Raw genomic sequence first — 106,357 nt, forward strand, 5'->3', positions numbered from 1 at the left:
ACCTGCGCGGCGATATAGCGAGCAACGCGCGCACGCGGCCGGAACCGGATCGCGGGAATCGTCAGTATCGCCGTTGAGTAGCCGTTGAGTAGCCGGAGTGCGCAAGGCCGCCAGAATGTTGCCGCGTTTAAACTGTATTTAGCCGATGGGGAACCCTTCCCCGTCGCGCAAGTCGGACGTTATGCCATGAGCACAGCGTGGCAGAAGTAAATCCGGTATGCCCGTATCCTTGCGATACGGGCTTTTTTTCGCCGGAATTTTAGCCGCCGTCATCAGCGTGCGACGCTCGCCACTTCGTTTCGATGGCACACCCGCGGCGCAACCGTTTGCCCGACATTCGAGCACTGCGAAGCACAAACCGCGAAGCGCGGTGGATGAGAAAGTTTTAAGCGCGCGCTTCGGCCATCGGTTCCTGAGTCACTGCCGGAGAATAGGGTGCGGCGCGGTGCAGATCCCAATCCATCGAACGCTCGTCGCGCGCAAGCCGGGAGAATTCGTGTTTGCCCCGCTCGGTGACCACTGCAATATCCACAGGAGCGTGAAAACCGGGCGCGGGCGCTACGGTGCGTTGCCGGACCAGTTCCAGCAAGCCCAGGTCACGTAGATGGCTGAAAACGTTAGGGCGTTTTGCCCACGGAACTTGACGATACTGCGCGCGCCGGAGCGCTTCTAGTACGGCTTCGTTTGAATACGTGGTCATCTCGTTATGTCTTCCAGTGCAGCCGTGACGGCACCACATGGCAGTAAAAGACTGCCAGCGGCACCGACTAAACGCGGCACGCCCCGAAACCAGTCAAAATGCCGACTCTGCGGCCCCTGACCGGAACTCGCAGCCGCCGCTTGCGCTAGGTGCTGCTTGTTTCTGCTTACCGCTACTTATAATTCCGAGCGCCCGTTAAACGCATCACGCAACTTTCGCAACGCGTTCCGCAGTTCCGGCGATGCATTCTCAAGAATGCGATGACCACGAAGCGGATTATCTCGAAAACCTATACGTTACCTCAAACCAAATTGGTTCTTATAACTTTATTGCTGCTTTTCTTTGCACTGTTCGCCGTTTGGCGACAGCGCAGGCGCGCCGTCGCGACCGTTTGCATCGTGCTGTTCTGGGCGCTGGGGGCGGGTTGGCTTTCAGCACCGCTGCTCCACTTTGCGCAGCGCGGTTTCGAAGAGAAGTCAACGCCCCAAAACGTGCATTTCGCATCGCGAACGACTTTTGTGCTGCTCGGCGGAGGCACGCGCTACGACGACGACAAACGCCTGGTTCCCAAACGTGATGCATTCGTACGCATTGTTGTCACAGCCGAACTGTATCGTCAGTGCAGGCGTGCAGGCGGTGCCTGCCGCGTGATCGTAAGCGGCGGCAACCCTCAGCATCACGAACAAGCGGAAGCCGACAATTACGCGCCCTTCCTGCTCGCTCGCGGCGTGAGCGCCACCGATCTCGTGCGGGAGAATGAAAGCCTCGACACGTACCAGAACGCTCGCAATGTCGCGAGCATCGTGCAGCCCGAACGTGACGAGACGCTGGTATTGATTACGTCGGCTTATCACATGCACCGGGCGTTGCTGGCCTTCAATGCTTTCGGCCTCGACGCGCAAGCTTTTGTCAGCAATGTGCGGCAACCGAAGGCTACGTTCTTTCCGCGCTCGCGCGGCTTCATCGACGCGGAAACCGCGCTTCATGAGCTGGTCGGCGTCGCACGCTTTTACGTGTATCGGAGCTTGCGGGTGTATTAGTCAAGCTGCCGTTACAAGTCGTGCAATGGAACCGTCAGTCATCTCGAAAGTCAGTACTAGAAACCAATGCGCTTCGCCGGTATTATCGCCGGCTCAGTCAATCGACTGGCCGGGCTGATGCTCTGTTAGAGTCAAAACGCGGTGTCATTGCTGAAATGTGACGGCACTGTAACTACATGTAACGATTCGCGGGCAGGATCGGTATTTGCTACGCAACGTGTAATGTCTCGCTAATCGGGACAGGCCAACCCGGGTTCAACGAGTCTATGGAGGTAACAATGAAGAAAATGTCCCTGGCAGTCTTGTTTTCCTTGAGCGCAATGACCAGTGCAGCATTCGCGCAATCCGATCAGGGCGTCACAATGAGCACCGATCCGGCCAAGATCTCCGATATCGAGCAGCGCGCGCAGGACCTGCAGGCACGTCAGTCGAACATGCAGACCGAAATGCCGATGCACAAAGGCACCATGCATCACAAGAAGTCGGGCATGAAGCATTCGAAGAGCATGGCCCAATAAGCGATCGGATGTGTGCGTCGCCACGGCGCGCAAACGTTAGCCGTTCGGCGCAAAAAAGCCGGATATGACGCACGAGGCGTCATATCCGGCTTTTGTTCGTGGCGGCGACTTCAGGCAACGATGCGTTCGCCGACGCGGCGTATGCTACATTCCGCGTCGATAAATTGAATCGCACTCGTGTGCGGAGGATCGTATGAGCAACATCCAGCTGGATATCGAATGGACGGAAGCCGCATCGCGCAAGATTGAAAAGCTGATGCCGCGTAACGCCAAAGACAAGGACGCGTACCTCGCGCTGCCGCCCGTCGAGTGCCTGCCAATGGAAGGCGACGTGCTGTTCCTCGGCCCGGACGGCAAACAGCAGCCGTTCATTGTGGCCGAGCGTCAGTACCATCACGATGGCGACGCCGACTGGACCATCATCCTGATTCTTGACGTGCCGCACGAGACGCATTGATGCATTGACGTTCGTGCACGGCTCGATGCAGCCGCTCAGAGCTTCGCCACCGCGTTGATTTCGCCGTGTTCGATCAGCTCCGGCAGCGTTTTGCCGAGCGCCTGGATATGTGGCGTCTGGTTGTGCTGCGCCAGCGCCGCCTCGCTCTGCCACCGCTCGAAGAACACGAACCGGCGCGGCTCCTTGATGTCGCGATGCAGGTCGTACTGAAGCGCTCCAGGTTCCTTCAGCGTCGGCGCCACGATGCCCTGCAGCGCTTCCTTCAGTTTCTCTTCGTTGCCCGGTTTGGCGACGAATGTTGCGACCACGGCGATTTCCGTCATGACTTGACTCCAGATTAAAGGATCAAGCATAGCGTCGACGCCGGGCGGTCGCTGAAACGGCCTTTGGACCGCACAGAAAAAAGCCCGCGTTCCCTTGGGGAGCGCGGGCAAAAGCCGTCGCCCTACGAGGATAGGCGACGGGGCCATCGAGATCCGCTTGGCCAGCGGACCGCAATTCGAGAACAAAAATGGGTGACACGTGGCGATGTAAAACCGCTATCCGCTTCCGCCGCGGGCACCATGCAGATTACATGCCATAGATGCAATGTAATCCCTATGCGATTGATTCCTATAAGCTTTCCCGCACATAAAAAAGCAAAAACAGCGTCTGATCCAAACAATGTAACTACTTCCTGTAACGGGACATCGACATGATGAAAGCTCGACTGCCTTCGCTCGAAGCGTAACGTGGCGACCACGGTTGCTCGCGCGCGTTACCGCGCATTTCAGCGCAAAATACTTACTCCATTGCTCTACCTACTCTCCGACGCATAAAAAAACCCGCCTTGACGTCAGGCGGGTGGGTCATGGTGCTCGGTGTCTTCTGGTGGTATTCAACCGGCTGCTTCAGTTTCCTGAACCAGCCGCCTGAAAGCCGCCGGCATGCGCTTTAACGTAACTGGTCGTCGAGCAAGCCCATGATCTGTCGCGCTTGCGGCGAGGAGTCGACGTTGCCCTTGCCATCGATGATCGACACGCGCGTCTGCGTCTCCGTAAGCGCCCGCACGTTCACCTCGTAATTCTTCGCAAGCTTCTCTTTCTTGCCGTGGAATACCTGGTTCCAGAAGCCCTGCTCCGCCGACGTCATGTCCTTGGGGTCGACATACCGGACGAAGTAAATGCCGCGGCCACGATCACGATCGTCGACGGTGAAGTTCGTGCGGTCCAGCGCCAGGCCTACACGCAGCCACGCGCGGTCGTAGGGTTCCTGCAGGTTGATCTCAACCGAGCTGGCCTCCGGCACCACGTCTTCCTTGATCGGCGTCTGCGCCGCGAGGGTGGCGTTCTGCGCGGCCCGCTGCGCCGACGTAGCCGCCGATGGCGAGCTCGCTGCAGCAGCGGCAGCCATGGCAGCATCGGTCGTGCCAGTCTGCCCGCTTGCCTGACGCGCGTCGGCCAGCGCAAGGTTCGCCATCAAGCGCTTCAGGTATTCGCCTTCCAGCGCGGGATCGTTCGGCTTGGCCTGCCACTGGCTTTGCTCGTTGTTGGTGCCCGTCAGCGCTTCGCGCATGCCCTTCTGGCTCACGAACACATATGTGCCGCCGTTCGGCGCTGCCTCGAGCCGGGTACGGTACTTGTTTCGTTCGGCGGCAACGTACGAGTTGCCTGTTGCCATTGTCAGCGTGTTACGAATCAGCCCGTCGGAGATCTGCGGATGCGTTTCGTTCCAGTCGGTTTCCATGACGCCCTTGTCGCGCGCGTCCACGACCAGCAGAAAGCCCTGCTCCTGCCAGAAACGGCGGATCTGCGGCCAGACCTGCTCGGGCGTTTTGCTGTCGACCACCAGCCAGCGCTCAGTGCCGTCACGCTGGATATGCATGCCGGACACGGGCGGGATGACCGTGGGCGCGTTCGGGGCGGCCTTTTGCACCTGCTGGAGATCCGACAGCGATGCCTGCCCGCCCTGCGGCGGCAATGAGCGCTGATCCCCCGTTTCGTCGAGCAGATTGGGCGGGACGGCGAGGGATGCCTGTTTTGATCGGGAATCGCTCTTGTAATTGATTGCATTCGGAGACGACGTACCGCATCCGGCAACAAGGCCACCCACCATCAAGAGGGCCGCCACCTTCAAAGCCGGCTTGTTCACACGAAAATCTGTCATGTTTGGGAAATCCTTCCGCTACGCCACGGCGTTTTCCGTGGATCAACCAAGCATTTTACCGGTCCCACGCTCCGCCGTGCAAAAACAGTGCCCCTGAGGCCGTACGCCCCGAATGACAGAACATGAACGACGTGCACCCGAGCACCAATTGCGGACCTTGAAATTCGCATGCACGTCGTGCATCCGGGTTCTGCCAGCCGGGATCTTTCTGCGTACTTTCCCGCATCCGTTTCTGCGCCCTGTCCTGCTTTCCTTTCTTCCTCCCCGAAATCTCTTTCCAATCTCATGATTGAAACCGGTGGCCTCAATTGAAAAAACGGTGGCGCTGTGAACAACGCCGCCGTCCTTGTCTCCGCCTTGCCTGTTATTTGGTTTGACTGCCAAGACGATCGCTATACCGCGCGATCATCCTCGTCGAAGATTTTTTGCGCCAGATGGAACGCTGAATTCGCTGCCGGGACGCCGCAATAAATCGCGGTCTGCAGCAGTACTTCCTTGATTTCGTCACGCGTGACGCCGTTGTTTTTCGCCGCCCGCAGATGCAGCGCGAGTTCTTCGCTGCGGTTGAGCGCGACCATCATCGAAATGGTCAGGAGGCTGCGCGTATGGCGCGGCAGGCCGGGACGCGTCCAGATGTCGCCCCATGCATAGCGCGTGATCAGGTTCTGGAATTCGGTCGTGAGATCGGTACGATTTTCGAGCGAGCGCGTGACATGCGCGTCGCCGAGCACTGCACGACGTACGCTCAGGCCTGCTTCGTAACGTTCGTCTTCGGTCATGTCAGGCTCCCAGGAAATCGAGCAGCGTTTGCGTGTAGACATCGGCTTGCTCGATGTTCGACAAGTGCGCGGCATCGAGTTCGACATAACGCGAGCCGGCAATGTATCCGGCCAGCTCACGCCCTTGTGCAGCGGTCGTAGACTGATCGTGCGTACCAGAAATGACGAGCACTGGTGCCTTGATCGTCTTGGCTTCTTCGCGCGCGTCAGCGTCGCGAATAGCCTCGCAATTCGACGCGTAACCTTCGCCCGATGTGTGGCGGAACACGTCGCGAATACCCGACAGCAAGAGCGGTTGCGCCGCCGCGAATCCAGGCGTGAACCAGCGCGACAGGACGGCGTCGACCAATGCGGGCATGCCGCCTTCTTCGCGGGCTTTGGCCGCACGAGGCGTCCAGATCGCGTCCGAGCCAATCAGCGCCGCCGTGTTCGAGAGCACCACGCGCTCGAAGCGCTCAGGGTGCCGTGCCGCGAGCGCGATGCCGGTCAGGCCGCCCATCGACAGGCCGCAATAATGCGCGCGCTTGATGTCGAGCGTGTCGAGCAAGCCGATCACATCGCCTACGAGCTGATCGAGCGTGTACGGCCCCTTGGGCGCGTCCGAACGGCCGTGGCCGCGCGTGTCATAACGCAGCACGCGATATTTCGCAGCGAGCGTTTCCACTTGCGGTGTCCACATCGACACGTCGGCGCCGAGCGAATTCGACAGCACGAGCCAGGGCGCGTCGCTGCCGGCGGTGGCATCGATGCGATAGAAGAGTTGAATACCGTTGACGGCGGCAAAAGGCATTACGGACGACTCCTGGATGAAGGGCGTCGATGCAAAAGCAGCGCCGCATCGACGAAAGCATGCGCCTGACCGGCGTAGTTCGCCGGGTCGAGCAGCGCTTGCAGTTGAACAAGAGATAGATGTTGCGTGACACGCTCGTCGTTCGAGAGCACGTCGTAAAGGGTCGCGCCGGTCGCCACGGCTTGCTTCGATGCATGCTCCACGAGCGTATGCGCCTCGAGCCTGCCAATACGATCGCCGAGTGCAAGCATCACGGCTTCGCCGAGAATCAGTCCGTGCGTAAAACCAAGATTGGCGGCGAGCCGTTCGGTGTTCACTTCGATATTCGACACAATCGCCGTGATCTGCGCGAGTGCACCGCCCGTCAGGCGAGCAAGATCGGGCAGCGCTTCCCATTCGGCCTGCCAGCCGCCGAGCGCGCGTTCATGCTCCTGGACCATGCCGCTGAATACGATCGCGACCAGGTTCGGCGCGCGCATCGCGGCGGTGAGAACAGCGGCGCAGCCGACGGGATTGCGCTTGTGCGGCATTGTCGATGATCCGCCCTTGCCTGCTGCAGCCGGTTCGGCCAGTTCGCCGACTTCGGTTTGCATCTGCAGCGAGATATCGCGGGCTATCTTCCCAAGCGTGCCGATGAGCATGCCAAAGCACGCCGCCGCTTCCGCGATGCGGTCGCGTTGGGTGTGCCACGGCAGCGAAGGAAGCTGCAGCTTGAGATCGTCGGCTAAAGCCTGAGCGATCAAAGGCGCCTTGTCCCGCAGACTGGCTAAGGTGCCCGCCGCGCCGCCGAATTGCAATACAAGCACGCGTGCCCGGCATTGAGCCAGACGCTCGCGATGCCGAATCAACGCATCCAGCCATTGGGCGAATTTAAGACCGAGCGTGATCGGCAAAGCTTGCTGAAGCCAGGTCCGGCCAATCGCCGGCGTTCCCCGATATTTCTGCGCCTGAAGCGCCAGCGCGTCGCATGCCTCGTTCAACCCCGCTTCCAATAAATCGAACGTCGCACGCAGTTGCAGTACCGTGCCGGTATCGATGATGTCCTGGCTCGTCGCGCCCCAATGCACGTATTTCGCGGCATCGGCGTCTTTGAGTTTGACCACGGCAGTCAGTTGCTTCACCAGCGGAATTGCCAGATTGCCACCGGACGCGGCGCCGGCCATCAATGCATCGGCATCGATGAAGTCAGCGTTGCACGCAGCCACGATCGCCTCGACCGCGGCCACCGGAATCACGCCATGAAGAGCCGATGCCCGCGCGAGCGCCGCCTCGACATCCAGCATCGACTGAACGATCTGGCGCGCGGACCACACGGCGTTCATCTCGCGCGTGCCGCAGACCAGATCCGTCAGCCGTCCCGCCGCCGAAAATGTCGGCTCAGACATCACACACGCTCGATGGCGATCGCAATGCCTTGCCCCACGCCGATACACATCGTGCACAGCGCAAAGCGTCCGCCGGTCCGATGCAACTGATACGTCGCGGTCGTGACCAGGCGCGCGCCGCTCATGCCAAGCGGATGGCCGAGCGCGATCGCGCCGCCGTTCGGATTGACGCGGGGATCGTCGTCAGCAATGCCGAGCAAGCGCAGCACGGCCAAGCCTTGCGAGGCGAACGCTTCGTTCAGCTCGATTACATCGAATTGATCGATGGTCATGCCCAGTCGCTTCATCAGTTTCTGCGACGCCGGCGCCGGGCCGATACCCATCACACGCGGCGGCACGCCAGCCGTCGCAATGCCCAACACACGAGCGCGCGGCACCAGACCAAAACGCTTCGCGCTGTCTTCATCGGCGAGGAGCAAGGCCGCGGCACCATCGTTCACGCCCGATGCGTTGCCCGCCGTCACCGTGCCATCCGGACGCACGACACCCTTCAGTTTCGCGAGCGCTTCCATGCTCGTTTCGCGCGGATGTTCATCATGCGAGATCAGCACCGGATCGCCCTTTTTCTGCGCGATGGAAACCGGCACGATCTCTTGCGCAAGCGTTCCGTCCTTCTGCGCACGCGCCGCTTTCTGCTGGCTGCGCACGGCGAACGCGTCCTGATCTTCGCGGCTCACCTTGTAATCGGTCGCGACGTTTTCGCCCGTTTCCGGCATCGAATCCACGCCGTACATTTTCTTCATCAGCGGATTGACGAAACGCCAGCCGATGGTCGTATCGAAGATCTCTGCCTGACGCGAAAACGCTGTCGTCGCTTTACCCTGCACGAACGGCGCGCGGCTCATGCTTTCCACGCCACCCGCGATCATCAGCGCCGCTTCGCCGGACTTGATCGCCCGCGCGGCCACACCGATTGCATCCATGCCCGATCCGCACAAGCGGTTGATCGTCGAGCCCGGCACGCTGTCGGGCAAGCCGGCCAACAGCGCCGACATGCGCGCGACGTTGCGGTTGTCTTCGCCCGCCTGGTTTGCACAACCGAAGATCAGGTCGTCGACAGCGTTCCAGTCCACGTCCTTATTGCGTTCGATCAACGCACGCAGCGGCACGGCGCCGAGGTCGTCGGCACGAACTGAGGACAACGCGCCGCCGTAACGGCCGACCGGCGTGCGAATCGCGTCGCAAATGAAAGCTTCTTTCATGCCCATCTCCTTGACTACTCCCTGATTACGCTTCGAGCGTCGAAGCCGCTTCGAGCGGTTCAAACGTCAGCGGCACTTGTGCCAGTTTCTGAAGTTCGTCGAACGACAGACCTTCGATAATTTCCCGCACCACAAAGCCATTCGGCGTCACGTCGAACACACCGTGATCCGTGTACACGCGGTTCACGCAATTCACGCCCGTCACCGGATACGAACATTCGGCCACCAGCTTGCTTTCGCCCTGCTTGGTGAGCAGCTCCATCATCACGTAGACCTTCTTGGCGCCGATTGCCAGATCCATCGCGCCGCCAACGGCGGGAATGGCATCGGGCGCGCCCGTATGCCAGTTCGCGAGATCGCCCTTGGCCGACACCTGGAACGCGCCGAGCACGCAGATGTCGAGGTGGCCGCCGCGCATCATCGCGAACGAATCGGCGTGGTGGAAAAACGCGCCGCCGGTGAGTAGCGTGACGTGCTGTTTGCCGGCATTGATCAATTCGTCGTCTTCCGCGCCTTTCTCGGGTGCCGGGCCCATGCCGAGCAGGCCGTTTTCGCTATGCAGAAAGATTTCGCGATCGGCCGCGAGATGGTTGGCGACGAGCGTCGGCACGCCGATGCCCAGATTCACGTACGCGCCTTCCTGAATGTCATGGGCGACGCGTTGCGCCATTTCGTCACGAGTCAGTTTTTTCATGTCGAGGTCCTTGCTTGATGCATTCGTTGTTGCAGCTTGGGCCAAGAAGCTAGCCTAAGAATCGCCGCATGCGCTGCTTGCACAAAAGCAGCTCTGTTTAAGCCGCTTTCGCTGCTGCCAGCTCTGCCGCGTGCACCGCTTGCGGCACTTCGATCACGCGCTGCACGAAGATGCCCGGCGTCACGATGTCTTCCGGATCCAGCGCGCCGAGCGGCACGACCTGCGAGACCTGCACGACCGCTGTTTTCGCCGCTGTCGCCATGATCGGCCCGAAGTTGCGCGCCGTCTTGCGATACACGAGGTTGCCCCACCGGTCGCCCTTGAATGCCTTGATCAGCGCGAAGTCCGCATGCAGCGGCGCTTCGAGCACGTAATGCCGACCATCGATAAGACGCGTCTCCTTGCCTTCCGCCAGCTTCGTGCCATACGCCGTGGGCGTGAAAAATCCGCCGATGCCCGCGCCCGCTGCACGAATGCGCTCGGCGAGATTGCCTTGCGGCACGAGCTCAAGTTCGATTTCGCCCGCGCGATACAGCGCGTCGAACACTTGCGAATCGCTTTGCCGCGGAAACGAGCAGATGATCTTGCGCACGCGTTTCGCTTTCAGTAGCGCCGCCAGACCCGTCTCGCCGTTGCCCGCATTGTTGTTCACGATCGTGAGCTCGCGCGCACCCTGCTCGATCAGCGCATCGATCAGTTCCGACGGCATGCCCGCCGTGCCGAACCCACCGATCATCACGGTCGCGCCGTCCTGAACGTCCTTCACCGCTGAACTCAGCGAGTCGAAAATCTTGTTGATCATGCCGTCTCTTCCTTTGACGAGTGCCGAATGCATCGAAGCCGCATTGCAACTGAACCGAAGCGCGCCGGGTGACCTGATTTCGACCGGCATCGCTTGCATTTTTAAGTTCGCTGTGCGAACATCGATTCGTTTAGCGAACAAACGTCATGGTATTCCCGCATTCGTTGCGCTGTCAATGAACCTCGGGTTTGTACCGATGCGCCCGCGATGTGTCCGCGATTTATCCGATTAACAGGACGAAACCACGATGACCACCTCTTCTGCCGAAGCCGAATTGCCGGACCCGGAGCCTTCCTCCCGGCCGGGCGATGCTTACGTGCAATCGTTCGCGCGCGGTTTGTCGGTGATTCGCTCCTTCGATGCTACGCGCCCGGCGCAGACCTTGTCAGAAGTCGCTGCTGCGTCCGGGTTGACCCGCGCCGGCGCGCGCCGCATTTTGCTCACGCTGCAGGCGCTCGGTTATGTCGATGCAGACGGACGCTATTTCACGCTGACAGCAAAGATCCTCGACCTTGGTTTTGCTTATCTCACGTCGATGCCGTTCTGGAATCTCGCCGAACCGGTCATGGAAGAGCTTGTTAGCCAGGTGCACGAGAGTTGCTCGGCCGCCGTGCTGGACGGCACGGAAATCGTGTATGTCCTGCGCGTGCCTACGCACAAGATCATTACCATCAACCTGTCCATCGGCAGTCGTCTGCCGGCGTTTTGCACCTCGCTGGGACGGGTATTGCTCGCCGCCCTCGACGACGACAAACTCGACGCCGTGCTTAACGCCAGTGCGCTGGAAGCCCGCACGCCGCGCACGATCACCGATAAAACCGCGCTGAAAGCCGCGCTCGCCGTGGTGCGCAAGCAAGGCTGGGCGATCGTCGACCAGGAACTGGAGGAAGGCCTCATTTCGATGTCCGCGCCCATCCGCGACCGCCAAGGGCGCGTGATCGCGGCGCTCAATATCAGCGGCAACGCGCAGCGCAAGAACGCGAAGCAGATGGTGAAGGTGTTCCTCGAACCGCTGCTGGACGCAGCCCAGCGCGTCTCCGAAATGGTCGCGAGACGAGGCTAGGCGGAGGCCGATCAGACCATGGCGATGAAACCCGGTGAGCTCGCGCTGCACGACCTCGATCTGAACCTGATCCCGTATCTGGTCGCGATCGAGGAGACGCGCAACGTGAGCCGTGCGGCCGAACGGCTTGGCGTGAGCCAGCCGCGTGTCAGTACGGCGCTCGGCCGCTTGCGCGAGTATTTCAACGATCCGTTGTTCGTGCGGACGTCGCGCGGCATGGAACCGACCCCGCGCGCGCTCGCGCTCGTGCCGGTGGCTCGTGAGGCGCTGAACCGAATCGAGCGCGGGTTGCTCGATACCCAGCACTTCGATCCCGCCGTCACCACCGACACTTTCGCCATCGCGCTCTCCGATGTCGGTGAAATCGTGTTCTTGCCGCGCTTGTTGCAGACGCTCGCCAGCGTCGCGCCACGGGCGAATCTGCGGTCGGTATCGTTGAAACACGATCAGGTCGAGCGCGGCCTGGAAAGCGGCGACATCGATCTGGCTGTCGGTTATTTCCCCGATCTCGCCGGCAACAATTTCTTTCAGCAGCGGCTCTTTTCGCATCGCTTCATTTGCCTGATGCGGCGCGATCATCCGTGTTCTCATGGTCCGCTGACGCTCGCGCAGTACGTGGAATGCGGCCACGCGGTCGTGCGGGCGGAGGGACGAAGCCAGGAGGTCCTGGAAAATTACCTCGATAAAAAACGCATCCACCGCCGCGCGGTGCTCGAGACGCCGCATTTCATGAGCTTGCCGTTCATCCTTTCTCGTACCGACCTGATCGCGACCGTGCCGCATGCCATCGGCTACGCATACGTAGCTGAACACGCGTCCATCACGCTGGCCGAACCGCCGCTGCCCTTGCCGCATTTCGATCTGAAGCAGCACTGGCACCGAAAGTTTCACAACGATGCGCGCACGATGTGGTTGCGCGGCGTGGTCGCATCTCTTTTCAACGATGAACTCGACGAGTGGCCCAAGCGTCCCGAGCAAGCGCGTCGTGACGACAAACGCCGCTAAACTGAGCGCTTTGTTTCCTGTCGGGAAAGTGTCATGGATGCCGAGTCATGGATGCGTTAACCAGTTTGCGAGTGTTCCGCGATGTTGTAGAAGCAGGCAGCTTTGTAAAAGCCGCCGAACGGCTCGATATTTCCACGGCGATGACCAGCAAACACGTCGCGAATCTCGAACGGCAGCTCGGCGTGCGCCTGTTGAACCGGACCACACGCCATCTGAGTCTGACGGAAGCCGGCAGTGTTTATTACGAGCAGTGCCGGGAAGCGCTGGATATCCTGCAAGCCGCTGAAGCCGCGGTCGGATCGCAGACCGATCAGCCGCGAGGTGTGTTGAAGATCACCGCGCCGGGCTGGTTTGCGACCGCGAAATTCGCCGATATCCTGGTGGCGTATCGCGCGCGTTACCCGGACGTGCTGATCGATCTGCGGCTGGAAAACCGCTTTGTCGACCTGGTGGAAGAAGGCTACGACATGGCGTTGCGCGCGACCTCGGAACCCTCGCCTACGATGATCGTGCGGCCGCTCTGCAACGTGCCGTTCGTGCTCGTGGGTTCGCCGGACTATTTGAAGCAGCGGGGTTATCCGCGCCATCCCAGCGAACTCAGCGAACGTCGTGAAATCGTGCTGCCGACTTACACCAGTGTGGAGACGGTTGAGTTTTCCGGTCCCGATGGGGTTTTCGTGGTGAAGAACAGCGCAGTGCTCAAGACCAACGACAGCTCCATGTCGCTGCAGCTCGTGCGCGCCGGACTTGGCCTCGCCTACCTCCCTGAATGGATCGTCGCGCAAGAACTGGCGTCGGGTGCGCTGACGCATCTTTTCCCCAACTACACGACGTTCGCGCCGCGCGTCTACGCTGTCTACACGAGCCGCAAGTACATGACGACGAAGGTGCGCACGTTCATCGATTTTGTCTCGGAAGCACTCGCCGCCGATGATTCCGTAGACGGTTCCATGCTGCGCGGCAATGCGCCCGCCCGCTCGCGCGGCTCCTCGTCGTCGCCTCAAAAACTAGGATAAATCGCATTCAGATCACGTAACCGCTCGTGTGAAGATCGCGCCGATTCCCTGCGCCGTTGCTGCGGTGATGGCGGTGAGATACCGGCTGCGAGAGTGGTGTCCGGAATCCTCCGTGTTTATTCAGACGTCGGAGTACACGCAGTCGGAGTCGCGATATTGAGGTCAACGGTTGTGCGATCGGCCTGAGTCGCAGGCTCGTTTCCGGCATCTGCCACGATGGCGGAATGAACGCCATTTGCTCCATCGAAGAGTGAAACTGACGGGCTTTTGGTTCAAAGATGAGTCTGCAGGTTCTAAAACCCAAGAGTGTCTGATATACTTTTCCTCTTTCGGGGCGTAGCGCAGCCTGGTAGCGTACCTGCATGGGGTGCAGGTGGTCGGAGGTTCAAATCCTCTCGCCCCGACCAGATTATTTGTTATAAATCAAGTAGATAGCATCTTACGAGATGACGATTTAGGCATAGTGGGAAAGACGAATTTTCCCCATTGGGGAATACTGATTCGGAAATAACGCGGCCCGCAATAGAAAAAGCCGGCATCGCTTCGGGCGGCCGGCTTGAAAACAGGGTATTAAAAGGGCGAGCCGAAATGTCCGCGGACCACTCTCGATGCGACTGCAGCACGCCGACGTTCCGCTGTCATGCGCATAAATTCGAGCCAGTGATCGGCCACATCCTGTGCATGCCCTTTAGGTGGATGCGGCCACAAGGCCACAGCCGCGTCCTTAAAGCCGAGCGCGCTATTGCGGTCGTCTGTCGCAATGCACGCCTCAAGCCACGTTCTCGCTGCGATCACCTCATCCGACCGTCTTAAATGAACGCACCATAGCGGGGGCGGCGTCGTCACCATGCGAAGCACCGCGCTACTCGGCCCGCAGTTCATCATGCACCATCCACCCAAACAGTCGGCGCATCCGTCCGTTCCCGGCTTGGATGCCCATGACGGCCGATTGTTCCAAGGCTTGACGCGCTGATTCCACGCCGATACTAGCCCGGTGATACCGCACTCCCGGCACTTCGCTCGATCCTTCGTCCGGTTGTTCGAATCGATGCAAACCTGCACCTGGTTGGAATCGCAGCACGGGCAATTGAGAACATCAGGAAATGTGCTCATGAAGGCCGCCATGGTCGTAATGGCGTGTCATAGCCGAGCATCAAGGGATGTTTCGGGTCACCCGATTGAGTCTTGCCGAATATCAGCACTGGCTTGCCGCTCAAGACCAACATGCTAAGCACTCGATTCAGGCGATAGCGCAGATGGTTCGGCACCTTCGATGCATTACCCCAACACGGCACCAGAATGTCGGCGTCGGCGATGATCTGCCACAGGTGCGCGTCGTTCTTCGGTCCTACCGGGTCGTCTTCATGGCGCAACGCGAACACGTCTGTTGAGCGATAGCCGAATACGTTTCCGACGATGAACCGATCTCCTCCCCATCGGCTCACAAAGCCTATCCACTTGCGCACCGTCGCATCGTTGATGGCCGCATCGGCGGTCGATGGGTTGATCCCGAAGAATGCATAGGTCGGGCCGTCCAAACCGCACACACGCTCGAGGCGGTATCGATATGTTCCGCAGTCGCTAAGAATCGCGCTCACGATGTCTTCTCCCTCGGCGCGCCAGCATCAATCAGCGTCGTGATGACGAAGCCCTTTCTCGCGTAATCGTCAGCAATCGCCTTTTCCTCTGTGAAAAGAGGATCGTCGGTGTAGTCCGAATCATCGATGCGGTAGCCCAAGATTGGCGCGGCGTCGTGGGTGGCATAGAGCAATGTGTCTGCGCCGATCTCTTCCCACGGAACCAAGGGCTCCATGTGCCATCCGTGCACGGGATCATCAGCGATGATCTTTCCCACCGGTCGCGCATCTGCGCCGACAGGTTCGCGCTTTGCGAGTTCGTACAGATGGCAATTCCAATTGTTCTCAAGCCGCGCAAATAGTTCGCGCGCTTTTTCCTCGCTGCCATCGGTAAGGATGATCGGGGGTCGGTCGGCATCATCGAACACGATCATGAAGCGCGGTCCGTCGTTATCGCGAGGCGTGCAATACGTCCAGTGCGTATGCGGCTTATAGGCCGGTCGCGCATCTTCGCCCTGGGTGGGGGCTAACTTGGCATCGATCGGTGTAGGCACTACCCCGCAACGCTCGTAGGAATACGCTTGAGCGGGCGCGTGTTTCTCTAACCATGACTGAGTGGCGCGCCGGGTTGCTTCCATGGCCGCAGCTTGAGCATCGAATTCTTCCGGCGCGCTTCCAGTGGTCGGAGCGGCGGCGCGGATGGCGATACCGGATAGCGCTTGAGCTTCGCATGCCGCGCGCAACGCAGGATCGCGCTTCGTCTCGCCGTTGTAGAAAATGGGTGGTATCGACGCGGACGCATTTGCAGCGCTACCGGGCAACGTGTCCGTGTAAAAGGTGATCGCTTTGGCGGCGTAATCCACCAACTGCGCTTCGAAGTAATCGCCGGATGCTGAATTCCAAAGCTCAACGGTGTCGTCTTGGCTCATGACGAATTTATCGCTCATGATCGAACCGGCCTCCTTAGCCAACGTATTACGCGCTTAGTCCTTGGCTTCATATCGATAGCATTTTGATTATTCGTTTGAGCCGATGAGTGTATTCGTCGCCACCTACTATTTCCCGCGATGCACCGCGCCTATAGTCAGTCCAACCCTGCGCAACCGATGTCAACGGTTACGGGAACAGCTAATCCTTAGCGACTGAACAGAGCTTGAGAACGGGCCTGCTCCAGTCAACAAACTCAAGCATAAGGACTGACATGACGAAACTATCGGGAAAGATCGCCGTAATCACGGGCGGAAACAGCGGCATGGGCTTGGCAACTGCGCAGCTCTTCGCTAAAGAAGGCGCCAGGGTCATCATCACGGGACGCCGCCAGAAGGAACTGGATGAAGCGGTGGAAAGCATCGGTGCAAACGCAGAAGGCGTGCTGGGCGATGTATCCAAGCTGTCGGATCTGGACAAACTTCACGACCATGTGAAAGCGAAATACGGCCGCGTGGATGTCATTTTCGCGAACGCTGGTTTGGGCTCGCTCGCACCGATCGATCAGGTCACGGAAGCGCAATTCGATGAAACCTTCAACGTCAACGTGAAGGGTGCTTACTTCACGGTGCAGAAGCTTCTTCCGTTGGTGCCGGACGGCGGATCGATCATTTTGAACGCATCGATTGCATCGTCCAAGGGCATGGAAGCGTTCAGCGTTTATTCGGCCACTAAAGCTGCGGTACGTTCGTTGGCACGTACGTTGACGACGGATCTCAAGGCACGCAAGATTCGTGTGAATGCGATCAGCCCGGGTCCTATCGATACACCGATCTTCGGCAAGACTGGCCTCACCGACGAGCAAATCGAAGGCTTCAAGTCGGGCATTACTTCGCAGGTGCCGCTAGGCCGCATTGGTCTCTCGGAAGAAATCGCCAAGCCGGCTTTGTTCCTTGCATCCGACGATAGCAGCTATATCTCGGGCATCGAACTAACCGTCGATGGTGGTATGGCACAAGTCTAAGAGTAAGCGGCAGGTTGGCGGCATCGGCTTGAGGCAGATGCCGCCTTTTTGCGTTTGCGCTTACTCCATTGGTTTGTCACCGCACAAGAAGACGAGAACTCAGCTTGGCGGCTGACGCATTTGTGCTTGATGACGGCGGGCTCGTACAACCGCAGTTCGGGTCAGTAGGCAGCCTCGCGAGCGGCCGTTTCGATTTTTTATCGATGTCCAGTAGGGGTCGAGCACAGCTAGTCAAACCTGCTTTTTCTAGGTCACCGCTGTAAAGATCTCCCTCGGTACCAGACTGATCCGACAACGTTTGAAGAAACGGGAGACCTCCTCCGGCTTTAATTCGCCGAACAATTGTCTAAGGTGCAAGCCTCAAAGGACTTACGGCGGATATCTGTAAATCCTATTCTTTGCCACGTGAACTTTCTGAAAAGAGTGCCCTACACGCGGCGACGCTGTCCAACAGTCGCTTGCCCCAGCTACACTTTCCGCTTTCCCTTCCGCGGGCAAAACATGGCCGATTTCACTACAGCGCTAGTCGCCTTCGTCGGCGTGCTTGCGGGCGGGTACGTCAACAATTTCCTTGCCGAAGACTTCCGGCGCTTCCGCGACAGTCAGGCACTGGCTGGGTCGTTTGCCGGGGAACTTGAATCGCACGCGTCGGGTAACCATGCAAAATATCTGCCCGAGCGGCACGAGATGATGCAGGTTTGGGCGGACTGGCTAGAGACGATCGAGATGGCTGCAGTCGCTGAAAAGGCCCCACGGTCGGCTGCATAGAGCCGAACAGGCGAAGCCGTTGAGGGCACCGCGACACGAACCGGCCCGCGCGCGCTAAATCAGGTTTCTTGACGTTTAACGTTAAACGTCATATCATGAAACCCATAATAAGAAACTTCTACTGCGCCGATACCCAAGCCCTCTTCCAAGGCAAGCGCGTCGCCCGTTTCGCGAATATCCGAGTGACCGCCGAGCGCAAGCTGCAAATGCTCGACAGCGCGGCGACCCTCGAGTTTCTGAAGTCCCCTCCGGGGAATAAGCTTGAGGCGCTAAAACGGGATCGCATCGGGCAGCACAGCATCCGCATCAACGATCAATGGAGGATCTGTTTTGTTTGGACTGAGGACGGCCCGACGCGTGTAGAGATTTGCGATTACCACTGATGACAGCAATGGAGTGCACCATGATCAAAAACGGCATGCGCCCGATCCACCCGGGCGAAATCCTGCGCGAGGACTTTCTAGCGCCCCTCGGCATGAGCGTGAACGCTCTGGCGAACCACCTCCACGTCCCGACCACGCGTATGAATGAAATCGTGCGCGGCCGTCGCGGTGTCAGCCCCGACACGGCTCTGCGTCTCGCAACCTTCTTCGGTGGCGATGCGACGTCGTGGCTCAACCTGCAGCAGGCATACGACCTCAAGAACGCCGAGGCCGAAGCCGGGAAGCGCATCGCGCAAGAGATCCGCCCACTGGAGACCGCATGAGCACCCATCCGATGCGGCCGACGCGCTCGCTGAGCCGTTGCAGACCGGAGCGCGGATAAGGATCCACGACTTGTAGCATAGGAAGGTCCTTCCGCCGGAAACGACCTGGCTCGCCCGGAACACCATCAATGCAATAGCACGTCGCTGCAAGGGGTCGTGAAATGCGACCTCCCCTGCGGCGGCCGCGAACGGTGAATTCTCACAATCACCATCTGATTGAGGTGGTTTCTGACTTCCACCAACGGTGGGAGGTGTAATAACGGCACGGGCTGCGAGGCGCTCAATGGTCCGCTTGACCGAATCGTGACGAGACTCGACCAGCTTCGCGGTTTCGCCGCTCGACTCGTTGAATAGAAGGGAGCAAGTCTGATTCGCACCCGGGTGACGAGCACCGCGCGCAATCGCATTGACTGCTTCATGCGCGACGAATTTGGTTTGGCGCAAACCTCGGATTGCACCACGCCTTTTTTTGGCGGCCGATGTGTGTGTCGCGCTAGATTCGAACAACACGTCGATGGCAGTTTCCCGTCAGGATGAAGACGAAAGGGGTATGTGCAACGTACCCCCCGGCAGAGCCAGGTCCGTTCAGGTCATATGGGAAGCCGCTCGGGTGGATTGGCAAACGCCATCCCGCCATCCTACCTGCGCATAGTTCCGGCGAACGCAATGCCGCCAGTTACCCATAGGGGGCGTCGATTCGCCGCCCCCTCCTGACGATCATACGCGAGAGACGGATCCAAGTCTGCCTAGCACTCGCGCACACTGCCCCGCTGCCGGCGAGTATTCCCCCGAAAAGGGGAATACTCGTTGAGGCTTCGTCGGGGGCTGCCGATACATACGAATGGAACCGAAAAATATGCCCCTTTGGGCCCCGGCGACAATCGCCGATTGGGAACTCAAGCTTTCTCCCTTAGCCGGCACAGCCTTCGAGTAAGATCCGAGCGCAACAGCGAAAATCATAGGGATAGTTCCGCCCGAATTCGAAGCCACAACAAAACAAAACCTTGGGGGCGTCAATGATTCGTTATACCGTCCTGGTAGCCGTACTGACTCTGCCGGCGCTTCTCGCCGGATGCCCGCAAAAGCAAGATGAGAAGCTGTTAGGGGCGTGCTGGAACCCGGGTGCGAAGGAAACTGTGCAGTCACTAGCCAAGCGCATCGTATCGCGCCACATCGTTGCAGCCATCAACTCGAGCGACAACCATAAGCGTCCCCAAGGCGGAATCGACGCCTACGTCGAGCGCAGCTTAACCGTCAATGTTTCGAACTTCTATGTCACGGCTGCAGACGCCACGTCAGGCAGCGTCACGTGCGGTGCCGATGCTGCTATGGTCTTCAAGAGGCCCGACGGAAAGACCCTCTCCGCGGACGATGCATCGTTTTCCTTCGCGGTGTACCGATCCGAAAACGACAGGTCAATGTACGTCATCCCATCGAGCTTGGCGCTTTCGCAGATGGTGGACGACAGCGCCGTGTCAGATGACGCCAGTGCTCCCGCTTCGGCTCCCGCATTGAAGGCTCCGACGTCGCCACCCGTGGACGTCCCCGGCTCGGACGTCGCGCCGGCGGTCGATGCGGCGTCTGCGGCGTCTGCGGCCAACGCCGTATCACAATCACAGTAGCCGCCACTCGCCCTGCCTAACTACCGACCGAAATGAGTCTCCTCAAACAACTGTCAGCGGCAGCATGAGTAAGAATAAAGAGGCTCGAGTTCAGCGGCCAAAATCCGAGACCATGGAGGCTTTGCGGATGCAACTCAGCCTGCTATCCAAATCGTGTAGAGACTTTGATCTGGGAGATCGCGACGAGATCGTGCGAATCGCTCAGGCGCTACGCGTCATTCTCAATTCGTCTGGTCGCGACAACGTTTCGCTTGCTAGTCAAGTTGGAGCGATTCAAGGACGGTTTGTCGACATGTCGTTTCCTTACTCAGAATCCAGCATCCTGACCTACTGTGGACTGTTTTCGGTTGAGATGATCTTCGAGGGAATGCAAGGCACGATTCGAGCGTTGCCTCTGCTCGATCGGCACGGGATCAAGCGCAAGCTCGTCCGGTTTTCGGACTGGTGGAATGTATTGCCCGTGCTTCGCGACATTACCAGAGCAAGGTACACACGTCGGCAACTAGTCTGTTGGATGGCTAATGAAGATGGCGGTAGTCACGTTGATTCCGCTTTGACCGCAGCCTATCACAGGCTTTCCCGAGGTGATGTGACGGGCTGGGGTATCGGGACAGACGCCGGCAAAGTACCTCTTTTAGGTGCCGTAGACGCGTCGATTCGACAGATAGCACATGAAACGCTGCGAACTTTCGCGCGGCGACACCCTGAGCTGCTGTTTGCCTGTCCGTACGATATGTATCGGCAACTGGCGTCACAAACCGCCAGCACCTGATGCGGTGCAGAGCCTTGGCAAGCTCACCACCACGAATTCGCTTTGATGACGACCGCAATAGATTCCGCGCTGCCGAGGGTATCGACACTAGCGACACCCATTTGCTACCGTGAAAAGTCCCTGCCTCGGACCTTTCCTACATTAAGGTAGCAAAGGTCCGTGCGCACCCAGTCGAACCGGTCGCAGATCGCGCGGCCGCTTGACCTTCCTGCGCACGCGGCTTCTTGCTATCTCGGCATGCCTAGTCACATCCGGACGTAATGTGAGCGTTTCGCTCCCCCTTTGCAACGGGTACGAATAGCGTCCAGCGGGTTTGCGCATCCGAGCACGTTGATGACGCATTTGGCTATGAACCAAGGATCGGCATCGACCTCGATCGCCTGGACGACGGACTAAGTCGCTGGACAATCGGCAGTGTGCACACCATGGCACCGCTGAAAATGATTGGTCTTTCCTTCATGTTAGGATTCCCTATTATCAAAACGGAGACCACAATGGCGTTCAAGGAAACGAAGGGCGATAGGACCATCGAAGCATGCGTAATGTCTGCCCCGGGCGGAATGTTCAAAGGCTATATCCGCGTCACCACGAAGAGAGGCAATCAAATCGTCGGACAGACGATTGGGCGCGGGTGCGGACGTCCGGTTCCGACCGAGAAAGCGGCTCTTGACCTCGCAGAGGCCGAGGCGCGTCGAGTACTAGCTCTTAAGTGATTTCATAGGTCACCTGGAAAGGCGTTGTGCGTCACGCCATCGAGCACGCGGCCGACGCAACTCTCTCCACCGACAAGCACGCAGTCAAAATTTTCTCGTACCGAGCACTGAGGCATCCCGCAGAATTGGCAGAAATGATTGCGTTGCGAAGGTCGATGAGAACCGCCGCATCGAACCCTTTGAAGACGGATGGGGGCTGTTCGGCCCCGCCGGCCCCCCATTGAAAAATAAGGGGTTTTTCCAATTTTTCTACGAGTTGGACCTCGACGAAATCGACCGTTAGGCGTTCAGCAGCCGGCAACTGTGATCGCATGATGAGGCGATATACATCGCGTTCAGAGATCAGTACCGTTCCAGAATGGAGACCAACTGTGAGTGCTTGATTCTGCTGATCGTGAAACACTATTCCGAGTTTGCTAGCCGTTATTGCGCTTTTGCGGTGGCGGGCAGCAGCATCGGCCGGATTGGCTGATCACCGCCGTCTTTGACTGGTCACTGAGCGCACAACACTCGAGCGTCGTAAGGGAAGATTCCGGCCGAGTCCATCCCAGCGCGCGGTGTCGTTGCTCCACGATAGGTTTAGGTCGACGGCGCCAAGCACCGGCGTTGTCGAAGACGTCGGCGAGGCTCGAACGCTGATACTGAAACACGACGCCGAATTTACTCCGCGGAGGCTGGATGCAAAAGGCCGAGGGCGCTCAAAAATGAGCCAACAAATTCAATGCCTTGACGGATCCATACTGACGCGGACCTGATCCGTCATTTCCGCCGGGCATGCTGAGCGAGCACCACCTTCGCTGGAGGCCGAAGCAGGAATTCCTGCTTCGGTTAGTGCGAAGGGGTAGCCGCAACCATCTGAAGGGCTTTCGCATAAGAGATGCCCCCCGGCGGAACTCCACGCACTCTTGATCAGCTCCCATATCTCGTCCGGATATCGAGCGCCTTTTCCTTCCGTAGATTCGCTGCCTGATGAGATGTCCATGACGGACATGTTCGCTGGTTCTGACATGTTCACGCTGCGCTTTTTTCGTCAGTGAACATGTTCGACCTATGATGCACTCCTTATGTGGCAATGGTTCCGGCGAGTTTCCGGGAATCGCAGCCGAAGCAATTCGAACATGTTCAAGACGCCATGTGCGCTCAATGCACCGCTTACCCATGATTTACGGAAAAATCAATTGTTATTACATTGAATACTAACCAGATAACCGCCTATGTCCTTGGCGGTCCCTCCATTGGAGTTTGCCTTGAGCTGACCGTTACATGTAAGAAGCGTCGACGCTCTAACTTCTGGACCTATTGAAAAAGTGCGACCGGTGAGTACCAATAGACAAATGGCAATCACGGTCAGCGTTGCCTTGGAATAAAAATCCAGTTTCATTGGATACTCCTGTTATCTGTTCAGAAAAAGTGGTGGATGTGCCGAACGTACACAGTTTCGTTCCAGTACACTCTCTCCGCTCAGGATGACGAGCCGGTCGCGCGGGATTGCGCGACGAGCAATACAAGATCGCTTTATCACCGTAAGCAGTTTCCGGCAAGCGTCATCAGTGTCGGTGAACATGTTCAATCCTCCTTTTTCCATCCTGAACATATTCGGCCCGTGAAGCGCGCCTTATCCGGCCTAGCGTCCCGCCGAGTTATGAGTTCTTTCCCGGACACGTTCAGTACCCGCCGTGAGCGAAAAAAAGCCCGTCAGATGCTTTTGACGGGCGCGGGTCTGAGGGGGTGACGATCTACGATACAGTGAGTTCGAGTTGTTTCCCCATTGCCGCGAGAGCCTCGGCGATGGTGTCGATCTTTGTCGCGTGGTTCAGGGTAACGATGCGATTGACGTCCTGCGATCGCGTATGCAGCCGGCGTGCGAGTTCCGCCGGCGTAACCTTCTGCTTGAGCATTTCATTCAGCAACAAGATCTTCGCTGACACGCTGGCCGGCAATGCGACCAACTCCTCATCCTTCTTCGCCTTCGAGGGTAAAGGTACCGGGCGCTTGTCTTCAAAGTAAAAATCCATTGCCGTGAGCAACGCGTCGGCCGCCATGGCGCGAGCCTCCTCGATAGTATCCCCTTCGGTAATAGCCTCGGGAATGTCCCGGAACGTGATAACAAATCCGCCGTCGTCCGGTTCAAACCTTGCTGGATAACGCAACATAGTGACACTCCATTGTCATTGAGAAGCGGTGCCGAGAAGACCCCTTTCGGGGCCGTCCCTCATTTCAGACCAAGCTATTTCAAAATCGCCTTCCTTGTGCCTTCTTTTAGTTCCTTCGAAGGATGCCTCGGAAGGGTGGTTTGTTTGCCGTTCAGGTAGATCTTCGTGTGATTCGCACCTTCTTCGAACCGCGCGCCCTGTTCAGCTAACTACCTTCTGAACTCACTCTGTTTCACCACCCCTCCGTGTTGTTTAACGTGAACCAATGTTAAACAATTATGTTTGTTCTTGCAGGGTGTTTTGCAAACTATTTTGTTTGCGTTTAATTGCGTGGTTTGCCGCAGTCCGCTCTCCGTGCCGCGATCGGTGGCTGGGGCAGAAGGCGAAGGGCAGGTTCTTCACCACAATTGCATGCACACTTTTCGGTTTGACCGTGGCGCACCAGTTGAAAGCTGAGGACCGTGCCGCGATGTGGGAGGATCTCGTTTTCTATAACTTTGTGCAGGAATTTGTTCCGAGCGCAGGTGGCCGGCCAAGTCCGGACGCCTGGAGGACTGCGGCGAAGGCGTCGCCTGAGGGATAGCGAATCACCTCGTTAGCATATTCGGCGTGCCTGCTTACGCAACCGCTCTTACGCATCAGGAATCAGATATCCGCGCACGATGGCATGGTTGATGCCAGACGGAGGTCCTTCGGGACCCGGAGTTACGTCGGGAACGAGGCGTGCTTGCGACGACACGACAAACCCAACAGACAGCGCTTCGCTGATTCCAGCTTCGCCCTTACTGCCGAGAAGAATGCTCGATTCGAACACTCTTTCGATTAGAGTGGGGTTTGCAAGATTTTGCAGAAACAACCTGAATATCTGGCGGGTCCCCGCGAACGCTGCCCCTTGAGGGTGGTTGTATTGCCAATCAACACCCGTAACCACGAGAGCATGGTTCGGTGGGACGCGCCAACCGTGTCCGCCAGGCCCGCCATCGCGATTACCGTCGCTGAGATTGCGTACGAACGCCAACTGAGCTGGACCAAAACCTCCGGTGATTCCGCCGACCAGCTCGAGCACCACGAAATTTGCAGCGGGAATGAATGGCATGAGAGAGCCTCGTGGTGACGGGAACAAGACGCCTGGCCGATGGTTGAACTATATACAACGGCGTCTTTTGGGCCGGACACAATATCGACCTAACCGGCCACCAAAACCGGGCGTAAATCGGTTCGACGGCCGATTAAAGAGCGAGCAACCGGAGTCGCCGACTAAACGGCAGTTGCTTCTGCTGGGCCGTACCTGTCACGCCGGACAAGATGATTGTCGCTGCCCACTGCAGGTTTCAGAGCCTGGAACTGAGGAAGCATTCCAGGATGAGTCTTTAACTTCCGTACAACGTAGCTGCGATACCTCTCGCAGCTCAGGCTGGTCAATCAGGCTTGAACTAACAAGCCTCGCCCTTCACCGAATCGCTCCGGCAGGAGATGACCAAGAAGCACGTCCGGGTGGGCGTCGTTGAGCCCGGTGGTGTCGACACGGAATTGGGCTCGCACAACAGCGGTGCGATGTGCGACAGCATCAACACCTTCTACAAGACCACTGATGTTCTCCAAGCCGAGGACATCGCCGATGGCGTCTCCTACATGGTCACCCGCTCACGCCGCGCGTCCGTGAGCGAGTTGTGGATCATGTCGACCGACCAAGCCTAGCCAACGCAACGACAAGATGAATTTTCCAGTCAAACCATTGACTTGATCAAATTTCCTCAATTTGAGATAGAGGCCCTAAAATGAAGAAACACATTGTCGGCATGACCGCGGCTACTGCACTGGCTCTTGCGGCGGTGGTCCATGCGCAGAGTGTGCAGCCGCCTGGCTACATGATTGCCAACTACACAATCAAGGACCAAGCCGGCTTCAAGAGATACATGGAAGCGGCCGGGCCACTTGCTCCTAAATATGGCGGCAAGATCATTGTCTTTAACCTGAATGCGACCGCGGTGGAGGACAAGCCAAAATCAGTCATGGCCATCGCCGAGTTTCCGAGCTTGGCCGACGCCCAGCGATTCTACAACTCACCGGAATATACGGCCGCAAGGAAATTCCGCGTCGAGTCAACTGAAGGCTCGGTAGTTATCACTGAGGGATTCGTTCCTCCGAAGCAGTGACAATAAAATGAGGCAATGACGGGCGTCTTTGAATGACCGGTTCGGGTCCCGAAAGCGGTCTTCGAACGATGTGTGATTGGCTGGCCGGCCAGCTGCGGCCATTCCGCTATTACGCCCGACCGTCCTTTGTCGTGTGAACATCAGACCGTGAAGACTTGTTTGCAGCATTCTTGCGTCCGGTTGATCGGTAGCCGCGTGGCCATAGAGCTCAGTTTCAAAGCGCCACAAGAGATAGCGAGCGTCTCGGCCGCATCACTCCGTTACCCGTTGCCATGCGACTTGTGTCAAGACAATTGGCCGCTTCCTTCGTTGTATGCGTGATCTCTGTCCGTCGCCTCGGAATGCTCCCGCTTTATTTAACACAGATGCTGACGCGCCTATCTTTGGAGTTGCCGACTACGGTCTCGTCGGCGACTTGTTCGAGGTCCTGCCCGCGTTGACAGCAGCGATATAAGCGCTCCGTGAAAGGACTGCGCACGCGTCTCCTGTCGCTGAGAAATTTAGCCGTCTCTGCGAAGTTATCGCCGATACGGTTGTTCTTTTGGGAGCGAAAAAGACTCAATCACGTTGTCGAGCGTGGCCGACGTGATTGCGAAAAGGCTAGAGCTTGTTGGATTTGACGGGCAGCGCACGCATCGCGTTGATAGCGGCCAGAACCATCCGCTCAACCACCCTGCTCAGGGCGACCATACTCTCGAGTGACGTACCCAGCTTGCCGGCCGGTTGAGGTCAATTACGTAGCGGGAATATCGAGCGCCGAGTACCGACGCTCCCGATAATTTGGCGAATTCGTATAGCTTGTCCAGATGCCAGTCTGTGTCGGCGACTTCTGAGGCAACTTCCGTGAGGTGGCTTCTGATAGGGTCAGCAATTTCAGTACCAAGATGTGGAATAGAAATCAGCAATGGTATGGTGCCTTGGTGATATCGAAAATCAGGTCCAATCACAGCTTAATCTCCATGGTTTCAGCTCCCTCCGTATAATCTTCCCTGGCACACGAATCATGCGTACCAGCGAGGTAACTCGCATCAAGTGACGCGATGTTGGGACAGCCAAGAAGCCGCAAGCAAATCTCCAGTTCATTTCTCAGCATGGAAAGAACGTCACTTACCCCTCTCATGCCAGACGCGGCGAGGCCGTAAAGCGGGGCACGCCCCAGCAGCACGCCGTGGGCGCCAAGCGCCACCGCTTTCGCAATGTCACTTCCGCGACGGATACCACCATCAATCAAAATAATGAACCCGCTCGGCGTGGAGGACACCGTGTCCGCGAGTATTTCGAGCGAGCTGAGCGCTCCATCGAGTTGGCGGCCACCATGGTTCGAGAGCACCACGCCATCGACACAATGTCGCGAAGCCATAGCCGCGTCGGCGACAGTTTGTATGCCTTTGACAAGTAGCTTCCCTGGCCAGTGACGGCGCACCCAGGCGAGGTCGCTCCAGTCAAGCGACATATCCATTTGCCGGCTCAGGGCTGCAGCCTGTGCTTCAATCCCGGGATCCAGTCGAGCGCTGCGGGCAAGGTTGACCAGTTCGGGGACACCATGCACTCCGACCTGCGCAGTCCAGCGTGGATGGGTTGCAATGTCCCACACCAGCTTTGAGGTCCACCGGAGCGGCAGCGTGAAACCCGTTCTGACGTAGTGGTCGCGTTGGCCGGTAACCGGTGTGTCGACCGTCAGCAGAAGCGTCGAAAAACCGGACGCATTGGCGCGCGCCATCATGTCTTCCGCGATTCTTCGGTCCTGCTGTACGTAGAGTTGCAGCCAAAGGTCTCCGTCCGACGCCTTCCGGACATCTTCAAGGAGACTCGTGGATGCGGTCGACAGAACGAACGGCAGACCAGCTGCACAGGCGGACCGGGCCAATGTCTCCTCCGCCTCGCGGCGGTAGAGTCCGTTTAGACCCGTCGGGCCGACGACCGCTGGCCAGGCTGCGGCGGTGCCCGCGAGCGTCACCTCTGTGTTCACGGAGGTGACGTCAATCAACACCCGCGGCGCAAACATGACACGCTCGAAGGCGAGCCGGTTGCGCCGCATGGTTAGCTGATCTTCTGCCCCACCCTCAAGGTAACTGAATGCGAACGTCGGGAGGAATCGCTTCGCAGCAGAACGATAGTCAGCGATGTTGGCGAACGCCATTCAGTCGCTCTGGAACGCAGCAGTTGCTTTAGGGAGCACACGACCCGGATTCATCGTGTCCCTTGGGTCGAGCAGTTGCTTGAATTCCTGCATCAGGGCAATTTCGGCCGCATCTTTGTATACCCCCATCTCCGACACGTGCAGCGAGCCGATTCCATGTTCGGCGCTGAACGTACCCCCCATTCCGGCCGCGATGTCATAGAGAAGATGGCTGAGTTTCAGTTGAACGGCAGCCTTGTCCTCGACGCTCGCCCAGTATTCGTGCTTGAACATTGCGATGTAGTGAAGATTCCCATCTCCCATGTGCCCGACAACCACAGGCACAGCCGCCGGATGGTGTTCCGCCAGCGCACGCCCAGCAAGCTCGACGAAATCCGGAATCCGGTATGTGGGCACGGCGATGTCATGAGTGAGCCCCATACCTTCGCGGCCGTTCGCCTCGGTGACGCTATGACGGATACGCCAGATGTCTTCACGCTGTTGCTCACTTGAGGCAATGACAGCGTCCTGGACTACGCCATCGCTGAATGAGTCGCTCAGTGCGTCCGTCAACTTGTCAGCGAGGGATTCACTTGTTCCCGTCGCTGCGGCGAGTTCAACAAGAACAGTCCAACTTGGAGTCTTCTGAAAGGGGTTTCTCGTATTGGCAGCGTGTCGCAGCGAAATGTCGAACTCGCTTTGCGAAATCAGTTCGAGGCCGACGAGTTCACCGGGGAATGCGGCTTGCAGCTTGAGACCTTCGTCGACCGCTGCGGAAACGGTTTCCACTCCCAACATCGCGGTCGCGACCGCGCGTGGCCGCGGAAATAGTTTCAGAGTCGCCGCCGTGACAACGCCAAGCGTCCCCTCCGAGCCGATAAACAGGTTCTTCAGGTCGTAACCGCTATTGTTCTTTCTCAACGAGCGCAAACCGTTCCAGATACGGCCATCAGCAAGAACCACCTCGATACCCAGAATCAGGTCACGGGTGTTACCGAAACGGAGCACATTGGTGCCCCCGGCGTTCGTCGCAATGTTTCCCCCAATCTGGCAGGAACCTTCAGCGCCGAGCGTCAGCGGGAACAGGCGGTCGGCTTCCAGCGCCGCGGCCTGTATGTCCGCGAGCACGCAACCAGCCTCGACAGTCATCGAATTGTTCCGAGGGTTCAACTCGATGACGCGATTCATCTTGCGCATATTCAGCAGCACGCTCTGGCCGCTGTTGTCCGGCACTGAGCCACCGCACACACTGGTGTTGCCGCCCTGCGGAAACACCTTGACGGCATTGTCATTGCAAAATGCGAGCACCTTCGACACTTGCGCGGTCGTTCGAGGAAACACGACGCAGGCAGCCTTTCCGGAATGACGCTTGCGCCAGTCGATCAGATGCGGCTCCATATCAGACGGTGCGTCTACCACGTTGGCGTTACCCACCAACTCCCTCATTGCGGCGACCAGGCTATTTGAATTCATATCGGGATTATTTCTTCAGAACCGCGCTGTCGCGCGCCGACCAGCGAACGGTAAGTGGGCGCCCCATTGGCGAGCGCTCGGCAGCCCGCGCGGAAATGGTCTTTACAAGGAGAGTCGAGCCCGAGGCGGTAGTCAACTCGAACCTCGTCATGCCACCGACAAACGAAATCTGGGAAATGACACCCGTGCACTCATTCATCCCATCGGCACCCGGCACCGTCGATTCTTCGCCCTCGAGTACCGAAATCTTTTCCGGGCGCACGAGCACCTTCACCTTTGAACCCGTGGCATGTCCCTCAGTGCTCCGGACTCCAAGCGCCCAATTGCCATTTACCAGGACCGTGTCACCTGATTGGACGACGCCTTCGAGCAGATTGGATTCACCGACGAAGTCCGCAACAAATTCGCTGGTCGGCTCGAAGTAAAGCTCATCGGGCGTACCGAGTTGCGCGATGCGTCCGCCGTTCATCAGACACACGCGGTCGGATAGATTCAGCGCTTCTTCCTGGTCGTGCGTGACGTACACAAGCGTTGTGCCCAAGTCGCGATGCAGGCGCTTGATCTCACCTTGAAGCTGGTCACGAAGCTTCTTGTCCAGTGCGCCCAGCGGCTCGTCCATCAAGATGACTGACGGGGAGTAAACAATGCAACGGGCAATGCCAACCCGCTGTTGCTGACCGCCTGACATCTCACGCGGCTTCCGGTTCTCGTAGCCTGTCAGACCGACCCGTTCCAGCGCATTGCGAACGCGTTGTTGAATCTCCGGCTTGCCAACTCCCCGGATGCGCAACGGAAAGGCAACATTGTCAAATACGTTCAGATGCGGCAACAAGGCATAGTTCTGAAAGACCATGCCTAGTCCGCGTTCACGCGGCGGGAGCGTAGATACGTCCTTCCCGTCCAGCGCGATGCTTCCTGTAGAAGGAGCCACGGCCCCGGCGATGATGTTGAGGATGGTACTTTTGCCTGAGCCGCTTGGACCCAGCAGGCTTAGAAACTCGCCTTTGCGCACCGTAAAGTCGGTGTGATGCAACGCCACCGAACTCCCGTAGCTCTTGCTGATACCCCGGAAAACAATCATGTTCTCCACGGTGTCGATTGAGGTCGACATGGTGTTCAAATTTCCGTTGACGGATGGATTCGTTTGGGCCGAAGGCCGCCCGTTGTTCTCGAGCAGTACGTGTGACATGCTTTTCTCCGACCTCAATGTGACGACTCTGCTGCTGGCTGCAGAAACACGGAAACACAACAAAACACCAGCGAAAGCACCGTAAGAAGAGCCGACACCGCGGCGATCACCGGTGAAATATCCCACTGAATGCTGCTGTACATCTTGACTGGCAAAGTCGTCGTCGTCGGACTCGTGAGAAACCACGCGATGACGACTTCATCGAAGGACACGAGGAACGCGAACAATGCGCCAGCGAAAATCGATGGCCTCAACTGCGGCAACACAACCTTGAAAAAGACGGTCCTGCGATTCGCTCCCATGATGGTTGTCGCGAACTCCAGAGCAGGGTCCAGCTTTTTTACGCCGGCCATCACAGTCATCATCATGAACGGCGTCACGTACGCAACATGACTGGCGACCAGACCCGCCGTCGTCCCGACGAGATGGAGTCTCGACAGATAGAGGTACAACCCGAGCGAGATCACGATGACGGGCACAAGAATCGGGCTCATGAGAAGCAGCATCACCAACCTCTTTCCGGGAAAGTCGAACCGCACAAGGCCGTACGACGCCGGGACACCAATCAGTATCGAGACGACCATCGTCAATCCGGCGACCTTGAGGCTCTGCAGGATTGGACCCATCCACGAAGACGAGCTGAATAACTGCTCATACAACTCGAGAGACCAGACCCGCGGCGGAAAGGTCAGTTCGCCGTTCCCTCCAAACGAAATCGGAATGACGATCAAGGTCGGCACAAGGATGAACGCATAAACCGCAAACGCTATTACGTTGCGAAGTCGACCGTAGCGCCGTTCCTGCCTATCGACAACCACTCCGGTAGCCGCAGCAGCCGGAGGAACCATATCAATGGATGTTGTCATGCCATCACCCTTTTCTTCGAGTCGCGCCGCTGAAACTGGTCCGCGGCCATCGCTGCCAACGTGACGATTGCAAGCAGAATCACACCGATTGCGGATGCGATGTTCCAGTCCATCGTCTCCCGGGTATAGAAGTCGACGAGATTGGACATCATCGCGTCCTTGCGCCCTCCCAGCAGCGCCGGTATGACGAAGAATCCCATAGACATCACGGTCGTGCTCAATGTTGCGGCTGCCACTCCCGGAAGACTCAACGGCAACGTAATGCGAAAGAAGATGCGCGGCGGCTTCGCGCCCATGATTTCGGACGCCCGATACAAGGACTTGTCGATCGAGAGAAGACTCGCGAGGACCGGAAACACGATGAAGGGAATCAGGTAGTTTGTCATCCCTACCATCACGCCGAACCGGTTGAATAGCATGGGCAGTTGCACCTGGGTGTGAAACGCCGCCGATAGCAACTTGTTCACGAGCCCGTCCCGGCCCAGCAGGATGGTGAAGGCATAGCTCTTGACCAGAATGCTTGTCCAGAATGGTACGAGTACCAACACCATGTAAATGGCGCGCTTGCGCGGTGTTTGCTTCGCCAGATGCATCGCGATGGGATAGCCCAACAGCAGACTGGCCACCGATGCGGTGATGCTGATTTCGAACGTTGACCAGAGCGTGCGAAGAAACAACTCGCTTCCCAGGAGTCGTTGGTACGCCGACAGCGAGGGGCCGCCCGCAATCCAGAAACTCGTGTAGACGACATAGGCGAGCGGGACGAACAATACGAAAAACAGAAATACCGTCACGGGCCCGACGTACAGCAGTCCGTCAACACGTGATTTCATAACCCCTCCTTAATCCAAACCCCTATGCATACAGACGGGCATCGGGAACAGTGCTCAATCAGCTAAGCACCCACTCCTTGAATCGCAAGGTTAGTTCATCGTAATGGTCAGCCCACCATACGTCGTTGCTGACAACGTTCATCTTGTTGGATGGGTCCGACAGCCACTTTCGCACCTCCGGCTTCACCATTGGCAAAGCGCTGCGACTCGCTGGCGTATTGCCAAGCGCATCCATCAGGGCGGCCTGCCGGTCCGGACGCAGGGCGAATTGCAAAAACTTCATGGCATTCGCCTTGTTCGGCGAGTTCTTCAAAACCACTAGATACTCAAGACCAATCAGATTCTGCTTGAACGAGAAGTTGATAGGTTTGTTGGCTTCTTGAGCCGCCTTGACGCGCGTCGAGTAGGTGTAGCTGAAGTCAACCTGACCGGTCTCGACAAGCGTGACGGTTTGCGGCGTCTGGTCTACCCAGTTGCCAATATATGGCTTGATACGATTCAGCGATTTAAATGCTCGTTCGACGTCAAGCGGGTAAAGTTTTTCCGGAGTTACCCCGTCAGCGAGCAATGCAATTTCCATCGTCTCGCTCGCACGGTTGCGCAGGGTCCGCTGTCCTGGAAACTTCTTGAAGTCGAAGTACTCAGCAAAGGTCTGTGGATGCTTGCCATCCGGAAATTTGCTGTTGTCCCAACAGATTCCGCCTGTGAATCCATAGAGGGGCACGGCGTCTTTCGTCATCGGCGCGATGAGGTCGCGGGCATTGAACAATGCCGGGTCAAGCGGCTCCCAGTAACCGTTTTTCGAGCCCGTCATCGCCATCGGACCTACTGCGTCGAAAACGTCCCATTGAACGTTGTTCGTCATCACCTGAGCCTTCACTTTCGCGAGGTCCGGCGTATCCACCAGCGTCACGTGCACGCCGAACTCTTTCTCGAACGGTGTGGCAAGTGTCTCCTGGACACCCGCATGGTAGTTTCCACCCCAACTCACAACCGTCAGGTTGCTGGCCGCCGCGGCCTTGCGTGAGGTGATAACCATGGGTGCCGCGATGGCGGTCGATAGCAGTGTCGTTCCTGCAACCTGCAGGAAGCGGCGGCGGGGCAGAATGATTTTGGAATCAGCTGACATGGCTTTGGCCTTTATGTGATGAGCGGTCTACTCGATTTCACGCGCCAGGATGGGCGGAATGACCGTCGCCAGTCGCTCCCGTAGCGCATTCGAGGCCGGTAGCATCGGCGTCAGGACATCGCCGAAATCTAATCCCTGCAGTGCGAGCGCCGCCTTGACTGGGGCCGGATTTGGCTCGGCAAAAATCGCATCGATGAGGGGGCGCAAAGTTGCATGCAGCGCGACCGCTTCCTGAAGGTGCCCGTTCGATGCAAGCGACAACACTTTAGCCCACTGCTTAGGAATCAGGTTGGAGCTCGAAATAATCCCCCCGACAGCTCCCATAGCTACATGCAGCGGCAGAACGTCTTCCTCACCGCTCAAGATCGCAATTTTGGTGGCCGTCAGTTCTGCTGCCCGCATCTGCTGCGCGAGGTCCGGATTGCATGCCTTGATACCGACGACACGGGTCAACTCCGCGAGTCGCGCGACAGTCTCGTAGTGAAGCGAAACACCTGTGCGATACGGGATCTCATACAGGATGATTTCCGCATCGACTTCATCGGCAAATTTCCTGTAGTAATCGACAATCCCGTCTTGGGTGGGACGAAAATAATACGGCGTTACTACCATCAATGCCTTGGCGCCGGCGGCTACAAAGGCCTTGGCGTTATCGACGGCGTCGCCGATACCAGGTGAAAGAATGCCCGGCACCACATGAAGCTTGCCCGCGCCGGCCTCAATCGAAGTCTCTACGACCCGCAGGCGCTCGCTTGCTGAGAGCGAGGTATATTCACCCGTTCCACCCAGCGGTACAACTCCGTCAGCCCCAGCGGACGTCAAGCGCTGGATGTGTCGCCGCAGAGGCGCTGGCTGGAATCGACCCTCCCTGTCGAGCGAGGTGGGAACCGCGGTTAGGATGCCCGCGTATTTGTGTTTCGTGCTCATCTGTTCGCCCTTCTTCGGATGAAAATTCGCTTTGGTCGTCGCCCGGTCGCCGAACGTCGCATGAATGACACGATAGAAAGACAAAAACAAGGATGTTGCACCATCAGTACCAGTTACCATCTTCATAAGACGCGGTTATCTAATCGACATCCCTGCACCGTAGAGTGACTCTTGCACTGGGATAAACCCTCGGCCCATCGCGTTGCAAGGAAGCCCAATGGCTTGAGGGATACGAGGCAGTCGCCTTCATCATCCCTGATGTCAACGACAGGACAGAGCCGCATCGCCGCGTGGCTACAAGAGCAACCCTTCTGCTCATTTCTTTCGGAAGATTGATTGTGCCCGCGGTTGCGTCGCTGCCAATGAGCGCCCTCGGACCGCGTGGCCCGTTTGTTTTCAACGGAAACTCTCGCGCGAGGCTGGCCTTCTGTGCCGCTCGCGCGATGGGGAAAGAGCAAGCAGCCGCTACCCGCCTGTCGATGACCGGTCGTATCCCGATGCGCGAAGGCTCGTTGAATTCACGGGCGCAGAATGAGCGGCCGTCATCGCGCAGAAGATTTCATCCTTCGAGACTCTGCGCGCCCTCAGCGGAAAGGCCAAGTTCTCAGCGCCCGACTTGCGCGGGAAAAGCGCATAGCTCTGAAACACCATACCGATGTCGCGCCGCTCCGGGGGCAGGGTTTATCGGCTTCCCCGGAGGGGTATCTCGCCGTGAGTGGCAGGTTCGAAGTGGGCCAACATCAGCAGACAGGTCGTCTTGCCGGACCCATTAGCTCACGGAAGCCGTGAAACAGGCTTACGCGCCGAACTGCCAGTCGCGCGGCGGCATGTACGTTTCCTTAACGACTCGTGGCGACGCCCAACGGAGCAGATTCAGATACGAGCCCGCTTTGTCATTGGTGCCGCTTGCCCGGCCACCACCGAACGGCTGCTGACCAATCATTGCACCGGTCGGCTTGTCGTTCAGATACAGGTTGCCGGCCGCATTGACGAGCGCATCTTCCGCCTGATGCAAAGCGAAGCGGTCGGTGCAGAAAATCGAGCCAGTGAGGGCATATGGGCTCGTCGCATCGATGAGCTCGAGCGTTTCCGGCCAGGCGTTGTCTTCGTACACGAACACCGACAGAATCGGGCCGAAGAGTTCTTCGGTCATCAGCGCATGCTTCGGGTCCGAGACCTCCAGGACAGTCGGCTCGACGAAGTAGCCCGGATCAGACCAAGTCTTGCCCCCTGAGACGACCTTGACTGCCGAGTCTTCCTTCGCCGCAGACAGGACGCGGCTGAGCTTTTGATGCGACGCCTGCGAAATCACAGCACCCATGAACGTGCTGAAATCGGCGACGTCGCCAACCTTGAGTTGCGCGAGACGCTCACGCAGCTCCTGCTCGACGGCACCCCACAGGCTTCTCGGGAGGTACGCGCGTGATGCCGCACTGCACTTCTGGCCTTGATATCCAAAGGCGCCGCGAATCAATGCGATTGCGACTTCAGAAGCGTTGGCAGATGCGTGCGCCAGAACGAAGTCCTTGCCACCGGTTTCGCCGACCAGACGCGGAATTGTCCGGAACGAATCTACCTTCGACGCGACGCCCTTCCATAGCGACTGGAACACGGCTGACGAACCCGTGAAGTGAATGCCTGCGAGGTCACGCGACGACAGCGCGAGGCGCGTCGTCAATTCAGCTTCACCCGGTACGAAGTTGATAACGCCCGGCGGCAGGCCGGCTTCCTCTAGCGCCTCGAAGAAGATGTAGTTGGCCAACGCCGACTTTTCAGATGGTTTCCAGAGAACCGTATTACCCATGATTGCGGGTGCGGTCGTCAGATTTGCGCCGATAGCCGTGAAGTTGAACGGCGAGACGGCGTAAACAAAGCCCTCCAGGGGGCGCCAATCGGTGCGGTTCACCGCGGTCGAAACCGACATCGGCTGCTCCGCATACACGCGCTGCGCGTTATAGGCGTTGAAGCGCAGGAAATCGATGAGCTCGCAGGCGCTATCCGGCTCGGCCTCTTCAACTGTCTTGCTTTGGCCCAGCATCGTTGCAGCGTTAATCTTCACACGCGAGCGAGTCGCGACAATTTCCGCTGCCCGATGAAGAATGGTTGCACGACTCGCGTGCGTCAGACTCGCCCAATCCCGTGCGACCGCCTTCGAGCTGGCGATGGCCTCGGTGATTTGAGCTTCAGACGGCCGGTGAATGCGAGCGAGCAGTCGTTGATGGTCGTGCGGCGCACGCACTTCTACGACGTCGTTCGAGAAATAACGCTTGCCACCGATAACAGTCGGGATTTCAACGACGTCGCGTTGTTCGAGTGCCTTGGTCAGCTCAAGGGCCGCCGAGGTTCCATGGCCGAAATGCACTTCCGGCTCGTTAGCCGGCAACGGGAATTGTGGACCTGAAATCACGCCTACTCCTTAAGAAAAGCCATTGGACGAACCGTGAGCAAGCGGGGCGTCTCGCGTCGAATGCGATTTCGTACTCTCCGTGGCCGACCTGTTGCAAGGGCTAACTGCAATTTCGAGAGTAGTCGTTGCAAAAAGGGGGGCCACTTGTTAAACCTGCCCTTATGCATTGAATCGGACGCGGTTATGGAAAGGCATGTGCGGGTGTGGCCCCGACGGAGGAGCTACTTGATGGAGACTTGCTGAAATCCCGCGGCTCAAGCACGGCGGCCTAGCGCGTCAGCAGCCAAAATCCGGCCGTGCGGACATCGACGACTAACCCGCTTCCGGCAAACAAACTTCTTCAGCTTTAAGCGACAACGCCTTCGCGATGTCACGGGACACCTGACGCTCGTAAGCCCGTCGGAGCAGGTCGTAGAGATCAGTTGGAAGGTGTCCGAGTTCGTTTTCTCGAAATGCCAGAAAGAACGAGCGGCTGAGTCCGGTGTAGGGGCGCCCGTGTCGCGAGAAAGCCGACAGCGGAACCACTCTCAAATCCGGCACGTAATGCCTGGACTGCCAGACACACAGCGGTGTGGTGATTGCGAAGCCAAGACCGGCGGCCACGAGACTTAGCATCGGGTCTGTCGCGTCAAATTCACATGTTCGTTCAACGTTCTCCGAATTTGCAGCCAGATAAGCGTCGACGTGCTGGCCAATTACAGACCGGGCACTGTAGCGAATGAGCTGAAGATGTCGACTTAGGTCAGCCAGCGTCGTAAAGTGGTCGACCTCAAAGCCCTTGGGCAGCACGACAAAATAAGGTTCGGAAAAGAGCTTCTGTCGACGAATGCCCGGCGCATGGGAGAGGCCGGTAGTAGTGACGGCCATGTCAAGCTGCCGTGCTTCAAGCTGACCGTCGAGTGTCGGTGTGATGCCAGACCACAAACGAATCTGGTGCGACGTGCCGGCGAGGGCCTTGATGATGACTGGACCAATGGTCGCGGCAAAGGAATCGACACAACCCAGCCGCACAATCACGCGCTTTGCTCTCGTCACGTTGCGCACGCTTTCAACCATCTGGTCGGCGCCCTGCAACAGAACAGTCGCGTGTTCAAAGAGCCGCTGGCCTGCTGCGGTGGGTCGCGCTGGCCGCGTCGCTCGGTCAAGAAGCGTAGTGTCGAGAATCGTCTCCAGCGCCTTGATTCTCTGGGAGACCCCGGCCTGCGAAATAGCAAGGCGACTTGCCGCATCTGAAATGGAGCCGGCCTCCACCACTGCCACCCAGCTGGCTAGCAGGTCCCAGTCAGGATATTGTTCCGGTACGCTCTCTTTCATGGTCGGCCACGATGTGACAGCAAAATGTAGCATGGATAGCCGTTGGGGCAAAACAACCTCCCCGACACAATCATTCGGAGCGACCCTTAGCCTCGACGCCAGCCTGAGCGGCATGCTCTTTTTTGGGCATCTGTTTCAAGACTGCTTCAATGGCCTCCAGCGCCGGAATCAGCGCAGGATCATCCTCGGCCTCCCTGCCCAAACAGGTAGCGGCGCGCGACTCGCAATCCAGCCGCCAACGCCCCGCTACCTCGATCTCCATCGCGTGAACTCCACTGACAGGCATGCCATAGTGTTGTGCAGCAAATGCATCAGCAAGTTTGCCATTAACGACCCATGACCGATTGAATGCCTGCGCGGATTCAGTGATTGCCGCTACCAATTGCCTGTCGCAGGCGGCCCCTCGGTTGGTCCCGATGTTACAGTCGGCGGCCCCGGGCTGGTCTCGATACGGTGACAGCCACCAGTTTGCATGTGAGACCAAGATCTGGACATTGTCATGGATGCTGCGCAAGCGTAGGAGCTCCATGGCGACTGCCGCATGAAATGGCCTCCAGTATTTCTCGACCCGAGCGTCCACATCTGCCTCGGACGGCTCCTGTCCTTCCTCATATAGCGCCTCGCCTCTGGACGTGTGCGTTCTGCACAATCCCACACGATTTAACCTGGCGGAAAGAGGCCGATTGTCGAGCGCGACGTTAAAGTCGATTACACACGGGTGATAAAGAGCGGAAACGCAGGTTATCCCCCTCTTCATCGCGACGGCTTGCAGAATCGCGCCAAAGGGGTCGGCCTGACGACCTTGGACAGGAACCCAAGCCGGATTCACAAGCAATTCCGCCGGCACCGAGGTCCCAGTGTGCGGAGTCACGACCAATACTGGCGAGTCACCGCAGAAAATCTGGCCATAAGGTAGGTTCTGCATGTTAGTACCCTCAGGTTCCCATCGACGCGCAATCGGATGTGCGGTTATCACGCGCCGGCGCATCTGGCCGTGACGCGGTATTGACGACGGTACCCGAACAGAATACTGAACAAGTCTCCGTAAGCCCGGGTTTATCTGTTTATAAGCGGCTCTTACGAAGTTGCCACGTTGCAGCCCGACTTCTGGAACATATTTTTCCAGAAGTCGGGCGGAACTTCACAATCCGACGATTTCGTAACGACCATGAGTCAGCGTCGCTCAAACGAGAGCGTGCAAAATCTATGGTCCATCCCATTTTTGCAACCCTGATCTTCGATGGCGAGTTGGCTTGCCTAAATCTATTCGGCGTCGTTATGGGGACTGCGCCCCGCGCCACGATGAGATTCGCGCCTGACGATTCTTAACAGTTGGTCGGCTTCGGAAAGCCTGTTTTGCACTCAGGCTCTTCTTCAGGCCTCCGTCGGACCGAAGTTTTCACCCTGATGCACACGGCTTCAGCCACGTGCATCCGTGATAACGAAGGCCAATGCCGCAGCGCGGACGTCTGACTCCCCTCGGCGGGGACAGCAAAACGACTGCGCCAGTCATGGCTTCATTCAGATACCCCGCAACATTCAGCGCCAGCAGAATAGAAGATACGTGCATTGCCTGGCCAATAAAGCCCGTCGGCAGCTTCGAAAGAACCTGGGCAATGGGGATGACATGAACGGACAGCCCTTCTTCTCCATGGTCAAGGCGTTGCTGTTGATCACACACGGCGTCAAGCGCAAGGTATATATGCACCCGATTCGTGTGCGACGCGGGATTCGCATGCAACGTACTTACATGTCTCCAAGATTTTGCCGTGAACCCAGTTTCTTCTTCGAGTTCACGACGCGCTGCCTGCTCGATATCGCTGTCAGTTTTTTCAACCGCTCCTGCAGGTACCTCTGTAAAGAAATCGCCGGCCGCATGGCGATATTGGCGTACCAGGACCAAGCGGTCATCAGCCGTAATCGCCACTACGTGTATCCAGTCTGGATAAGAAAGCACGTAATATGGGCTAATCTCCTGCCCCCCTGGTGTAACGCAATAATCAGCGCGCACATCGATCCAGCGGTCCTTTAAGAGAGACTCGCTCCTGATAGTTCTCCATTTTTCTTCCATTGCTGGTTCCCTTTGGTCACTCAACGTTGAACTTGCACTTTCTTCTAACGTAGATTTTACGGCGTCGACGTCGCGTGATAACGCAGTACGTTGCCGTAGCCGAGGTGATCGTAGCCTTCTAGACTAAAAAATCTGCGCCTTGCGACGCTCGGCCTGCTCACGAACCCGTGGTGTGGACCTACTCTCCCTCTCGGGCGACCTCTCCACTCATCTCGACGTCAGCCGGTTGCGTCATCCACCTGCGGTTGCAGACTTCGCAGTCCGGCGACGAGTGACTGACGTTGGTCGAACACTCCCGAACCCGAAGTGGTCGTTTCTTCGATTTTGAAGACCGAGACAGCGTCCCGCAACGCCGTCGCCTGCTCAGACATGGCCTGCGCGGCAGCCGACGCCTGCTCGACGAGCGCCGCGTTCTGCTGCGTAACCTCGTCCATCTGGCTGACCGCGTCGTTCACCTGCTCGATCCCGGTTCCCTGCTCTTCCGAGGCCGCCGTGATTTCGCCCATGATATCGGTCACCTGCCGCACCGACTTCACGATGTCGTGCATCGTCGCACCGGCCCGTTCAACCTGCTCTGAACCTTTAGCCACACGCTCGACCGACTCGGTAATCAATTCCTTGATTTCTTTCGCCGCGCTAGCGCTGCGCTGCGCCAGCGTTCGAACTTCGCTAGCGACCACCGCGAACCCTCTTCCCTGATCACCGGCCCGCGCCGCCTCAACCGCCGCATTGAGCGCGAGGATATTGGTCTGGAACGCAATCCCTTCGATCACGGAAATGATTGCTGCGACCTTATCCGAACTGCGTGAAATCGACTGCATCGTTTCGACCACCTGATGTACCGCTTCGCCTCCGCGCAGCGCGACTGCACAGGCTCCTCCAGCCAGCGCGTTCGCCTGTTTCGCGTTTTCCGTGTTCTGACGCACCGTCGAGGTCAGTTCCTCCATGCTCGCCGCCGTCTGCTCAAGCGATGCTGCCTGCTCTTCCGTGCGCTCGGAAAGATCCCTGTTTCCCTGTGCAATTTCTCCCGCCGAAATCTTCATCGATTCGGCTGACGACTGGATGCCTGCAACGATGGTTCTAAGCTGCTGCCGCATAGAATCCAGCGACGCCATCAGACTGCCGTGATCGTCCGGCGCCACCGGCACTGCAATCGCCAAGTTGCCTTCCGCGATGCGCGCCGCAACCTCCGCTGCGTCCACGGGCTCTCCACCCAGCGACCGGATGATCCCACGGGTAATCAAGGACCCCAACGCGATCGCGAGGAGCACCGTCACGACGCCCGCGACAGCAAGCGCAAGCTTTGTCGCCAGGGTCATCTCTGCCACCTCGTCAGCGCGTCTGTCGAGCTGCGCCTGCTCGGCGCTGTCGAATTGGGCCGCGACCGCCCGATAGCGCTCCATGAACTGCTTGTCGTTGCCCTGTCTGAAATAGTCCGTCAGCGCGTTCCACGGCTGCTCGCCAGCGGTTACTTCTCTACGCAATCCGATCAGCTTCTCGTCGATTTCATTGACCCTCGTGCGCATCTCACTTAGGGTGTTGAGTCGTTGTTGCTGGTCAGGATTGTCGGCTGTCAAGGAGCGGGACAGCTTCAGTGACTTGGCAAACTGATCGCTCCCCGCGTTGTAAGGCTGCAGCACCCGTTCAGTTCCGGACGCTACGAATTCACGCACACTCGCGTCCATCTTGATCATATTGCTCAACATGTCGTCGCTGGTCCGGAGAATCTGGTAGCTACGGACGTTCCAGCCGTTCGCTTGATTGAGCCGGAGGAAGTTGATGATAGAGATCGTGTTTCCGATCAAAGAAACGACTACTACTGCCCCAAACGTTGCGGCGAGCTTCCTGCCTATGGTCATCCTCATGATCTTCTCCTCGGTGGTGACATGCCACCTTTACGGCGTAGATATTTCGAAATTAAGAGCATGAGGCTAAACTCTGTATTTTAATTCGCATTACGAATTGTCTTACTTCTAACACCAACATCTTGTCAGCGAAAAGACCGGTGATGTCTAGACGCTGCGGCTAGCGATCAGTGGCGTAGAAAGCGAGAAGTTCGACACTCCATGCGTTCATCAGCTTGCTCCGCTCGTACCTCTCACGAGCTCTTTCCATTGGCGATTTTTTAGGATCGATGCCTGCGTCGTCCGTGCCCGGCCTGGATCTCACGCCCGGGCGTCCCCGATAGTCAGTCGGACCGTCTCACCGAACGCCGGGACCCGAAGACAAATCCCGTACGCCTGAAGGCGTGACGCGCAGACCGAATCAACTACCATGGGGTTTTCGAACTGATCAATGCATTTTGCGTAAGCCTCTAGCCGTTTCTCACGGACAAGGCCGACTTCCTTGCCATGCACGCTGGAGCAACTCTCGAAGGGGAGCAGCCTCCACTGGACGCGGGTTCCAGTATGGATTGGACATTGCTATCTCGCACGCACGATCGAGGTCGGCCTCGCTCAGTCCGATCTCACGTAACCCTCGTGGTACACCGAGTTCCTGGCTCAGTTCATACAACCCATCTGCGGCCGATTCCACATTGAGCGCACGCGCGATTCGTGCCATAGCCTCCGCTGCCACGACGCTGTTGTAGGCAAGCGCATGGGGAAGAACAATCGCATGCGTCTCCGCGTGCGGAAGGTTGAACGTGCCGCCAAGTGTGTGGCAGAGCTTGTGATGAAGCGCCATGCCGACGTTGCCCAGAACCATCCCGCAAAGCCACGCGCCATAGAGGCACTCACCGCGTGCCGTCTTGTCCCTGCTGCTCTTCTTCAAGCCTCGGAGCCCATTCGACAGTGCGCGGATTCCCTCTTCTGCCATAAGCGACATGACCGGGTTTCCGTCTTTTGCATACAACCCCTCGGCAGCATGTGCGATGGCATTCAGGCCGCTCACGAACGAGAGATGATCCGGCAAATTCACCGACAATTCCGGGTCATAGAGGACCGTTTTCGGAAGGACCCTGGAGTCGCGCCCGGTCTGCTTGAGCCCATCCTCGGTTATCCCATAGATCGGTGTCATTTCCGAACCCGCATAGGTCGTCGGAATGGCGATAATCGGCAAGGACGATTGAAGCGCGATGGCCTTGCCGAGGCCAATCGTTGAGCCTCCGCCAATCGCCACCGCACAATCCGCGTCAACCGTTTTCGCGTGCTCCCGCGCGCGGCGGACGTTTTCGATGGGTACATGCATCTGCGCCCCGTCAAAGACTCCGGCGCTCGACGGACCGAGAAGGGACGAAACAACCTCGGCCTGCGCTCTCTGCTCCGGCGTGCACAGAACCAGCGCCCTCCGGGCTCCCAGCTTCTCGACTTCCTGCTGGACGAGCTTCATGCTGCCGGCGCCGAACACCACCCGCGAGGCATGCGTCGTGTAGGTAAATTCGTACATAAGATTGGAGTTCCCTATCATTCCCTATCGTTCCATATTCGCCGGCTCAGATGTAATCGACCTGGTGTCGGGCGATACGGCTGTCCCCAATAACCTGCTTGACGCGCAGATGCTCCGGATGGGACGCGTACGCCTCCAGCGACGCCGGATCCTCGAACTCCGTGTAGAGCACGACGTCACAGGCGTAGTCGACCCCGCTCACATCCATACCGACCTCGAGCTTCGCTAGTCCCGGAATTTTTCCGATCAGACTTTCAAAGGCGCTCTTCACCAGTTGAGCCGTTTCCTTCTTTTGCTCGGGCGACTCACCGCGAACATCCCACATAACGATGTGCTTAATCATCTCGATTCCGTGTTTACGACCGAAGTCCGTGCTAATTTTGTTTAGTCATCCATACCTATGGATGCTTCGCCCAGGTTCGCCAGATACTCTGCCGTTGAAATTGGCTGCTTCTCGCCCGTACCATCTGGCTGCACGTCCGGCAAGCCGACGCTCAGGCCTTGTTCTTGTTGTAGACATCAACAAAGACAGCCGCGAGCAACACCACGCCCTTGATCACCTGCTGGTAGTCAACGCCGATACCCATGATGGACATCCCGTTGTTCATGACACCCATGATGAAGGCGCCTACTACCGCACCAACCACCTTCCCGACACCACCGGAAGCCGACGCACCGCCGATGAAGCATGCAGCGATCACATCGAGTTCAAAGCCCGTTCCGGCTTTCGGTGTGCCGCTATTCAAGCGGGCTGCGAATATGAGGCCGGCCAATGCGGCTAAAACACCCATATTCACGAAGGTTAAAAAACTGATGGCCGGAACGCTGACCCCGGATAACCTCGCCGCCTTCGCGTTGCCGCCCACTGCGTAGATACGACGGCCAATGGTGGTGCGATTCATGACGAATGTGTACACACCAATCAGTACTCCCATAATGACGAGAACTGTCGGCAGGCCGCGATAGGAGGCAAGGATGGCGCAGAGGAAGACAATCAGGCCGGTGAGGATGACGTTCTTCGCGACGAACATGGAGAACGACCCGCTACCCATACCGTATTTCGTTGCGCTCGCGCGGTGTCGAAGTTCAATCACGAAGAAGAGAAAACCCACCAGAATTCCAAGCAGGATGGACGTGACGTGCAGACTCTGCCCGTGAAAGACGTCGGGAATGAAGCCGGAACTGAAAGCTGCGAAAGCGTCGGGGAACGGGCCAATGGATTGGCCCTGCAACACGAGGTTTGTCAGCCCTCGAAATACCAGCATGCCGGCCAGCGTCACGATAAACGATGGCATCCGCCAGAATGCAATCCAGTAACCTTGGACGGCTCCAATCAGCGCACCGGTGGCTATGCAGATGATGGTGGCCAGCACGTAGTTGACATTAAACTGGACCATCAGCACTGCTGCGAGTGCGCCCACCAGTCCAGCGGTCGAACCGACCGAGAGATCGATATGGCCCGCCACAATCACCATCAGCATGCCGAGCGCCATGATGACGATGTAACTGTTTTGAAGCACAAGATTCGTCAGATTGAGCGGCTGCATCAACACGCCGCTCGTGGACATCTGAAAGAAAGCCATAATGACGATGAGCGAAATCAGCAGTCCGTATTCACTGGCGCCCCGCTTGAGCACCCGAACGATTTCGCTATGTTTGACTCCGGCGTCCTGCGGCGCCGCCGGTGAGAGTGTCTTACGCATTTCAGATGCCTCCATTTCGCATGATTGCCCGCATGATCTTTTCCTGCGAGACCTCCTCCGCGGTGAACTCGCCGACGAAGCGGCCTTCGTTCATGACATAAACGCGGTCGCACATGCCAAGAAGCTCCGGCATTTCCGAAGAAATCATGACGACGCACTTACCCGCTTCAACCGCTTGATTGATGATGCTGTAGATTTCGTACTTCGCTCCCACATCAATGCCGCGCGTGGGCTCGTCCAGAATGAGTACTTCGGGTCCGGAAAACAGCCATTTGCTCAGCACGACTTTCTGCTGATTGCCGCCGGACAGATTGGCGACAACATGTGTTCCTCCCTGGGCGCGGATACGGAGCTTCTTCAGGAAATCCCCCGCGACCCGTGCTTCCTCGTGTTCGTTGATAACGCCGAGATTCGACACACCTTGGAGGTTCGCCAACGTGATGTTTCGCTGGATGTTGTCGTCAAGGAGCAGGCCGTTTCCTTTACGGTCTTCGGTCACATACGCGAGACCCGCGTTAATGGCCTTCTGTACCGACGAAACGTCTACCGGCTTCCCGTGCATGAGCACCGTTCCGGAAATGTCCTGACCGTACGTTGCGCCGAAGACACTCATCGCAAGCTCGGTCCGCCCGGAACCCATAAGACCGGCGATACCTACGATCTCGCCTTTTCGCGCCTTGAGATTAACGCCCTTGATGACGGCGCGCTCCCGCTGGGTCGGATGCTGTGTGCGCCAGTCCCTGACTTCGAAAATCACCTCGCCGATATTCGGCACTCGCTTAGGATAACGGTCAGACATCTCACGGCCGACCATCGCCTTGATGATCCGGTCTTCGCTCACACTTTCGGCCTTGCAGTCGAGCGCATCGACAGTTGAGCCATCACGGATGACCGTTATGCCGTCTGCCACGCGCGAGATCTCGTTGAGCTTGTGCGAAATGATGATGGACGTCACTCCACGCGCCTTCAGCTCCAGCAGGAGATTGAGCAGCGTGTCGCTGTCCTTTTCGTTGAGGCTTGCCGTTGGCTCGTCGAGGATCAACAGACGGACCTCTTTTGACAACGCCTTGGCAATTTCGACAAGCTGCTGTTTGCCGATGCCGAGCGTGCCTACGGGGGTATCGGGGGAATCAGTCAGACCCACCCTCGCTAGCAGTTCCTTAGCCAGGGACCGGGAACCCTGCCAATCAATAACACCCCACGTCGACTGTTCGTTACCCAGAAAGATGTTCTCGGTAATCGAGAGCATGGGTACGAGTGCGAGTTCCTGATGGATGATGATGATCCCCACCTGCTCGCTGTCGGAAATATCCGAGAACGCACGATCTTCACCGTCGTAGACCACATTGCCCGCATAAGAGCCGTGTGGATAGACGCCGCTCAGGATCTTCATCAGCGTCGACTTACCCGCGCCGTTCTCGCCGCATATGGCATGAATCTCGCCTTTGCGGACTTTAAGACTGACGTTATTCAGGGCTTTGACCGCGCCAAAGCTCTTCTGAATTTCGTTCATCTCCAGAATGGTTTCCATCGTCGTATTCCTCGGGTTACTCACGTACAACGCGTGTCTGTGTAGTGTCGGGCTGCCGCCGCGCGCCCGGCACCCACGAAGGCCGGGACACTGTTACTTCAACTGCGCCTGTGTGTAATACCCGCTAGTGACGAGCTCCGGCTGCCAGTTGTCCTTGTCGACGAGGATGGGCTTCACGAGGTAGGTCGGAACAATCTTGGCGCCGTTGTTATAGCTCTTCGTGTCGTTCACGGGCACGGGCTTTCCAGTGAGCGCGTCGTCCACGATATCGGCTGTGATGCCAGCCAGCTTGCGCGTATCCTTGAATACGGTCGTCGTCTGGTCGCCGCGTATGATTCCCTTGACGTTCTGCAGATCCGCATCCTGTCCGGTGACGACCGGCATCGGTTGTTGCGCCGAACCATAGCCGACACCCTTGAGCGAGGAAATCACTCCGATCGCGATGGCGTCATTCGGCGTCCACACGGCATCGAGCCGGTTGTTGCCATAGAAGGCGCTCAGCAGGTTGTCCATGCGGGACTGGGCCGTGGCTCCGTCCCAGTTGCGAGTGGCGACTTTCTCGAATGCCACCTGCTTGCTTCGAATCACGAACTTCCCGTTGTCGATATACGGCTTGAGTACCGACATCCCGCCGGCGTAGACCATATGCGCGTTGTTGTCGTCAGAGGAGCCGCCGAAGACCTCCACGTTGAACGGGGTCTTGCTACCCGCCTTCTGCCAGGCAGCGACGATGCTCTGACCCTGCAGGACACCCACACCGTAGTTGTCGAACGTGGCGTAGTAGTCAACGTTCTTGGTCTGGCTGATCAGGCGATCGTACGAGATAACCTTGATACCCTTCTGTTGCGCAAGCGCCAGGGCGTCGGAGAAGGTCTTGCCATCGATCGGGGCGATCACGAGCGCCTTGACGCCCTTCGCCAGCATGTTCTCGACCTGATTGACCTGCGTCGGGACGTCATAGTTGGCGTACTGGAGATCGGCGGAGTAGCCCTTCGCCTTCAGCGCGTCGACCATGCTCTTGCCATCGGTAATCCAGCGCGATTCCGTCTTGTCCGGCAGTGAAATGCCAATGACACCCTTGTCCTGTGCGTAAGCGGATAGGGACACCGCCGACAATGCAATCGAAGCGGCCACAGCTACAGCGACGTTCTTGATGATGTTCATCGTTTGTCTCCTAATAAGGATTACATAATTTACTTCTGACTTTCTTCAGTCAGTTTTTGGTAGCTGGCCCCGAAAGGAGGCCAGCCACTCACCTTCTTACTCAATAAAGATCTCTGCACCGGCCTGCTTCGACGAAGCGAACATCGCCTCAATGACGCGGCTGATGTTGTACGCCTGCGTGGAGGGAACAACCGACGGTGTACCGTTACGAAGCGCTTCGAAAAAGGCATTCGATTCGCGGTCGAAGTAAACCGGATTCCCGATTTCAGCAATATCGGGTGAATACTCGGTCTTCTTCGTGGCCCATATTTCGGGAAAACTCGTTTCCTGCCATTCGGTCCATCCTTCCGGATAGGCGCCCTTGCCAGCGTCGTAGACCTTGTAGCTTGACGGCAGCGATCGCGAAGACATGATGCCTTCGGTGCCGTACGCCGTGATTTCCCAGCTTTCGGTCCACGGCAGCACGTCCCACGACATGAAGTCGATCACCACGATCTTGTCTTCGTAGTTCAGCACCGCGCCCGCTGCATCCTCGCGAGACTCGTCGCCATGAAAGTTCGGGAACTTCGTAATGCGGGCGTTAACACTTCTCGGCATGCCGAAATGCAGGAGGATGCGATCCACCAGATGGCAGCCGATGACGAACACGGCGCCCCCGATATCACCCGGCTGGGTCATGTGGGCCGTGCCCGCCTCGTCATGCGAGCAGCCGCCGTGCGCGCGCACCTGGACGACTTTCCCGAGGCGGCCGCTCTTCAGCGCTGCCTGCATGGCGTCGACCGACGGAGCGAAGCGCCAGCAGTAGCCCACCTGTACGAGACCGCCCGTACGCTCGACCGCTTCGACAATCCGTTTGGCATCCGCGGAGCTGCGCCCCGCGGGTTTTTCGCACAGGACCGACTTGCCGGCCTCGAGTGCTTCAATGGTCAGCTCGGCCATCTTCTCGCTTTTCGAATGCACGAGCACCACATGCACATTTTCATCAGCGAGGATGTCCTCTTTCGTTCGCGCCTCGAGGCCAAGCGCATCCACGAACGGCTTGAGCAGCGGACTGGTGTCCCACGCGCCGAGCATCTTCGCGCCGGAGCGACGCTGGATCGCCTTGACCCGACCGGACGTGTGAGGATGGGTGACGCCAAGGCATGCCACGCCTATCGTTTCGTTGGGACCGATCTTTCGCGTCATGATTTATCTCCTCCAGATTACGAGTTAGACCTTGACCGATTTCCCTGATACAGCGGACTCGAGCGCACAGTCAGCCAGACGCAGCGCCTTCAGGCCGTCCTGCACCGATGTCGGCAGGGGCGCATTCGTACGCAGCGCCTCGACGAACGCTTCGAGTTCGGCCTTGTAGGCCGCTTCGTAACGCTCAAGGAAAAAGTTGAGCAGGGGTTCGCGGACATCGGTCGCCTCCTTCGTCCAGCGACGGATCGTCGAAGGCCGGAGGTTCTCCTGAAGAAGCATGCCCTTGGAGCCGGAGACTTCCATGCGCTGGTCGTAGCCGTACACAACCTCGCGACAGCAGTTGATGTGGCATTGCTTGCCCGAAGCGGTCCGCAACTGCACCATGACCGTATCGAAATCGTCGAGCTCGGCCAGCGACGAATCGACGAGCCGGCTCGCGAACGCCATCACTTCCACTGGCTCTTCGCCGAGCAGCCAGCGGGCCATATCGAGGTCGTGGATCACCATGTCGCGGAAGATGCCGCCGGAATGCTCGACGTAGTCGCGGGGCGGCATGCCCGGATCGCGGCTGGAGATGACAACCTGGCGCACCTCGCCCACATCGCCTGCGTCGATCGCCTTGCGAAAGGCCTGGGATGTAGGGTCGAAGCGACGGTTGAACGCAAGCATCACACGGCCGCCGAGGCGCTCGACCTCGCTCGCCGCTGCGAGCGACTTTTCCATGTCCAGGTCGATCGGCTTTTCGCACAACACAGCCTTGCCTTTCGCCACGGCTTGCAACATGAATGTGATGTGGGTATCCGTCGGCGTGCCAATCACCACGGCATCTATGTCATCGCGCTCGAGGACAGCCGAGGCATCCGTCGACGCTTCGCAGCCGAGTCGTTCGGCAAGCGAGCTGGCAGCCTTCTCAAAGGGGTCCGCGACGACAACCAGTTTCGCGTTCGGGCTAGCGGCCACGTTGCCTGCGTGAATGCGGCCAATGCGGCCAGCGCCGAGTACAGCGATACGAATCATGTGAGTCTCCAGGAGTACTTTGTGGTTTAAGGTCAAGCGCGTCAGACGGAAGTCGCGCTTTTTGCCGAGAACTGGGTAATGGTGGTGTCGTAGGCGCGCTTTGCCATCTCGTCGAGCGGCAACTTCCGGTGCTTCTCGGAGATGAGCTCCACGCCGTAGTAAGGAAGCGTGCACCCTGCTTGTTGCAGGGCGTCAATGAAGGCGGGACAGTCGCCGGCACCTTCGCCACAAAGCTGGCGGTTAAAGCTCGAGTCCTCGAACAGCGTCCCTTTAACTTGCGCGGCTACGTCATTCAGCTCTACTCCCTTGATGAAGCGCGCCGGAATTTGGGCGACCTCTCTATAAGGGCTGCCACCGCGTGCTACGTGCCAGTGGTCAACCATCAGGCCACCGTTGGGTTGGTCGGCGCCTTCCGTAATCTTCAGCGCTTCTCCGATGTTTCGGATGGGAGAAAAAGGCATGAACTCGATTGCAACCGTCGCGCCAACCGCCGCCACGTCTTCGCAAAGTTTCGCGAATTCGCCGGTCATGCGCGCAAAGTCGGCGGGACTTTCGTCGAAGGGGCTTGCGCCGATTTTCAGATTGCGCATGCCAAGTTCGCCGCCCAGTTCGATGATACGGCGCCGGCAGCTGTCCGATTTGGCACGCGCCTCGCCGTCGAGGTACCAGTCCATGAGAATTTCGAGTTCGAAGTACTTCATGCCCGTGTCGTCCAGAATCTTCTTGACGCCGGAGAGCCCGTATTTCTCCACGCTGTACTCGAGATCATCGAGAATGAGGCCGATGCCGCTCCAGCCAGCACGCGATGCCGCTTCGCAACGGTCTCGCAGCGGGAACGGACTGATTTCGGCCGGTCCACACGGATAGACGTCGCCGGCAATAGTCCAGTACGCAGCCAGCAGTTCAATGTTCTTCGTGCTCATGTGTAGTAGTCCTGTTTCTCAGTTTCATCAGTTCGTCGACGGCACACGATCCCGCGTGCCAATCGGTTACGGGATTGCCCGCGCGGGCTTGGTGGACGTCGCGAGAGTGAAGTCCCACGACACAGACCAAAACGGTGATGAGAACCCGACGCGCTTGCCAGCTTCCGGGTCGTCAACCTTGTTGAATTCGGCGATGAGTTCACGCTTGACGCCGAAGACCGAGTCTTCGGGAAGATACGGGCAGTCGGGCGTGAAGATGTGAGTGATGACGGGGTCAAAGCCAGGCGCGGTCACGATGAAGTGCAAGTGAGCAGCCCGATTCGGGTGTCGACCCATTGCGCCCAAGAGCTTCCCGACCGGACCGTCTGATGGAATCGGATAGTGGCGCGGCTTGACGGACTTGAACCAGTACCGGCCTTCTGCATCCGAGGTAAATACACCACGCAGATTCGAGTCCGGCTGAATTCCCTTTTGCTGGACGTCGTAGAAGCCATCGTCGTTGGTCTGCCAGACCTCAAGCTTCGCGTTCGGGATCGGTGTGCCCTCGATGTCCGTCACACGCCCTTCAACAACCAAAGGTTCACCCTTTCCGTCCAGGCAGATGTTTGCGCCGTTCTCATACTCGGGTGCATTCGCGACATAAAACGGGCCGAGAATCGTATTGGGCGTCGCCCCGCTCGGCCGGCGGTGATTGATTGCGTCAACGAGCATCGAGACGCCGAGGATGTCCGACAGCAGGATGTACTCCTGTCGCCAGTCGGTACACATCTGACCGGTTTGAGTCAGGAACCGGATCGCGGCAAACCACTCTTCGTGCGTCGGCTCGATTTCCTTCACCGCCGCATGCAGATGCCTGACCAGGATCGACATGATCTTTTGCAGTCGCTCGTCGGCATTCGGGTCCATGCGGGCATTAACGACATCGGCCGAGCGCGCTTCATCGAAATACGGTGATGAGGATACCGAAACAGGGGGTTCTGGATACTGCACGGAGCGTCTCCTTCAATATTGTCGTACTGCTTTGAGACAAGTCTATATTCCCCGAAGTCGGCAAAACAGAGCTGAAAAGGGAATCTCTTTCGCGCAGACTGGGAAAGTGCGAGAAAGCAGGCAAGATCTTCCCGTCCGCGTGACCTTCACGCGGTCCAGTGCCGCTCGTACTCGTTCTGCTGAAACCGCTCGACGAGTGCATCGATAAACAGGCGGACCTTCACCGGCATATGTGCCCGGGTCTGGAATGCAATATTGATAGTGAGCCTTGGAAGGTCCCAGTCATTGAGCACTGGAACCAGGCGGCCAGCCTTGAGGTCGTCGTACACGATGTACTTGGGCTGCACGAGAATACCCATGCCGTCGAGCGCGGCGACCCGAAGTATCTGGCCGTCGTTGGATTCAAGAAGAGGCTTGATCTTGACGAGAACCGATTCTCCCGTGCGACAAAATGCCAGCTCACGCGGATTGTCAGCGAGTCCGTAATTCAGTACCTTGTGCCTGGCCAATTCTGCCGGCAAGCGTGGCGAACCATTTGCCTCAATATACGAAGGTGCCGCAACCAGTATTCGCCGCGTTGCTGCGAGCCGCCTTACCGTTATGTTGCTATCCGCCTCAAGAACCTTGGTACGGATGGCGACGTCGATGCCATTTTCGATGATGTCGTGGTATCGGTTTGCCGCCACGACATCCACCGTGATCTCCGGATAACGCGCTGTAAACTCCGAAAGCATAGGTGCAATGTGCAGCATGCAAAACGAGAGCGACGCAGTGACGCGAAGCACTCCGCTCGGTCGTACCGTTGCATCCTTGATGGCCGACTCAGCTTCGCCGAGGTCTGCCAGGATGGACTTGCATCGTCTATGAAACTCGGCGCCTGCCTGTGTAAGATAGAGATTGCGTGTCGTCCTGCGCACGAGCTGGACAGCAAGCCGGGTCTCCAGGGAGATCAGGTAACGGCTTGCCGCGGATATGGAAAGATCCACAGCTTCCGCGGCCCGGCTGATACTTCCGGTTTCGGCAACCTCAACGAACAACTGTAGTTCCTTAAACTGATCCATCTTGTATCACCCTGCTTTTCTACCAAGTTCCGTCGCGCGACAGACCGCACAGGCGCGCGATTATCGAGAACCTTGCTTGGCCGCTTGTTTGTCTATGGCAGGCAACAATACGGTGTTCCCTCTATCGCTGAAGGACCAAAACACATCAAAAAGCCATCAATCAAAACGTTTACCCGGATCTGGCGGGAATTTACGCCGTGCGGCTTCGCGAGGCATGATCGTTAAGCGCCTGCGTGAATCTGGCGGGCTCCCAATCCTCATCAAGTGCGCGTTGCATGAGTTCCCGTTGGCTTTCTGGCGCCAACCCGCCAACCGGCGGGTTGCGGTCGAGGTTGGTAGGGAACGGGTATCCCTCAGCGCAGGATGCCATTGCCGCAGCGGCTTCGGCGGCACTTATCCGTCCGAGGGCGCGACGCTCGCGCAATACCGGATAAACGGCCTCGCACATACTTCTACGGTCGAGCACTTCCATCGCGCGGCCATATGCCGACGAGACCTGCAGGAGATTCGCCATGCGCTGAACGTCCGCGGTGCGATTGGCGCCAGCCGCATGAAACAGCGCGGGATTAAAAAATACGGCATCGCCCTTCGAGAGTGGCAACTGGACGAAGTGCTCCTCGAAATACCCGCGGAAGCCCGCACGCCGCCACGCCAAGTATCCCTCGGCATAGCGCTGTGAATACGGCAGGAGTTTTGTTGGTCCGCTTTCGACCGGCATATCGCTGTGTGCCACCGCCCCCTGCAACGTAAGAAAGGGGGACATCCGGTGCACGTGCACCGGGTAACGTTCAGCTTCGGCGACCGTCTGGAAACCAAGGTGGTAGTCGCGATGCGCTTGTTGAGCATCGCCGCCGGGGCGAACCACGTTGACCTGCGATGTCATCTGGTAACACGGGCCGAGCCAGGCTTCCGACACGGCCAAAAGCATCCGGTTCGAGAAATATTCCGCGAATACGGCCGGCGCTCGAAGGCAGAGCTTTTCCTGCGCATTCCAGATCCGGTCGTTTGCGCCCGCTTTCGCGAAATGGTCTGCTGCACGTGTGCCTTGCTGCTGCTCACTACGAATAATGGATTCGAAGACGGCCGTAGCGGCATCGACGGATCGTGTGTCGGCGAATGCCCGATGGAGCACCAGCACCCCCGCGCCATCTCGAAGGACGTGCGCCCATTCCGCCTGCAACCGCGCGAGCCCGGATGCATCGTCTACGACGTCATCGAACCGATCACAGTCGTACACCGGAATTCCCTGCCTGATGTCCGCCGCATAACGCGTCGGGCAGTCGTCGCCCGCTTTGAGCTGGGCCACGAATTCATTCAGGGAGCAATCACGCTCGCTATACCACTGCTGCCCGCGTTTTGCGACGCATCCTTCGCCCTGTTTCATATCTCCCTCCACTGTGAACCAAGCATAGCCCCCAGCGCCGATATGCGGTTATCATAAAACCATCAAAAACACATCAAAAATGGAAAGACAGGCATGGCACACCGCTTTCTTATCAAGGAGATAGCTCTCCAGTCCGGCGTCGGGGTGGCAACAGTCGACCGGGTGCTCAATGGACGTGCCCACGTTCGTGAACACACACGCAAGCGCGTCGAGCAAGCCATCAAGGAGCTCGAAAAGCAGGAACTGCAGTTGGCGACCGTAGGACGAAAGCTCATGATCGACGTGATCGTGGAAGCGCCCGCACGCTTTGCCGACGAGATCAAGGACGCGCTTGAAACGGAACTGGCGGGTATGCACCCGGTAGTCATTCGTCCGCGTTTCATGATGCAGGAAACGATGACAACGACTGAGGTGGTCGAATCGCTTCAGTCAATTGGACGTCGGGGAAGCCATGGGGTTGTGCTGAAGGCGCGCGATGTCCCCGAAGTTACCGAAGCAATAGGCGACCTCCAACGTCGCGGCATTCCGGTCATCACGATCTTCACCGATATCCCCTTGTCCGGACGCGTCGCATACGCGGGGCTGGACAATCGGGTCGCCGGCGCCACCGCCGCCTATCTCGTTGCGCAGTGGCTAGGCGCACGGGCTGGCAACATCCTGATAACAATGAGCGATGAGCGGTTCAGGGGCGAGGAGGAACGCGAAATAAGCTTTCGACGCGCGTTGAGAACCCGATATCCACAGCTTACGTTGATCGATGCCAGCGGCGGCCACGGCCTTGACACGCCAACCGAAAAAAGAGTCCTCAACGTCCTCGCCACAGATACCAAAATCGCCGCGGTCTACTCCATGGGCGGAGGAAACGTCGCCATTCTTCGAGCACTCGAAGCACAACAGCAATCTCCGATTTGCTTTATCGGGCACGACCTGGATCGAGACAACGTGCGTCTGCTGCGTGAAGGTAAGGTACAGGCGATTCTCCATCACGATCTACGTCAGGACATGCGCTCGGCGTGCCAACACATCATTTGTTTCCACAAACTCCTGCCAGCGTCGGCCGTATCGCCGTCTTCGTCGGTCGTTGTCGTGACACCAGAGAATATTCCCGCGCATATAGCGAGCCGGTTTCGTTGATAAGGACGTTGATGCAGACAGCGTGCAGTGTGGCAGCGGATGGCCACGGGGCACTCAGTTGACGCGCTGCCTCCGCACTGAATGAATCAGCGGGCGCGGTACCCGTATTCCATGACGGGGTGCTCAGGGGTGGACACATGTGCATGAAGTTGCGTTGCAAACGGCGAACGCTCGGCGCCTCGGATTCATGGTCGAATCCGGGCGTGCAAATCGCTTGACGGAAATGATTCTGCGTCAAACAGACACAATATGGTGCCCTGCGCGGCAAGTCGGCGTGAGCCGAGCCGGGTTCGAAATATAGATTTTTTCCGAACCCGGCCGCTCTCCTTAGAACTGAGTGGCAATACCCGCGATCACGCCGAACTGGCTCTTGCCGTAGTTCGGGTTTGTGCTCGACGCGGCGCTGCTCACCGGGTCGTTGTTGGTGTTCGCGCCATACAGTCCGCTGTCGAGCCCAAGGTTGGACGTCGAACTATTGCGAACATAACCGAGCTCGGTGTACAGGAGCGTCCGCTTCGACAGCGAATAGTTCGTGCCCAGTGTGTATAGCGTCGCGTTGCCATTGCCGTGATTGGCGTTTGCGTGATACACCGCACCGGTGATCGAGAGCGCTGGCGTAGTCTGCCAGATGGCTCCAATCCATTCGTGATTGACTGCTGTCGGCAGCGTTGTGCCTGCCGGCAACGTGGTTGGAGTGGCCGTACCGAAGTATCCTGCGTTGGACGCGTTGGGTGCGCTGAGGTGCTGATAACCAACGTACGCTACCACTGGGCCGAGCGTGTAGGTCGCACCGGTGAGGGCGGAGCGCGACGCCAGGTACACATTGCTGAACTGGCCGTTCTGATCGCGGACCTCGTCATATGTGGCCTGCCAGAAAAGGCTGCCGGTCTGGTACGACAGCTTGATGCCGTCCGTTCGCCCCTGAGCACTACCCAGACCGCTCGACGTGCCCAACTGGCCCGGCGCGCTTCCCGGATTCCCGGAGTTCCATTTCGTCGAGTTCGTCAGGTCGTATTGCCCCTGCAGCGTAAATCCCCCGAGTGTCGGCGACAGATACTCTGCACCGTTACCCGCCTGCGAAAAGATCCGGCCACGCACCAGCGTGCCAATCGCATATTTCTTGGTCTGCTGGGGGTCGACATCCCCCGAATACTGACTTATTTCGGCTGAGCCCATGTTGCCAAGCTTCAGTTGCCCCCACGTGTCGTTATGCAAACCTACGGTCGCCTGCCCCTCGAAGAAGCTACCGTTGGCCAAGCTGCCGTTCTGTGTGTTCAGGCGCGATTCAAGCTGGAAAATAGCCTTTGTTCCGCCGCCGATATCTTCGGCGCCTTTGAGGCCAAATCGCGACTGGGCCCATCCGCCGCTCTGCGCACCGACCACGTGGCCCTTCGGCATGCCGGTCTCGTATTCAAGGCCGTTATCCACGATGCCATACAACGTGACGCTGCTTTGCGCACTGGCCGACGCCGCCGCCGTCATTGCGAACAACCCAAACAGAACCTTTTTCATTGCATCTCCTATTTATGTTATGTAGTACTTCTATATAAATCACCGTTTTGGTGAGCATGGGATGAACATCGCGTTGTGGCGATTTGTTACTGTCGTCAGTACCTGACGTTCGGCAATGTCAAAAACTGGGCCATTGCCGTCTGTTAGTCACGCACAAAGCGCGCTTCCAACATCCGTTGAGAAGTGCGCGTAGTGTCCACCGTCCTCTCATTCGGATCCCGTCGAGTGTGAGGAGCGCAAATCATTCGTCCGGAGACACCGCGCTCCTCCAGGTCCGGGTCAGCACACATCAGGTCGGCCGACTGTCCTGCTTCTTCAGTTGCGCTTGCTTGTTAGAGCCGCTTGCCGCCCGACGACGACGTGACCCAATTGGTTACTGGACGCGTCTGCTCAGTGCGCTTCATCGACGTACGGGAGATTGCGGAGCGAAGGGCTACCTGCGATATGGTGTCTCCGACGTTGTTTTCGTGTAACTTTGGCCCGAGTGTATATTCGTCAACCATGAAGACACAGAGCCGAATGGGGAATCTCTTTCGCGAAAACCGGGAAAATCGGAATCCACCCAGCGTCGACCGTACCCGACCTCGCGTCACGGCGTTGGCACATTGCCGGCGCTGTCGCGTAAGATCGCGCGACAAAGAACTCTGAATCTCTCTGTCATGGTCAAATTCGGCGCGGGCTTCGCGCCTCGCAAGCCGGTCGGCACTCGCCGCGTCATCACCGGCTAATGGTCTGCTTCAGTGCTGCAACGGACGTCTTGATGCCAGCTTCCACGGACATTGTCAGGTCCTCCATTTCCAGAGATACCCAATCGTTGTATCCGGTCATCCGAACGACCGAGAAGAACTCCTTCCACCATTGGAGATCCTTCCCACAGCCGATCGCGACGTAATTCCACGAGCGTCGTGCCACATCTTCGATCGGTCTGGTTTCCAAAAGGCCATTGACATCGACGATCCCCCTTTCCAGGCGCGCGTCCTTGCCGTGCACGTGATGAATCGCGTCACCCAACGCACGCGCTGCAGCGATAGGATCTGCACCCATCCACATCATGTGGCTTGGGTCAAGGTTTAGCCCGACCATAGGTCCCACGGCCTCGCGAAGCCGAAACAGCGTTGCGGGATTCCAGACCAGCATTGAACTGAAATTCTCCAGCGCGAACTTTTCAACGCCGCATGCTTTGGCTTGACTAACGAGTTGGTGCCAATAAGGAATAGCGACGTCGTTCCACTGATAGTCCAGGCAATCTTTTAGTGACGGGGGCCAACTGACGGTCGAGGTGATCCAGTTCGGAATTCGGTCCTCGGGGCTAGCAGGTGGCAGCCCACTCATCATGACAATCTTCTTTACGCCAAGGAGTTCTGCAAGCCGGATGGTCTTGTCTGTATCGGACTTGTGCTTCATGCCAAGCGTTCCCGGATCAAGCGGATTGCCCGAAACGTTCAGTGCGGCAATCTCCAGGCCACGGCTCTCCAGTGCCTCCTTGAGGCTACGACGCTTGCTCGCGTCTTTCAACAATTCGTCCGCTCGCAGATGCGGTGCAGAAGACCAGCCACCTACGGTCATTTCCACGCCGGATACTCCGAGCTCACATAATTTATCGAGCATCTGCTCATACGGCAGATACCCGAGGCTGTCAGTACAAAATGAAAGTTTCATTCTTGTCTCTGCTCAGTTCAATTGCTTGATTGCTAACGCCGTATGCTATTTTTCCGGGCCTTCTGTATGGCAAACGATCACACAGATGCCAGCGCTCAAATCAGGCTGCGGTGGCGACCTTCTCGTCGCTATAGAGCGCCGGCTTTTCGTTCAGCGCCACCTTGACCTTTTGTCCTGTCTTTTGTGCTGCAACGCCGGCCTCGCAGCAAGCTGCAGTGGCATATCCGTCCCATGCCGACGGCCCGTTGACCGTGCCTTCTCGCGCGGCGTCAACCCACGTTTGCAGTTCCAGGTTGAATGCGTCGTTGAAGCGTTCGACAAAGCTGGGCGGCACTGCCCCGCCCCAGCGGCCCGACGATCGGATATAGGGTCCAATGTCGTTGCCGATGTCAACAATTCCGTCTTCGAAAACTGCCTGCGCTGCAACTTGATAGCCAAATTGCGCGTTGACGAAAATCTCGACGTCGACCAGGATGCCGCTTTCAGTTTCCATCAACACTTGCTGCGGGTCGTGCTGGCCGTGATGCGCGTGGCGCGTGGGTCGACCAAGCCGGACCTGCACGGTCGTGATTTCCTCGCCCGTCAAATATCGAACTCCGTCGAACTCGTGCACAACGGAATCGTTGATCAGCATCTGGCTTGTGAAGCTCGATGGCGACACTGCGTTGCGGTGAGAGAAATGGAGCATCAGCGTATCCCCCATTTCACGAGACTCGATGAGGCGTCTCAGTTGCCGGTATTCCCGGTCGAACCGACGCATGAAGCCAACCTGAATCAGCTTCCGGCCAATCTTTTGTTCTTCTTCAATGATTCGCCAGGATGAGGCAGCGTCAGGGGTCAGCGGCTTTTCACAAAGAATCGGCTTACCTTGCTCGATAGCTTGCAGCAACGTTTTTTCGTGAAGAAACCCCGGCGTCGCGATCACCACAGCATCAATACGGTCGCCAGTGAGCAGCGAGCCAAGCTCGGTGGCCGCGATCGCACCCGGTGCCTTGCTTGCAACGCGCTGCGCGCGCTCCGCGTCCACATCGACTACGGCGACTACGCTCGCACCGGCGATACGATTGGCGAGCCGTTCGACGTGATCTGAACCCATGAGGCCTGCACCAACCACTGCTACACGAAGTTCGTTTCTCATCATTAGGCTTCCTCATTTACTGCCGTGGCAAATTGACCAAACTTAGATTCTTGCGTCCACATGGGTGAGATCGCGCCCAGGGATGACTATCCGATCCGATTGGGCTTTGCACGAAGAACCGGCCAACCTGGATAATGCTCCGAGCGCCTCTGATATTCGGCGGAGGTGACGTTCACGATCCTCTCGCGGTTTTCCTCCGGGACGAACCGCTCGTCATTCACCCTTGCCCTCTCCTGCCGTTTCCCTGGGTTCATTTTCGGAGCCAGAGCCGAACGCTAACATCGTGACCCGAGCCTCGCCTCACACTGGGTTTTGCCAATGGTATTCACTGAACCGCACAGTCCCGGTTCCGCAGAGCGACGGAAGAAAATCCGGTCGCCCAGCGGAAGCAGATGCCTGTTAATGCTTGAGACACGTGTTCACGTTGTCGGCCGTGCAAACATCGATGCCGGTATACGTGGTGTCCGAAACCTTCTTTCCAGATGAGATATCTTGCAGCATCAGAACCGCCTTCGCGCCCATCTCAAACGGTCGCTGACCCACATTGCCGTTGCTGTAGCCATCCTTTAGCTGCTGCAACTGCATGGGCAGCGTGTCCGCAACAAGAACAACGAGCTGCTTTGACTTGATCCTCGGAAGCATCGACTGTACGGCCTGGCGGTATGCGTTATCTGACCACTGGGTGAACGCGCCAGTCGATACAAACGCATCCAGCTGATTTCCATACTTCGTCAGAATATCCGACAGTTGCTGATCCGCCTTTGCGCTGTCGTCGTCCGTGAAAAGCGGGCACCCGTCGACCTCTGTCCAGCCATGTTGCCCCGTCAAGCGGTTTCCAGGCGGGCTGCTGTCATGTGTGCCGGCCAGCGTGTCTCGAATCCCCTGCAGCCGTTCGTTGTGGTTCGCAGCTGCGGCCCCGCCCGACTGCAGGCAGATCTTGCCTCCCTTTGGCTTCATTTGCTGAAGGAGCTTCGCCAGATTCACACCAATATCGTAGTTTTTCGTCCCCACGTATGCCTGCCGATATGACTTGTCTTGTGGGAGAAGATCCGAATCCCAGGTAATCGTCGGAATGCCGGCGTCCTGCGCTGACTTCAAGGCACGGGCTATTGCCGGCGCATTTGCAGGTGACACCGCAATACCCTTAACGTGACGTGTAATCAAATCCTGGATGATTTGAATCTGCTCCTGCTCGTTGGCTTCCGACGGGCCAATATAGAGGCATTTCGCGCCCTTCAACTTATCGGCTACGCTGTTGCATCCGTCACGAGCCAGGTCGAAGTAGGGATTGTTCATTGCTTTGGGAACTAGCGCATATACATCCTCAGCGCGGGCAGTGAGCGACTGGACGCACAGGGCAGCCCCGAGCGCCAGCAGCGGCAACAATGCTTTTTTCATTATGTACTCCTCCATTATGTTATAAATAACCGGTCAAGTCAGAGTCAGAGTCAATCACCCGACTTGCGACGCAACTTCTCCAGCATTACTGCAAGAATGATGAATCCACCTAGAAACATGCCCTGCCAGTAAGGGTCAACGCCGGCCAACAAGAGGCTGTTGCGGATAACCTCGATTAGCGCCGCGCCGATCGGAGCGCCGATGGCATAGCCAATGCCACCGGCCAAATTCGCACCCCCAATAACAGTCGCTGCGATCACTTGCAACTCACTTGATAGTCCTAAGGCGTTCGTTACCGAGCCGAGCCAACCGACCATCAGAAAAGCGGTAATGCCTGCTGTGAGACTCGATAGAACGTAGACCGAGACGGTGAGTCTCTCAATGGGGATGCCGCATAGTTTCGCCGCCGCGGCATTGCCGCCAAGGGCGAAAATATGCCGTCCCCAAGCCGAGTAGCGATACACCAGGACAAAGAGCACCGTCATGATCGCCAGTACCCAGACGGGGTTCGCAATGCCCGCCGTCGTTCCTCCTCCGATTTGAAACAAAAGCGATTGATCAGGTCCAAACTGCCAAAAGAGCTTGTTGTTCGATAAAACCAGAGCGAGCGATCTGGCCATCGCGAGCATCCCGAGTGTTACAACAAACGACGACATGCGGAAATAGGCAATCAGCACCCCATTAATCAGACCGCACAATGCCGCGGTCAATAGACACGCTGCTAGCCCAAACCAGATCGAATGCCCTCCAGCCATTGTCATTCCGAGCACAATTCCCGAGACGCCCATCACCGAACCGATCGACAAATCGATGCCGCCGGTGATAATTACTGTCGTCATGCCCAACGCCATGATGCCTGTAAAGGCAAAATTTCGACTCGTGTTGAAGACGTTTCGTGTCGACATAAACTGGTCACTCACAAAACTCATTACGACGCAGACGAGCAGCATCGCCAAAAAGACCCACACTGGCTGAGTGTGCGTAATGGACTGTAGAAAACCAGACTTGCGCCGTTGGACGATGTCGCTAAAATCATCGATCCTCGTTGCGGATTGCTTGTTCATCATTACTTCCTCCTAGATCGCCGTCAGGCCGATTCGATCGCACCAGTGATCAGCCCAGTGACTTCTTCAGGTGAACTCGAGGCAATGCTCTTATCCGCAACTTTCCGACCGCGGCGCATGACGAGGACGCGGCTGCAAACCGCGAAGACGTCGGGCATGCGGTGACTAATCAGGATCACAGTGTGATTCGTGTCTCTGAGCCGCTCGATCAGGGCAAGGACTTCGGCGACTTGTCGAACGCTGATGGCTGCCGTCGGCTCGTCCATGACAACGAGCTTCGGATTGGAAAGACGAGTACGGGCGATTGCGACAGCTTGGCGCTGCCCCCCCGACATTCTCCGTACGAGTTGCCACGGGCGGGTCTCGGACTTCAGTTCCGCAAAAAGTTCGGCTGAGCGTTCAGCCATGGCCTTGTCATCCAGGATGCTGAACGGGCCAACTCTGCGCTTTAGTTCACGGCCGAGGAAAACATTTCCGGCGGCCGTAAGGTTATCGCTTAGCGCCAGGTCCTGATAGACCATCTCAATGCCTTTCTCTCTGGCATCGATTGGCCGGTTGAAGTGACAAAGCTCGCCGTCCACGGAAATCTCACCACCGGTCGGCGGAAAGTTGCCGGCGATCATTTTGACGAGCGTAGATTTTCCTGCGCCGTTGTCTCCCATAAGGGCGACTACCTCGCCCTTTCGAATCGAACAGCTGACATCCGAAACAGCTTGAATGGCGCCGAAGCTTTTCGATACATTCCTTAACTCAAGAATAGCCATAGACCACGTCTCCTGATTTAGTAAGCGTCCCGGCATCGAGGCCGTGATCCGTCGGTGACTTACGACACGTTGAGCCGACTCCTCTCTCGCGAGGAGCGAATGAACGTGTCGGTAACCTTTTGAATCTCCCATGCCTTTCAAGTCGTTGACGCCGGGTTGATGACCGGGCGTAGCCATGAAATCGCCGTAAAATCCTTCGTTATTCTGAACACGCGCGTAAGGCGGGTCCCGCCCTTAGTCGACCTTTACCATCCGTCCAGTTCTCACGGATTCCACTGCGCAATCCGCAAGCTTCAATGCCTGACGGCCATCCTTTGGAGTGACCGGCATCGGCCGACCGTCGCGCAAAGCGGTAAGAAACGCTTCGAGTTCGGCCCGATATGCATCGGCATAGCGCTCAAGGAAAAAGTTGAGCAAGGGTTGCCGAGACTCGGTTTGCTCCGCCGTATATCGACGCACGGTTGTTGGCCTCAAGTTCTCGTTCAGCAGCATTCCCCGTGAGCCGAAAATTTCGAACCGCTGATCGTATCCATAGACGGCTTCCCGGCAGCAGTTGATGTGACATTGCTTCCCGGACTCCGTTTGCATGATCACCATCAACGTATCGAAGTCGTCGAGTTCCGAGAGAGTGCTCTCCACGACCCTGCTCGCAACAGCCATTACCGACACGGGTTCTTCACCGAGCAGCCATCGGGCCATGTCGAAATCGTGGATGGTCATATCTTTGAAGATTCCGCCCGAGTGCTTCAGATAATCCAGCGGCGGCAGCCCGGGGTCCCGGCTCGAGATGATCACCTGCCTCACGTCGCCAATGTCGCCTGCGTCGATGGCGCGTCGAAGCTCGATCGAGCTAGGATCGAAACGCCGATTGAATGCCAGCATCACCGGCACCCCTAGCGCTTCCAGTTCCGCCACGGCGGTGTCGGCTCGCTTGATATCCAAATCCACCGGCTTTTCGCAAAGCACGGCCTTCCCCGCACGCGCCGCAGCCAACATCAAGTCGACGTGCGTGTCGGTTGGGGTGCAGATGATCACAGCGTCCACATCTGCACGCGAAATTGCGTCCAGGGGATTCGAAACAGCGTCGCATCCAAGTTGTTCTGCGAGCGACCGAGCGGCATCTCCGAACGGATCTGCTACGACAACCAACGACGCGTGCCGGCTAGCAGCAGCGTTTGCAGCATGGATTTTGCCGATTCGTCCGGCGCCCAATACGGCAATGCGTGTCATACCTGTCTCCAATTTTATTTACGGTCGCCGGTAGTCCGACCGGCTAGTGTTTATTAACGCTGTGGATCGAGCCTGCCCGAAAAGAAGTCCGTGATGTTTGTCACCGCAGCGCCCAACCTTCGAGTGGCGGCCTCTTCCGTCAACGCTACCGAATAAGGATTTAGTACCCTGCGTTCGCCGCGCAACGGCGGACTGTCAGCGAGTGGTGGCTCCATGTCGAATACGTCGAGGCCGGCACCTGACAATCGGCGTGAAAGAAGTACTTCACTTAACGCTGCTTCGTCGGCGATACCCCCTTGATCGGTATTCACCTCTATCGCCGATGGTTTCATCCCACTCCGCTCACGAGCCCCAATTAAGGGGCTCGGGCCAGGGATGAAGAGGCCGAACTTCTCATACATGACTCGCTCCTCTGTGTGCCCGTCAGCCTTCGTTGCTGCGCGTGGCCATGCTGGCCAGCGGGCGATGTCCTCGTGTGAAAGGCACTTAATGTTGCATAATCTATATTATGCAATTTTTGTTGCGTGTCAAGATTTCCATGCCCTTCCGACGGCCTTCTCGAGGTTGTCCTTATCAACCGCGATCCCCTTGCGACAAGGCTTTCCGCTGCCATGCAGCGCGACCGGCCAAAGTGAACCAAGGGAAAACGATAGGCTCCAGGGCACCTCTTTCTATCGGACGCCGCAGCGCACGTCCCCATGCAATTGTTGTTGCGTTGTCGCGCAACAGAGTTCGTACCAATTTGTTTTGGCGGTCGTGTCAGCGGCGGCCGGCCTCGACCCCGAATGCTTACCGGTCCCACGGACCACCGCACGATGTGTCTTGCGGCACGAGTCGATCTGTTGGTTCAAATCGTAAACATGCGGGTTGGTTCAGAAAATTCTCTGCCTTCATTTAATACGTTATGCATATTAAATATGCCGGAAAGCGACCGATTCGATATCTTTGCCGGCATGGCCACCAGGATTTGAACCGTCGCCATAAAGCGCGTTTGGCAAGGCGCTCCAACATCTGCGCGGCCAGTGGACAAGCTCGTTCGCTACGTCAGCACGGTGCCCGGCCGACCTCGAACAACCTGCGCGAAACCGCCATACGATCTGTGACTACTTACATGGATGTTTCCTTTACCCCAAGCAGCTGGGCGTCCCGACAATCACCTTCAACTATCGAATCAGACGACTCTCCCCGTCTATCGCATACTGATGAGCAGTCATGTGGCCCGTTTGCTCCATACCGTCACGGCGACGCCGGCACACGACGTAACCACGCCTGCTCCGAAGATGGCTTCGTACCCCAGCCCTGACGCGATCAGACCCGCAAGCGGTCCCGTTACGAAATAGGCAATATCCTGAAAAGCGGTGAAAGTTCCTAGGGCGATGGCCCGGCTGTGCGATGGCATGCGCTTTACGGTCATCGATCCAAGCGCTGGAAACATCAAGGAACATCCCGCTCCCGTCACGGCTGCACCCAACACGGCGATCGCAGCACTGGACGCCAGGCACATGATGAGTTGGCCGACTGCCTCGACACACATCGATCCCAGTGCGACCCGATACCCGCCCAGCCTATCAGGCAACGATCCGAGTAACAGCCTGACCAGAACGAAAGCAAAGCCGAAGCTGGATAAAGCCAGCCCCGCATTTGCCCATCCCCGCGCAACGAAATAAAGGGAAACAAAGGAGCTGATTGCAGCAAAACCAAACCCTTGCAACGCGAGGGTTATCCCGGGACGCCAGACGACTCCGAGTACCTCACGAAAACCGCTGCGATGCCCGCCACTGGCTGCGACCGCTGAAAGGCCAAGTACTGCAACGCACGCAATCAACGGCAACCCGATCATGGCGACGCCGACCAGAGCGAAGCCTCCAATGTGAACCAATGCCATACCGCATGGCGCACCGACTGCAATGGCGCCATATAGTGCCATTCCGTTCCACGCCATCACCTTGCCCGAGCGCTGCGCACCCGCCAGCCCGATTCCCCAGGTCAACGCTCCTGTGATGAGTTGACTTTCTCCCAAACCCGAAAACACACGACTGACCATCACGCACGCCAGTTGAAAGACGGGTGCTCCCGTGAACAGCGTTGCGCCAGCGAAAGCCACGCCAGCAGCCGAGCACGACAGCAAACCCCGCAACATCGACCTGCGGGCTCCCAAATGGTCAGCCTGACGCCCGGCATATCCGCGCGTGAGCAGTGTCGCAAGAAAATGCGCGCTTACAGCCGTACCGGCAACGACGTTGCTGAACCCGAGCAGACGCCCGACGAAAATGGAAACGACCGGCAACAGGGCGCCAAAAGTAATCCCACAGATAAAGACCGCCGCACTGAGGCAAAATAGGCTGCGTCCCACCGCAGTCCCTGGCGTCTTGGCAGTAACCGCTGTAACGGGTTTTGAATCGCAATTCATCGGGGGCCGCTTCCGGGTTGAAAACTGTCTTCTCATCGACCGCTGGTGTCGGGCAGTTCCCGGACAGATTCACTTGCAAGAATGCCCGGGATTCTCCCGTCACAAAGTCAGCGGTACCGCACAGCGCATTTCAGCAAGGCACCAATTATCTTGGGATGGGTTACTGCCACCCCGGCCTCCTGATCTCATGGATCTGCCGCGCTCAATGCAGAAATGAACGATCATATTTTATTGAATAGTATTACTAATAAAACTATCGATACTGGTAACGATAAACTGCATTTCTCTGCCCAGGAATACGGCAGCGTCCTGCTTGCTGGGTTACCGACCGACTCCTCGCGCCACTAGACGAATTCCGGCTTCACCCAGACCGATCCACGCTCGAAGCTGTCTACCACCGCGTCGACAAACGCTACGCCTTTCAAACCATCGTAGGCGACCGGTATGTCCCGGCCGAGCGGACCGACTTGCCGATTGTCCAACCGCGCCCGAATCGCTTCGGCGAACCCGCCATAGAGATTGGCAAAGGCCTCGATATATCCCTCCGGATGCCCCGGAGGGGTGCGCGTCCGGACTCTCGCCGCGTCTGAAACATCGTCACGGCCGCGCTTGATAGTGGCGGGTGCACGGCCAAGCGGTGTATGAAGGAGCTCATTGGGTTGTTCCTGGGCCCATGCGAGACTGCCTTTATCGCCAGTTATCCGAAGCCGCAACCCATTAGAGTGACCAACCGCTACCTGCGACGACCAGAGCAGGCCGCGAGCGCCTCCTTCGTACCTCAACATCACGTGCGCGTTGTCATCCAATGATCGACCGGGGACGAACGTCGCCAGATCGGCGCATAGCGCGTCGAGCTTCAATCCGCTCACAAAAGCGGCGAGATGGTAAGCATGTGTGCCAATGTCTCCAATGCTTCCACCCCGCCCGGATCTTTTTGGATCCGTTCGCCATTCCGCCTGGGTATTTCCCGCAGCCTCGATCGCCGTAGCCATCCACTCAAGCGGGTATTCGACCTGCACCACCCGCACCGTGCCGATCACGCCTTGCGCAACCAGCGCGCGGGCTTCGTGTACAAGCGGATATCCGCTATATGTATAGGTGACGCCAACGAAGCAGCCACTTGACCGGGCCAACTGATGCAGGCTCACCGCGTCCTCCAGGGTGGTCGTCATCGGCTTTTCGCAAATGATGTCAAAGCCTGCTTCAATCAATGCCTTCGCGATCGGGAAATGCGTATGATTTGGAGTGCAGATTGAAACGATGTCCACCTTGTCTGCTCTCGCACGTTCACCTTCGATCAGTTCGAGGTAGCTGCCATACGCACGGTTGCTTGCGACGCCAACGCTCCCGGCAAACGCCCGCCCTTTTTCGGCTGAGATGTCGAACGCACCTGCTACAAGCTCGTACTGGTCATCGAGACGCGATGCATAACGGTGGATGCCACCGATGTATGCGCCTTCGCCTCCGCCAACCATAGCAAGACGCAAACGCCTGTTGATGCTTGTGCTGTTCATTGCGCCTCCTGTCCGAGGCCGAGGATCGCCCGGTTCGACGCGCGGTCCGCGCCCGATTTCACGAAATCGTCAAAAGCCCGGTCTGATACGCTGATGATGTGATCGCGAATAAAGCGTGCACCTTCCGCCGCGCCATCCTCGGAGTTTTTCAGGAAGCATTCCCACTCGAGGACGGCCCAACCGTCGAAATCGTAGGTTGAGAGCTTCGAGAAAATGGATTTGAAGTCAACCTGCCCGTCTCCGAGTGAACGGAACCTGCCGGCGCGACTGGCCCAGGGCTGGAAGCCACCGTACGCCCCGGTTTTGCCGTTTGGGCGGAACTCAGCGTCCTTTACGTGAAACATACGGATGCGTTCGTGGTAGTGATCGATGTAGGAGAGGTAGTCGATCGATTGCAGGACCAGGTGACTCGGGTCATACATGATGTTGCAACGAGGGTGATTGCCGACGCGCTCGAGGAACATCTCAAAGGTCAGGCCATCGTGCAGATCTTCTGCCGGATGAATTTCGTAGCACAGGTCGACACCCTCGTGATCAAATGCGTCGAGGATGGGCCGCCAGCGACGTGCCTGCTCATCGAATGCCTCATCGATCAGCCCTTCGGGCCACTGCGGATAAGGGTACAGGTAGGGCCAAAGTAACGTGCCCGAAAAAGTGACATGACGGTCAAGTCCTAGCCGGCGCGAAGCCTTGGCAGCCAGCAACAATTGCTCTCGAGCCCATTCCTGACGCCGCTGCGGATTGCCGCGCACGGCCTGCGGTGCGAACGAATCAGCTATCACGTCGTAGGCGGGATGAGAGGCTACTAGTTGGCCCTGAAGGTGCGTCGCAAGTTCAGTCACCGTCAGACCACGTACCGCTGCCACGCCCCTGATTTCGTCCGCATACGTCTGGCTCTCAGCGGCCTTCGCGAGATCGATGACTCTCGCGTCCCACGCCGGCAGTTGAACTCCCGTGAAGCCCTTGTCTGCAGCCCAGTCAAGCAGTCCGGCAAACGTGCTAAAGGGGGCCTCATTGGCTGCGAACTGGGCGAGGAAGACGCCCGGCCCCTTGATGGTACGCATGATTTCCACGACCTCATTCAAGTTCGAGAAGTGCGGCGCGACGTGCGCCGCGATCACTGGCGGCCCGAGTTCGTTGACCGGTCACAACGCCGCGTTCGGGCCTGGAGGCTCGTCGTATCCTCCCCACACGGACTGGTCATACTCGACCACGGAGCCTGTCATCAGCCCGGACTCGTCACTGCTCAGGAACGCTACTGCGCGTGCCACCTCGGCAGGATCGATCAGGCGGCCAAAAGGCAATTTCTGCGCGGCCTCATCGAGCCAGTTGTCCTTTGCCCCGTGGTACGTTTTCATGATCCGGTCTTCGCCCTCGGATGCCATCCATCCAATGTTCAGGCCGTTCACGCGAATCCGGTTCCTCAGCGCCGCAAACGCGGTGTTTCGGGTGAGGGTGGCCAGTGCGCCCTTGGAAGCGGAGTAAGCGCAGATAAACGGTTGGCCCGCCAGACTCGCCATGGAACAAATGTTGACGATCGTGCCTTTGGTTTCCGTTCGAAGCATGAGTTTGATCGCGTCCTGCATCAGGAAGAACGGCCCGCGCACATTCGTCGCAAACATCTCGTCAAAGCGTTCCGGCGTGGTGTCCAGAATTGTGCCGCGATCGCTGATGGCTGCTGCGTTGACAAGCGCGTCGACCCGACCAAAGGACTGGTCAGCAGCCGCGATGACCGCACGGCAGTCATCGACGCTTGACAGGTCCGCTGGTACGAACACCACTTTCGCCTTTGTCGCGGCAGTCAGTTCTCTCGCTTTTGCTTCACCCTTCTCACGCGAGCGACCACAAATGATGATTCCCTCGGCGCCTCGCTGTGCAAAGAGCGTGGCAATTGCCGCGCCCAGACCTTGAGTGCCACCTGTGATAACCGCAATTTTTCCCTCGAACTGATTCATGTCGTACTCCTTTCGATGTCGTAGCCGGCTCGCTGCAATGCCATGGTGAGCGAACGATGTCCAATTCTCGCGTACTCGAGCGGCGGAGCGTTGGCAGGATCCTGCTCCGCCTCAACCACAAACCAGCCCTCGTAACCAATCTCGGCAAGTTTTTGCGCGACGGTCGCGAAATCGATCGCGCCGTCGCCGGGCACCGTATAAACGCCTTTGAGCACCGCGTCCAGAAAGGACTCATGTGAGCGGTCCAATCCAGACAGAACACCGCCGCGGATGTCCTTTGCATGCACATGAATAACCCGCTTTCCATGCCGGTTCAGGATCGCGATTGGATCGGCACCGGCGAACACCGCGTGCCCGGTATCGAGCAGAAGATGCACTGCCTCGCCGGTATGGGCCATCAGACGGTCGATGTCCGGTGCGCTTTCAATCGCGGTACCCATGTGATGGTGAAACGCGAGCGGCACGCCCTGTTCGGCACAGAACTCGCCGAACTTCGTTAGCTTGCGACCATATGCGACGAAGTCGTCGTCGTGGAGCGTACGTCGACCTGTCAGCGGGACGTTCTGGCGGTTCTGGATGGTGCCGGCGGTCTCGCCGTACACCAGGCACGCGGCGCCACATTCGCGAAATAACGCAAGCTGCGCCAGCACCTTGTGCTTTTCCGCTTCGAGGTCTGAGTCCAGGACGGTGCCTGAATACCACCCCGACGCGAGCCGCAGGCCAAACCGTGACAGCAGCGGCTTCAACTCGGCACTCGTCTTCGGAAACTTCCCGCCCGTCTCGACGCCGAGGAACCCGGCTTCAGCGCTCTCGGCGAGACACGTTTCGAGCGGTGTATCGCCGCCCAGTTGCGGCAGGTCATCGTTGGACCAGGCGATTGGAGCAATGCCCAGCTTTGCTTTCAGTGTCATATCTCTTTCCCGTAGTAGGAGTGATCAAACGCCGATTCGCTGTTTCGTACGGCCCTCTTCCTGATCCTTGCGCGCGGCCTGCACCTCTTCGCGCTCACTGACCTGCGGAACCCCGACGTCCCACCACGCGTCGCCCGGCGTCCACGCGAAGGCATCGGTCACGATCGAGATGACGGTGGTCCGGTCATTCGACTTCGCCCACTTCAAGGCATCGCGCAGCTCGTCGAGCGTATTGGCGCGGCGAGCAAGTGCTCCCATCGATTCGGCATGACGGATGAAATCAACCGGGAAGGCCTCCTTGACCTTGCTGTCCTTCAGCAAGTTGTTGAACGATGCTCCGCCCTTGCCGTTCTGAAGCCGGTTAATGACGCCGAAGCCGCCGTTGTCGCACACAAGAACAATCATCTTGTGTCCCGCCAGCACTGACGAATAGATGTCGGAGTTCATCATCATGTATGAGCCATCGCCGACCATGACGAACACGTCACGTGACGGATCAGCCATTGCTGCACCCCAGCCGCCAGCGATCTCGTAGCCCATACAGGAAAAACCGAACTCGCAATCGAACGTACCCGGCGCCTTGACTCGCCAGCCCTTGACCAGTTCGCCGGGCAAGCCGCCCGCAGCGGAAATGACATAGTCTCGTTGCGCGGCTTCTTCATTCACGACGCCGACAACTTGCGCGTACGTAGGCACGGTGGCATCGGTGTGCTTCTGGCCAGCATCCAGGGCATCGTTCCAGCGTGCAAATTCACGCCGGCCGTGCTCGAGCCATGACGCATCCACGTGCCAGTCTCCGAGCGCGGCATCCAGCTCGGTGACGGTTTCCCGCGCGTCGCCGATGAGCGCAAGCGAGCGGTGCTTGACCGCGTCAAAGCGCGCTGTGTTGATAGCAACAAACTTCGCGCCGTGTGAGAAGCAGCTCCACGAGCCGGTAGTGAAATCCTGCAAGCGCGTGCCGATCGCGAGCACAACATCCGCCTCGCCGGCGAGCGCGTTAGCCGAGCTCGATCCGACGATGCCTAGCGGTCCGATGTGGACCGGGTGATCGTGTGTGAGCGTACCTTTGCCCGCGATTGTTTCCACGATGGGAATACCGCGCTCTTGAGCAAGCTTCACGACGGCCCGCTCAGCCTCTGAGTAACGTACGCCCCCGCCGGCGATGATGATGGGGCGCTGCGCCTCCTTGAGCACCGCCACGGCCTGCGCCACGCGAGTGCTATCGGGCCTTGGCCGGGGGATCGAATGAACCGTCGGTTCAAAGAACGCGGCCGGATAATCAAATGCCACTTCCTGGATGTCTTGACACAAACCGAGGAAAGCCGGACCGCAGTCCGCAGGATCCAGCATCACGGCTACCGCCTGTGGCAGCGATGAGATGATCTGCTCCGGATGCGTGATGCGGTCCCAGTACCGGGTGACCGCCTTGAACGCATCATTGACCGTCATCGACGGATCGTTAAAATGCTCGACTTGCTGCAAGACCGGATCCGGACGGCGGCTTGCGAATGTGTCGCCAGACAGGAAGAGGATCGGCAACCGGTTGGCGTGGGCAAGGCCAGCTGCGGTCACAAAGTTAGTCGCACCGGGTCCAATTGACGAGGTGGCGACCATGATCTGGCGCCGACGTTTCGCTTTTGCAAAAGCAATCGCTGCGAGCGCCATCGATTGCTCGTTCTGGCCGCGCCAGGTGGGGAATTCGTCTTTTACCGCTTCAAGCGCTTCTGCGAGACAGGTGACATTGCCGTGTCCGAATATACCGAAGACGCCAGGAAAGAGCGGAACGCGCTTTCCGTCGATCTCGGTAAGCTGGCTCTTCAGGTAACGCACTATGGCTTGTGCCACGGTGCAGCGAATGGTCGACATTGTCTTCTCCTCACACGTTCGGGATGGCCGCGGGCTAGTCGCACCGCCGCCCTTCTCAAACTTTATTGCAGATAACGTGTTTCAGCAATTAAAATTGCTTAAGGGTTTTCCCAGTGCATTCTGCACCTTGGCGCACGAGCGCTCACAGCCCGATGACATCGGGCAGCAAAGGGATTGCGGGGGAAAAAACCTGAAGCGACTACTGTGCCGGACCGACGTGATGCGCCTGTTACATCAGTCGCATCATTGCGTGCGTTGCCGGGACCGTTTGCCCCGGTTCCGCTCGTTCTCTGTGACGGTCGCAATGCGCGGCGCTCCGTCATGGCCGGGCTGAAGAAGCGCAGCGAGGGCAATGCCGATGCACTGCGTCAGGCACATGGGCGCAGCAAGCGAACGCGAGAACGTGTACTCCTCTTCCGGAATGGCAAAGAGCACGCTTGCGTCCTTCGCGAGAGGCGAAAGCTGACTGTCTGTAATCGCCACAATGGGCACGCCCGCCCGCGCCGCGATGTCCGAGATCGTGACGACTTCCTTGGCGTAGTGGCGAAAGGCGATGGCGACCAGCACATCTTCCCGGGCCATCGTCGAAGCCATTTCCGGCGCCAGTCCTCCTGATGCGTCAAGCAGGATCACCTTGCGTTGCAGCATCGACAGGATGTAGCGCAGAAACTGCGCTATGGGTTCCGAACGAAGCTGGCCAGCGATGTAAATCGTCTGCGCGTCCTTCAGATAGTGGGCTGCCTGCGTGAGGCTTTCCTCGGTCACGTTGCTCAACAGCGCCTGAAGCGTCGCGATGTCACGCACCACCAGGTCATGCAAAAATCCAAGGTTGCCCTGATCGACGTTGCGCTTGAGATCCACCTCCAAGGCATTGATGCGCTCACGAAAACCCGGAGCGGTGGTCGCAAGACGCGTCTGAAACACCGCCTGGAGTTGCTTGAAGCCGGAATATCCGAAGTGCTGTGCAAAACGCACGAGAATGGAAGGATGTGCCCCGCATTTGGCCGCGATCGCGTTGATCGACTCCAGCGCCACCACGTTGGGGTTCTGTGTGAAAAACCGCGCTACCTGCTGATACCGCTCAGACAGCTTGGGGTACTCCGTGGTGATTACGTTGACGATCCCCTCGTAGTTCTCCTCCGGGATAAGCTGCTCGCCGGTCGTTTCCTTGGTCATCTTCGGTTTCTTTTCGCTCGTCATTCCGGTTGCGTCTCGTCTCGCTGATAGTCCTGTCAGCCAAACGATGCCACCAGTGGTCGCCTCCGGCAAGCCTGAGTCGCAGTACCCGGTCAGCGTCGCCCATGTGGCCGCCCTCAACCAATACTCTCACACCTGTCCCCACTGTCCCGAATGAATCACCCCGTCAACCTGCCGGACCGGGGAGATCGCTGCACGGCCGCGACGACGCACATGCCCTCCTGCATGAACAACTGCCCCCTTTCCTGCACGGTACTGTCGATCGATCAGCCTGCCATCTCCTTGTGCACCAGGTTAGGCGTAGTGATCGACACAACGTCGACTGCTGGATCGGTCACGAGTGACTTCCAGTCCGGGATCGCTCGCGCAAAGCCAAACTGCGCTGCGGCGCGCCTCGCGGCGTCTGCATCGATATCGGCAACTGCAACGAGTGTCGGACGTCGGGATTCAAGGAACACGCCAGCCATGGCGCGATAGGCCAAGGCGTGAGTTTTTCCCATGAAGCCGGTACCGATCATGCCAATGCCAATTTCCTGCATGATGGATTCACCCTTATGTATTGAACCCGACTCGACCTGACGCCCCTTTAGCTGACCATCACCGTTCTACCCGTCCTCGCTGATTCCAGCGCGCAGCTCGCCAATCGCAGGCTGTCCCCAGCTCTTGGGTCATTGATGACGTGACGTAAAAGTCCTTCGCATGTCTTCGGCAAGCTTTGCCCCATCAGCCCTGCACTCAGTCCATCGTCGCGGGCGGGGCGATTCCCACGTCGTTGACCACCAGCGCCGGGTCCAGATGGCCAGCGAAGAAGTTAACAATATTCGTGGCAGCGGACATCGCCATGCCGGCCGCCGCTTCTTCAGTTAAACCCGCAGAGTGCGGACTTAGTACGACATTGTCGAAATCAAACAGGGGGTTATCCGGCCCCGGCGGCTCGCTCTCGAACACGTCGAGGCCAGCCCCGGCCAGACGGCCTGCGGAGAGCGCCTCCCGAAGTGCTTGCTCGTCGACAATTCCTCCACGCGCTGTGTTCACCACGATCGACGAGGGTTTCATCCACCCCAATTCCCGGGCTCCGAGCAACGGACCATTCACTGACTTCGGCATGTGAACTGACACCACATCAGCCTCAGCGAGGGCTTGCCGCAGATCGCTGACAGGCGTTACACCAAATGCACTCATTGTTTCGACTGCAACGTACGGATCGTAGGCGAGAGTCTTCATGTTAAAACCTGCGGCCATTCTCGCCATCGCCTTGCCAATACGACCGAACCCCAGCAGCAGCAACGTCCGGCCGTTGAGTTCCCATGCATCGTAGCTGTTCCGATATTGCCAGGAAGAGGCTCGGGTCTTCCGGTCGTACACGATCGTTCGCTTGGCGAGCGCAAGCACCAGCATCATGCTGTGCTCGGCGACCGAGTTTGAGATGACGTCGCCAATAATCGCCAATGGAATTGATCGCTCGGTCAATGCTTCGACATCAACGGCATCAAACCCGACACCATGTCGCGACACGATCTTGAGTCGTGTTGCGGATTCGATCACCGCACGCGGCAGTGGCTGGGTACGGATGAGGATCGCATCCGCATTCGGTGCCAGCGGTGCATAGGACGCGACCGATATGTCCTCAACGAGGTCGAAGGTCACACCGCGGGCATTGCGCAGGATATCCAGCCCCGCGTCGTGAATCCGTCCGGCTACCAGTACGTGGGGCATGTCAGTAACCTCCCGCCGGCTTCGCGTCCGAAGAGGTCGTCTTGCCGAGCACCGCGCGCAAGGACTTCACGCTTGCCTGCGCCGCACCCGCAAGCAGCCGCGCGTCGCTGGACACCGTAACAAGGTCGAACCCCCAATCCACGGCGCGAGCCGCATATTCCGGCGTTCCGTTGTGCAGCGCGGCCTTGATGCCGGCGTGATGTGCACGCTTCAGGATGTGCTGGATGGCCTCGACCATTTCCGGCTCTTCGCGATCGAATCCGCGCGGATATTTCTTACCCGTCAAACCAAGCGTCAAATCCGCCGGTCCGATATAGACACCGTCCAGACCTGGTGTCGAGACGATCTCGTCAATGTTCGCCAGGGCCTCCGCCGTCTCGATCATCGCAAAGCAGAGAACCTGCTCGTCAGCGTGCTGGCCATAGTCAGCGCCGGCGGAAAAATTCGCGCGTATCGGTCCGAAACTGCGCGAGCCCAGGGGCGGATAACGCACGTAGGAAACCAGCCTCGCCGCATCCTCCGCGGTATTGACCATCGGACAAATCACGCCGTAAGCGCCCGCATCGAGCGCTTTCATGATGTCGCCCGGGTCGAGCCACGGCACCCGGACAAGCGGGACCACTGTGCTTGCGCGCATCGCCTGTAGCATGGTGGTGGCAACTTCGTAGCCAACCAGGCCGTGCTGCATGTCGATCGTGATTGAGTCATATCCTTGTTCTGCCATGATTTCGGCGGAAAACGGACATGCGAAGGCAAGCCAGCCGTTCACGACAGGCTTGCCGTCCGACCACAACGACTTGATGTTATTGAGTTTCATAGCCCCTCTCCTAGACTGCAATCTGCGCGAGCTTGACGTTCATGAAGTCAAGGACACCTTCGAGTCCGCCCTCCCGCCCCATGCCGCTCGATTTGATCCCGCCGAACGGCGCTTCGGCTGCCGCGAGTGCGAAACTGTTCACACCAACCATGCCCGCCTCTATCCGTGACACCGCTTCCCGGATTCGCCCCGGGTCCCTTGTAAATACATAGGCGGACAGGCCGTATGGGGAATCGTTAGCCCAGGTATAGGCGTCCTCTGGATCACCGAATGGAGTGATCGCAGCGATCGGGCCAAAATTCTCTTCAACTAGCGCCAGTGCCTGCGGAGGAACGTCGGACAGCACCGTCGGTTCGAAGAAGAAGCCTTTGCCCAACCCTGACGGACGGCGTCCTCCCGCTGCGACGCTTGCGCCGACAGCGACGCTGTCTGCCACGATCGACTCAATGGCTTCGCGTCGGCGCTGATTAATAAGCGGCCCCATCTGCGTCGCATCGTCCAGCCCATTGCCGAGGCGTAGCGCCTTGGCACGCTCGGTGAAACCGGAAACGAACCGGCTGTAGATGCCCTTCTGGACATAGAAGCGGTCGGGCGTGACGCACACCTGCCCCGCGTTTGCATATTTCGTTGCAACGGCCAGATCCAGAGCAGTTTCAAGATCGGCGTCATCGAACACCACAAGGGGTGCATTCCCACCCAGTTCCATGCTGACGCGTTTCAGCGTCTGTGCCGAATCGCGAATCATCTGTTGGCCAACAGATGTCGACCCGGTCAGCGTGATCTTTCTCACCTGAGAAGAGGCAACGAGCGTCGCGTAGGTCGTGGAGGTCGGACCAATCACGAGATTCGCCACACCGGCGGGCACACCGGCCTTGCGCAGGCATTCGAAGATGACCATCGCAACGCCCGGTACTTCGGTCGACGGACGCACAATGATCGAACACCCGGCAGCGAGCGCAGGCGCGACCTTGCGAGCAATGAGCACCGCGGGAAAATTCCACGCCGTAAAGGCCGCCACGATCCCGACCGGCTCGTGCAGGACTTCGAACCGGCCGCCCGGAGCACGACTTTCCACAACCCGCCCGTATATGCGCCGCGCCTCTTCGGCATACCAGCGAAACTGGTCGACGCTCAGCTGCCATTCCCGCTTCGCCTGAACGAGCGGCTTGCCAGATTCGAGCGTGATGCGCCGTGCGCCCTCTTCTGTCGCCCGGAGCATTTCATCGGCCACCCGATGCAGGATGTCCGCACGCGTCCAGGCAGGCGTCTGCCGCCAGAGCTTCAGCCCTGTAGCCGCCGCATCGATCGCCCGCTCCACGTCCTCCACTGAAGCCAGGGGTATGCGACCGAGGACGTCCTCAGTGGCAGGGTCGAACACCTCTGCGAAGCCATTGCCCCCCGTAGAACGCCACTCGCCGCCAATGAATAAACCGAACTTCTCATACATGACTCTCACTCCTCCTGTTCTCTGTCGCTGCGTGACGCCGGAGTGCGATCCTGGCGCGGCTGGCGATTGGACACCAACGCTTACGCAATTAATATTGCTATACCAATACTACGCAATTTTTGTTGCGTGTCAAGGAAGCGCAAGCCGCTGTGAGCGGCAATCGGCGAGATCGAGGAGGCGGCTGTGGCGCCGTGCAGACGGGGTTGCTGGCTTTGTGGATCTGCGTCAGTCAGTCGTCGGGTAAGGGAAAACGATCACATCAACCCTGTGCAGGAAACCCATGCAACAGGCTTGTACTGATGCGGCGCGGTCCGACGGCACCGCAGATAGGTATCGGGTAAAACTACGAAGGAGACGAGATGCAGTCCACAAGAAGGTCCGATTTAAGCGCTCTCATCAAATTCTTTAGTAATGCTTGGTATCCAGCACAGCCTTCAACGTGCAGAAGCATCAATGCAACAACTGCGGACAAACCGCAGTTCGTGAACGCATTGCAACGCGGATTTTTATAATGCTAGCGTCAACCGCGATGTCCGTAACAGGCGTCGCTATCGCGGCTCCGCCCCCGGATGCTGTACGCATCAGCGCGGTTATACATTAACTCCTTCCAACCCTCTTTTAAGTTGCAGTCCAGCGGCCAGCCAAATACGGGTACCGGAAGGAGGTGCAATCATGAGGGCATCAGACAGCGGAGAACTAAACGCAATTGAATGGGGTCGACCCTGTCAGTGGGCCGAACGAGCGCACCATTAAGCTCGATCTCGATGCTTGCTGCTTCACGCGGGGGCTCGCCAGAATTGGGCCCAATCGAAGGGGTCGTGGAGGCCTCCGCTTTTACCTCAGTTGGCAAAGTGACCGGGATTAGCACTGTTGGGTCGGTGCCGCCGTTGCTAAGCAAACCAGCACGATACTCGCGGCGCCATCTAAAAACCATGTTTGGATTGAGTCCATGGACCTGAGCCAGTTTGGCCACTGAGATGTTGGATTCACAAGCCGCTATTGCGATCTGTTGCTTGTAGGCCGGGTCATAGTTCGGTCGGCCCTTGCGATTCGAAACCTGCAAGTCGTCTTTAGACAAAGTAGTCCCCACCACTTATTTGGCGGGGACTACTTTGGACACAATCGCGCTGCCTGTACATGCGGCCTTCAAATGACGCTTGCCAGTCTCTGGGGTTCAGTCCAAATTTACTGGCTTAGGTGGGTCAATTCTGGGTGGACATCAACAAATACGTCGCCCAAATGGAGCAGCCGCGCGCGCCGTTCGGTACCATCGTTCATTTCATTAACCCCAATCCATTGCGCGGCTATTTCAGCCCTATAGCATGCAGCATTGCGATCGTCGGCCTCGTGTGCACCGCCAGTAATCCATCCATCGAACAACGGTCCCGCCCGTTTGCTCGACCGACCCGGGTTCAAACCACCTCGCCGGTCCCGTCTTTTGATTCGCTTTCAGATGCTGAGCACGGTATTGGCAGCGCTACGCTGGCAGCTACTGCCGCAAGCTGCAATTCGACACTTTCGAGCTGTAGCAGCGCTCGAAATGTAGGCGCATTCATCGGCCGTCCCAGAAGAAAGCCTTGGACGATATCGCATCCCGCTTCTTGCAGCCATTTCAGTTGAGCGCGAGTCTCGACGCCTTCAGCAACTACCGAGAGGTCAAAGCCGCGCGCGAGCGCAATGACTGCGCTCGCGATGGTATAGCCGGCCTCCGGCAGAAGGTGGACAAAGCTGCGGTCGATTTTTAAACGATTGATCGGAAACGACTGCAGGTACGCGAGCGAAGAGTAGCCCGTGCCGAAGTCATCGATTGACAGCCGGACGCCCATAGATCTCACCGCATGCATGAAATCAAGCGCCGCGTCGACGTCGTCCATTAACAGACTTTCCGTCAGTTCGAGTTCCAACTGCGCCGGCGGCAGACCGCTCTCACGGAGCGCCGTGCGGACCTGGTCAATAAAATCCTTTTCTCTGAGTTGGCGTGCCGAAACATTGACCGCCACGCTTAGGGGCGCTCCGGTCGCGCTGCGCCATCCGGTTGCGTCGGAGCACGCACGTAGGAGCACCCAACGCCCGATTTCGTTTATCAGACCGCACTCTTCCGCGATAGGAATGAAGTCGTTGGGCGAAATAAATCCGTCTTCTGGCTGCGGCCATCTAAGCAGAGCTTCAACGCCGACAATGAGTTTCGAAGTACAGTCGAACTGAGGCTGATAGTGCACTTCGAGCTCACCGCACTCCATCGCCTTGCGCAGATCACGCTCGATGCGTACTCGTCGCTGCGTTTCCAGTGTCATTTCACGCTTGAATTCAGCGAACCGGTTCTTGCCCGCGGCCTTGGCATGATAAAGCGCGACGTCTGCATTACTGATCAGTTCAGAAAGCGTTTGTGCATCGTCTGGGAAAATGCTCACGCCGATGCTTGCTGTTGCGAAGACCTTTTGCCCGTCTAAGTCGAACGGTCGACCAAGTGCGTCGGCTATTCTCCCTGCGATGTTGGCCGCTTCCATGCGATTGCGCACCGGGGATGCGATGACCGCGAATTCATCCCCGCCAATCCGTCCGACGACATCTGATTCTCGAACTGCGTCCCGCAATACCTCTCCCACCATTCGGAGCAGCGCATCCCCGGCGCTATGCCCGGCGGTGTCGTTCACCGCTTTGAAATTATCCAAATCAACAATCAGGAGCGCAACTTGTCTTCCCTCCTTGCCCTGCATGTTTATCTGAGCTGCCAGAGTGTCGTAAGTTGCCCGACGGTTAGCGAGCTCCGTGACAGGGTCTGTGTACGCGAGGTAGTCCAGTCGCTCCTCAGCTTTCGCCATGCGTGCTTTCGTCTTGAGAACGACGAGTACGGCCACAAACAATGCTCCGAACGCGGCCACCGCAAATAAACCTACGTATCGGAGCAAACCCGACTGCACGCGGGCAGTACTCGCAACCACAACCACATAGCCAAGTTCCGTCTGTCTGTATTCGACCCGCTTTACGACGGATATCTGCAGCAAGGCGCTGTCGCCGCCCGACGCAAGAAGTCGCAGCACCTCCTTCTTGTCGGGCACAATCCCAAGTTTTGCGAATCCCGCGAACAGGTTCCCATCCCGGTCATAGGCCGAAATTGAGAGAAGATATGGAGGTGGCCTGAACGTGCGCAAAGACTCCGTCGCCGTTTGCTTGTCCCGAAACATCATGGCAGCCGCGAGATTGTCCGCAACGAGCGCTGCTTGCACCTCGACATCGTCGGTAAGCGACTGCCGAAGCGACATAAATTGGAATGCCGCCAAAATGCATCCGGCCACGAAAAGGGCGGTAGCGGCGGCGACAAGTTGTCCTAGACCGAATGTGTCGGCCAACGGTTTTGTGTCGCTCGCGTGTTTCGTTGTCATAGGACGTTCCTCGCAAGCGCCAGGAGCTTCGAACTAAATCGCAATCCATTTCGTTGCGCCTCCACCGTGTCGATATCAAAATGGATGTGATCGTCTTCAGTGACTAGAGTGATCGCCGCACCGTCCGTTCCGGAGATCCCGCCGTCGCGCACGACCAATGTCGCGCTCGACGATGTAGGCGCGAAGGACTGCGATGCGTCGCTTAACACGGCGACGTCGCAATCCGCCTTTTGGCCAGTGGAGGGCGCATCTCGGACCGTCCACGGCCTGCCACCGATCAGCTTCCCATTCAGCTTCTGCAAGCTGTCCCACATTGGGCTGCGGTGAACGACACATACATTGAAGGTAGACGAGCCTGATGGTGGTTGAGGCCAGTTGGTAAAGAGCGCGAAGTTATAGATGAACGCAGCCTTCAAGGCGGCGTCTTGGACCTGTCCGTGGCATAAGACAGATACGAGCAGGCACACCCCCCCTAGAGAGACGTGGAAGCGGGAGCGGGTGGACACGCACATCTCAAAATCCGTAGACCAATTTCGCGTAGAGCGTACGGCTCTGCTGCTCAATTGCCTGTTGGACAAAGGCGGGCCCTGCAGGGTCTGAATAACGCTTGTTGAACGCGTTGTACACGCTGAGGGAAACGATAGCCCGCGGAATCACGCGGGACGAAGTGACCGTAAGGTTCGCAAGGCAATAACCGCCCGATGTCGAACTTTCGCTGAGCCGGGACGACACGCATTGCAGCTCCGTGCCGAATCGAACCGCGTTATGAAATAACGGGGCAACTGCATTGAGCTTGACAAGGTGGCGGGGAGAGTTTTGGAGTATCGCGCCCGTTTGGCCGTCCTTCGCCAACTGCCAGGAATAACTCGCTCGCACGCGGTAACCATCGCCAAACAACTGTTCTGTCGCGAGTTCCACCCCCGTGGCCTTTGCTTGATCCAGATTCTGATAAATGAGCAATCCGCTGGCAGGATCGGTTTCAAGGGAGATCAGGTTTTTCACCGAGTATCGGAACAGCGACAGCGTGGCGCGTCCCGAATCGGAGAAGGCGTGGTCCAACACGAGTTCGGTCGTCGTGATGTGTTCGGGCTTGAGATCGGGGTTCGGCAATTGTCCGCCGCTTCCAGGCACCGTGTAGTACAACTCATATGCGTTGGGCGCGCGATACGCCGTACCATAAATGAGTTTGACGGTATCCCTTGAAGTCAGTTTGTAGATGAGCGCTAGGCGCGGATTTACGTTACTGGCTGTGACGCTATCCCAGTCGTACCGCAACCCCGCATTGAGGGCGAAGTTCGCGGGTAGTTGAATCTCATCTTCAAAGTAGGCACCTGTCCGATTGCTGGAGCGCTTGTCGTCGAGCAGTGAGACGTAAGGGTTCAGATTGTAGTTGTACTGGTCGCGCCGTGCGTCGCGCTGGAAATCCAGACCCACGACGATTTTTTGCTTCGATATGCTGGTGACGGTGACATGCGCGTCGCCGCCGTACCAGAGGGCGTGATCTCCGTCGACATTCGTCGTTGGGATATCACCAGGGTAGATCCCGACGCCCTGATAGTCATATCGTCCCCAATAAGCCTGCGTCGAGACGGCCAATCCGGAATTGATCTGATGCGCGAAAACAGCGTTGATGAAACTTTGCGCGTCGTTCGTTGAATTGGGGGTGTTGAAGATCGCTCCGAAAGACCCCGTGGGAACGCCCTTGGTTCGGTTGCTGTGAGCTGCGGAGACCGTGAAATCGCCGTAGGTTACTTTGGCGAAGAAGTTTTGCGCCCGGTCGTAATCGAGATCGTGCGCGACGCCGTTATTTTGTTGCGGAGTATTGAATTCAGGGTAGAAAAGGTCCTGACCGTCTCGAATGTAGGACGTCGCAGACAGGACGATGTCAGCCCCGTTTTGCCCATGCCAGCCGTATGTGGCGCGCGCCTTTTTCTCCCCGTAACTTCCTGCCGCCACAGCAGTTTGAGCGCCATTGATAGCGCTCCCCTTTTTTGTAATGACATTAACCACGCCGAAAAAAGCGTTGGAGCCGTAAACGGCGGACCCAGGGCCCGGCACGTACTCGATACGCTCGACCAGATCCATATCGATCAAGCCCTCGGTCCCAATGGTCGCTTCGTCGTACACGGCGTCGTTGGTCCGGTACCCGTCGATCATTAAGAGAAACCGGCTGTCGTAGTCGCCCGGACGTAAAAAACCACGTGCTCCCAGGTAAGAGTAATTTCGATCGTTGCTGACATACAGACCCGGCAGCGACGCTAACGCATCGGCCAGTGTTCGCCAGCCGAATTCTTTGATGTCCTGCGCCGTCAAGACGACCGCAGCCGACGGTGCATCGCTGATCGATTGCTGAAACTTGGACGCGGTCGTTATCACCGATACGTCCATCAACTGTTCAAGGGATAGGGATGCCAAAGCCGCGCTGTCCGACTCGGAGGCCAACGCGCCAAGTTTTGGGTCGACCGGCCCGAGCATCTCCGACGCATTAGCGACTGAGGACACTGCAAGTAAGGCGACCGCAGGCAGGACGAATGCCAACATCCCAATTTTTGCGAAAGCGCGAGCCATATGATTATTTTTTCGACAGCGCCACGGCGCTTACATGCTCAATAACGGCATTTTTCTTGCAAACTTGACTCAGTGCGGATGATCGGGGCATACGCGCATGTAAGTCACTACGTCACCGACTTCTGTCATCACAACACGACCGATATCGCGCCGATACCGATCTGGATCACCGTTCACACGCGACAATGACGGCGGAGTGGCCCGTGTGCAGCAGCGATCACACCGCGTATCGCTAAGCATGAACATTCGCGTTCGCGAGATTACGTCGAACCGGTAGCTTGATCGTGAAAGTCGCCCCGCGTCCTTGCTGGCTGACGACGTCGATACGTCATCGATGGCGCTTGACAATGCAGTGAGAGACCGAAAGCCCCAGACCGGTACCCTGCCCCACAGGCTTGGTCGTGAAAAACGGATCAAAAATCCTGTTGGTCACCTCGGCCGACATGCCGATGCCCGTATCGGAAATCGCTATCGACACCGTTTCGTCGTCGCTGTGCGTGCGAATCGTTATGACGCCGCGCTCCGGAATTGACTCTGCCGTGACCAGCTGAAAGTCACGCGGAGTCCTCGAACAGTCCGGCGCCTCTTTAGTTTGCGGAGAATCTGTCGACAGCAATGGGATAGTGCATCGACATGTCAAAAACCCAGGAGATCCAGCGATGACCCCTACTCGCCAATGAAGATCTGACGCACGCGCTCGCTGGTATCCCGATCGATCTTAGAGGGCCGAGGCATTCGCGCCATAAACGCCTAGGGTCAAGGCGAGAAACCCCATGGAAAGCAGGCTCGCGGTGCAACGCGCATTCGGTCTGGCAGCGACAGTATCAAAAAGCCCGAGGGCGACGGACTGCCACGCGGCTCGCGCTCCGCCGGGTGAGAGTTTTCCACCACGACACTTCGCTTGGCCGAGCCTGCTAACCCGGCTCAACGACCGCTTGCGTTTCTGGTTTGCCATGCGACATCCTGTTGATGCCGTTTAAGAATTGCTGAAAGGCTGCAGCAGGTAACGGCTTGCTCAACAAGAAGCCCTGCGCCTGATCACAATTCAGCGAGGCTAGCTTGTTCAACTGGGTTACCGTTTCAACACCCTCTGCCACCACCTCCATGTTCAATGCACGCGCAAGCGTCACGATCGCCGACAAGAGCGCGCCTCCCTGCCTTTCGTGAACGTCCAGATCGCTGACGAAAAAGCGATCCACCTTGATCTGTCTGACCTGGAATCGTTGCAAGTACGCCAAGCTCGAATAGCCAGTTCCAAAATCATCGATGGCCATGTCAAAGCCGCGTGACTGGAATTTTTGAATGATCGCGGTCGTTTTGTCGGCGTTTTGCATCGCGACGGTTTCGGTGATTTCGAACATCACGCGCTCGGGCGCGACGCCCGCACTCCGTACTATGGCGTCGATATGGTCGACCAGGTCCGGTACGTTGAACTGCACCGGCGACAGGTTGATCGCAATCTGGATAGCCGGTAATCCTAACGCGTCCCACCTGGCGATCAGGCGACACACTTCTGCAATGACCCAATTGCCAATCTGGACGATCTGCCCAGAGCGCTCGGCAGCTGGAATGAATTCCAGGGGAGGAATGTCGCCGATTTCTGGATGCTGCCAACGAATCAACGCTTCCGCCCCGCTCAGAGACAAGTTAGCGATCTTGAATTTCGGCTGAAAAGACAGGCTCAGTTGCCCCTGCTCGAAGGCGCGTTGCAGATCACGCTGCAGGATCAGCGTGCCGAGCGCAGTGGTACTCATCGTAGGCTCGAAATACCGGAAGGTATTACGCCCACTCTGCTTGGCGTCGTACATCGCTGCATCCGCGTTGTGCAACAACGTCGCGACGTCATTGCCGTCGCGCGGAAACACTGCGATTCCAATACTCGCGCTCACCCGTAGCCGCACGCCGTTGATGACTATTTCGCGACAAAGCTCGCGCAGCACGTTATCGGTGATCTGTCCGGCGACCGACGGGTCGAGCAATCCACCCACAACAATCACGAATTCGTCCCCACCGATACGGGCGACCATATCGTCGTGCCGCAAGTTCTGGCCCAGTCGGCTCGCGCAGGTCTTGAGGAAACCGTCCCCAACGGCACGGCCAAGCGAGTCATTGATGGTCTTGAAACCATCGAGGTTGACAAGCAGCACGGCGATCATCGAACCTCTCCGGGCGCAAGCCTCCATGGCTCGCTCGATGTGGGCTGTGAGCCAGAGCCGATTGGGCAGGTCCGTCAGCGTGTCGTGCGTGCCGAGATGGTCCAACTGGCTGTTTGCACGCCGGAGCGAGTCGGACAGGCCGCTCGTGTGCAATCCGAGGAAAGCGAGTGTTCCAATCAGCACCGTCAACGAACTCGCCGACACCGCCAGCGCGACCCAGTTCGCGTCGAGTTTGTTGACAGAAAGCCAGATGCTTCCCGTCGCGAAGTTGGCCGCGCCCCTACCGGCGTAGTGCATGCCTGTGATTGCCAGCGTCATGACGGTGCCGGCGACGGCGATGCGCACGCGGGGGAGTTTTCCCCGGGTCACAGTGGATAGGGCAAGGAGCGAAACCACAGCAGCTAGCAGAAACGAAGCTGCCGTGAAGGAAAGATCGTATCCAACCCGGATGGGCAGCGCGAAAGCCATCATGCCGATAAAGTGCATCGACCAGATCCCGATTCCCATCGCAATGGCACCGCCGAGCAGCCAGTGCACACGTTGCCGTTTCTGCTGCAACGAAAAGATCCGCCCTGATAGTTCCAAGGCCGTATAGGAGGCGAGGAACACGACGATGAGTGAAAGAAAAACCAGTAAAGGGTTATAGATGCCGCTCATGACCGTGGTCCCCTAAATGGATGCTGCACACCGCTTGCGTTGACAGCGAGGTTTAAACGCAATGGTCAGAAGCAGCAAACATTCAACTCTCTTTAACGGATTGGCTCCTTTTTGGGGGAGATCGGTATGTCGCGCTACCGCTTGCTTCTGCGCGAGTCCTCTGGTCGCTTTGATAGGCGTCGCCCCTACGCCGCAACCACGCAGTTGCGGCCCTGGTGTTTTGCGCGATAGAGTCGTTCGTCAGCGACACGCAGAAGCGTATCGATCGTGTCGCCATCGTGCCCGAACTGCGACACCCCAATACTCACGGTCACCTCGACCAAGCGCCCGATCCCGGCCTCGAATGCACTGCGTGCGATGGCCACTCGAACACGCTCGCCGATTGTGCGAGCCGCTTCAAGCAGCGACTGTGGAAGCAGCACCATGAATTCCTCTCCACCTACGCGAGCGAAACCGTCGTAAGGGCGGATCGCCTCAAGGCACGTCTGTACGAAGCGCCGCAAGACCTCGTCGCCGATCTGGTGGCCGTACGAGTCATTGATCGCCTTGAAGTTGTCGAGGTCAAGTGCGAGCAGGGAAAAGGGAGCGCCGCCTCGTTTGGCCCGCGTGATCTCGGCCTCGACGCTTTCGATGAACTGACGTCGATTCGCAGCGCCGGTCAAGGGGTCCGTGGCGGCAAGACGCTCGAGCTTTTGGTTAGTGTGCTGCAGTTCCTGCAGCGCGCTTTCGGTACGGGCCATTGCCTCGGCCAGCCGGGCGGTCAATTCCTCCTGGCTGTAAATGGTCGAGAATGAGCGTGTAGTACGGAAAGCCGCCACAACACCATAGCTGAGCAGAAAAAACCCCGCGGCGAAGATGGCGTGCGCGAGCCACCACATATGATTCCACGGTCGCCCCAGAATGAATGCAAGTGAAGATAGCGCGAACCACGTGATCGAAATGCCATAGATCACCATGAGCGGCGAGCGAATCCGGCGCAACATCAACGTCATCACGTTCAATATCGAAAATACCAGCGCACCCCCTTCCATCGATAGACGCACCATCAGGCTGCCAGCGATGGCCGAGTTCGCCACGTAAGCGACTGCGATATCAACCAGCACGAAGAATCCGAGCCACATCGTCCAATCACGAGCATTTGAGCGTTTCTCGACGCGCTCGGGCGGACGATGATACGAGAGCAGCCCGACAAACAGCAGGATCGACATCACGAGGCGGGAAGCCGGTCCATAGAGTAGAAACAGCCACATATTGTGATGCGCGAGCCCCGTGAAAGCGCCGTGCAGTGCATAGATCAATACGAAGCCGAGAAAACCCAATGTGAGCCAGCGTAGTAGGGGCTCACCCGAGGACCGGTAGCAAGTCCATGTCACATAGGTGACGAAAAAGCCCTCAAGCGTGGCGGCGGCGATGGCGATTTCATGGAATGCGTGATTCTCAAATTTCAGCGTCGGATCTTGTGCGAAATACAGATAGGCGATCAGACAAGCGGGGACTAGCGCAAACGCGATCAGCAACAGCTGCGTATAGACTTTTAGCAGTCGCCAGATTGCGGGGGGCGCTTCGCGAACAGCAATGTTCATCCTCATACGCCACCTCCATTAACTTTGATATTCTCAGCCGTTTCGCATAAAACGATTTCAACGCTCCTCTTATTGTGGCTGTGGGTACCCTCGAGTCTGAGTCATTTATGGACGTTATCAATTGATTCTTAATGGGCGAGCACCACCAATTTTGCACTATACCCGATATACGCAACGGGCTCCCTGCCTCTAGCCCATTGCGCTACTCGGTCGTTCGCTTTTATATGGATTCAAAATCGAAGGTCTAGTGTGTAATGACGGAAACGGTGCGAACAGGCCGTGGTTCGCTTATAGAGTGGTTATTATCGGGTCGGGCCTGATTTCGCATAGTTGTCGGTGGCCGGTTGACTAAGACTAGCTTGTTTTACATTTAATTGTTGCTTTATATTTCAGTAACTACTGCCGTATACGGGCCACCGCACATACAAACAGTTCTCACAAACGTTCGGCGACCTACCCATCATTTGAATATTTTTTTGCGGCCGATCGTGGTGTTGTTTTCGTGAGCACAAGGCATTGGGCAGTAGGCGATTCAAAAGGTCTTGAGGACAAAGTGACGGATCACCTCTTCGATCCTGATGGATGCGAAACTAGCACAACGCCGATTGGCACCATTACACCCCGATGATGAAGTCCCCGTGCCGAACTGGCGGGAATACGAACTAGGCTTCGGTCGTGACAGTCTCACGGTTTGGATTACGTCCGAAGCACTGGCGTAGTGGCAAGCTGAACCGTACGCGATGCACGGCGGTCAGGCGCGCTATTCGGACCTGGCGCTTGAGCCCGTGCTGGTGGTGGGTTGGACCTTCGAGCTGCAGTTGCGTCAGACCGGAAGCCGGATGCGCCTGCGATCGCCATGATGGGTCTAACGATGCCGATCACCGTTTGCACGATCATGAGCCGTCGTTCAAACGTAAGCCTGCGCGAGAGAATTGGCGGCTGTAGTACAAATGGGTGCTCGGGTCGGGAACTTCTTATAGATGGGATGCTTTACCGCGCAGACAGGCCGACATTCCAAACGGCGGGCAACCATGTCTTTGAGGCCAAGCGTCACAAGGTGATATTGGCCTTTGCGAATGCGATGCATCAACTCGACTTCCAAAATCGTAGTTGTGGCGTTCCTGACCCGTTTAAAGCGGAGCATCACGTTCGTTCTGGACTTGATATTGCGATGGTCTTGGTCGGGTAGCCGTACCGCATTGCTGCGGTACGGCCCCCTGAGAACCGTACGTGCGCCTTTAGGAGCATACGGCTCAAGCCTCTACAAAGGCGTCTGTCACCCGGTGGCACAACTCCTTTTCAGGCGTATTGCGGAGTTCTACGGCAATTGAGATGGTGCACTCGAAGGTTGCTTGCGGCAGCGGTCCCGCCGTCAGTTTGCTTCACAATATGCGAAACCTCCCAGCGGGAGTTCATTGTGATGGGCTGCTGACAGTGGGAGCACATGCCATCTTGCCTTAGCCAGACACGGTACAGCTTACCGTGCCCTCGCGCCGAGTTCAGCATCTTCTGATTCGAAGCCGGTTCAGGATGGCGTGCTGGAGATGCGTATCGACTTCGGTCCGGGCTATCAAGTGTATTACGCCCGCGAGGGCCGTGTCGTTTATCTGTTGCTGTGTGGCGGCGACAAGTCCACACAGAAGGCGGATATCAAACGGGCAGTAACAATGTGGGCAACGATCAAGAAGGAACGACCATGAGCAAAATCAAGATTTCTCGCTTCGACATAGCGGAGCACCTGGACAGCGAGGAAATGATTGCCGAATACATCAATGCGGCGCTCGAAGAGGGCGACGTCGATGTGTTGATGGCGGCGATCAGTGACGTGGCGAAAGCGCGCGGCATTAGCAAAGTAGCCGCCGACGCCGGGGTCGGGCGCGAGAGCCTTTACAAGACGCTAGCGGGTGGCACGAAACCTAAGGCCGAGACAGTGTTCAAGCTACTGGCGGCATTGGGCGTCAAACTGCAAGCAGCGCCAGCGCACGCCTAACACCGACATCAGGTACCGTCTTCTCCGGCGCCGGCGCGGGCAATATGGAGTAGACCTTGGGCTATGACGACGGTTGCGTTGCTGGCCATGCCCGCCGCGCCGTTCTTCAGCATAGCGATCGGCATCGACACGGCGAGTCGCGTGCACGGTACGCTGGCCTGCCCGCGGGACGGGCTCAACGCCCTGGGGAAAAGATCGTCTTGAAATCACTCCGATCAAGCTCAGTGAGAGAGCAAACGGTGATGGGAATAACCTTCTCGGTGTGGTGAAATACGGTCACGCTTGGCGCCGGGTGCCGCGCATGTGATGCACAGCCATCCGAACAATTTTCTGAGCGGTGTGTACTACGTGCAGGTTCCGTTGGGTGCCAACATGATCAATTTCCATGATCCGCGGCCGCAGACCGCGATCATTCGTCCGCCGGTGATCGAATTGACGGCCTATAACAATGACCAGACTGTGATGTGCGTCGATGACGGTACCTTGCTGGTGTTCCCGGCCTGGCTGCCGCACTCGGTTTCGAGTAACGGCGGTAAAGAGCGAAGGATAAGCGTCAGCTTTAACGTGATGTTTGTCGCTTACGAAGAAACAATGAGTCCGCCGCTGCGGAGTGGGTTCTGAAATAAACGCCCCGGATCGATTGCACGTGATTAGCAATAGACATAGAAGTTCGAAGGACAGTAACGCGTCGGTTCGACAGTTTGACCAACATGCGAACGGCAGAACCCCTGTCCATCAGTGAGGACATTTCGCCACTTTAAGTCAGACGCGAGCAGGTCAGTTCGCAGACAGCACCGCTCCCGGCTCAGGTCGCAGCCAAGGCGTCGGCTCGCAAATCTTGGGAGAGATCACCGGTCGGCGCTACGGCGCTGATCAAATCGAGCAGAGCGGCTAGCCGTTGTTTGTCTTGAACTCGGAGTCCTGGGCGCGCTAAAAGACCCTCTACGTGCGTAGACCAGTAGGTGCTACGAATCAAACGTGGACGCCGAACGAGTTCGTGCAACGTCTTTTCCACCATGTCGATTTCTGCGCTTACCGACTTCATTACGTTCTCCGGTCTAATAGGTAGCGCTCTGTATGACGACAAGAATGGGGAAAACTTTAGCCGGCTCACCCCAAAATGTTTTGTTGCAATGCAAAATCTCGCTTACGGACGATGGGGTACTGAAGCCGTTCTTGAGAATCCGGGCGTGGGACACATATCTTGGGTTAAATCGATGGCTGCGACTTCGTCCCCCGCGCTCTCCTCAAACTCGGGAGTCAGCGCTCTCCTCCACAGGACTCGATGAACACACTCTACGAATCGCTGTGTCACCGCTTCGTATGTTTCAGAGGATCTTGGGAAACAACTCGCAGCCTTGACGCAATGCGCGAAGCCCGCGCCGAACTTGTCTACAGCAACGGATGCATTAGGGCGTTTCTCCTTCCTGCGGCTTTTCGTCAAGATTGCTCCTGAACTCGCCCTTCTTGTGTGAACCGTCGCAGAACGGCTTGTTGTGCGAGTGGCCGCATCGACATAGCCAGACCTCATCCTTATCCACCTCGATATTGTTCCCGCCTTGGGTGGTAATCTTGAAGTCGCCCTTGATGTGGTATGGGCCGTCGTTGCGGGGGGTGATAATTGCAGTTGCCATTTGCGCCTCCGATGATTGTGAATCGCACGGTCCCGCATAGGTTAGGGACACTCGATGCGGCAACCTGAATACAGGTCAAATTTCAGTCTATATCTGATACCGCGCCAAGGTGCGGCGCGCATCGCGGCATCGCACAAAAACCAGTCGAACGTTCGCCGCAGATGGTGTGAGGACATCATGATCTGGCTCGCCGATGCGGTGCTCGTCATACACGCGCTGATCGCGCTCTTTATCGTGGGCGGGCTTGCGGCGATCTGGGTTGGCGCGGGCCTCGGTTGGAAATGGGTACGCCTTCGGCTATTCCGGCTTGCTCATCTGTTCGCGATCGGCTTGGTGTCGACCCTGTCGCTGCTGGGTATGGCTTGCCCCCTGACTGTGCTGGAAGACTGGCTGCGCAATGGCTCGGTTGGGGCGCAAGGTTTCATCCAGCGTTGGGTGAGCCGTCTGCTCTATTACGATGTGTCGGCCTGGGTGTTCACGCTCGCCTACGCGGTGTTTGCCCTGGTGGTGGTGCTGACCTGGCGCCTGGTTCCGCCCCGACAACGCATGTAACTCAAGGGTGCTTTGCCATGCGATCTACCGCGCTTTCGTTGTGTCGAGAAGACGGGCGGCTTCACGCCTCGCCTGCTCGGCCTCACGCGGTCGTTGGATCTGGCTGAGGAGCGTACTCAGGTTGCCGAGTGTCCGCGCTTCATCCTGACGGTAGGCTACGGGATTAGCTCGCGACAGAGTCCGGTAAAGGTCCAGCGCGTGCCGATAGACGTCTTCCGCCTCGCTTGGGTGCCCGCTGTGACTAAAAAGCACACCTAGATTGTTCAGCGTCCGCGCTTCGTCCGGCTGGTAGGTAGTGGGGTTTTCCAGCGCGAGCGCACGATAGATTTGCAACGCATCCTGATAAGCCTGCTGTGCCTCCTTCGGCCGTTGCGTGGCACGATAGAGCGCGCCAAGATTGCTCAGCGTGCGCGCCACATCGGGTCGGTAGAGCGCTGGACTCTCCCGGGCAAGCTGCTGCCGGATCGTTAGCGCTTCCGTGTAGGCATGTTCTGCTTCCTGCAGTTGCTGCATGGCGCTATAGAGGTTGCCGAGATTGTTGAGCGTACGCGCGAGTGCCGGGCGATAGGCCGCGGGGTTGCCGCGCGCGAGAGCCTGCTGGATGTCCAGCGCCTCGCGATACGCCTGCTCCGCATCGCTCATGCGCTGTGTGGCGCCGTACAGGATGCCGAGGTCGTTGAGCGTCTTCGCGATATCGGGCTTGTAGGTCGCGGGGTCGCGATAGGCCAATGCACGATCGATGTCCAGCGCTTCGCGGTAAGCATCCGCTGCGTCCTTCAGGCGCTGGGTATCGCGATATAGGACGCCGAGGTTGTCGAGGCTTTCTGCCACAGCGGGCCCGTAGGCCACAGGGTTCTGTCGCGCCAGTACCCAATAGATCTCCAGTGCCCGCAGGTAGGCGAGCTCCGCCTCCCTTGGCCGCTGCAGCCCAATGTAAAGGTCACCGAGTTTGTCGAGCGTGCGCGCAATTTGGGGTTGGTCGGCGGGCTTCTCCTGCGCAAGCGCCTGATAACGCGACAGCAGCGTGCGGTAAATCGGTTCCGCACGTTCAAACTCGCGTTGCTCTTGCAAAGTGTCTGAAAATGCAGTCGCAATGTCGGTGTCTTCCGGTTGCAACGCGTAGGCCTTTTCCAGATACGGCAGTGCATTCCGCGGCGTGAAGCGCAGCAACTCGATTTCGCCAGCCTCATAACAACGCGCCGCGAACACCTGCACGGTTCCCTGATTTTTGGCAAGCAGCTTGGTCAGCAGTTGTGATGCATCATCCAGATCGAAGCGCTCAAGCGCTTCGTATATCCGCAGTTCAAGAGGATCCGAACTCCGTGCGAGCGCGGTTCTGCGCAGCAGATCCTCGTAACGTACGGCCCATTTCCGGGCTTCGGCCACCGGGTCTGCGTCGGGCAGCGCCCTGATTTGCTCGGCAAGGCGCTCGATTAGCGGTTCGATGTTGGCGAACGCGCTATCGGTCCTGCGCGCCATGCGGCCCGATTGCGCATGTACGGCACCCAGTATCACGTTGGCCGCTCTCGCGAGCGAGACTATCTGGGCATTGGAGAGTCTCGCGCCCTTCACCGCTTGATTCAACTCGGTGGTCATGCGGCTGAGGGGTCGGAGCGGGAATCCACAATCGGCCTGTAGCTTGAGGCCGTCTTTGACATCGACCTCGGACAACGCCGGAGAACACGAACTCGCCGCGTTCGCAGCCAGGCATCCTCCGCACAACACGGCCATCGCCACGCCCGACAGAATCTTGCGCACTCATTTCCCTACGGCGGGCCTGCAGTCAGGTCAGGCCCGCACCTGAATGCGATTGACGACGCCATCGATAGCATCCAGACACCAGGCGTCCTGTTCCGCCTGCCGTCTTTCGGCTTCGGTCGCCACCCAACCTGCCAGCGTGATCCTGTGGTTTTCCACATTGATGGTGATCTGCTCGGCGCGTACACGCTGATCGGTTTCGAGCACCAGGTGCAAGGCCTCGGAAATTTCATCGTCGCCGTCCGCCTCGGCAGGCACCAACTCCAGCAGGTTCACCACGTCGCGGCAGCCGCCGACCCACCAGGCAGTCACACTCGCCAGGCGCCTGTGAGACAAGCTGATCACTTGCCCCGTCAAGGTCACCACACCGTCCTCGACCGTCACTTCGATGACGCCGCTGCCGTCGTTGCCTGCCTGGTCCATGGTGCCGCGCAAAACTTCGAGCTGGCCCTTGATGCGCGCGCAGATCACGCAGTTACGGAAATCCACTGCCTGCGCCAGCCGTTCGCAGATATGTGTCCGCAGCTCGCCATCACGGACCGGCGGGTTGGCGGTGACACGCAATTGGTCGACCAGACGCGTCCCCTCGCTGTGCATCTGGGTCAACTGAAGAAGACGTTTCTTGGATGCGATATCCGGCACCTCGCCTGCCACAGTCAAGGCGCCGTCGTCGAAACTCATATGAATCGGATGATTTTGGAGCTTCAGGTGTGATTCGCGTTCGAAGGCTGCCATCACCTGCTTCAAGACCGTATCGCTGCGTTGCATGATCTGCCTCGCGCAAAGGTTGGGTGACGCAGCGCACTTTATACCGCGCTGCGCAAGCCGTGCCGCATCAGGCGGGCTAGGTCAGGTCGGCATACCCTGCATGCGACGGGCAAAACGTGCCCGCTCGGCTCGGTCCATCAGATCCAGGAACTGATCCGTACCCATGTGAATCAGCGCTTCGTGGTCGCCGGCCTCGAAATAGACGTCCGGTTGGCTGGCGAGACTCTCGTCAAGATAGGTGTACATGCCATAGGCGGTGCACACCGGCGGAAGCGCTCCCGCGTCGCAATCCTTGAACAGTTCCCGCAGATCGACCTCTTTGGCCAGCATGAGGTGGTGGCGCCCAGTCTGTGCCCAAAGCTCGGATAGCCGCACGGCGTAGGTCGATGGCAGCACAGCCGCCACGTAGCCGTGCTCGTCTTCAAGAAGCACTGTCTTGGCGAGGCGGTCGCCGGGAATATGCGCAGCCGCCGCGGTTTCGATGCTGGAGTGACTGTACGGATGACGCACGATTTCGTACTGGGAGCCCTTGCTGCGCAGGCAGTCCTGGAGAGTGGCAGACATTGACATGACGCACCTCCTCTGGGGGGAAGGAAACGGGAGATTGTTGCGCGCGATTCTTTAAGGATAGTTCGCTTTCGCTCGCGTGTGAAAAACATGCTGACGGCAGCGCGGCGATTGCGCGGGCGTGACGCCGCTGCCACGAGCGTACCCGCGAATGGGACGATTACCCCGTATGGCACACGGGTCCGTTTTCGCCAATAATGGCCCCACATCCATTACTGGACGAGGGCGACGATGCGCTACGGCCCCGACTCTATCCGGACCATCGCCCTTCTCGGGCATGCCGGGTGCGGCAAGACCTCGCTTGTCGAAGCGCTGCTGCATCAAGGCGGCGCGCTCCATACGGCCGGCAGCGTGGAGCGCGGCACCACGGTCTGCGATTTCGACCCGCTCGAGCGCAAATATCAGCACTCGCTGAGCTCCGCCGTCACCCACCTGCACTACCGGGATACACGCATCTATCTGCTGGATACGCCGGGCTATCCGGACTTCTCCGGGCTGTCGATCGGTGCCCTGCCCGCTGTGGAGACTGCCGCCATCGTCATCAATGCGCAGACCGGCATCGAAATAACCACCCGGCGCATGATGGCGTGGGCGGGCGAGCGCAAGCTCTGCAGAATGATCATCGTGAACGGTATTGATGGAGAAAAGGTCGACCTTGCGGGCCTGTTGACGCAAATTCAGGAGACCTTCGGCACGGGATGTCTGCCGATTAACCTGCCGGCGCAGCGCGGCCGCCAGGTGGTGGATTGCTTTTTCAACCCTGCGGGCGACGCCGATATCCTGTCGGTTGCGGCGGTGCACAATGCGCTGGTCGATCAAGTGGTCGAGATCGATCCGGTGTTGATGGAGCTTTACCTGGAGCAAGGCGAGGCCATCAGCCCGGAGCAGTTGCACGAGCCCTTCGAGCGGGCGCTGCGCGAGGGTCATCTGGTGCCGATCTGCTTCACGTCGGCGATCAACGGCACCGGCATCGCGGAATTGCTCGACGTGTTCGTCCGGCTCCTGCCCAGTCCCTTGGAAGGCAACCCGCCGCTCTTCTACCGCGACGCCGGCGGGCGCGAGGAAACCGTGCGCGCCGAACCGGTCGCCGACAAGCACGTATTGGCTCACGCCTTCAAGATCGTCATGGACCCTTACATCGGCAAGATGGCCGTGTTTCGCATCCATCAGGGCACGGTCCGGCGCGATAGCCAGCTCTATATCGGTGACGCTCGCCAGCCGTTCAAGGTCGCCCATCTGATGATGCTGCAGGGCAAGGAGCACGTGGACGTCAGCCAGGCAGGTCCAGGCGATATCTGCGCCACGGCCAAGGTCGACGAGATCGGTTTCGATGCCGTGCTGCATGACGCTCCCGAGGACGGCAACATTCACCTGAGCCCGCTCGACTTTCCCACGCCCATCTACGGCCTGGCTATCGAGCCGGCGCGCCGGGGCAACGAACAACGCCTCTGGGAGATATTGCAAAAGTTGACTGCGGAAGACCCGTGCCTGCGCGTCGAACACCCGGTCGGCACCAACGAGACGGTGGTGCGAGGCTTGGGCGAGTTGCACCTGCGCCACATGCTGGAGCGGTTGTCCGAGCAGTACAAGCTCGAAGTGGTGACGCGGCCACCGAAGATCGCCTATCGAGAGACCATCGGTGCGGGGGCCGAGGGGCATTATCGCCACAAGAAGCAAACCGGCGGCGCCGGGCAATTCGGCGAAGTGATGCTGCGCGTGGAGCCACTGCCGCGAGGCGCCGGTTTCGAGTTTGTCGATGCCGTCAAGGGCGGCGCCATCCCTGGACAGTTCATTCCCGCTGTGGAAAAAGGCGTCCTCCAGGTCATCGCGAGCGGGCCGCTCGCCGGCTTCCCGATGCAGGACGTGCGAGTCACCGTCTTCGACGGCAAGAGTCATTCAGTCGACTCAAAGGAAGTCGCATTCGTCACCGCCGGGCGCAAGGCCTTCATCGATGCGGTGCTGAAAGCCCAGCCAATTGTGCTCGAGCCAATCGTGGACATCGAGGTGATGACGCCGGAAGCGGCGATGGGTGACATCATCGGCGACCTGTCCGCCAAGCGTGGGCAAGTGCATGGTACGCGCACGGCCGCCGGCAACGCCATGGTCGTCGCGGGGAAGGTGCCGCTGTCCGAACTCAACGACTATCAGTCGCGTCTGAACGCCATCGCTGGCGGACATGGCAATTACAACATCCAGCTCAGCCACTATGATCCCGTGCCCCCCGCTCAGCAGGAGCGCATGGCGTCGCAGCACAAAAACCATTGCGACAGCGCGGCGACGTGAGTGGCGTGCCGCTCGCGTAATCGGGATTGCTCCTTATCCGCTGGAAATATTCAACACTGTCTCGATTCTAATTCCTGTGATGTACCGAACTCAGTCTTCATGGCTCCAGCCCAAAACCGTCTAACTTTGCGAGGCCAGTTCAGTGAGCAGTGACGGAGCCATCCTGGATGCACAGGCGCACGACAGAACCGGAGCTCGCCTCGCTTTCTATATGCAGTTGTGCATCGATCAATCGGGCGCGTTCGGCCATACCCTGCAAGCCATACGAGTACCCGGCCCGGGCGGCGGCCATATCGAAGCCTCGTCCGTTGTCGCTGATGATCAACTCGATGCCAGCTTCGGTGTTGGCGAGCGTCACATCCACACGCGACGCGTTGGCATGGCGAGCCACATTGGTCAGCGACTCCTGCACGATACGAAATATCGCGGTCGCGCGGGCATCGGCCAGGTGCGGCTCAGCGCCTTCGCGATGGAAATGGCAGACAATTTGAGCGTGGCGGCTGAAATCCTCGGCGAGCCACTCCAGGGCGGATGCGAGGCCGAAATTCAGTGCGGCCGGCCGCAGGTGGCTGACCACGTTGCGCACGATCTGGATGGTTTTCTCGACCAGTTCGCGCATCTCTTCGACTTTTTGCATGGCAGCCGAACCGGCCGCGAGTTGCATCCTCAGCAAGGACACGTCCATTTTCAGTGCTGTGAGCAACTGGCCTAGTTCATCGTGAATTTCCATCGCGATGTGCTTCCTCTCCTCCTCGCGAATCGCCTCGAGATGCGCCGATAGTTGCTGTAGCCGTTCGCGCGAGGCCAGCAGTTCGAGCTCCGTCCGTTTGCGCTCGCTCACTTCCAGTTCGAGCTGGTCGCGATGACGGCGCAAGTTCTCGACTGCATGCTTGCGAGCAGTCACGTCGGTGAGCAACCCTTCGAGACACCGCGGGCTGCCGTCGTCGCCAGCGCGGCCACGCGCATTCAACTGGACCCAGATCGGATTGCCGTCGAGGCGGTTTAACTGCAGCTCGAGCCCGGCGATTTCACCCTGCACGCTGAGGAGATCAAACAGGGCCCCAGTTTGCATCGGTGAAAATGGCCGCTTGCCGGGGTCGCTGACCGCTGCCGCAATCAGGTCCGTCGCAGCGTCATATCCGAGCAACTGCGCCATCGCCGGGTTGGCTTCGTTCAGGTGTCCGCTGCGATCGAGCATGAAGATGCCTTCGAGAGAATTCTCCACGATGCTCCGGTACTTTCTCTCGCTCTCGCGCAGGCTCTCGGTCGACACGCGCAGCCGCTCCGCCATGGCGTTCACACGCGTGGCGAGGCGCCCCAGCTCGTCGCCGGATTCCACGGCGCAGCGAGCGTCGAAGTCACCGTCCGCGATCCGGTCGACCATTTCCTCGAGCCGGTTAATCGGGCTACCCACCATCCGCTTGAGCAGCAGGAAGGTCGCCGCGTAGAGTGCAGCGACGACGAGCGCCACCATGGCAAGGATGGCCCGGCGGGCGCCACTGATGGCCCGCTCGGCCACCGCCTTCGTGAGAACGACGCGGATCTCGCCAATTTTCTCCCGTGGAGCGTCGCCTGGAGGGTCATATTCGATCGACCTGATCCGTACCACGCTATCAGCCGGGTCAAGGTGTTGATCGCCCTTCGCGTTAGACACGATGCCGTAGCCCACTGCCGTGACCGTGAATTGCGCCACTTCGGGATTGGGCGCGAGCGCCGCAAGCTGGCTGTCGATTGCGCCGCGATCAACGTTCCATAACGGCTGTGCGAGCGAGTGGCTGTACAGGTCGGCTATCCGTGTGGCGCGTTCCTCCAGTTCCACGAGCCGGCGCTCACGCGAGTGTCCAATCAGAAAATACGTGGAAGTACCGGCCACTAGCGCGACGAGCACAACGAGCGCGAGCATCAGCTTGGTGTGCAGGCTGAGCGAGCGTAGCGTGAGTCGTGGAGGCAAACGCATCACGAAACCTCCGGCCTGGTGTTCAGGATATGTTTCAGACCGAAGTCGTAGGGACCAAGGCTTGGATGCATGTATTTCGAGTACGGGCCAAAGTCGAGTGTGTGCTCGCCGCTGAACACGACTTCGTTGTATCGAGCGACATTGTCACGATGGATGACGCTCAGGTAGTCGAGTTTCTGGCAAGCGCCTCCGTACGCAGCAAAGTCCATGCCGTGATGGTAGTCATGCAGCAGAACCATGGCCCAGGCACCGATGAAATAGTCGCCCGCCACCATGGCCGCGAGACCATCATCCGCTACACGGGCCAGCGCCTCCGGCAACGCCCCCATTCCTCCCACCAGAATGTGGGCGTTGCGCGCCTTGACTCCGCTCAACGCCCCGAGCGTCATCGAATCGTTCGCCGCCCAGATCACATTGGCTTGCGGATAGCGCGCAAGCAGCACGCGTGCCTTTTGATCGCTGTCGGCGTAGCTCCAGTCGCTGAAGACCAGTTGGCAGGTGCGCGCATCCGGCACCTTGGACAGGAACGCCTCGACGCCGGCGGCACGCTCCAGCGAGACGGGCGTATTGGGGTCGCCTGTAATCCCGATCACCCTCACCCCGCCTGACCCAAACCTGTGGCACAAATATTCCATCAGGCGGTACCCTCCGCGCGCGGCGTTTGCCGTCGCCGTGCCGATCCAGTTCGGGATCACCTCCCGTTCGTTACCGACTACGCGGCGCTGGGCAGGCGTAAGGTCATTGTGGATGAGCAGCACTTTTGCAGGCGAACGCGCCAGCGTCTTCAGCATCTGCTCGGCGGCCATCTTCTCGTTGACGATCACCACGTAGTCCGGCGCTTCGGCACGCCGTGCGACTTCCTCAGCCTGACGCAACATCAACAGGTGGTCACGTTCCGCGTACAGGACTTCCAGTTGTATGCCGAAGGTCTTTGCTGCGACAGCCATGAATCGCGATACCAGTTGCCATTGCTGACCCGTGCCGCGTTCGACAGCTTCTCCGGGGTTAAGGAACACCACGTGAGGCGACTGTGTGGATGCGAAAGCGGAGTCCGTCATGCATAGCAGGCCAGCATGCATGCACGCACGCAGTGCTTCTCTACGATTCATAAGACGATTCACCCGGTTGCTGCTAACGCGCTTGGTACTCGTCGTGCGGTCGGACACGATTGCTCGACGGGAAGGTAATCGCTCATTTTACTTATTGCGGTCCCGTTGCCAATATTTACCCGGCGGGACCGCGATTATTGGGGATTTTTTGCCCATTGACGCGAATCGAACCGGGCATACCCTCTGCCTGTCGGTAACCTGGCAAATGCACACGGGGGTGCAGTTGACGCTTCCTGGAAGGTACAAGACACATGGGTGTCACGTGTCGAGGTACCGCTCCACAAGCTTAAGGATGGCCTTGGACTGATACCCCTGTGCCAGCAAGTGGAGCCGGTCGGCGAAGGGGCGGTAGCATTCGTCGAGCCCTGCTGCCCACCGCGCAATGTCGCGCATGTTTCCCATCCGGGCCAGGTGGTGCAGGAGTTCCAGATCCTGCGGGGGCGGCGCAACCAGCGCCGCGCCCTCCTCACCCGCCACATGGGGCACTCCTTTCGGCTCGTAAGTCAGGCTGACTTTCAAGAGCCTGGCGATCTGTCGAAAGAACTTGTCCAGATCGATTGGTTTCGGAAGGAATGCGTTCACCCCGGCCGCCAGACTCTTCTCCTCGTCACTGCTGGCCGTGCGAGCCGACATCGCAATGATCGGCACTTCCTCGAGGCCCGGTAGTTGCCGCAGGCGACGCGTGGCTTCCAGACCGTCCATCTCCCGCATGACGATGTCCATCAATATCAAGTCCGGCCGTACGGTTTGGGCCTTCTCCTGTGCCTCACGGCCGTCGACTGCCTCGACTACGTCGAAGCCGAACTTGCTCAGCATGTCGAGCGCCATCACACGATTCGCCGCCACGTCATCGACCACCAGGATCTTCTTGCGCGGACCCGCGTAGCCGATCACATTCCGTTCGCATGGCGCCACGGTCTCGATCTTGACCGGTATCTCCTCCAGTTCAAACCAGAAGGTGCTGCCAACGCCGACCTGGCTCGTGACGTGGATATCACTGCCCATCAACCGCACGAAACTTCGGCTGATGGCCAACCCCAAACCGGTACCCCCGAGCCAGCGGCGCGGGTTGTTCACCTGCTCGAAGGGCTGAAAGATGACCTCCCACTGGTCGGCGCTCACGCCGATCCCGGTGTCCTGCACCTCGAAGCGCAGCCGGCTGGGGGGCGAAAAGCGCACCCGCAGGCTCACCTGGCCAAAGTCGGTGAACTTGACCGCGTTCGCCAGAACGTTCAAGAGGACCTGGCGCAGTTTGCCCTCGTCGGCACGAATTCCGCGAGGCAGGTCCGGCGCCAGGTCGCAGATAAAGTTAAGGCCCTTCTGTTCCGCTGTAACGTTGATGATTTCCGCAATGTTTCGTAAGAATTGCGGCAGCGCGATGTCGGTGAGGTTGAGGTCCGCCTTGCTTGCTTCAATCTTGGCGAAATCCAGAATATCGTTGATGAGCGTGAGCAGATGTTCGCCACTCTGCTGGATCACACTCAGGCCTTCGATCTCACGTTCGCCCAAGGTCTTGTTGCGTTTCAGGATCTGGGCGTAGCCCAGAATACTGTTCAGCGGCGTGCGTAATTCGTGGCTCATGTTGGCCAGGAATTCATTCTTCGCCCGATTGGCGGTTTCGGCAACCCGCCGTGCCTCCCGTTCCGCCTCGGCGCGCTTGCGCTCCGTAACGTCCATCGTCGTACCGATATATTCCGCGATGTCGCCCGAGTCCGAAGCGACGGCACGACCGACTGCCTGCAGGTGCTTGATTGCCCCGCCGGTGAGAACGATCCGGAACTCGACGTCGAAACCGCTGCAGGTCTGCCGCGCGGTCATGAGTTCACCCAGCACGCGCGACCGGTCCTGCGGATGGACGCGTTCCAGGAACAATTCGAACGTCGCGGCGGTTGTTGCACGATCGACCTCGAAGATTCGGTAATTTTCGTCCGACCAGACGAGCTCGCCGGACGCGAGGCGCCATAGCCAACTGCCGGTGTGGCTGATCCGTTGCCCTTCTGCGAGAAACGCTTCACTACGGCGCAACTCGTCTTCCGCACGCCGGCGATCGGTCATGTCGTGCGTCACTGCAAGCACGCACGGCCGGTCGCCGACCCTCACCAGCACGGCGGAGGTCGCACCCAGGCGACGTTCGCCCGTGCGCGTACGCAAGTGAAATTCGCCCGAGCAGACTATGCCGTCTTCCTTCAGGCCATCGAGCATTCGCTCGTACTTGTCGCCTTCGTCGACCAGATGCAGGTCGGCCGCTGTTTTGCCAAGCACCTCCGCCGGTGCATAGCCGAGAAGACGTGTGAAGCCGGCGTTGATCTCGATATAGCGGCGATCAGCCAGGTCGCGCAGGCTGATCGCGTCAGGCGTTGCGTGGATCATCCGCGCGTATTTTTCTTCGGACTGCCGCAATTCCTCCTGCGCACGTTTGCGCGGCGTGATGTCCTCGCACACAACCAGGACGATCGGCGCGGCGTCGTCTCGCTGTACCGCCCTGGCGGTTTCGCGCACCCACAACACCCTGCCATCCTTACGAACCTTGCGAAGCTCCCAGCTCATCGGCCGGCCGATCTGTTCGAGGCAGTCGGCAACGTTGCGTTGAACGTTCTGCCGGTCGGTCTCATAAAAAATCTTCAGTACGGAATCGCCGACCAGTTCTTCGACGGTGTAGCCGAGTTGCTCGGCACCCAGTTTGTTCACGTGCAGAATCGTGCCGGCCGCATCGACCATGAAGTACATAATCGGATTATTGTCGAAGACCGCGCGCCATTGCGCCTCGCTTTTTCGCAATGTGGTTTCGGTGCGCTTTAGTTCGTTGTACTGCTCGCGCCACGCACTCAACGATAACTGTGTCCCAATCTTCAGGAGCAACTCCGCAACCTGCACCGGTTCGTTCAGCCAATCGGCCGCGCCAATGGCATAAGCTTCGGCCGCCGCGACGGCGTGGCTTCCACGCGCGATGAATATGACTGGAATATCGGAGGTGTGCGGGTTGGATTTCAGCCTGCGGCAAATGTCGAATCCGCCGGGTCGCGGCGAGCTCACACCGAGCAAGATGAGCCGAGGCTGCTCCGAGTCGGCGCGTCGCAGCACCTCTCCCGCGTCATCAACCGCCATGACGTTGACGCCGCGTGCGCGCAGACCCTCGATTGCCTCGACCCACTCGTCAGAGGTGTGGCCGGCGATCAGGACCGTGCTATCCGGTTGGAGGTCCCAGGGATGTTCGTTCACCGTAGTTCTGCCTCTCGTTGCATGAACATCATATGCTTGTTCCCGCAGGGCAACTTACTCCCGGCGCAACCCTCCCCGGTTCTGCTTCCCATCCGGCCTGCCTCCGTCCCGCCGCGTATAAGCGGCTGAGGCCGGTGCGCTCATTTGAAGAGCCCTGGTATAGGGATTTCCTGATAGTCCAAAAGCAGCTATTCCGAGGGAAGTTTCAGCGTGTCCCGACTAAACAATCGGGCCTCGCAAGCCTACGATTGATGTATGGACGAGCCGCAGACACGAGAGCGTCTGCCGCATCGCATGCCTTGTGCGGTGTGCCAAAAAATCCTCGCCGAGACGTCGGCAACACCTCTCATGAAGCACATAAGGGCCGTCCAATGGCACGGTCTCAGGAACCAAGCGAAATGAACTTTGAATGGATGGACGGCAGTGTAAAACCGTCGCGCCCCGGTGTGTATCCGGTCAAGGACGCACACGGAACCGCGGCAAGGTACTTCGCGCGATGGACTGGAACTGTCTGGAATGTCGCATGCGCGTCCCAGGCCAGGGCCTCACTGGTCAACGCTGAATCGAAATATCAAAACCGTCAGTGGCGCCAGTGGGCGACGGATGTGGCAGCGTGAGCAAGTGCTTGCCAAGGCGGGTCGCACAAGTTCTGGTTGGCGCAAAGAGCGCTCTGACATGTTCTCGGGACGGTCGCGCAAAATCGTGTGATGAATAACGCAAGATCGTTTGATCGGCGTCATTGAAGCGTTGTTGTTTGAGCGTGGCGTGATCGTTAGCCACGTTTTTCGACCGCTTGCCGGATGCCGATACGGATATCAAGGACACCGGATATTCACCGTGTGCCAGTCAGGGAACCCAACCATGAAAACGCTGTGCTTTCTCACGCATCAAGAAATTTTCGATAAAGCCGCGCGTCACCTCTTCAGCCAAAGCCATGCCGGGCTGTCGCCGCGTAGAGGCGGCGCATACCGTGGGTACTGCGGTGGATGCCCGGTTGGCAACTTCATCGCCCCGGGCGATTACATCACGGCCATGGAAGGTGTCCCGGTTCTCTTCGTTGGTGCGGCTGCGAACGTGGCGCCCTCTTCCATGGAGGCGGCCATCAGGGCCCTCAAGCGGGCGCTGTTGCGCTCGCGGATCAACGTGTACGACCCGTCGACCGTCGAGTTGCTCAGTTGTCTTCAGAACGCCCACGATGTCTTCGGCGAATGGGAATGGCGCGATCGCCTGGAATCGATTGCGTGCCAGTTTGGTCTTTGCGCCGATCTTCTCGAACATGCTGCGTGAGTCACGTCCATGCTAAGCGCCAAAGAAATTTATGAGCGCATACGCGACCATCTCCTGACGCAGCGCGCCGTCTCCGAAGACGAGAACGGATCCTGTCGGCTGCGCTCCGACGACGGCCGCAAATGCGCGATCGGGTCACTCATTCGCGATGACCTGTATTGCCCCGATATCGAGGGCGTCGGCCTCGCCTACTATCGACATGCACACGATGGCGCGCTTCCACGGGTGCTTTATGCATCCGGTGTCGATGTCTACGATGAACGTATTGTCGAACTGCTGACAGAACTCGAAGAACTACACGACAACGCGCACATTGACAAGTGGCCGCAATTGCTCGCTGCGCTAGGTCAGCGGCATGCGGTGATCTGACGGGCGAAAGTCGATTCTCTTCCACCCAGGACGGTCAGTCCGCACGACCAATCATGCACGTCTAATCAAGCACTTTTCGAATTCTCGACGAGTGCAAT

92 protein-coding genes, 1 tRNA gene and 7 pseudogenes are annotated in these 106,357 nt (G+C 58.3%); 25 read left to right on the top strand and 75 right to left on the bottom strand.

What is annotated here, in order from left to right; all coding sequences use genetic code 11:
• Positions 1-385: 385 nt before the first annotated feature.
• Positions 386-700 (bottom strand): hypothetical protein, encoded by a 315-nt coding sequence (locus EOS_RS41490; RefSeq protein ID WP_047898059.1) that lies wholly within the window; start codon positions 698-700, stop codon positions 386-388.
• 398 nt (positions 701-1,098) lie between these two features.
• Between EOS_RS41490 and EOS_RS41495 the strand changes: the two genes are divergently transcribed.
• The 3 genes from EOS_RS41495 (at position 1,099) to EOS_RS41505 (ending at position 2,715) form a co-directional block, all read left to right on the top strand.
• Positions 1,099-1,740 (top strand): YdcF family protein, encoded by a 642-nt coding sequence (locus EOS_RS41495; RefSeq protein WP_235443133.1) that lies wholly within the window; start codon positions 1,099-1,101, stop codon positions 1,738-1,740.
• 278 nt (positions 1,741-2,018) lie between these two features.
• Positions 2,019-2,258: a hypothetical protein gene (locus EOS_RS41500; RefSeq protein ID WP_047898060.1), complete on the top strand. Its 240-nt coding sequence runs from the start codon at positions 2,019-2,021 to the stop codon at positions 2,256-2,258.
• Between the two features lie 193 nt (positions 2,259-2,451).
• Positions 2,452-2,715, top strand: a complete 264-nt coding sequence (locus EOS_RS41505; RefSeq protein ID WP_031358965.1) for a hypothetical protein — start codon at positions 2,452-2,454, stop codon at positions 2,713-2,715.
• A 35-nt stretch (positions 2,716-2,750) separates the two neighbouring features.
• Here the strand turns inward: EOS_RS41505 and EOS_RS41510 are convergent, their stop codons facing one another.
• The 8 genes from EOS_RS41510 to EOS_RS41545 form a co-directional block, all read right to left on the bottom strand.
• The gene (locus tag EOS_RS41510; RefSeq protein ID WP_047898061.1) at positions 2,751-3,038 is read right to left on the bottom strand and encodes a putative quinol monooxygenase; all 288 of its coding nucleotides are present in this window, start codon (positions 3,036-3,038) and stop codon (positions 2,751-2,753) included.
• A 610-nt stretch (positions 3,039-3,648) separates the two neighbouring features.
• Positions 3,649-4,860, bottom strand: a complete 1,212-nt coding sequence (gene bamC, locus EOS_RS41515; protein WP_047898062.1) for an outer membrane protein assembly factor BamC — start codon at positions 4,858-4,860, stop codon at positions 3,649-3,651.
• 392 nt (positions 4,861-5,252) lie between these two features.
• Positions 5,253-5,639, bottom strand: a complete 387-nt coding sequence (gene pcaC, locus EOS_RS41520) for a 4-carboxymuconolactone decarboxylase (RefSeq protein WP_047898063.1) — start codon at positions 5,637-5,639, stop codon at positions 5,253-5,255.
• A gap of 1 nt (position 5,640) precedes the next feature.
• Positions 5,641-6,429, bottom strand: coding sequence for a 3-oxoadipate enol-lactonase (pcaD, locus tag EOS_RS41525; protein WP_047898064.1), 789 nt, complete (start codon positions 6,427-6,429; stop codon positions 5,641-5,643).
• The gene (locus EOS_RS41530; protein WP_047898065.1) at positions 6,429-7,814 is read right to left on the bottom strand and encodes a 3-carboxy-cis,cis-muconate cycloisomerase; all 1,386 of its coding nucleotides are present in this window, start codon (positions 7,812-7,814) and stop codon (positions 6,429-6,431) included. The genes pcaD and EOS_RS41530 overlap by 1 nt, the downstream gene beginning before the upstream one ends.
• Complete coding sequence (pcaF, locus tag EOS_RS41535) at positions 7,814-9,016, bottom strand: 3-oxoadipyl-CoA thiolase (protein ID WP_047898066.1); 1,203 nt, start codon at positions 9,014-9,016, stop codon at positions 7,814-7,816. The genes EOS_RS41530 and pcaF overlap by 1 nt, the downstream gene beginning before the upstream one ends.
• A gap of 25 nt (positions 9,017-9,041) precedes the next feature.
• Entirely contained in the window at positions 9,042-9,710 is a 669-nt protein-coding gene (locus tag EOS_RS41540; protein WP_047898067.1) for a 3-oxoacid CoA-transferase subunit B, read from the bottom strand.
• 97 nt (positions 9,711-9,807) lie between these two features.
• The gene (locus tag EOS_RS41545; protein ID WP_047898068.1) at positions 9,808-10,512 is read right to left on the bottom strand and encodes a 3-oxoacid CoA-transferase subunit A; all 705 of its coding nucleotides are present in this window, start codon (positions 10,510-10,512) and stop codon (positions 9,808-9,810) included.
• Between the two features lie 247 nt (positions 10,513-10,759).
• Between EOS_RS41545 and EOS_RS41555 the strand changes: the two genes are divergently transcribed.
• The 4 genes from EOS_RS41555 to EOS_RS41570 all read left to right on the top strand — a co-directional run bounded on the left by EOS_RS41555 (position 10,760) and on the right by EOS_RS41570 (position 14,003).
• Positions 10,760-11,575, top strand: a complete 816-nt coding sequence (locus EOS_RS41555; RefSeq protein ID WP_047898070.1) for an IclR family transcriptional regulator — start codon at positions 10,760-10,762, stop codon at positions 11,573-11,575.
• Between the two features lie 24 nt (positions 11,576-11,599).
• On the top strand, positions 11,600-12,580 hold the full coding sequence (locus EOS_RS41560) for a LysR family transcriptional regulator (protein ID WP_200908767.1): 981 nt from the start codon (positions 11,600-11,602) through the stop codon (positions 12,578-12,580).
• Positions 12,581-12,627: 47 nt separating this feature from the next.
• A complete protein-coding gene (locus tag EOS_RS41565) occupies positions 12,628-13,596 on the top strand; it encodes a LysR family transcriptional regulator (protein ID WP_047898071.1) in 969 nt (322 codons plus the stop codon).
• A gap of 330 nt (positions 13,597-13,926) precedes the next feature.
• Positions 13,927-14,003: transfer RNA gene (locus EOS_RS41570), tRNA-Pro, on the top strand.
• A gap of 702 nt (positions 14,004-14,705) precedes the next feature.
• Here the strand turns inward: EOS_RS41570 and EOS_RS41580 are convergent.
• Together EOS_RS41580 and EOS_RS41585 are read right to left on the bottom strand one after the other, a co-directional pair.
• The gene (locus tag EOS_RS41580; protein WP_047898073.1) at positions 14,706-15,194 is read right to left on the bottom strand and encodes a DUF1643 domain-containing protein; all 489 of its coding nucleotides are present in this window, start codon (positions 15,192-15,194) and stop codon (positions 14,706-14,708) included.
• On the bottom strand, positions 15,191-16,120 hold the full coding sequence (locus tag EOS_RS41585) for a hypothetical protein (protein WP_047898074.1): 930 nt from the start codon (positions 16,118-16,120) through the stop codon (positions 15,191-15,193). Before EOS_RS41585 ends, EOS_RS41580 begins: the two co-directional genes overlap by 4 nt.
• Before the next feature lie 254 nt (positions 16,121-16,374).
• On the opposite strand from EOS_RS41585, the gene EOS_RS41590 reads away from it, so the two are divergent.
• The 6 genes from EOS_RS41590 to EOS_RS41615 all read left to right on the top strand — a co-directional run bounded on the left by EOS_RS41590 (position 16,375) and on the right by EOS_RS41615 (position 20,992).
• Positions 16,375-17,124 carry a glucose 1-dehydrogenase gene (locus tag EOS_RS41590; protein ID WP_047898075.1) on the top strand — a complete coding sequence of 250 codons (750 nt, stop codon included), beginning with the start codon at positions 16,375-16,377 and terminating at the stop codon, positions 17,122-17,124.
• Positions 17,125-17,625: 501 nt separating this feature from the next.
• Positions 17,626-17,892, top strand: coding sequence for a site-specific integrase (locus tag EOS_RS41595; RefSeq protein WP_047898076.1), 267 nt, complete (start codon positions 17,626-17,628; stop codon positions 17,890-17,892).
• A gap of 95 nt (positions 17,893-17,987) precedes the next feature.
• Positions 17,988-18,275 carry a type II toxin-antitoxin system RelE/ParE family toxin gene (locus tag EOS_RS41600; RefSeq protein WP_047898132.1) on the top strand — a complete coding sequence of 96 codons (288 nt, stop codon included), beginning with the start codon at positions 17,988-17,990 and terminating at the stop codon, positions 18,273-18,275.
• 20 nt (positions 18,276-18,295) lie between these two features.
• Entirely contained in the window at positions 18,296-18,598 is a 303-nt protein-coding gene (locus tag EOS_RS41605; RefSeq protein WP_047898077.1) for a HigA family addiction module antitoxin, read from the top strand.
• Between the two features lie 1,016 nt (positions 18,599-19,614).
• Positions 19,615-20,220: a hypothetical protein gene (locus EOS_RS41610; RefSeq protein ID WP_047898078.1), complete on the top strand. Its 606-nt coding sequence runs from the start codon at positions 19,615-19,617 to the stop codon at positions 20,218-20,220.
• Positions 20,221-20,347: 127 nt separating this feature from the next.
• On the top strand, positions 20,348-20,992 hold the full coding sequence (locus tag EOS_RS41615; RefSeq protein ID WP_152693273.1) for a hypothetical protein: 645 nt from the start codon (positions 20,348-20,350) through the stop codon (positions 20,990-20,992).
• Between the two features lie 744 nt (positions 20,993-21,736).
• Here EOS_RS41615 and EOS_RS49495 read toward each other — a convergent pair.
• The 5 genes and pseudogenes from EOS_RS49495 to EOS_RS41635 form a co-directional block, all read right to left on the bottom strand.
• Positions 21,737-22,108, bottom strand: coding sequence for a BRO-N domain-containing protein (locus EOS_RS49495; protein WP_407639229.1), 372 nt, complete (start codon positions 22,106-22,108; stop codon positions 21,737-21,739).
• A 771-nt stretch (positions 22,109-22,879) separates the two neighbouring features.
• Positions 22,880-23,086 (bottom strand): hypothetical protein, encoded by a 207-nt coding sequence (locus tag EOS_RS46825; protein ID WP_152693274.1) that lies wholly within the window; start codon positions 23,084-23,086, stop codon positions 22,880-22,882.
• A gap of 355 nt (positions 23,087-23,441) precedes the next feature.
• A complete protein-coding gene (locus EOS_RS41630; RefSeq protein WP_047898082.1) occupies positions 23,442-23,858 on the bottom strand; it encodes a type II toxin-antitoxin system HicB family antitoxin in 417 nt (138 codons plus the stop codon).
• Positions 23,859-23,932: 74 nt separating this feature from the next.
• A pseudogene (locus EOS_RS45385) lies at positions 23,933-24,046 on the bottom strand (type II toxin-antitoxin system HicA family toxin); the annotation flags it as partial.
• Positions 24,047-24,489: 443 nt separating this feature from the next.
• Positions 24,490-24,954, bottom strand: coding sequence for a hypothetical protein (locus EOS_RS41635; protein WP_047898083.1), 465 nt, complete (start codon positions 24,952-24,954; stop codon positions 24,490-24,492).
• A 377-nt stretch (positions 24,955-25,331) separates the two neighbouring features.
• Here EOS_RS41635 and EOS_RS41640 point away from each other — a divergent pair, with 377 nt between their 5' ends.
• From EOS_RS41640 to EOS_RS46830, 3 genes and pseudogenes are all read left to right on the top strand, one after another.
• Positions 25,332-25,556, top strand: coding sequence for a hypothetical protein (locus EOS_RS41640; protein WP_053064256.1), 225 nt, complete (start codon positions 25,332-25,334; stop codon positions 25,554-25,556).
• 80 nt (positions 25,557-25,636) lie between these two features.
• Positions 25,637-26,014 carry a DUF1330 domain-containing protein gene (locus tag EOS_RS41645; RefSeq protein ID WP_047898084.1) on the top strand — a complete coding sequence of 126 codons (378 nt, stop codon included), beginning with the start codon at positions 25,637-25,639 and terminating at the stop codon, positions 26,012-26,014.
• A 358-nt stretch (positions 26,015-26,372) separates the two neighbouring features.
• Positions 26,373-26,468 (top strand): annotated as a pseudogene (locus tag EOS_RS46830) (electron transfer flavoprotein subunit alpha/FixB family protein); the annotation flags it as partial.
• A 259-nt stretch (positions 26,469-26,727) separates the two neighbouring features.
• Here EOS_RS46830 and EOS_RS45390 read toward each other — a convergent pair.
• The 25 genes and pseudogenes from EOS_RS45390 to EOS_RS41765 form a co-directional block, all read right to left on the bottom strand.
• A pseudogene (locus tag EOS_RS45390) lies at positions 26,728-26,958 on the bottom strand (N-formylglutamate amidohydrolase); the annotation flags it as partial.
• On the bottom strand, positions 26,958-28,154 hold the full coding sequence (locus EOS_RS41650; RefSeq protein WP_047898085.1) for an alpha-hydroxy acid oxidase: 1,197 nt from the start codon (positions 28,152-28,154) through the stop codon (positions 26,958-26,960). The gene EOS_RS41650 and the pseudogene EOS_RS45390, both read right to left, overlap by 1 nt.
• Complete coding sequence (locus EOS_RS41655; RefSeq protein WP_047898086.1) at positions 28,155-29,606, bottom strand: FAD-binding oxidoreductase; 1,452 nt, start codon at positions 29,604-29,606, stop codon at positions 28,155-28,157.
• 7 nt (positions 29,607-29,613) lie between these two features.
• The gene (locus tag EOS_RS41660; protein WP_235443134.1) at positions 29,614-30,921 is read right to left on the bottom strand and encodes an ABC transporter ATP-binding protein; all 1,308 of its coding nucleotides are present in this window, start codon (positions 30,919-30,921) and stop codon (positions 29,614-29,616) included.
• Positions 30,810-31,661 (bottom strand): ABC transporter permease, encoded by an 852-nt coding sequence (locus EOS_RS41665; protein ID WP_053064258.1) that lies wholly within the window; start codon positions 31,659-31,661, stop codon positions 30,810-30,812. The genes EOS_RS41660 and EOS_RS41665 overlap by 112 nt, the downstream gene beginning before the upstream one ends.
• Positions 31,658-32,494 carry an ABC transporter permease gene (locus EOS_RS41670; RefSeq protein WP_047898087.1) on the bottom strand — a complete coding sequence of 279 codons (837 nt, stop codon included), beginning with the start codon at positions 32,492-32,494 and terminating at the stop codon, positions 31,658-31,660. The genes EOS_RS41665 and EOS_RS41670 overlap by 4 nt, the downstream gene beginning before the upstream one ends.
• Before the next feature lie 58 nt (positions 32,495-32,552).
• Positions 32,553-33,623, bottom strand: coding sequence for an ABC transporter substrate-binding protein (locus EOS_RS41675; protein WP_047898088.1), 1,071 nt, complete (start codon positions 33,621-33,623; stop codon positions 32,553-32,555).
• A 27-nt stretch (positions 33,624-33,650) separates the two neighbouring features.
• Positions 33,651-34,676, bottom strand: coding sequence for a 4-hydroxy-tetrahydrodipicolinate synthase (dapA, locus tag EOS_RS41680; protein ID WP_235443135.1), 1,026 nt, complete (start codon positions 34,674-34,676; stop codon positions 33,651-33,653).
• A 432-nt stretch (positions 34,677-35,108) separates the two neighbouring features.
• Positions 35,109-35,321: pseudogene (locus tag EOS_RS48655) on the bottom strand (ATP-binding cassette domain-containing protein); the annotation flags it as partial.
• 25 nt (positions 35,322-35,346) lie between these two features.
• A complete protein-coding gene (gene pruA / locus EOS_RS41690; RefSeq protein ID WP_047898090.1) occupies positions 35,347-36,957 on the bottom strand; it encodes an L-glutamate gamma-semialdehyde dehydrogenase in 1,611 nt (536 codons plus the stop codon).
• A 312-nt stretch (positions 36,958-37,269) separates the two neighbouring features.
• Positions 37,270-38,271: a LysR family transcriptional regulator gene (locus EOS_RS41695; protein ID WP_047898137.1), complete on the bottom strand. Its 1,002-nt coding sequence runs from the start codon at positions 38,269-38,271 to the stop codon at positions 37,270-37,272.
• Between the two features lie 70 nt (positions 38,272-38,341).
• Positions 38,342-39,196, bottom strand: a complete 855-nt coding sequence (locus tag EOS_RS41700; RefSeq protein ID WP_047898091.1) for an N-formylglutamate amidohydrolase — start codon at positions 39,194-39,196, stop codon at positions 38,342-38,344.
• Positions 39,197-39,670: 474 nt separating this feature from the next.
• Entirely contained in the window at positions 39,671-40,342 is a 672-nt protein-coding gene (locus EOS_RS45400) for an NUDIX hydrolase (protein ID WP_075645498.1), read from the bottom strand.
• A gap of 218 nt (positions 40,343-40,560) precedes the next feature.
• Positions 40,561-42,201 (bottom strand): methyl-accepting chemotaxis protein, encoded by a 1,641-nt coding sequence (locus tag EOS_RS41710; RefSeq protein ID WP_200908769.1) that lies wholly within the window; start codon positions 42,199-42,201, stop codon positions 40,561-40,563.
• Positions 42,202-42,667: 466 nt separating this feature from the next.
• Positions 42,668-43,729, bottom strand: a complete 1,062-nt coding sequence (locus EOS_RS41715; RefSeq protein WP_047898093.1) for a maleylacetate reductase — start codon at positions 43,727-43,729, stop codon at positions 42,668-42,670.
• 46 nt (positions 43,730-43,775) lie between these two features.
• Positions 43,776-44,072, bottom strand: a complete 297-nt coding sequence (locus EOS_RS41720; RefSeq protein ID WP_047898094.1) for a Dabb family protein — start codon at positions 44,070-44,072, stop codon at positions 43,776-43,778.
• Between the two features lie 151 nt (positions 44,073-44,223).
• Positions 44,224-45,432 carry a multiple monosaccharide ABC transporter permease gene (mmsB, locus tag EOS_RS41725; protein ID WP_082163734.1) on the bottom strand — a complete coding sequence of 403 codons (1,209 nt, stop codon included), beginning with the start codon at positions 45,430-45,432 and terminating at the stop codon, positions 44,224-44,226.
• Between the two features lies 1 nt (position 45,433).
• On the bottom strand, positions 45,434-46,963 hold the full coding sequence (gene mmsA / locus EOS_RS41730; protein WP_047898095.1) for a multiple monosaccharide ABC transporter ATP-binding protein: 1,530 nt from the start codon (positions 46,961-46,963) through the stop codon (positions 45,434-45,436).
• 93 nt (positions 46,964-47,056) lie between these two features.
• Positions 47,057-48,127 carry a multiple monosaccharide ABC transporter substrate-binding protein gene (chvE, locus tag EOS_RS41735; RefSeq protein ID WP_047898096.1) on the bottom strand — a complete coding sequence of 357 codons (1,071 nt, stop codon included), beginning with the start codon at positions 48,125-48,127 and terminating at the stop codon, positions 47,057-47,059.
• Positions 48,128-48,223: 96 nt separating this feature from the next.
• Positions 48,224-49,312, bottom strand: coding sequence for a Gfo/Idh/MocA family protein (locus tag EOS_RS41740; RefSeq protein ID WP_047898097.1), 1,089 nt, complete (start codon positions 49,310-49,312; stop codon positions 48,224-48,226).
• Between the two features lie 24 nt (positions 49,313-49,336).
• Entirely contained in the window at positions 49,337-50,329 is a 993-nt protein-coding gene (gene iolG / locus EOS_RS41745) for an inositol 2-dehydrogenase (RefSeq protein ID WP_047898098.1), read from the bottom strand.
• Positions 50,330-50,370: 41 nt separating this feature from the next.
• Positions 50,371-51,252: a sugar phosphate isomerase/epimerase family protein gene (locus EOS_RS41750; RefSeq protein ID WP_047898099.1), complete on the bottom strand. Its 882-nt coding sequence runs from the start codon at positions 51,250-51,252 to the stop codon at positions 50,371-50,373.
• Between the two features lie 66 nt (positions 51,253-51,318).
• Positions 51,319-52,158: an intradiol ring-cleavage dioxygenase gene (locus EOS_RS41755; protein WP_082163737.1), complete on the bottom strand. Its 840-nt coding sequence runs from the start codon at positions 52,156-52,158 to the stop codon at positions 51,319-51,321.
• Positions 52,159-52,388: 230 nt separating this feature from the next.
• On the bottom strand, positions 52,389-53,303 hold the full coding sequence (locus EOS_RS41760) for a LysR family transcriptional regulator (RefSeq protein WP_047898101.1): 915 nt from the start codon (positions 53,301-53,303) through the stop codon (positions 52,389-52,391).
• Between the two features lie 190 nt (positions 53,304-53,493).
• A complete protein-coding gene (locus EOS_RS41765; RefSeq protein WP_047898102.1) occupies positions 53,494-54,687 on the bottom strand; it encodes a phytanoyl-CoA dioxygenase family protein in 1,194 nt (397 codons plus the stop codon).
• A gap of 93 nt (positions 54,688-54,780) precedes the next feature.
• Between EOS_RS41765 and EOS_RS41770 the strand changes: the two genes are divergently transcribed.
• On the top strand, positions 54,781-55,821 hold the full coding sequence (locus EOS_RS41770; RefSeq protein ID WP_047898103.1) for a LacI family DNA-binding transcriptional regulator: 1,041 nt from the start codon (positions 54,781-54,783) through the stop codon (positions 55,819-55,821).
• Between the two features lie 139 nt (positions 55,822-55,960).
• On the top strand, positions 55,961-56,122 hold the full coding sequence (locus tag EOS_RS49500; protein WP_407639230.1) for a 50S ribosomal protein L27: 162 nt from the start codon (positions 55,961-55,963) through the stop codon (positions 56,120-56,122).
• 26 nt (positions 56,123-56,148) lie between these two features.
• On the opposite strand, the gene EOS_RS41775 is transcribed toward EOS_RS49500, so the two are convergent.
• The 27 genes and pseudogenes from EOS_RS41775 to EOS_RS49590 form a co-directional block, all read right to left on the bottom strand.
• Entirely contained in the window at positions 56,149-57,333 is a 1,185-nt protein-coding gene (locus EOS_RS41775; protein WP_047898104.1) for a porin, read from the bottom strand.
• Between the two features lie 717 nt (positions 57,334-58,050).
• Positions 58,051-58,992, bottom strand: a complete 942-nt coding sequence (locus EOS_RS41780; RefSeq protein WP_047898105.1) for a sugar phosphate isomerase/epimerase family protein — start codon at positions 58,990-58,992, stop codon at positions 58,051-58,053.
• Between the two features lie 100 nt (positions 58,993-59,092).
• Positions 59,093-60,133, bottom strand: a complete 1,041-nt coding sequence (locus tag EOS_RS41785; protein WP_326972984.1) for a Gfo/Idh/MocA family protein — start codon at positions 60,131-60,133, stop codon at positions 59,093-59,095.
• 396 nt (positions 60,134-60,529) lie between these two features.
• Positions 60,530-61,528 carry a sugar-binding protein gene (locus EOS_RS41790; RefSeq protein ID WP_047898106.1) on the bottom strand — a complete coding sequence of 333 codons (999 nt, stop codon included), beginning with the start codon at positions 61,526-61,528 and terminating at the stop codon, positions 60,530-60,532.
• A 50-nt stretch (positions 61,529-61,578) separates the two neighbouring features.
• Positions 61,579-62,595 (bottom strand): ABC transporter permease, encoded by a 1,017-nt coding sequence (locus EOS_RS41795; protein ID WP_235443136.1) that lies wholly within the window; start codon positions 62,593-62,595, stop codon positions 61,579-61,581.
• Between the two features lie 20 nt (positions 62,596-62,615).
• Complete coding sequence (locus tag EOS_RS41800; protein WP_047898107.1) at positions 62,616-63,356, bottom strand: ATP-binding cassette domain-containing protein; 741 nt, start codon at positions 63,354-63,356, stop codon at positions 62,616-62,618.
• Positions 63,357-63,590: 234 nt separating this feature from the next.
• The gene (gene iolG / locus EOS_RS41805; protein ID WP_047898108.1) at positions 63,591-64,586 is read right to left on the bottom strand and encodes an inositol 2-dehydrogenase; all 996 of its coding nucleotides are present in this window, start codon (positions 64,584-64,586) and stop codon (positions 63,591-63,593) included.
• 53 nt (positions 64,587-64,639) lie between these two features.
• Complete coding sequence (locus EOS_RS41810) at positions 64,640-64,987, bottom strand: NAD(P)-dependent oxidoreductase (protein ID WP_053064259.1); 348 nt, start codon at positions 64,985-64,987, stop codon at positions 64,640-64,642.
• An 809-nt stretch (positions 64,988-65,796) separates the two neighbouring features.
• Complete coding sequence (locus EOS_RS41815; protein WP_326972986.1) at positions 65,797-67,032, bottom strand: arabinose transporter; 1,236 nt, start codon at positions 67,030-67,032, stop codon at positions 65,797-65,799.
• Positions 67,033-67,340: 308 nt separating this feature from the next.
• Positions 67,341-68,510: a Gfo/Idh/MocA family protein gene (locus EOS_RS41820; RefSeq protein ID WP_200908765.1), complete on the bottom strand. Its 1,170-nt coding sequence runs from the start codon at positions 68,508-68,510 to the stop codon at positions 67,341-67,343.
• Positions 68,507-69,574, bottom strand: coding sequence for a sugar phosphate isomerase/epimerase family protein (locus tag EOS_RS41825; protein WP_047898145.1), 1,068 nt, complete (start codon positions 69,572-69,574; stop codon positions 68,507-68,509). The genes EOS_RS41820 and EOS_RS41825 overlap by 4 nt, the downstream gene beginning before the upstream one ends.
• 81 nt (positions 69,575-69,655) lie before the next feature.
• Entirely contained in the window at positions 69,656-70,465 is an 810-nt protein-coding gene (locus EOS_RS41830) for an SDR family oxidoreductase (RefSeq protein WP_047898109.1), read from the bottom strand.
• The gene (gene iolE, locus EOS_RS41835; RefSeq protein WP_200908766.1) at positions 70,462-71,376 is read right to left on the bottom strand and encodes a myo-inosose-2 dehydratase; all 915 of its coding nucleotides are present in this window, start codon (positions 71,374-71,376) and stop codon (positions 70,462-70,464) included. Before iolE ends, EOS_RS41830 begins: the two co-directional genes overlap by 4 nt.
• A gap of 24 nt (positions 71,377-71,400) precedes the next feature.
• On the bottom strand, positions 71,401-73,242 hold the full coding sequence (gene iolD / locus EOS_RS41840) for a 3D-(3,5/4)-trihydroxycyclohexane-1,2-dione acylhydrolase (decyclizing) (RefSeq protein ID WP_047898110.1): 1,842 nt from the start codon (positions 73,240-73,242) through the stop codon (positions 71,401-71,403).
• A gap of 243 nt (positions 73,243-73,485) precedes the next feature.
• The gene (locus tag EOS_RS41845; RefSeq protein WP_235443137.1) at positions 73,486-74,442 is read right to left on the bottom strand and encodes a MurR/RpiR family transcriptional regulator; all 957 of its coding nucleotides are present in this window, start codon (positions 74,440-74,442) and stop codon (positions 73,486-73,488) included.
• Between the two features lie 263 nt (positions 74,443-74,705).
• Entirely contained in the window at positions 74,706-74,978 is a 273-nt protein-coding gene (locus EOS_RS41850) for a Gfo/Idh/MocA family oxidoreductase (protein WP_047898111.1), read from the bottom strand.
• Between the two features lie 196 nt (positions 74,979-75,174).
• Positions 75,175-76,155, bottom strand: coding sequence for a hydroxyacid dehydrogenase (locus EOS_RS41855; RefSeq protein ID WP_047898112.1), 981 nt, complete (start codon positions 76,153-76,155; stop codon positions 75,175-75,177).
• A gap of 1 nt (position 76,156) precedes the next feature.
• Positions 76,157-76,972, bottom strand: a complete 816-nt coding sequence (locus EOS_RS41860; RefSeq protein WP_047898113.1) for an HpcH/HpaI aldolase family protein — start codon at positions 76,970-76,972, stop codon at positions 76,157-76,159.
• A gap of 10 nt (positions 76,973-76,982) precedes the next feature.
• Positions 76,983-78,419: an NAD-dependent succinate-semialdehyde dehydrogenase gene (locus EOS_RS41865; RefSeq protein WP_047898114.1), complete on the bottom strand. Its 1,437-nt coding sequence runs from the start codon at positions 78,417-78,419 to the stop codon at positions 76,983-76,985.
• 670 nt (positions 78,420-79,089) lie between these two features.
• Positions 79,090-79,512: an IS66-like element accessory protein TnpA gene (gene tnpA, locus EOS_RS45405; RefSeq protein WP_075645500.1), complete on the bottom strand. Its 423-nt coding sequence runs from the start codon at positions 79,510-79,512 to the stop codon at positions 79,090-79,092.
• 319 nt (positions 79,513-79,831) lie between these two features.
• Positions 79,832-81,802 carry a putative bifunctional diguanylate cyclase/phosphodiesterase gene (locus tag EOS_RS41870; RefSeq protein ID WP_053064260.1) on the bottom strand — a complete coding sequence of 657 codons (1,971 nt, stop codon included), beginning with the start codon at positions 81,800-81,802 and terminating at the stop codon, positions 79,832-79,834.
• Positions 81,799-82,218: a YfiR family protein gene (locus EOS_RS41875; protein WP_160312584.1), complete on the bottom strand. Its 420-nt coding sequence runs from the start codon at positions 82,216-82,218 to the stop codon at positions 81,799-81,801. The genes EOS_RS41870 and EOS_RS41875 overlap by 4 nt, the downstream gene beginning before the upstream one ends.
• 97 nt (positions 82,219-82,315) lie before the next feature.
• The gene (locus EOS_RS41880) at positions 82,316-84,343 is read right to left on the bottom strand and encodes a TonB-dependent receptor plug domain-containing protein (protein WP_053064264.1); all 2,028 of its coding nucleotides are present in this window, start codon (positions 84,341-84,343) and stop codon (positions 82,316-82,318) included.
• Between the two features lie 259 nt (positions 84,344-84,602).
• Positions 84,603-84,908 (bottom strand): annotated as a pseudogene (locus EOS_RS45410) (ATP-binding protein); the annotation flags it as partial.
• 376 nt (positions 84,909-85,284) lie between these two features.
• Positions 85,285-87,183, bottom strand: a complete 1,899-nt coding sequence (locus EOS_RS41885) for a putative bifunctional diguanylate cyclase/phosphodiesterase (protein ID WP_047898115.1) — start codon at positions 87,181-87,183, stop codon at positions 85,285-85,287.
• Positions 87,184-87,368: 185 nt separating this feature from the next.
• On the bottom strand, positions 87,369-88,772 hold the full coding sequence (locus EOS_RS41890) for a GGDEF domain-containing protein (RefSeq protein WP_047898116.1): 1,404 nt from the start codon (positions 88,770-88,772) through the stop codon (positions 87,369-87,371).
• Between the two features lie 984 nt (positions 88,773-89,756).
• Positions 89,757-89,955: pseudogene (locus tag EOS_RS49590) on the bottom strand (IS6 family transposase); the annotation flags it as partial.
• Between the two features lie 322 nt (positions 89,956-90,277).
• Between EOS_RS49590 and EOS_RS41900 the strand changes: the two are divergent.
• The 3 genes and pseudogenes from EOS_RS41900 to EOS_RS41910 form a co-directional block, all read left to right on the top strand.
• Positions 90,278-90,466, top strand: a pseudogene (locus tag EOS_RS41900) (type II toxin-antitoxin system RelE/ParE family toxin); the annotation flags it as partial.
• The gene (locus tag EOS_RS41905; protein ID WP_047898118.1) at positions 90,463-90,756 is read left to right on the top strand and encodes an addiction module antidote protein; all 294 of its coding nucleotides are present in this window, start codon (positions 90,463-90,465) and stop codon (positions 90,754-90,756) included. The pseudogene EOS_RS41900 and the gene EOS_RS41905, both read left to right, overlap by 4 nt.
• Before the next feature lie 282 nt (positions 90,757-91,038).
• Positions 91,039-91,377: a TIGR02466 family protein gene (locus EOS_RS41910; RefSeq protein WP_053064262.1), complete on the top strand. Its 339-nt coding sequence runs from the start codon at positions 91,039-91,041 to the stop codon at positions 91,375-91,377.
• A gap of 788 nt (positions 91,378-92,165) precedes the next feature.
• Here the strand turns inward: EOS_RS41910 and EOS_RS41920 are convergent.
• Positions 92,166-92,390, bottom strand: coding sequence for a CDGSH iron-sulfur domain-containing protein (locus tag EOS_RS41920; protein WP_047898121.1), 225 nt, complete (start codon positions 92,388-92,390; stop codon positions 92,166-92,168).
• A 177-nt stretch (positions 92,391-92,567) separates the two neighbouring features.
• Between EOS_RS41920 and EOS_RS41925 the strand changes: the two genes are divergently transcribed.
• Positions 92,568-92,942 carry a DUF2784 domain-containing protein gene (locus EOS_RS41925; RefSeq protein ID WP_047898122.1) on the top strand — a complete coding sequence of 125 codons (375 nt, stop codon included), beginning with the start codon at positions 92,568-92,570 and terminating at the stop codon, positions 92,940-92,942.
• Between the two features lie 24 nt (positions 92,943-92,966).
• Here EOS_RS41925 and EOS_RS41930 read toward each other — a convergent pair whose 3' ends face one another.
• The 3 genes from EOS_RS41930 to EOS_RS41940 form a co-directional block, all read right to left on the bottom strand.
• On the bottom strand, positions 92,967-94,700 hold the full coding sequence (locus tag EOS_RS41930) for a tetratricopeptide repeat protein (protein WP_235443138.1): 1,734 nt from the start codon (positions 94,698-94,700) through the stop codon (positions 92,967-92,969).
• A 30-nt stretch (positions 94,701-94,730) separates the two neighbouring features.
• Positions 94,731-95,468, bottom strand: coding sequence for a BON domain-containing protein (locus EOS_RS41935; protein ID WP_047898123.1), 738 nt, complete (start codon positions 95,466-95,468; stop codon positions 94,731-94,733).
• An 81-nt stretch (positions 95,469-95,549) separates the two neighbouring features.
• Positions 95,550-96,038, bottom strand: coding sequence for an aminoacyl-tRNA deacylase (locus tag EOS_RS41940; protein WP_047898124.1), 489 nt, complete (start codon positions 96,036-96,038; stop codon positions 95,550-95,552).
• A gap of 228 nt (positions 96,039-96,266) precedes the next feature.
• Here EOS_RS41940 and fusA point away from each other — a divergent pair, with 228 nt between their 5' ends.
• Positions 96,267-98,318, top strand: coding sequence for an elongation factor G (fusA, locus tag EOS_RS41945; protein ID WP_047898125.1), 2,052 nt, complete (start codon positions 96,267-96,269; stop codon positions 98,316-98,318).
• Positions 98,319-98,457: 139 nt separating this feature from the next.
• Here the strand turns inward: fusA and EOS_RS41950 are convergent, their stop codons facing one another.
• The 3 genes from EOS_RS41950 to EOS_RS43895 form a co-directional block, all read right to left on the bottom strand.
• Positions 98,458-100,275: a PAS domain S-box protein gene (locus tag EOS_RS41950; RefSeq protein WP_047898126.1), complete on the bottom strand. Its 1,818-nt coding sequence runs from the start codon at positions 100,273-100,275 to the stop codon at positions 98,458-98,460.
• Complete coding sequence (locus EOS_RS41955) at positions 100,275-101,384, bottom strand: ABC transporter substrate-binding protein (protein ID WP_047898127.1); 1,110 nt, start codon at positions 101,382-101,384, stop codon at positions 100,275-100,277. Before EOS_RS41955 ends, EOS_RS41950 begins: the two co-directional genes overlap by 1 nt.
• Positions 101,385-101,642: 258 nt before the next feature.
• Complete coding sequence (locus tag EOS_RS43895) at positions 101,643-104,603, bottom strand: PAS domain S-box protein (protein ID WP_053064263.1); 2,961 nt, start codon at positions 104,601-104,603, stop codon at positions 101,643-101,645.
• Between the two features lie 861 nt (positions 104,604-105,464).
• On the opposite strand from EOS_RS43895, the gene EOS_RS41965 reads away from it, so the two are divergent.
• Together EOS_RS41965 and EOS_RS41970 are read left to right on the top strand one after the other, a co-directional pair.
• Positions 105,465-105,890, top strand: a complete 426-nt coding sequence (locus EOS_RS41965; RefSeq protein WP_047898128.1) for a hypothetical protein — start codon at positions 105,465-105,467, stop codon at positions 105,888-105,890.
• Between the two features lie 9 nt (positions 105,891-105,899).
• Entirely contained in the window at positions 105,900-106,259 is a 360-nt protein-coding gene (locus EOS_RS41970; RefSeq protein ID WP_047898129.1) for a hypothetical protein, read from the top strand.
• The last annotated feature ends 98 nt before the right edge of the window (positions 106,260-106,357 follow it).

The organism is Caballeronia mineralivorans PML1(12), assembly GCF_001028175.1.
GTDB classification, from domain to species: Bacteria; Pseudomonadota; Gammaproteobacteria; order Burkholderiales; family Burkholderiaceae; genus Caballeronia; species Caballeronia mineralivorans.

Coding starts and splice junctions, on each gene's coding strand:
- EOS_RS45400 (WP_075645498.1), bottom strand. CDS start 40,342: ATGGAAGAAAAATGGAGAACTATCAGGAGCGAGTCTCTCTTAAAGGAC.
- EOS_RS41935 (WP_047898123.1), bottom strand. CDS start 95,468: ATGCAACGCAGCGATACGGTCTTGAAGCAGGTGATGGCAGCCTTCGAA.
- EOS_RS41545 (WP_047898068.1), bottom strand. CDS start 10,512: ATGATCAACAAGATTTTCGACTCGCTGAGTTCAGCGGTGAAGGACGTT.
- iolG (WP_047898098.1), bottom strand. CDS start 50,329: ATGATTCGTATCGCTGTACTCGGCGCTGGCCGCATTGGCCGCATTCAC.
- EOS_RS41890 (WP_047898116.1), bottom strand. CDS start 88,772: ATGAGGATGAACATTGCTGTTCGCGAAGCGCCCCCCGCAATCTGGCGA.
- EOS_RS41665 (WP_053064258.1), bottom strand. CDS start 31,661: ATGACAACATCCATTGATATGGTTCCTCCGGCTGCTGCGGCTACCGGA.
- EOS_RS41825 (WP_047898145.1), bottom strand. CDS start 69,574: ATGCGTACCATCAAGGGGCCGGGCGTCTTCCTCGCCCAGTTCGCAGCC.
- EOS_RS41595 (WP_047898076.1), top strand. CDS start 17,626: ATGGCCGATTTCACTACAGCGCTAGTCGCCTTCGTCGGCGTGCTTGCG.
- EOS_RS41770 (WP_047898103.1), top strand. CDS start 54,781: ATGGCACACCGCTTTCTTATCAAGGAGATAGCTCTCCAGTCCGGCGTC.
- EOS_RS41820 (WP_200908765.1), bottom strand. CDS start 68,510: ATGAACAGCACAAGCATCAACAGGCGTTTGCGTCTTGCTATGGTTGGC.
- EOS_RS41755 (WP_082163737.1), bottom strand. CDS start 52,158: ATGGACCCGAATGCCGACGAGCGACTGCAAAAGATCATGTCGATCCTG.
- EOS_RS41610 (WP_047898078.1), top strand. CDS start 19,615: ATGATTCGTTATACCGTCCTGGTAGCCGTACTGACTCTGCCGGCGCTT.
- EOS_RS41670 (WP_047898087.1), bottom strand. CDS start 32,494: ATGAAATCACGTGTTGACGGACTGCTGTACGTCGGGCCCGTGACGGTA.
- EOS_RS41850 (WP_047898111.1), bottom strand. CDS start 74,978: ATGCAGGAAATTGGCATTGGCATGATCGGTACCGGCTTCATGGGAAAA.
- EOS_RS41500 (WP_047898060.1), top strand. CDS start 2,019: ATGAAGAAAATGTCCCTGGCAGTCTTGTTTTCCTTGAGCGCAATGACC.
- pcaC (WP_047898063.1), bottom strand. CDS start 5,639: ATGACCGAAGACGAACGTTACGAAGCAGGCCTGAGCGTACGTCGTGCA.
- iolE (WP_200908766.1), bottom strand. CDS start 71,376: ATGACACTGAAAGCAAAGCTGGGCATTGCTCCAATCGCCTGGTCCAAC.
- EOS_RS41740 (WP_047898097.1), bottom strand. CDS start 49,312: ATGACGCGAAAGATCGGTCCCAACGAAACGATAGGCGTGGCATGCCTT.
- EOS_RS41970 (WP_047898129.1), top strand. CDS start 105,900: ATGCTAAGCGCCAAAGAAATTTATGAGCGCATACGCGACCATCTCCTG.
- EOS_RS41905 (WP_047898118.1), top strand. CDS start 90,463: ATGAGCAAAATCAAGATTTCTCGCTTCGACATAGCGGAGCACCTGGAC.
- EOS_RS41845 (WP_235443137.1), bottom strand. CDS start 74,442: ATGACGAGCGAAAAGAAACCGAAGATGACCAAGGAAACGACCGGCGAG.
- EOS_RS41615 (WP_152693273.1), top strand. CDS start 20,348: ATGCAACTCAGCCTGCTATCCAAATCGTGTAGAGACTTTGATCTGGGA.
- pcaD (WP_047898064.1), bottom strand. CDS start 6,429: ATGCCTTTTGCCGCCGTCAACGGTATTCAACTCTTCTATCGCATCGAT.
- EOS_RS41815 (WP_326972986.1), bottom strand. CDS start 67,032: ATGAGAAGACAGTTTTCAACCCGGAAGCGGCCCCCGATGAATTGCGAT.
- EOS_RS41780 (WP_047898105.1), bottom strand. CDS start 58,992: ATGAAACTTTCATTTTGTACTGACAGCCTCGGGTATCTGCCGTATGAG.
- EOS_RS41530 (WP_047898065.1), bottom strand. CDS start 7,814: ATGTCTGAGCCGACATTTTCGGCGGCGGGACGGCTGACGGATCTGGTC.
- EOS_RS41925 (WP_047898122.1), top strand. CDS start 92,568: ATGATCTGGCTCGCCGATGCGGTGCTCGTCATACACGCGCTGATCGCG.
- EOS_RS41555 (WP_047898070.1), top strand. CDS start 10,760: ATGACCACCTCTTCTGCCGAAGCCGAATTGCCGGACCCGGAGCCTTCC.
- EOS_RS41885 (WP_047898115.1), bottom strand. CDS start 87,183: ATGAGCGGCATCTATAACCCTTTACTGGTTTTTCTTTCACTCATCGTC.
- EOS_RS41880 (WP_053064264.1), bottom strand. CDS start 84,343: ATGTTGGCATTCGTCCTGCCTGCGGTCGCCTTACTTGCAGTGTCCTCA.
- chvE (WP_047898096.1), bottom strand. CDS start 48,127: ATGAACATCATCAAGAACGTCGCTGTAGCTGTGGCCGCTTCGATTGCA.
- EOS_RS41765 (WP_047898102.1), bottom strand. CDS start 54,687: ATGAAACAGGGCGAAGGATGCGTCGCAAAACGCGGGCAGCAGTGGTAT.
- EOS_RS41860 (WP_047898113.1), bottom strand. CDS start 76,972: ATGAAACTCAATAACATCAAGTCGTTGTGGTCGGACGGCAAGCCTGTC.
- EOS_RS41920 (WP_047898121.1), bottom strand. CDS start 92,390: ATGGCAACTGCAATTATCACCCCCCGCAACGACGGCCCATACCACATC.
- EOS_RS41775 (WP_047898104.1), bottom strand. CDS start 57,333: ATGAAAAAGGTTCTGTTTGGGTTGTTCGCAATGACGGCGGCGGCGTCG.
- EOS_RS41855 (WP_047898112.1), bottom strand. CDS start 76,155: ATGCCCCACGTACTGGTAGCCGGACGGATTCACGACGCGGGGCTGGAT.
- EOS_RS41700 (WP_047898091.1), bottom strand. CDS start 39,196: ATGCAGAACCTACCTTATGGCCAGATTTTCTGCGGTGACTCGCCAGTA.
- EOS_RS41695 (WP_047898137.1), bottom strand. CDS start 38,271: ATGAAAGAGAGCGTACCGGAACAATATCCTGACTGGGACCTGCTAGCC.
- EOS_RS41510 (WP_047898061.1), bottom strand. CDS start 3,038: ATGACGGAAATCGCCGTGGTCGCAACATTCGTCGCCAAACCGGGCAAC.
- EOS_RS41605 (WP_047898077.1), top strand. CDS start 18,296: ATGATCAAAAACGGCATGCGCCCGATCCACCCGGGCGAAATCCTGCGC.
- EOS_RS41790 (WP_047898106.1), bottom strand. CDS start 61,528: ATGAAAAAAGCATTGTTGCCGCTGCTGGCGCTCGGGGCTGCCCTGTGC.
- dapA (WP_235443135.1), bottom strand. CDS start 34,676: ATGAAGATGGTAACTGGTACTGATGGTGCAACATCCTTGTTTTTGTCT.
- EOS_RS41505 (WP_031358965.1), top strand. CDS start 2,452: ATGAGCAACATCCAGCTGGATATCGAATGGACGGAAGCCGCATCGCGC.
- EOS_RS41810 (WP_053064259.1), bottom strand. CDS start 64,987: ATGTATGAGAAGTTCGGCCTCTTCATCCCTGGCCCGAGCCCCTTAATT.
- EOS_RS41720 (WP_047898094.1), bottom strand. CDS start 44,072: ATGATTAAGCACATCGTTATGTGGGATGTTCGCGGTGAGTCGCCCGAG.
- mmsA (WP_047898095.1), bottom strand. CDS start 46,963: ATGGAAACCATTCTGGAGATGAACGAAATTCAGAAGAGCTTTGGCGCG.
- EOS_RS41655 (WP_047898086.1), bottom strand. CDS start 29,606: ATGAATTCAAATAGCCTGGTCGCCGCAATGAGGGAGTTGGTGGGTAAC.
- EOS_RS46825 (WP_152693274.1), bottom strand. CDS start 23,086: ATGAAACTGGATTTTTATTCCAAGGCAACGCTGACCGTGATTGCCATT.
- EOS_RS41830 (WP_047898109.1), bottom strand. CDS start 70,465: ATGAATCAGTTCGAGGGAAAAATTGCGGTTATCACAGGTGGCACTCAA.
- EOS_RS41950 (WP_047898126.1), bottom strand. CDS start 100,275: ATGCGTTTGCCTCCACGACTCACGCTACGCTCGCTCAGCCTGCACACC.
- EOS_RS41600 (WP_047898132.1), top strand. CDS start 17,988: ATGAAACCCATAATAAGAAACTTCTACTGCGCCGATACCCAAGCCCTC.
- EOS_RS41650 (WP_047898085.1), bottom strand. CDS start 28,154: ATGGCGTTCGCCAACATCGCTGACTATCGTTCTGCTGCGAAGCGATTC.
- EOS_RS41710 (WP_200908769.1), bottom strand. CDS start 42,201: ATGACCATAGGCAGGAAGCTCGCCGCAACGTTTGGGGCAGTAGTAGTC.
- EOS_RS41635 (WP_047898083.1), bottom strand. CDS start 24,954: ATGCCATTCATTCCCGCTGCAAATTTCGTGGTGCTCGAGCTGGTCGGC.
- EOS_RS41785 (WP_326972984.1), bottom strand. CDS start 60,133: ATGATGAGAAACGAACTTCGTGTAGCAGTGGTTGGTGCAGGCCTCATG.
- bamC (WP_047898062.1), bottom strand. CDS start 4,860: ATGACAGATTTTCGTGTGAACAAGCCGGCTTTGAAGGTGGCGGCCCTC.
- iolG (WP_047898108.1), bottom strand. CDS start 64,586: ATGACACGCATTGCCGTATTGGGCGCCGGACGAATCGGCAAAATCCAT.
- EOS_RS41585 (WP_047898074.1), bottom strand. CDS start 16,120: ATGAGCGATAAATTCGTCATGAGCCAAGACGACACCGTTGAGCTTTGG.
- EOS_RS41640 (WP_053064256.1), top strand. CDS start 25,332: ATGACCAAGAAGCACGTCCGGGTGGGCGTCGTTGAGCCCGGTGGTGTC.
- EOS_RS41675 (WP_047898088.1), bottom strand. CDS start 33,623: ATGTCAGCTGATTCCAAAATCATTCTGCCCCGCCGCCGCTTCCTGCAG.
- EOS_RS41955 (WP_047898127.1), bottom strand. CDS start 101,384: ATGAATCGTAGAGAAGCACTGCGTGCGTGCATGCATGCTGGCCTGCTA.
- EOS_RS41865 (WP_047898114.1), bottom strand. CDS start 78,419: ATGTATGAGAAGTTCGGTTTATTCATTGGCGGCGAGTGGCGTTCTACG.
- mmsB (WP_082163734.1), bottom strand. CDS start 45,432: ATGCGTAAGACACTCTCACCGGCGGCGCCGCAGGACGCCGGAGTCAAA.
- iolD (WP_047898110.1), bottom strand. CDS start 73,242: ATGTCGACCATTCGCTGCACCGTGGCACAAGCCATAGTGCGTTACCTG.
- EOS_RS41750 (WP_047898099.1), bottom strand. CDS start 51,252: ATGAGCACGAAGAACATTGAACTGCTGGCTGCGTACTGGACTATTGCC.
- EOS_RS41800 (WP_047898107.1), bottom strand. CDS start 63,356: ATGGCTATTCTTGAGTTAAGGAATGTATCGAAAAGCTTCGGCGCCATT.
- EOS_RS41540 (WP_047898067.1), bottom strand. CDS start 9,710: ATGAAAAAACTGACTCGTGACGAAATGGCGCAACGCGTCGCCCATGAC.
- fusA (WP_047898125.1), top strand. CDS start 96,267: ATGCGCTACGGCCCCGACTCTATCCGGACCATCGCCCTTCTCGGGCAT.
- EOS_RS41795 (WP_235443136.1), bottom strand. CDS start 62,595: ATGATGAACAAGCAATCCGCAACGAGGATCGATGATTTTAGCGACATC.
- EOS_RS41630 (WP_047898082.1), bottom strand. CDS start 23,858: ATGTTGCGTTATCCAGCAAGGTTTGAACCGGACGACGGCGGATTTGTT.
- EOS_RS41715 (WP_047898093.1), bottom strand. CDS start 43,729: ATGTACGAATTTACCTACACGACGCATGCCTCGCGGGTGGTGTTCGGC.
- EOS_RS41490 (WP_047898059.1), bottom strand. CDS start 700: ATGACCACGTATTCAAACGAAGCCGTACTAGAAGCGCTCCGGCGCGCG.
- EOS_RS41560 (WP_200908767.1), top strand. CDS start 11,600: ATGAAACCCGGTGAGCTCGCGCTGCACGACCTCGATCTGAACCTGATC.
- EOS_RS41940 (WP_047898124.1), bottom strand. CDS start 96,038: ATGTCAATGTCTGCCACTCTCCAGGACTGCCTGCGCAGCAAGGGCTCC.
- EOS_RS41760 (WP_047898101.1), bottom strand. CDS start 53,303: ATGGATCAGTTTAAGGAACTACAGTTGTTCGTTGAGGTTGCCGAAACC.
- pcaF (WP_047898066.1), bottom strand. CDS start 9,016: ATGAAAGAAGCTTTCATTTGCGACGCGATTCGCACGCCGGTCGGCCGT.
- EOS_RS41590 (WP_047898075.1), top strand. CDS start 16,375: ATGACGAAACTATCGGGAAAGATCGCCGTAATCACGGGCGGAAACAGC.
- EOS_RS41645 (WP_047898084.1), top strand. CDS start 25,637: ATGAAGAAACACATTGTCGGCATGACCGCGGCTACTGCACTGGCTCTT.
- EOS_RS41870 (WP_053064260.1), bottom strand. CDS start 81,802: ATGACAACGAAACACGCGAGCGACACAAAACCGTTGGCCGACACATTC.
- EOS_RS41565 (WP_047898071.1), top strand. CDS start 12,628: ATGGATGCGTTAACCAGTTTGCGAGTGTTCCGCGATGTTGTAGAAGCA.
- EOS_RS41965 (WP_047898128.1), top strand. CDS start 105,465: ATGAAAACGCTGTGCTTTCTCACGCATCAAGAAATTTTCGATAAAGCC.